We start from the raw sequence: 112,629 nt of genomic DNA, 5'->3' as shown, positions 1-112,629 counted from the left end.
GACTGACACTGCGCTATCGCGGGCAAGCCCACTCCCACAGGGGTTTTGTGTTGCGTGTTAGAGCGACTCCAGGCAACCGGCCAGGTCATTGCCGAGCTTTTCCAGTACCTGCTCATAACCCTGCGCGGTAGCTGGCGTATAGCCACCCAACGCATCCAATTCCGCCAACTTCACCGGCAACCCGGCCACCAGGGTTTCGGCCAAGCGAGGTCGCAACGGCGGCTCGCTGAACACGCAAGTCTTGCCCACTTCCTGCAAACGCGCGCGCATCGCCGCTACGTGCTGCGCGCCCGGCTGCACTTCAGCGGCCACGCTGAACACGCCAGCATGCTTCAAACCGTACGCCTCTTCGAAGTAATCAAAGGCTTCGTGGAACACGAAATAAGGTTTGCCATCAACGCCCGCCAAACGCTGGTTCAGGCGCGCATCCAGCGCGTTCAGGCGTTCTTCGAAGGCCTTCGCATTGCTCTGATAACGCTCGGCATTGGCTGGGTCGGCAGCGCTCAGATCGGCCGCCATCCGAGCGGCGATCACACGTGCATTGACCGTGGACAGCCACAGGTGCGCATCCACACTGCCTGGGCGGTGATCGTGATCATGTTCGTCGGCCTCATCGGCATGAGAGTGGCTATCTTCGCCGAAGACGCGCAGTTTCATGCCTGGTAGGTCCTGCACGGCCACCGTTGGCGCCGTACGGCCTTTCAACACGCGCGGCAAAAAGGTCTCCATGTCGGGCCCGATCCAGTACAGCAGGTCCACCGACTGCACACGCCGTACGTCGGATGGGCGCAAAGCGAAGTTGTGCGGCGACGCCCCCGGCGGCAGCAACACCTCTGGAACGGCCACGCCGTCCTGCACGGCAGCTGCAATCAGCTGCAACGGCTTGATGCTTGTCAGCACCTTGACCTCGGCCTGAGCGGCACCGGCAACGAACAAACTGGTGACAAATACGACAAAAACGGGAAAAAGTCGGGACACGATGACCACTCGATGGCGTAGGAACGGGTAACATAATAACGTCTCTATCAAATATCTGTCGCCGCTCATGCCTAAAACACCGCTTGCCAGCCGTCCCCACGACCACTCTCACTGCGTGCACACCGCATTGTCAGAGGCCGACACCCTGTGCGCAAAGAAAGGCTTGCGCCTGACCGCCTTGCGTCGCCGGGTGCTGGAGCTGGTGTGGCAGAGCCACAAGCCTTTGGGCGCGTACGACATTCTTGGCGTCCTCAGCGAGCAGGACGGCCGCCGCGCCGCGCCGCCCACCGTTTACCGTGCGTTGGATTTCCTGCTGGAAAACGGCCTGGTGCACCGTATCGCCTCGCTTAACGCCTTTGTCGGTTGCAACCACCCGGAGCACGCGCATCAGGGCCAGTTCCTGATCTGCCGCGAGTGCCACGCCGCCATTGAGCTTGAACAAAAAAGCATCAGCGACGCCATTATCAAAAGCTCTGCCGACGTCGGCTTCAAGGTCGAAGGGCAAACGGTCGAAGTGGTCGGCCTGTGCGCAGGCTGCCAGGGGGTTTGATGAGCAATGCGTTAATCCGCCTGGAGCAGGTCGGGGTCACGTTCGCCGGGCAAAACGTGCTGGAGAACATCGCACTGAGCGTGGAACCGGGGCAAATCGTCACCCTGATCGGCCCCAACGGCGCAGGCAAGACAACCTTGGTGCGCGCCGTGCTCGGGCTGCTCAAGCCCCACAGCGGCACGGTTTGGCGCAAGCCCAAGCTGCGCGTGGGCTATATGCCGCAAAAGCTGCACGTGGACCCGACATTGCCGCTCTCCGTATTGCGCTTCCTGCGCCTGGTGCCTGGCGTAGACCGCGCCCGCGCCCAGGCCGCGCTTAAGGAAGTCGGCGCCGAACACGTCATCGACAACCCGGTGCAAAGTATTTCCGGCGGCGAAATGCAGCGCGTGCTGCTGGCCCGTGCCTTGCTGCGCGAGCCCGAGCTGCTGGTACTCGATGAACCCGTGCAAGGTGTCGATGTCGCCGGCCAGGCCGAGCTGTACAGCCTGATCACCCGTCTGCGCGACCGCCATGGTTGCGGCGTACTGATGGTCTCCCACGACTTGCACCTGGTCATGAGCACCACCGACCAAGTGGTCTGCCTCAACCGCCACGTGTGCTGCTCCGGCCACCCGGAACAGGTCAGTGGCGACCCGGCGTTCGTGGAGCTGTTCGGCAAGAACGCCCAGAGCCTGGCGATCTACCATCACCACCATGACCACGCCCATGACCTGCATGGCGCCGTCGTCGATACCCCCCACGTTCATGGAGATAGCTGCAAGCATGGCTGATTTTCTGCTCTACGCCCTGCTGGCAGGCTTGGCTTTGGCACTGGTGGCGGGCCCATTGGGCTCGTTCGTGGTCTGGCGACGCATGGCCTATTTCGGCGACACCTTGTCCCATGCCGCCTTGCTGGGCGTGGCCATGGGCTTTCTGCTGGATGTAAGCCCGGCCATCGCCGTGACCGTCGGCTGCCTGCTGCTAGCCGTGCTGCTGGTGACCCTGCAGCAACGCCAGCCACTGGCCTCCGACACCCTGCTGGGCATCCTCGCACCCAGCACCTTGTCCCTGGGCCTGGTGGTGCTGAGCTTCATGCATGAAGTGCGCATCGACCTGATGGCCTACCTGTTCGGTGACCTGCTGGCGATCAGCCCGACCGACCTGGCCTGGATCCTCGGCGGCAGCGCTGCGGTGCTGGTGTTGCTGGTGGCCCTGTGGCGCCCGTTGCTGGCGATCACCGTGCATGAAGAACTGGCCAAGGTAGAAGGCTTGCCCGTCGCAGGCCTGCGTATGGCCTTGATGTTGCTCATCGCCGTGGTGATTGCTGTCGCGATGAAGATTGTCGGCGTATTGTTGATCACGTCGCTGCTGATCATTCCAGCCGCCGCTGCCCAGCGCCACGCTCGCTCTCCGGAGCAGATGGCAATTGGCGCCAGCCTCCTGGGGATGCTTGCAGTGTGTGGTGGCCTGGCGCTGTCCTGGTTCAAGGACACACCGGCCGGGCCGTCGATTGTGGTTACGGCGGCCGCCCTGTTTCTGCTGAGTTTTGTCCTGCCCCGTCGAGGGGTGTAGACTTGCTCGCTTTTTGCGCAAATAGAGAGTCGCAGGAATGAAGCCGTTCACCTCCCGTTATCTGCTCCTTGCCGCATTTTCACTGCTGCTGGGCGCCTGCCAAAGTACGCCGCCCGCTGCCCCCCAGGCTCCGGATCCGCGGGCTGCGGCCATCGCGCAGCTGGAACAAAACCTGGCCAGCAGCGAATTGGCCACCGCCGAAGACCAACTGGCTGCATTGCAGGCCCAATCGCCCAACGACCCGGCACTTGAGGCCTACCAGCGTCAATTGGCCGAAGCCTACCTGCAGCGCAGCCAGATCGTGCTGCAAAAAGGCGACGTCAACGCGGCCGCCACGGCCCTGAGCCGTGCCCGCGCTTTGATGCCCAAGGCGCCTGCGCTGACCGGTGGCGTCAACAGTGCCATCAGCCATGCGCGCAAAGCCGAATTGGACCAGGCAGAAGCTGCGTTGAAAGCCGCTGAGGCCAAGCCTGCCGCCAAGGTCATCGACCCGGCAGCGCCGAGCACCACCGTGGCGCTGAACCTTGCGGATGTTGAAGACATGCGCCATCAGTTGGTCGCCATCGCCACCGATGTGGTGAATTACCAGTGCGACGTCAGCATCCAGGTGCCACGCACCCAGGATTACCCGTGGCTGGCCACGTTATTGACCAAGCGGGTGAAGCGAATTGATTCGGGGTATGACCTGAAAATTCACCGGCAAATCCTGAAACATATTCCGGCGCAGGTTGTGCTGATTCCGCGCAAGGCGGATTAAAAGCATCGCAGGCAAGCCAGCTCGCACATTTGAACAGTGTGGGAGCTGGCTTGCCTGCGATGACGATCTAACAAACAACCGATAAGTTAAGCCGGAATCGCCTTGGATTTCGGCTCACGCGCCCACACTCGATGCTGGGCAATCGCCGCAAAGAAGGCCTTGAACGCCTTGGCATCCGCGCCCACGATCAACCCCGCATCCTCCTCCAGTTTCAGCAGGTCCAGCAACGGCTTCACATCGCTGGCTACCGCAATCGCCTTCAGGTGTTTGTAGGCTTCCAGTACGTAATGCAACGCCACGCCATCACCGCTCAGCGCCTTCACGGACTCTTTGCCACCCGGGATAAACACTGCGTCGAAGGCAATGGACGGCATGCCTTCCATCGAGGCGTCGACCGGCAGCGTCTTGCCCTGCGCGGTGGTCACCGGCGCCGAAGTAGGCCCCAGCAACTTGGCATGGGCGCCTTCAGCTTCAAGCGCGGCTTTTAACGCGTCAATGGCCGCACCATCAACGCCGTTGGCTGCCAGAATCGCCACTTTGCGCGTTTTGATATCGCCCGACAGCAAGTTCACCTGGCTCAAGGCTGGCGATTCTTTCAACGACGTTTCACGGGCAGGCACGGTGCCCTTGGTCGGCGCCGGCAAGCCCAGGTTCTGCGCAACGCGCTTGGCCAGCTCCAGGTCGATATTGGCCAGGATCTCGTTGACCTGGCGCGCACGGATGAACTCGCGCTCCACCTTGCCCAGCTCAAAACTGTAGGCCGCGATAATGTGCTCTTTCTCGTGGTGGCTCATGCTGTTGTAGAACAGCGTCGCCTGGGAGAAATGGTCACCGAAGGATTCGCTGCGCTCACGTACTTTGTTGGCATCGACGCGCTCGTAGTAGGACTCAAAGCCACCATCGGTAGGACCAGCAGGGGTTTCTTTCGGCCAACCACCATCAATAGAGTTTGGCTCGTAGGACGCACGACCCTTATCAATCACGGTGCGATGCTGAGCGTCGCGCTGGCCGTTATGAAAAGGCACGACAGGCCGGTTGATTGGAATCTCATGAAAGTTCGGCCCGCCCAGTCGGCTGATCTGGGTATCGGTGTAGGAAAACAGACGGCCCTGCAGCAATGGGTCGTTGGTGAAGTCGATGCCCGGCACGATGTGACCCGGGCAGAACGCAACCTGCTCGACTTCAGCGAAGAAGTTGTCCGGGTTACGGTTGAGCACCATTTTGCCCAGCGGCGTGATCGGTACCAGTTCTTCTGGAATGATCTTGGTCGGGTCGAGCAAGTCGAAATCAAACGTGTGCTCGTCTTCTTCGGCCACGATCTGTACGCCCAGCTCCCACTCAGGGTAATCGCCGCTTTCAATCGCTTCCCACAGGTCACGACGGTGGTAGTCCGTATCTTTACCGGCCAGCTTTTGCGCCTCATCCCATACCAGCGAGCAGGTGCCGACTGTTGGACGCCAGTGGAACTTCACGAAGCTGGACTTACCTTCGGTATTGATCAAACGGAAGGTGTGTACCCCAAAGCCCTGCATGGCGCGCAGGCTTTTTGGAATGGCGCGGTCGGACATGGCCCAGATCACCATGTGCGCGGATTCCGGTTGCAGCGAAACAAAGTCCCAGAACGTATCGTGGGCCGAACCGCCGGTAGGAATCTCGTTATGAGGCTCGGGTTTCACCGCGTGGACGAAGTCAGGAAATTTGATCGCATCCTGGATGAAGAACACCGGCATGTTGTTGCCCACCAGGTCGAAGTTGCCTTCGTCGGTGAAGAACTTCACGGCAAAACCGCGCACGTCACGCACGGTGTCGCCGGAACCACGCGGGCCCTGCACCGTGGAAAAACGTGCGAACACTGGGGTTTTGTGTTCAGGCGTGCGCAGGAAACCGGCCTTGGTCAGTGCCGAGTGGTCGCCATAGCTCTGGAAGTAACCATGGGCGCCGGTACCACGGGCATGCACGATGCGCTCGGGGATACGCTCATGGTCAAAGTGCGTGATCTTTTCACGCATGATGAAGTCTTCCAGCAGCGAAGGGCCGCGGGCGCCGACTTTCAGACTGTTTTGGTTGTCGGAAATCTTCACGCCCTGGTTGGTGCGCAGGGCCTGGCCGGTCGCGTCGGAACGGAATTCTTCCAACGCCTGCAGCTTGGCGTTGGTGTTGCCACGGTCCAGGGTATCAGTGCCCGCGAGTTCACTCTTCGGCGGGGTGGCTGGCTTCTTGGTACTCATCAGTCAAAACTCCTTATTCAAAGTGGCCAGAGCGGTCCCCGGCTCGTTTGAGCAAAACCCCAGGCACGGCACCTGGGAAATCGAGTTGCTTAAGTAGTGACTGACTTGGTTTTGCACCGTTCCTTTTTTATGACCTTTGATCGCGTTATTGCCAAATGACTGGATGAATACGAAATAAATGCTAAGAAACGCTATACGGACAGGCTAAAATGCGCGCCCGGCTAACCGCTGATCCCTTTTCAATGCGCCCCACAAGGTTCGCTACGTGATCGAGTTTCAAAACGTCCATAAAACCTACCGCGTCGCCGGTAAGGATATCCCCGCCCTGCACCCCACCAGCCTGCGCGTCGAGAACGGCCAGGTGTTTGGCCTGATTGGCCATTCGGGTGCCGGTAAAAGCACCCTGTTGCGCCTGATCAACCGTCTGGAAGAGCCCAGTGGCGGCCAGATCAAGGTGGATGGCGAAGAAGTCACTGCGCTGGACGCCAACGGCCTGCGGCGCTTTCGCCAGCAGGTCGGGATGATCTTCCAGCACTTCAACTTGCTGGCGTCCAAGACCGTGGCCGACAACGTCGCGCTGCCGCTGACGCTCGCCGGTGAACTGTCGCGCAAGGAAATCGACCAGCGTGTGGCTGAGCTGCTCGCCCGCGTCGGCTTGTCGGACCACGCCAAGAAGTACCCGGCGCAGTTGTCCGGCGGCCAGAAACAGCGCGTCGGCATCGCCCGAGCCCTGGCGACCAAGCCAAAAATCCTGCTTTGTGACGAAGCCACCAGCGCCCTCGACCCGCAAACCACGGCGTCGGTCCTGCAACTGCTGGCCGAGATCAACCGCGAGTTGAACCTGACCATCGTGTTGATCACCCATGAAATGGACGTGATCCGCCGCGTATGCGACCAGGTCGCCGTCATGGACGCCGGGGTAATCGTCGAGCAAGGCTCGGTGGCCGACGTGTTCCTGCACCCCAAGCACCCGACCACCAAGCGCTTCGTACAAGAAGCCGAACAGGTGGACGAAGGCGAGCAGCGCGACGACTTTGCCCATGTGCCAGGCCGTATCGTGCGCCTGACGTTCCAAGGGGACGCGACCTACGCGCCACTGCTGGGTACCGTCGCACGGGAAACCGGTGTGGACTACAGCATTCTTGCCGGTCGTATCGACCGCATCAAAGACATCCCTTACGGGCAACTGACCCTCGCCGTCACCGGCGGTGACATGGAAGCCGCGTTCGCACGCTTCACCGCCGCCGACGTTCACATGGAGGTCCTGCGCTGATGGACGTTTTCCTGAGTTTCTTCGCCAATATCGACTGGTCTGAAATCTGGCTCGCCACCGGCGACACCATGACCATGCTGTTCGGCTCGCTGTTCTTCACCGTGCTACTGGGGCTGCCCCTGGGCGTGCTGTTGTTCCTGACCAGCCCGCGCCAGCTGTTCGAACAAAAAGGCCTGTACGCGCTGTTGTCGCTGATCGTGAATATCTTGCGCTCGCTGCCGTTCATCATCCTGTTGATCGTGATGATTCCGTTCACGGTACTGATCACCGGCACGTCGCTGGGTGTCGCCGGCGCGATCCCACCACTGGTCGTCGGTGCCACGCCATTCTTTGCTCGCCTGGTGGAAACCGCCCTGCGCGAAGTGGACCGTGGCATCATCGAAGCCACCCAGGCCATGGGCGCCACCACCCGCCAGATCATCACCAATGCCCTATTGCCCGAGGCCCGCCCTGGCATCTTCGCGGCGATTACGGTGACGGCGATTACACTGGTTTCCTACACCGCGATGGCTGGTGTGGTCGGTGCTGGCGGCCTGGGCGACCTGGCAATCCGTTTTGGCTACCAGCGTTTCCAGACCGATGTGATGGTGGTCACTGTGGTGATGCTGTTGATTCTGGTGCAAATTCTGCAAACCGTCGGCGACCGGCTGGTGGTGCATTTTTCTCGTAAATAACGGCCATTGCCGGCACATAGCCGGCAGATGCCCGAACAAGGAGCTTGCTGGATGAAAAAACTACTGGTTGCTTTCGCCGCCGTGGCTGCGTTTTCCGCCCACGCCGAGACCATTACGGTCGCTGCTTCGCCGGTGCCTCACGCCGAGATCCTCGAATTCGTGAAGCCTGCCCTGGCCAAAGAAGGCGTGGATCTGAAGGTCAAAGTCTTCACCGACTACGTGCAGCCGAACGTACAGGTGGCTGAAAAGCGCCTGGATGCCAACTTCTTCCAGCACCAGCCGTACCTGGATGAATTCAACAAGGCCAAAGGCACTCACCTGGTGAGCGTCGGCGCTGTGCACCTCGAACCTCTGGGCGCTTACTCCAGCAAGTACAAAAAACTGGCCGACCTGCCTGACGGCGCCAACGTGGTGATCCCGAACGACGCCACCAACGGCGGCCGTGCGCTGTTGCTGCTGGCCAAGAACGGCCTGATCACCCTGAAGGACCCGACCAACATCCTGTCGACCATCAAGGACATCACCGGCAACGATAAAAACCTGAAATTCCGCGAACTGGAAGCCGCCACCCTGCCGCGCGTGCTGACCCAGGTCGACCTGGCGCTGATCAACACCAACTACGCCCTGGAAGCCAAGCTGGACCCATCCAAGGATGCCCTGGTGATCGAAGGCAGCGATTCGCCTTACGTGAACATCCTGGTGACCCGCGAAGACAACAAGGATGCGGACGCGGTGAAGAAGCTGGTCGCAGCTCTGCACACGCCTGAAGTGAAGAAATTCATCGAAGAGAAGTACAAAGGCGCGATCAAACCGGCGTTCTGATTTCTCCTGATCTGATCGTTCCCACGCTCCGCGTGGGAACGCCTCTCGTGACGCTCTGCGTCACGCTTGGGGACGCAGAGCGTCCCTAGCTGCATTCCCACGCAGAGCGTGGGAACGATCATCAGGTGCTCACTTGCGCTGCAGCAACCCCGGCAACTGCGCCACCAGTTTCTGGTTGTTCAACGGCGCACGAATAAACCCACGCTGAGTACCATCCGGGCCGATCAGTGCCAGGTTACCGCTGTGGTCGACTGTATAGTTCGGCTTGCTGGTATCCGCCGGAATGAAGGGAATGCTCACCGCATTCGAGACCTTCTGCACATCCTCCACGTTAGCGCCAGTCAGGCCTTGGAACTGTGGGTCGAAGTAACCCAGGTACTGCTTGAGCTGCGCCGGGGTATCGCGGTGTGGATCGACGCTGACCAGGATCACCTGCAACTTGTCCACAGCCTCTTTGGGCAGCTCACTCTTGATCTGGCGAAGCTGGGCGAGGGTGGTCGGGCAGATATCCGGGCAGAAGGTGTAACCGAAAAACAGCAGGCTCCACTTGCCCTTCAACTCATTGACCACCACCGGCTGGCCTTCCTGGTCGGTCATGGTCACCGTTGGCAACTGGCGGCTTTGCGGCAGCAGAATGATGCCAGCGTCGATCAGCGCAGTGGGATCGCCCTGGCCTTTGCCCGAGAGCACTTTGTTGACGGTCAGGCCCATGATCAACGCCACCAGGGCCACGAGGATGAAGACGGTTTTTTGAGTTCGAGTCATAGGTTCAACAATAAGTAGTGGTCTACGAGCAGGGCGATAAACAGCAGCAGCAAGTACCAGATAGAGTACTTGAACGTGTTGATCGCCGCGTGCGGCTGGCTGCCACGGTACAACACCCAGGCCCATTGCAGAAAGCGCGCACCCAATACCAGCGCACAGCCCAGGTAGAGCAGCCCGCTCATGTGGATAACGTAGGGCATCAGGCTCACCGCCAGCAGGGCGAAGGTGTACAGCAGGATATGCACCTTGGTGTAGTGTTCGCCATGGGTGACCGGCAGCATCGGGATGTCGGCCTTGGCGTATTCCTCTTTGCGGTGAATGGCCAGGGCCCAGAAGTGTGGCGGGGTCCAGGCGAAGATGATCAGCACCAGCAGCAAGGGTTCGGCACTCACATGCCCAGTAACAGCCACCCAACCCAACAGCGGCGGCGCCGCACCGGCCAGACCGCCGATGACGATATTCTGCGGCGTTGCTCGCTTGAGAAAGCCGGTATAGATCACCGCATAACCCAGCAGCGAAGCCAAGGTCAGCCACGCCGCCAGCGGGTTGGTGTACGCGAGCAGCAGGGCTAATCCTGCAATAGCCAGGAACAACGCAAACGCTAACGCCGCCATCGGCGAGACACGCCCCTCAGCCATCGGCCGCTTGTGAGTGCGCGCCATCACGGCATCAATTCGTCGGTCGACCACATGGTTCACCGCCGCCGCGCCGCCGGCACACAGGGCAATGCCGAGGTTACCGAACACCAGTACTGTCCAGGGCACCCCGGCGCGGGTGGCGAGGAACATGCCCACCAGCGAAGTAATCAGCATCAGCACCACTACTTTGGGCTTGGTCAGCTCCAGATAGTCACGCCAGATCGCCCGGTCGCGACGTGCGCCGATCACGGTCGCCATGGCAGCTCTCCTTTAAGGGTGATAAGGCCCGACACCTGTTTGCGCGGGATAAAACGCCAGCCGAACAGGCGCGGGTGACGCACCCGAACCAGGCTGGTGCGCGCGTGATAATTGACCAGCACCAGCGTCAACAACAACGCTGCCCCGCCGGCGTTGTGTGCGACCGCCACCGGCAGGGGCAAGCCGAACGCCACATTGCTCAGCCCCAGGCAGATCTGCGCAGCCAGGGCGATCAACAGCAGGCCGGCCAGGCGCGTCATCCCTACTGCTCGCAGTTGCCAAGCCAAACCGAGCAGCACGAGCGTGACCAGCACGGCGCCGATGCGATGCGTCAGGTGGATAGCAGTGCGCGCCTCGCTGTCGAGCTGCCCGCCCAGGTAATTGGGGCCGATGTGCTGGGTCAGGTGAAAGCCATTGGCAAAGTCCGCCGTCGGCCACCATTGGCCATGACAGGTGGGCAAATCGACACAGGCCACCGCCGCGTAGTTGGAACTGACCCAGCCGCCCAGGGCGATCTGCCCGATCACCAGCACCAGGCCCGCCGTCGCCCAATATTGCAGGCGCTTGGGCACGACCAGCGCCGGTAGTACGCCGGACAGCCGCAGGGTCAGCAGAAACAGGAGGCTCAAGGTCGCAAAGCCGCCCAAAAGGTGCCCTGTGACCACTTGCGGCCAGAGCTTCAAGGTCACGGTCCACATGCCAAACGCCGCTTGGGCGAACACCACCGCCAGCAGGAACAGCGGCAGCTTCACGGGCTGGCCCGGATCACGTCGATGACGCCACGAACGCGCCGCCAGCAGCGCGATCAACAGGCCCAGGCTGCCCGCGAAGTAGCGATGGGTCATCTCGGCCCAGCCTTTGTCGGCCTCCACCGGCGTGTCGGGAAAGTGCAACTCGGCATGGGCCAGTTGGGCTTCGCTTTGCGGCACGCTGATAAAGCCATAGCAGCCCGGCCAGTCCGGGCAGCCGAGACCGGCGTGAGTCAGGCGGGTATAGGCGCCGAGCAGCACGACAAACAACGCCAGAAGCGTGGCAAACAGCGCGAGGCGAAATCCAGGCTTGGCCATGAGGGTGCCCTTATCCGATGTTCGACAGTTTCAGCAGCAAGCGCAGGTCGTTGAGCAAGTCCTTGCCCTTGACCTTGGCGTCGTAGCGCAGCACCAGATTGCCGTGGGGGTCGACGATCCACAGTTGCGCATCGCCGGGCGCAGCAGCGTTCCTGGTAAAGGTCGACACATCCAGCGGGTAGCGCTGCAGCTGTGGATATTCGGCCTTGAGCTTGGCCTCGTATTCGCTGCTCAACGGTTGCGCGCCGGCCAGGGCATGGCTAGCACGGGATGCATCCCGGCCAAGGCTGATCTGCAGCTGGCGCGCCAGGTACACCAGTTGCTGGCAATCAGCGGCACAGGCGGCGGGGGCGGTGACCAGCAGTTGCCAGCGCTGTTCATCGGCCTGCACGCCAATGTCGGCGCGGGTCTGGCCGTTGCCGATCAGTTCGCCGTGATAGCTGCGGCTGTCCGGCACCCAGAACTGCAATTTGTACATGAAGGTGGCCAGCGCCATCGGGCCGATCACCATCATCAAGATCAAAATCAGCTGCCAGCGCCCCTTGCGCCGATCAGGCGTGTCAGATGTGCTGGGTGGATTCATGGCCGCTCCCATGGGGCTTCTCCTTTTTGTTATGCCATCCGAGGTAGAGGTAAAGCGCCAGCAACGCCATGGCCATGGCGAACCATTGCACAGCGTAGGCCAGGTGTTTTTCCGGGCCCATGGCGACGACGGGCCAGGTGGTTTCGTAGGTACCGGGGCCCGCTTCGGCACGCAGTTCATAGTCAAAACCGCTGCGCCCCAGTTCGTCCCACAGCGCGGCGGGGTGCAGTGCGGTAAGCAGGCGCGGCCATTGCGTGCTGGCCGGGTCGGCATGCAGTTGGAAGGTCTCGCCGGGGGCGACGTACACCCAGGCGTCGAGGTTCAGCGTCTGTTCAGGAGTAGTAAAGGCGGGCGCGATACGCCGGTCCGGCCAGGGCAGCCAGCCGCGATTGAGCAACAGCCACAGGCCGCTGGCCTGGTCATGAAAAGGTTGCAGCAACTCGACACCGGCCTTGCCGTCACGCATGCGGTTATCCAGCAATACGCTGTGTTCACCATCCAGTTGCCCGCGAAGGTGAACACGACGGAAGGCTGGATCAGCCATGTCATTGAGCTGCGCACTGCTGACCGGCTCGGCGGCGCGGCGCTCGGCATAACGGTCTACCAACAGTTGCTTTTCGTGCCCGCGGGACAATTGCCAAAACCCCAGGCCCACCATCAATGGCAGCAACACCAGTACCACCAGCGTCGGCGCGATGCCCGGACGAAAGCGTTGCATGGCACTGGCTATACTCGATCTCATCGCCCCTCCCCAATTAGCCCGGAGCCAGACCATGCTCAAAGCCGCCATTGCCCTGATGCTGATCGCGACCGTCGTGAGCCTGTTCAGTGGCTTGTTCTTCCTGGTCAAGGACGAGGGCAACTCCAACCGCCTCGTCACTGCCTTGACCGTGCGTGTCACGCTGGCCGTGATCACCGTGGGCTTGATCGCCTGGGGCTTTTTCAGCGGCCAATTGGTCTCTCATGCGCCGTGGTAAGCGGCGTCACAGCACATAGACAAAGAAAAACAGCCCGATCCACACCACGTCCACAAAGTGCCAATACCAACTGGCCGCCTCGAAACCGAACTGGTGCTCGGCATTGAAATGCCCGCGCAGGATGCGCATCAGCATCACAAACAGAATGATGGTGCCGATGGTCACGTGGGCGCCGTGAAAGCCCGTGAGCATGAAGAACGTCGCGCCGTACACGCCTGAACCCAGGGTTAGGCCCAACTCTTTGTAGGCGTGGATGTATTCCTCGGCCTGGAATCCAAGAAACGCCAAGCCCAGCAGCACGGTGATCGCCAGCCAGAGTTTCAGTGCACCACGATGGCCTTTGCGCAGGGCATGGTGGGCAATGGTGATGGTCACGCTGGAACTCACCAGCAGGATGGTGTTCACCAAGGGCAGACCCCAGGGGCTGATGGTGCCTTTGGGCGCTGGGTAGAGCTTGGGATCGGGGTTGTTCAGCAGGGGCCAGGCAAACTCAAAGTTCGGCCACAGCATATGGGCAATGCCCTTGGGCCCTTCGCCCGCCAACCAAGGCCCAGCCCAGACGCGCACGTAGAACAGCGCACCAAAAAAGGCGATGAAGAACATCACCTCCGAAAAGATGAACCAGGTCATGCCCCAGCGGAACGAGCGGTCCATCTGCGCGCTGTACAGCCCGGCGCGACTTTCCTTGATCACCGCGCCAAACCAGCCAAACAGCATGTAGGCCAGCAGCAAACCGCCGACGAAAAAGACCCACGGCCCGTGGGATTCGGGACGCGCGGCCTTCAAGTCGTTGAACCACACGGCCAGGCCATACACGGTGACCAGCAGGCCAATCGTGGCAATTATTGGCCATTTGCTTTGCGCTGGTACGTAGTACGTATCATGAGTCGACATGTATTCGCTCTCCTGATTGAGGGGGCAAACAGTAGCTAGCCCCCGGTCCTGACGGCCACGGGCGGCTGGCGCGCAGTGATATCGAACAGCGTGTACGCCAGGGTCAAATGCTTCACATCCGTGGGCATCGCTCGGTCGACGATGAAACGTACGGGCATCTCAATGCGCTCACCGGGCTGCAACACTTGCTGGGTGAAGCAAAAGCATTCGGTCTTGTGGAAGTACATCGCCGCTTCGGCCGGGGAAATACTGGGTATCGCCTGGGCGGTCATCGGCTTATCAGTGGGGTTGTAGGCCACGAATAGCATCTCGTTGACTGCTCCGGGGTTGACCACAATCTCATCGGCCTTGGAGTGAAATTCCCAGACCATGTCGATGGCGTTGGTGGACAGAAACTGCACCCGCACTTGGCGCGAGGGGTCAACCATTTGCTCACCCTCGTACTGCCCGGCGGTCTTGCCGTTGATGCCGAACGCCTTGCACATCACGTCGTAGATCGGCACGAGGGCGAATCCGAAGGCGAACATTGCCAGCACCAGGATCAGCAGGCGGGTGACCAGGCGCTTGAGCGGTACGGAGTCAGCCATAGCGCCCACCTGGCTTTGGACTTTCTGTGGGAGCTGGCTTGCCTGCGATGAGGATCTCAAAGCCGGTAGATTCAGCGCCTGACATAACGCCATCGCGGGCAAGCCCGCTCCCACAGGGGGAGTATAGGGAGGGCTTCATTTGACCTCCGGCGGAGTGGTGAAGGTGTGATACGGCGCCGGCGAGGGCACGCTCCACTCCAGGCCTTCGGCGCCATCCCACGGTTTGGCCGGCGCAGGCGGGCCGCCACGGATGCACTTGATGACAATGAACAGGAAGAAGATCTGCGTGGCGCCGAACATGAAGGCACCAATGGACGAGACCATATTGAAGTCAGCGAACTGCAGGTTGTAGTCCGGCACCCGGCGCGGCATACCGGCCAGCCCCACAAAGTGCATGGGGAAGAACGCCATGTTCATGCCCACGAAAGACAACCAGAAGTGCAGCTTGCCCAAGGTTTCGTCGTACATGTGGCCGGTCCATTTCGGCAGCCAGTAGTAGGCCGAAGCGAAGATCCCGAAGATCGCGCCGGGCACCAGTACGTAATGGAAATGCGCCACCACAAAGTAGGTGTCGTGGTACTGGAAGTCCGCCGGGGCAATCGCCAGCATCAGCCCGGAGAAGCCGCCGATGGTGAACAGGATCACAAAGGCCACCGCAAACAACATCGGCGTCTCGAACGTCAGTGAGCCTTGCCACATGGTGCTGACCCAGTTGAACACCTTCACGCCCGTAGGCACGGCGATCAGCAAGGTGGCGTACATGAAGAACAGCTCACCCACCAGTGGAATGCCCACCACAAACATGTGGTGCGCCCACACGATGAACGACAGGAACGCGATGCTCGCGGTGGCGTAGACCATCGAGGTGTAGCCGAACAGCGGCTTGCGCGAGAAGGTGGGGATGATCGAGCTGACCGCGCCAAAGGCCGGCAGGATCATGATGTACACCTCGGGATGCCCAAAGAACCAGAACACATGCTGGAACAGCACGGGATCGCCACCACCGGCCGCGCTGAAGAAGCTGGTGCCGAAGTGGATATCCATCAGCATCATGGTCACGCAGCCCGCCAGTACCGGCATCACCGCGATCAGCAGGAACGCGGTGATCAGCCAGGTCCACACGAACAGCGGCATTTTCATCAGGGTCATGCCCGGCGCACGCAGGTTGAGGATGGTGGCGACCACGTTGATCGCGCCCATGATCGAACTGATGCCCATCAGGTGGATGGCAAAGATAAAGAACGTCACGCTTTCCGGGGCATAGGTGGTGGAGAGCGGGGCGTAGAAGGTCCAGCCGAAATTCGGCCCGCCGCCGGGCGTGAACAAGGTGGACACCAGCAGCAGGAACGCCGCCGGCAACAACCAGAAGCTGAAATTGTTCATGCGCGGCAGGGCCATGTCCGGCGCGCCGATCATCAGCGGGATCATCCAGTTGGCCAGGCCGACAAACGCCGGCATCACCGCGCCGAATACCATGATCAACCCGTGCATGGTGGTCATCTGGTTGAAGAACGCCGGCTGCACGATCTGCAGGCCCGGCTGGAACAACTCGGCGCGGATCACCATGGCGAACGAGCCGCCGAGCAGGAACATGGTGAAGGCGAACCACAGATACATGGTGCCGATGTCTTTGTGGTTGGTGGTCAGCACCCAGCGCATCAGGCCCTTGGCGGGGCCGTGGGCGTGGTCGGTATGACCATGGTCGATCACAGTGCTCATGGCCGTTCTCCTGCAAGCGAGTGAGCGGGACGATTCAGGGCATTGGCAATGAAAGTCGTCATTTGCTTTCCGCCTGTTTCAGAGCCAGCACGTCTTTGGGCGTGACCATGTCGCCTTTGTTATTGCCCCAGGCGTTACGCTCATAGGTCACCACAGCGGCGATATCCACTTCCGAGAGCTGCTTGCCGAAAGCTGCCATCGCGGTGCCGGGCTTGCCGTGATACACGATGCTCAGATGGTCTTTGGCCGGCCCGGTGGCGATTTTCGAACCCTTGAGCGCCGGGAACATCGGTGGCAAGCCTTGGCCCTCAGCCTGGTGACAGGCCACGCAAGTGGTGTGATAGACCTTGTCGCCACGGGCCACCAGTTCGTCCAGCGTCCACTCCTTGGAGGTCAGCTCCTTGAGCTTGGCGGCCTCTTCCTTGCGCTCGCCCAGCCAGGTGTCGTAGTCGGTCTTGGACTTGACCTCCACCACGATGGGCATGAAGCCATGGTCCTTGCCACACAGTTCGGCGCACTGACCACGGTAGATGCCGGGCTTCTCGACGCGGGTCCAGGCCTCGTTGACGAAGCCAGGGATAGCATCGCGCTTGACCGCAAAGGCCGGCACCCACCAGGAGTGGATCACATCGGCGGCGGTAACGAGAAAGCGCACCTTGGCGCCCACCGGCAATACCAGCGGCTGGTCGACTTCCAACAGGTAGTGCTCGCCCTTGGTGGCCTGGTTATGGATCTGCTCGGCGGGTGTGGCCAAGTTGCTGAAGAACTCCACATCCTGGCCCAGGTATTTGTAGTGCCACTTCCACTGATAGCCGGTGACCTGGATATCGATATCCGACTCACTGCTGTCGTAGATGTTGATCAGGGTCTTGGTGGCCGGAATGGCCATGGCCACCAGGATCAGCAAGGGCACCACGGTCCAGAGGATTTCCACGGTGGTACTTTCGTGGAACTTCGCCGCTACCTGGCCCGTAGACCGGCGGTGCAGGATCATCGACCAGAACATCGCGCCAAACACGACGATGCCGATCACCACACAGATCCAGAAAATGGTCATGTGCAGGTCAAACACAGCGTGGCTGACTTCAGTAGCCCCTGGCGCCATATTCGTAGTCCAGGCGGCGTTCGCCTGGCCGAATACCGACCACAACAGGAGGCCCATCCAAACGTATGGATGTCGCGTCATTGCGGGTTCCCCTTTATGTTTCTTGTTATCCCGCCGGTTTGCACCTGCGGCGAAGGGAGCGGCTTCCATACTGCTTACAACCGCCAAGCCTTGCCTGCGTCATGCAGTTGGGCGTCATCAGCTAATTGCGTACAAAACCGAGTATAGACAGCCGTAGCAACCCCGCAATGTGTGGGGGCAAATCAATAGAAACAGACAGACGGAGCCCGTAAAATGGGCGGCGGAATCGTTTATCCGACGAACGATGGCATTTCGATATAACCCCTGCCTATAACCATGAAATAATTATGACAAATGCGTCTTAGGCGCTCGTATAAACGAACTACCTTATCTTCTCCCTTTTCCTACGCCTGCTTCACTGGAGCCTTCATGAACACCGCCGCATTGCGCGAGCAGATTTCCCGTGCCCATCAACACGAAGCCAGCACCGGCCAGCTCGTCAGCCAGCTGAAGAAACAAGTGCCGCACCTGCATTCGTCCATCGCCTTGGCTGACGGTGATCGCAATATGGTCATGACCCGTTTTGTGACCGCTTACATCGATCTGGTTCCTGATTTGCTCGACGCCGCCAATGACGTGGCCCGTGAGGCCGGGATTGAAAGCCAGATCAAACCGGTACTGAAAATCGCTGAACATTTTTTCCTGCAGCCGCCAGCGATTCTGGCCGGACACGACGGCCTTGATGGCCTGCTGGATGAGGCCTACCTGGCGCATCGCCTGGTCGAAGAAGTGAACGATCTGTATATCAAGCATTTTGGCCAGCCGCTGATTCCAGCGGATACCACCGTGGCCAACGTGATCGCCCATCAACTGATCGGTGAAGACTTCGCCAACCAATTGGATGAAGCCGTGCACCTGGCGGTGGATGAGATGCTTAACGAGGAAAGCTTTGCGCTGGAATCGGTCGAGGCCTATCGCGAACAGCTCAAGAGCCCGCAGACCGAAGCGTCCTGGAAGCGCTGGCCATGCCTGTCGCGCCAGCTTGGGGTTGAGCTGTCGCTGGATCAGCAGGCATAAATCGCAGATCCAACAGGGGAGCTGGACAAGCTTTTTGTAGGAGCGAGCTTGCTCGCGAAAAACTCACAGACGCCGCGTTTATTCAGCAAGCACGCGTTATCGTTAGCGTTTCTCGCGAGCAAGCTCGCTCCTACAAAGAACAGTGACACCCAGAGTTTGGGGGGGTGTTCAGGCAGGCGCTGAGCCGATCCCCACTGTCGTTCTCACCCGACCTTCCAGCCGACGCTTCAAACCGCGAGCCTCGATCACCAACGTCGAGCCCTTGGCCGCATTGGCCCGGCCCCATTCTTCCAGCAACTCCAGGCAAGAGTGGTCGATGTAACTCAAGTTGCTCAACGGCACATGCAGGGTGGTCCCCGCAGGTACCGCCGACAACACTTGAGTCAACGCCGGCACCTTCAGAAAGGTCGCCGCCCCCGTCAAACGCAGCTCCATCTCACCTTCCTGGGGCAGGTCGATCAGACTGACTTTCAGGCGCGACGCCTTGAACGCCAGCTTCACCAATGTAAGCCCAAACCCCACCAGCACACCGGTCAGCAAATCGGTGAAGATGATTGCCAGTGCCGTGGCCGCATAGGTGAACATCGGCATCCGCCCATAGCGGCCCAGCGCCTTGAACGCCTTGATGTCTACCAACTTGATGCCGGTGTACACCAGCACACCCGCCAGGCTCGCGACCGGAATGCTCTGCAGCACGCTCGACAGCAAGAGCACGAAACCCAACAGCCATAGGCCATGGAACATCGCCGACAGACGCGTGGTTGCCCCGGCCTGGACGTTAGCCGAGCTGCGCACGATCACGCCGGTCATTGGCAAAGCGCCAACCAGACCGCAGAGCATGTTGCCCACCCCTTGGGCCGACAATTCCTTATCGAAATCCGAACGTTGACCACTGTGCATGCGGTCCACCGCTGCGGCAGACAGCAGGGTTTCGGCACTGGCAATAAACGCCACGGCGAATGCCGCGATCAGCAACTGTGGATCCGCCAGGTTCAGCAAGTCGCTGGGGCGCAGCCAGTCGATAGCGTCCGCAAGGTTTTCCGGGACTTCCACGCGCTTGACCTGCAACGCCAGCACCAGGCTGGCAACAGTCGCCAGGCCCACGCCAAGCAACGCGCCAGGCACAAACCGCAGTTGTTGCGGGCGGAATTTGTCCCACAGGTACATCACCAACATCGTCGACAAACCAAGTACGCCAGCCTGCCAGCCGAGCCCGCCGCCGAAGGTAGGAATTGCTGCAGCCAGCGCTGCCGGGAATCCTGCGAGGTTATCCAGCCCTGAAGGCTTGGGCGCGCCGTCGAGCATCACATGAACCTGCGACAGCACGATCAACACGCCAATCCCGGCCAACATGCCGTAGACCACCGCCGGCGCGGTGACGCGAAACCAGCAGCCCAGGCGCAAACGCCCGGCAACCAATTGCAGGAAACCGGCCAGCAACAGGATCGGCCCCAGCATCAGCATGCCGTGCTGGCGCACCAGCTCGAACACCAGCACCGCCAGACCCGCCGCCGGGCCGCTGACTTGCAGCGGCGAGCCGGCCAACCAGCCCACCACCAGGCCGCCGATGATGCCAGTGATCAGGCCCTTGGCCGGCGGCATGCCGGACGCAATCGCGATGCCCATGCACAGTGGCAAGGCGACCAGAAAAACAACCACCGAGGCGAGCAGCTCCCGTGGCAATACAGCTTTCAATTGAGCAGCACGCATGATGACTCTCCCGAGGCATTCGCCGGGCGCGGTAAAGCCTGGCTGCATCCATGGCAGCCACCGCATTACCCGGCAGGGAAGTGTTTTAGAAGCGCGCTTTAGGCGTCGCTGAAGGGATCGGCTCGGTGCCGTTCAGCGGTCGGAACGCCGCTTTGTCCGCATCGTAGGCCCGAATTTCGCTGGTCTCGATGTTGTAGATCCAACCATGGATAAACAAATGACCATTGGCCATGCGCGAAGCCACGGAAGGGTGGGTACGCAAATGTTGCAGTTGGGCGATGACGTTTTCTTCGGTCAGCACCGCCATGCTCTCGCCTTCGTTGGCGCAGTCGCAGTTGTCATGGACCATGGTCTTGGCGACCTCGGCGTGACGCAACCAGGCCTTGACCGTCGGCATCTTTTCCAGACTGTCGGGGTTGAGCACGGCACGCATGGCGCCGCAGTCCGAATGCCCGCACACGATGATGTGCTGTACGCCAAGGGCGAGCACAGCGTATTCGATAGCCGTGGAAACACCGCCGTTCATCTGGCCGTAGGGCGGCACCACGTTACCGACGTTACGGGTCACGAACAGGTCGCCTGGGGAGCTCTGGGTGATCAGCTCGGGCACGATGCGCGAGTCGGCGCAGGTGATGAACATCGCCCGTGGGCTCTGGGCGGTGGCGAGTTTCTTGAAGAGTTCTTCCTGCTGGGGGAAGACGTCGTGATGGAAATGCAAAAAGCCGTCAACGATATGCTGCAGCGCTGCATCGGCGGATTCCGCCACCTGAGGGGCTGAAGCCGACGCAGCCAACGGCTGTTTATCCTTGTCACTCATGATTCATCCTCTTGATCAATGCAGGGGAGGGTTCAGGTCAGTTCGACGCCATGGCGGTGAAATAGTTGTAAAACAAGCACCGCCCAGGCCGCCGACTCATCAGTCACTCGCTGAACAAGGTAACCGTCGAAACTTAACTCAAACTGAATGAACCGCTCTAGAACGCGGGTTTCAGTGATGTCAAAACGCGACTATTCCTACAGCAAAGGTGCACGTCTCTCCCTCAGTCTACAACAAAGCCATCTGCCTGCCCGGTGGGCAAAACGCCGTGCAATCAAGGTTGAACCCTTCCCGCCGATTCAGCCCCAGACGCTTGATCGCCTTGCTGAAACGCTGCGCCAGCAAATCGGCAAACGGCCCTTCACCGCGCATACGCACGCCAAACCGGCTGTCATACACCTCACCCCCGCGTACTTGACGCACCAGGCTCATCACATGGGTTGCTCGCTGGGGGTAATGGGCCGCCAGCCACTCCTCGAACAACGGCGCCACCTCCAACGGCAGGCGCAGCATCATATACGCCGCGCTTTGTGCGCCGGCCGCGTGAGCTTCGGTAAGCAGGCTCTCCAGCTCGCTGTCGTTGATCATCGGGATCATTGGCGAACAAAGCACGCCCACCGGGATGCCTGCGTCACGCATTACCCGAATCGCCCGCAGCCGTGCCTTGGGGGCCGCCGTGCGCGGTTCCAGGATGCGCTTGAGCTCGTCGTCCAGGCTGGTGAGGCTGATCATCACCGCCACCAGCCGCTGGCGGGCCAACTCGGTCAGCAGGTCGAGGTCGCGCAGGATCAGCGAGCCCTTGGTGATGATCGTCACTGGGTGGCGGTAGCGCAGCAGTACTTCAAGGGTTTGCCGGGTGATCCGGTATTCGCGCTCGATTGGCTGGTACGGATCGGTATTGGAGCCCAGGTTGATCGGCGCACACACGTAGCCCGGCTTGGACAGCTGCTGTTCCAGCACATCGGCCGCATTGCTCTTGGCAATCAATCTGGTTTCAAAGTCCAGCCCGGGCGACATGTCCCAATAGGCATGGCTGGGCCGCGCATAGCAGTAGATGCAACCATGTTCACAACCACGATACGGGTTGATCGACCGATCAAACGGCAAGTCCGGCGAGTTGTTGCGGGTGATGATGGTCTTGGCCGTTTCGATACGCACTTCGGTGCCTTGGGTCGGCGGCACTTCCTGGTACCAACCGTCGTCCTCGGCCACGCTGACGGTGGGTGCAAAGCGATTATGCAGATTGGTGGCCGTACCCCGGCCACGGGGCGGCAGCGCAGTAGACATGAAAACGCCTCGATACTGTTTTTATATACAGTATCGAGGCGCGAAGTTTCTGACCAGTGCCGTTGGGCGGCCAGCGAACTTATCAGTGCTTTTGCGTCACCTGCCCCAGGTCATCGCCCGAGGTGGTGTGCAGATCGCTTTTGCGCAGGCCCGCCACATCGCTCGCCTTGACCGGCGCGCCCTGGTTGCCCCAGCTGCCACGGATAAAACTGACCACATCCGCCACTTCCTGGTCCGACAGGCGCCAGGCGAATGCCGGCATGGTGAAGGTTGATGGCGCCGCATGGGTGGCCGGCAAGGTGCCGCCGTTCAACACAATGTTGATCAACGACGTGGCATCTGCCGTCTGCAACACCGGGTTGCCAGCCAGCGCCGGGAATACCCGCGTATAGCCATGGCCGTCGGTACGGTGGCAGGCCGCGCAGTTGTCGATATACACCGAGGCGCCCGGCTTGCTGTCATCACCTTTCCAGAGCGCTTCGGCTACCTGCTTGTCGTACTGGTGCGGCTGGTCCTTCGGATCGACTGCCGGCAGGCTCTTGAGGTATCGCGCGATAGCGGTCAGGTCATCTTCCGACATGTACTGCATGCTATGGACGACAACATCGCTCATACCGCCGAACACCGCACTGCGGTCACTGCGACCGGTCTTTAGGAACTGCACCAGCTGCTCTTCGCTCCAGCTGCCGAGGCCGTCCTTGTGGTCGCCGCGCAGGCTTTTGGCAATCCAGCCTTCCAACGGCGCACTGCCAGAGAGGAAGGCGCTGCCGTCCGTGGCACTCAGGGCTTTTTCCTGCATGGTCAGGGCACGCGGCGTATGGCAGGCGCCGCAATGTCCGAGACCTTCCACCAGGTAGGCACCGCGATCGATCACCGGGTCGGCAGCGGCTTGCGGCTGCTGCGCCTCGACTGCCGGGGCAAACATCCAGCGCCAGGCCGCCAACGGCCAGCGCATGCTCAAGGGCCAGGGAATATCGCTGTCCTTGTTTTCCTGGGCAACCGGTTCGACCCCCTTCATAAAGTACGCATACAGCGCTTGCATATCGCTGTCGCTGACACGTGCATAAGACGGGTAGGGCATCGCCGGGTAAAGCGTACTACCGTTCTTGGCGACACCATGGCGCACGGCCTTGTCGAAATCCTCGAAGCTGTAGTCGCCCAGGCCGGTCTTGTCCGGGGTGATGTTGGTGGAGTAGATCACGCCAATAGGCGTTTCCATTGGCAGGCCGCCAGCGAAGGGCTTGCCACCCTTGGCGGTATGGCAGGCAACACAGTCGCCGGCGCGCGCCAGGTATTCACCCTGCTTGATCAGATCGGTTTCGGCGGCGCTGATCGAGCAACTGCTGAACAGCGCCAAGGAGGCGATAACGAGTGCTTTCATGGTCATCGCTCCTTATGCCTGAACCAGCGGGCCGGGGTTTTTGAGGTACTGCTCGCGAATCGCTCGTGCCGACCAATAGGTCAACGCTGCCACCAGGCCGGTCGGGTTGTAGCCCAAGCCTTGTGGGAAAGCGGAAGCACCAGGGACAAAGACGTTGTGCACATCCCAGCTCTGCAAGTAGCGGTTCAACGCACTGGTTTTCGGGTCGGTGCCCATGATCGCGCCGCCGTTGAGGTGGGTGGTCTGGTAGGAGGCGGTATTGAAATGCTCACCAACCTTTTTACCCAGCACGGCGATGGCCTTGGGGTTCATGGCCTGGGCCACTTTGCCCATTTTTTCCATCATGAAGCGGTTCATCTTGATATCGTTTTCTTGCCAGTCGAAGGTCATGCGCAGCAGCGGCAGGCCGTAGGCATCGCGATAAACCGGGTCCAGATCCAGGTAGTTGCTCCGGTAGGATTGATGGGCACCGTGAGAATCCATTGAGACCTGATGGGTGTAATAATCGGCGGTGGCGCGCTTCCAGGCACTGCCCCAGGCTGGCGTACCCGGCGGGTTGGACGTACCGGCAATCGGCCGGCTGCCCGCCTGGTTGACCCACATCGGCGAACCACCCACGAAGCCGTGGGGGCCATGGTCAAAGTTGTCGGCGTTGAAGTCGTCGATGGCCACGCCATTGCCGCCCGCGCCGATAAAGTTGTTGGTGTGGGTGTCCTTGTCGAAGAACGCCTTGATGGTGCCCATGTTCTGGTAGGCGAAGTTGCGGCCTACCACACCCTCGTTGGTAATCGGGTCGTAGGGTTTGCCGATGCCGGACAGCAGCATCAGGCGCACGTTATGGAACTGGAAGGCGCCAAGAATCACCAGGTCAGCCGGTTGTTCACACTCGCGGCCCTGGGCGTCGATGTAGGTCACGCCGGTGGCTTTCTTCTTGGTGCTGTCGAGGTTGACCTTGAGCACGTGGGAATTGGGCCGCAGCTCGAAGTTGGGCACCTGGCGCAAGGCCGGCAGGATGTTCACGTTCGGCGAAGCCTTGGAGTACATGTAGCAAACGTAGCCACTGCAAAACCCGCAGAAGTTGCACGGGCCCATCTGCGCACCGTAGGGGTTGGTGTACGGCCCCGACGTATTGGCCGAAGGCAGGTTGTAAGGTTTGTAACCTACGTCGGTCGCCGCTTTCTGAAACAGCTGGGCGGAGACAGTATTTTTCTGCGCCTCCAGCGGGAACGGGTTGGAGCGATCCGGCGCGTAGGGGTTGCCGCCACGGCCTTCGCCGACCAGTTGGCCCTTGACCGTCCAGGCTTGCCCGGAGGTGCCAAAGACTTTTTCCGCATAATCGAAAAACGGCTCCAGCTCTTCATAGCTGACGCCGAAGTCCTGGATGGTCATGTCCTTGGGAATGAAGTTCTTCCCGTAGCGCTCTTCGTAATGGCTGCGCATGCGCAGCTCAATTGGATCAACGCGAAAATGCACGCCCGACCAGTGCAGCCCCGCACCACCAACGCCATTGCCCGGCAAGAACGCGCCCAACTGACGATTGGGCAGGGCGACGTCATTCACGCTGTGGCGAATGGTCACCGTTTCTTTGGAGATGTCCTGGAACAGCTTCTTACGCACGCTGTAGGTCAATTCGTCGATGACCTGGGGATAGTTGCCGTCTGGATAAGTGTCCTGCATCGGGCCGCGCTCCAGCGCTACAACGTTGAGGCCCGCTTCTGTCAGCTCTTTGGCCATGATCGCGCCCGTCCAGCCGAAGCCCACAATCACAGCATCCACTTTCTTCATGATGGTCGCCACGTTTACGCCCTCTCGCCGCGAATGGAAACAGCCGGGAAGGGGTATTGCTCGTTGCGTTCCACCCAATCCATGAAATCGGCGCGGGCGCCGGGGAAGCCGATCATGGTCCAGCCGACCATGCCTTTATTACCGCCGTGGATAGGGTCGCAGAAGAAGCCTTCCTTGGTGTTTTGCAGCAAAAGGTTGAAGAACATCTTGGGCGGCACCGCGTCGAAGTGCGCAGCGACTTCACTGCCGCCAGCCTCCAGGCGTCGCAGCATATCGTCTCGGGTAGCGCTGTCTTGCGCAGCAAAAGCCTTACCGTTGAACGCTTTCGACCACGCATCCGTAGCAGCAATGCCGAGGCGATAGATCTCCTTGGGTACCAATTTACTTTGCCAGCCCATCTCCGGCGCCGCATCAGCGTTGAACGGGCCTTGCATGAACCACAGGGCGCCACTGGCGTAAGGGGTGTTCATCTGGCGGTCGATGTATTCCGGCGCGCCAGCTTCCAAGGCACCTGGGCCTTGGGCGTCAGCGGGAATCAAGCGCTCGACGGCGGCGTTGATAAACGCCCATTCCTCGGCCGTGAAATAACTTGGCTCGTAGGCTTTGTCGCTGACCGCGGGTTTGGCCGGCTCGGCCTGGGCCGGTTCCGGCGTGGCCATCAACATCGAACCGCCAAGGCCGCTGCTGGCAACCGTGACCACCGGGATCAAGGTCAAGGATTTGCGTAAAAAGTCACGCCGGGGGTTGTCTTGATCTTGATCAGACATAGGTACACCTCATCATGTGGTCACGGGTTTATCCGCCGCTTCTGGGAGCAGCGTGAAGGCTTTGCCGCTAATTGGATCCAAGCAGACACAGCACAATGGCAAACATTAGTTACAAATGATAGCAGGCTAAGAATTCAGAGGCGTCGATTCGGTGACAAAAACACCGGATCAGATCCCAGGCATCACGATTCTTTGACACGGACCTCACGCCGTATTGACCCGCGTTGAGTGAATCTGCGGCCCATCAGCCATTTCCTAGCTCGGTCACAACGTTCATGTTCAACACACGCTTACTCCTCGTTCTCGGCCTGGCGCTCACGAGCCTGTTCAGCACCGTACAAGCCGATGAGGCTGCGTCGATCCGCTCGCCGGAGTGGGCCCAGCCGGTGGGTAACCAATACAACCTGCACCAGATGACACCCACGCTCTATCGCAGCGCATTGCCGGATGGACATGCGCTGCCGTTATTGCAAAAACTCAAGATCGTTACGGTCATCAACTTCTTGCCAGAATCTGATACGCAGTGGCTCCAGTCCTCTGATATCAAACAGGTGCAGTTGAGCTATCGAACCAACCACGTCGACGATGCCGACGTGCTGGCGGCAATCAGAGCGATTCAGGCAGCAGAGGCCGATGGCCCGGTGTTGATGCATTGCAAGCACGGCGCCGACCGCACCGGCCTGATGGCAGCGATGTATCGGGTGGTGGTTCAAGGGTGGAGCAAGGAGGACGCGCTGAACGAAATGACCTTGGGCGGCTTTGGCAGCAGCAATGGTTTCAAGGATGGCGTTCGCTACATGATGAAAGCCGATGTCGACAAGTTGCGCACAGCTTTGGCGAATGGGGATTGCAGCACCAGCGCCTTTGCGTTGTGCTCAATGAAAGGCTGGATCACCACAACGGGTAAGGAAGAAAAAAAATTGTAGGAGCGAGCTTGCTCGCGAAAAACTCAATAGCGCCGCTGTTTATCCAGGAAACGCACGTTATCGTTGACGTTCTTCGCGAGCAAGCTCGCTCCTACAGTGAGTGCCGGCTTAGTCTTTTTTCAGCTTCGGGTTCGGGAAGAACTGCACTGCCTGCACCTTAGGATCGGCCGGCGCTTTCAACGCGGTGGTATTGACCCTAGTGCCCAATTCCTTGGGCACCGACAGGCCTTGATCATTCAGCGTATCGGTATACCCGCAGGCCACGCATTCGCGGTGCGGCACGCTGTCTTCGGTCCACATCTTCAACTTGTCCGGCTCGCTGCACGCCGGGCAGACCGCCCCGGCGATAAATTGCTTTTTGGTAATCACAGGCCCTTCACTCATGCTGCCGCGTCCTCACTCAAGCCGCTGTGGCGCAAGAGTGCGTCAATCGACGGCGCGCGTCCGCGGAAATCGACGAACAGCACCATCGGCGCCTGGGAGCCGCCACGGGCCAGGATGGCTTCACGGAAGGCACGCCCGGTCTGGGCGTTGAGCACGCCGTCTTCCTCAAACTTGGAGAACGCGTCCGCCGACAGCACTTCCGCCCATTTGTAGCTGTAGTAACCCGCCGCATAACCGCCGGCGAAGATGTGAGCGAAGCTGTTGGGGAAGCGGTTGTAGGCCGGTGGGCGCATGACTGAGACTTCATCGCGCACGCCTTCAAGTACCTGGGCCACGCTGCGACCATCGCCATGGGTGGCGTGCAGTTCAAAGTCGAACAGCGAGAACTCCAGCTGACGCACCATCATCAGGCCGGACTGGAAGTTTTTCGCCGCGAGCATTTTTTCCAGCAGGTCCTGGGGCAGGGGCTCGCCGGTTTCGTAGTGGCCGGAGATCAGCGCCAGGCCTTCAGGCTCCCAGCACCAGTTCTCCATGAATTGGCTCGGCAGTTCCACCGCGTCCCACGCCACACCGTTGATACCGGATACGCCGGCGTACTCCACGCGGGTGAGCAGGTGATGCAGGCCGTGGCCGAATTCGTGGAACAGGGTGGTGACTTCATCGTGGGTCAGCAGGGCAGGCTTGCCACTGTCGGCCGGGGTGAAGTTGCACACCAGGTTGGCCACGGGGCTTTGCAGCACGCCATCAAGTGTACGGCGGCGGTCACGGGCACCGTCCATCCAGGCACCGCCACGCTTGTTGGCGCGGGCATACAGGTCGAAGAAGAAGCGTCCGACGTGCTCGCCGTTCTCCTTGATCTCGAATAAGCGCACATCCGGGTGCCAGGTGTCGAAGCCTTTAAGCTCAGCGATCTCGATGCCGTACAGGCGCTGCACAATGGCAAACAGGCCGCCCAGCACTTTGTCGATGGGGAAGTAGGCGCGCAGCGCTTCCTGGGACACGCTGTAGCGCTGCTCACGCAGTTTTTCGCCGTAGAAACCGCTGTCCCAGCTCTGCAGATCAGCGCAGCCTTGCTCGGCGGCGTAGGCCTTGAGTTGCTGCAGGTCCTGGGCGGCGAACGGCTTGCTGCGCTTGGCCAGGTCGCGCAGGAAGCTCAGCACCTGGTCGCTGGATTCGGCCATCTTGGTGGCCAGGCTCAGCTCGGAGAACGACGCATAACCCAACAATTGGGCCAGTTCCTGACGCAGGTCGAGGATCTGCTCCATCACCGGGCCGTTATCGTTCTGACCGGCATTAGGGCCCTGGTCCGACGCACGGGTGCAGTAGGCGGCGTACACCTCTTCACGCAGGGCACGGTCCTGGGCGTAGGTCATGACGGCGTAGTAGCTGGGGAATTCCAACGTGATCAGCCAGCCGTCGAGGCCCTTGGCCTGGGCGGCGGCAGCCATTTGCGCCTTGGCCGAATCGGTCAGGCCGGCAAGTGTCGCCTCATCAGTGACGTGCTTGGTCCAGGCCTGGGTGGCGTCCAGCAACTGGTTGGAGAATTTGCTGCCCAACTCGGACAGCTTGCTCTGCACCTCGGCGTAGCGTTTTTGCTGCTCCGGCGGCAAATCAATACCAGACAGGCGGAAGTCACGCAGGGAGTGTTCCAGAATGGTTTTTTGCGCCACATCGAAACCGGCAGCTTCCGGGCTGTTGGCCAGGGCTTCGAAGGCCTGAAACAGCTCACGGTTCTGGCCCATTTCGGTGGAGTAGGCGCTCAATGCCGGCAGGCACGCCTCGTAGGCTTCGCGCAGTTCGGCGCTGTTGCACACGGCATTGAGGTGGCTGACCGGGCTCCAGGCGGCGCCGAGGCGATCATTGAGCTCATCCATGGCCAGGACCAGGCCGGCCCACGTCGGGGTTTTACCCTGGTTTTGCAGGATCTCTGCGATCGCCACGCGGTTGTCGGCGAGGATCTGTTCGATGGCCGGCTGCACGTGCTCGGCACGGATCGCCGAGAACGGCGGCAGGTCGTAGGACTGCAAAAGAGGGTTGTTCGCGCTCACGGTGGGCACCTTGGCTGAAGAAACATGTAGAACAAAGATGGGGCCATCTTAATTACAATCAACACCCACCGCAGCTATCAGCAGAAGAGAGAGAGGCTATCGTGACCCTTCGCACCTATCAGAACCACACGCCAACCCTCGGCGCCGGGGCGTTTGTCGATATTTCGGCGGTGGTGATCGGCGATGTCGAAATCGGCACTGACAGCTCGGTTTGGCCGCTGACAGTGATCCGCGGCGACATGCATCGCATCCGCATCGGTGCGCGCACCAGCGTGCAAGACGGCTGCGTGCTGCACATTACCCATGCGGGGCCGTTCAATCCTGAGGGTTTCCCGTTGCTGATCGGCGACGATGTGACCATCGCCCACAAAGTCATGCTGCATGGCTGCACCGTGGGTAACCGCATCCTGATCGGCATGGGCAGTATCGTGATGGATGGCGCCGTGGTCGAAGACGACGTGATCATCGGCGCCGGCAGCCTGGTGCCGCCAGGCAAGAAACTCGACAGTGGTTTTTTGTATGTGGGCAGCCCGGTCAAACAGGTTCGCGCATTGACTGACAAAGAACGCGCCTTTTTCACCTACAGCGCTGCGAACTACGTGAAGCTCAAAGACCTGCACCTGGCTGAAGGATTCGATCAATGACCCTGCATCACCCCACCGTCCTGTTCGACCTGGACGGCACCCTCACCGACCCACGCGAGGGCATTACCCGTTCGATCCAGTACGCCTTGGCCAAACTGGGCATTGATGAGCCCGACCTGACCAAACTCGAACACTTCATCGGCCCGCCCTTGCTGCAGGCGTTCATGCAGTTTTACGCCTTCGACGAGGCCAAGGCATGGGAGGCGGTGAATTTCTACCGTGAGCGCTTCAAGGTCACCGGCCTGTACGAAAACCGCGTGTTCGACGGCGTCATGCCGTTATTGGAAGAACTGAACAGCCAAGGGCGCCAGCTGTACATCGCCACCTCCAAACCGTGGGAATTTGCCCGCGAGATTGCGCGGCATTTCGACTTTGCCAAGTACTTCAAGGTGATCTACGGCAGCGAACTGGACGGCACGCGTACCAACAAGGTCGAGTTGATCGCGCATTTGATGCGTGAGGAACGGCTGGACCCGGCCACCACCTTGATGATCGGTGATCGCAAGCATGACCTGATCGGCGCACGCAGTAATGGGCTGGATTCGGCCGCCGTGGGGTATGGGTTTGGTAGTTTTGAAGAGCTGAGTGCCGAGGCACCGACCTGGCATTTCGAGACGTTGGACCAGATGCATCAGGCGTTTTTGCAGCGTCCTTGAGACCGCTTTCGCAGGCAAGCCAGCTCCCACAGTTGACCGATTTTCAACATGAGGATGCGGTCAACTGTGGGAGCTGGCTTGCCTGCGAAGAGGCCTAACGGCCAACCTTCTCCAACTGCCTCAACGCCGCTTTACGCTGCTCCACCGGCAACCCACCCAACCGCTCCACCGTCGCATAAAACCTAACCCAATCCCCGCCTTCCCGCGCAAACAACGCCGCAAACGCCGGCACCCATTGGTCATACAACCCAAACGGCAAAAGCCGCGCGTTATTCATCGGCTGGTTAATCCAGGCGTCATAACGCTTGTCTCCACCCCATTGGCTATCACGCAGGTGCCGGTATTCACTGCGCAACTGCTCGAATTGCGCCGCTTTGGCCCGGCGCATCGCGTCCGCTACCAACGGCTGCGCGTACAACGCCTCCAGACGTTTGCGGGTATCGAGAATCAGCCGGATAAATTGATCGCGTTGCTTCAACGCCGCATCGCTGACAGGCGCCAAGCCCCGCGCCGCACGCCATTGGCGCGTGCCCTCCTGCTCGACAAAACTGGCATAGGACTCGTTGAACTCGGTGTCATCCTTCACGTAGAAGCGCTGGTGGGCCAGCTCATGGAAAATCAGCGTGGCAAGGCGCTCATCGCCCCAGCTCATCATCGAACTCATGATCGGGTCGTTGAACCAGCCCAGGGTGGAATAGGCCTCCACGCCGCCGATCGACACATCCATGCCCCGTTGCCGCAACAGCGCCGCCTCGCCCCGGGCCGCACCTTGGTTGTAGTAGCCGCGATAGGCGACGCAACCGGCGATGGGAAAGCAATGGTTCTGGGGTGACAGAGAAAATTCCTGCGTGGCGAAGACATTCCAGACCACATAGGGTCGGCCAATATCGGCATAAAGCCGGTAACTTTGATTGTCCGGCAGATGCAGGTGTTCACTGGCAAAGGTTCGAGCTTTCTGCGATTGAGCCAGATGCTCGCGCAGCAGTGGCGGGCGAGCAGGGTCGGCGATGACCTCGGCAACCGGCTCCCGTGCCCGCAACAGGTGCCACTGGCCACTCGCCAACTGGCTGTAATAACTGACACTGGAGCAGCCGCTGAGCAGCAAAACCATCAGTCCTGGAAGAAAACGCCTGATCATGCACTGACTGCTCCTGGGTGATGGGTTCGCCAGACTATCGCGCTTGCCGGGGATTTTTCCACGGCGTGGCGTGTTTATACTCAAGCCTCTTCTCGTGTTGAGTACTTGCCATGCGCCCGCTCTTGCTTCCCGTCGCCGCTGTATTCCTCAGCGCTTGCGCCTCGACCCCCATCCCCCCCGTGGACCCGCAGCAGGCCTGGGTCGATTTCACCACGCCCACCCCGGGTTCCAAGTTGGTAATGGCTCAGCGCCTGGACGGGAAAAACCTCGACGACGGGCGCTTTTTTCAAATGCCTCCCGGCCCTCACGAGCTGATGGTGCGCTTTGACTTTGAAGTGCCCGCTGGCGGCGGCCTGGGTGGCCTCAGCCAGATGATGTATCGCACCTGCTTCATGACGCTGCAGTACGACCACTTTCAGGCCGGCCAGCGCTATGTGCTGGAAGGGCGCTCACTGGCGTTCACGCCCAACATCCGGCTGTACGACTCAACCCGCCAACTATTGGCCCAAGAGCGCAGCGTGAACTGCATCTGAGTCAGTCGTTGTTCTTTTGATAGATGATGCGCTTGGTGCCGTTTTCGCATGAGCCGACAATCATGGCTTCGTCATGGTTCTTGGCTTCTTCGGCGGTGATGATTTCCAGGGTGTAGGACGGAATCGCCTTGGCCTGGATCTTCACTTCGATTTCTTTCCTGAGCTCTTCACAATCTTTTGGCGCGGCCACGGCCGAAGTGGCCAATACACCGCAGATGATTGCCAAGGCAAAACGTTTCATGTGTGGAGCTCCCTGAATGCGCTGCGCACGAGTGTGCGCCTAGGCTGCATGGGCTATTCGACCACATTTTACAAACACGAGTTCTGATTTTACGCAGGACTAAAAATGTGGGAGCGGGCTCGCTCGCGAATACGGAGTATCAGTCACCGAAGATATCGGCTGATCCACCGCATTCGCGAGCAAGCCCGCTCCCACATAAGATGACTGCTGTGTCAGTTGACCAGCGTGGCATCCAAGGTGATGGTCGCATTCAGCACCTTGGACACCGGGCACCCTTCCTTGGCCTTTTTGCTCAGTTCATCGAACTGCGCCTGGCTCGCGCCTGGGATTTTGGCTTTCAGGATCAGATGCACTGCTGTAATCGCAAAGCCGCCCTCGACCTGGTCCAGAGTCACTTCGGCCTGGGTGTCGATGCTGTCAGCCTTGAGCCCGGCGTCGCCAAGAATCATGGAAAACGCCATGGAGAAACAGCCGGCGTGAGCCGCGCCGATCAATTCTTCAGGGTTGGTACCCTTGCCGCCCTCGAAACGGGCCTTGAAGCCGTAGGGCGCTTCGCGCAGCACGCCGGTTTCGGTGGAAATGGAGCCCAGGCCAGTCTTCAGGTCGCCTTCCCAATGCGCGGATGCCTTTTTAACGATACTCATAGCTTTCTCCTCGAACGGTGGTTTTGCGTCGGTAAGGGTTCTGAGGATAGACGTCAAAACAAAGTTCATTCGTAAGAGAAACCTAGCAATCCAGTAGGAAATTTCAGAGCTACCTATTGAATCTCGGGTATATGCCCTCATTGCATAGAGCATGCACATGAAGCGGCAGGTTTTGGTTCGTCTAGAAAGCCTGCGCCCCCATTGGAGAAGCAGGCTTATGAAATCGCTGTCCGACGTAAAGTTCTCGACCCTCGACCTGGTGCCCGTACGCGCCAACGGCAGCCCGGCGCAGTCGCTGCGCAATTCCCTGGACCTGGCCCAGCATGTGGAGAAGTTCGGCTACCACCGTTTCTGGGTAGCTGAGCACCACAATATGGACGGCATCGCCAGTTCGGCCACCTCGGTACTGCTCGGTTACCTGGCAGGCGGCACCTCGACCATTCGCGTGGGGTCTGGCGGGGTGATGTTGCCAAACCACGCGCCACTGGTGATCGCCGAGCAGTTCGGTACGCTGGAAAGCCTCTACCCCGGTCGTATTGACCTGGGCCTGGGGCGCGCGCCCGGTTCCGACCAGATGACCGCCCGCGCCCTGCGCCGTGAACGCTCCGGCAGTGCCGATGACTTCCCCGAAGATGTGGCCGAGCTGATGGCCTACCTCGGCCCGCGTACGCCCGACCAACGGGTTATCGCGGTACCGGGCACCGGCACCAATGTGCCGGTGTGGCTGCTGGGTTCAAGCCTGTTCAGCGCACAATTGGCCGGTGAGCGTGGCTTGCCTTACGCCTTCGCCTCCCATTTCGCACCGCGCTTGATGCATGAGGCAATTCGCGTGTATCGCAATCACTTCAAGCCTTCAGCCGTACTGGACAAGCCCTACGTGATGCTCGGCATTCCGCTGGTGGCGGCCGACACCGATGAGCAGGCCGACTACCTGGCCACCTCGGTGTACCAGCGCATCCTCGCGTTGATGCGCGGCCAGAGCCTGGTGCAGCGCCCTCCAGTAAAAACCATGGACGGCCTGTGGTTGCCCCATGAAAAAGATGCGGTCGGTAGCTTCCTCGGCTTGGCCATGGTGGGCAGCCCGGCGAAGATTCGCGGCAAGTTGGAGGTGTTGATCGAGCAGACCGGTGCCGATGAGCTGATTTTTACCAGTGACCTGTATGAGCACGCAGACCGGATTCATTCCTACGAGCTGCTTGCACAAGTGATGAAGGGCTGAATGGTAAAACGATAGACCTGTGGCGAGGGAGCTTGCTCCCGCTGGAGTGCGCAGCGCTCCCATTTTTTTGGGGCCGCTACGCAGCCCAGCGGGAGCAAGCTCCCTCGCCACAGGTGCGTCGCTTATACAGCACGGGGTTAGCCGCGCTTGTAGGCAATTTCCTTGGTGCCACCTTCGCAGGTGCCAACTACCGTGTGGTCACTTGGCGTAGCACCTTTGTCCACCACTTCCAGCGAATACCCCGAAGCGCCGTTGGCGTCGATTTTCGCTGCGATTTCGCTTTTCAGCTCTTCACAAGGCTTGCCCGCCGCCATAGCGGTACCCGCAATGCTCAACAACCCTACCGCTAACAGAAACTTCTTCATCCGTTACTTTCCTTGCGCTGATCAAAAAGAGCGTGCCGACGCTCATCGCGTCGGCACCCGTTGTTTGTAGCGCAGGTTATGGCAATCGGCCAGCGGGCAAAGTTCAACTCTGCCGATCAACTACTGGCAATGCGGAATCCCACTTTGAGCGTGACCTGGAAGTGCGCAGCCTTGCCATCTTTGATGTGACCACGGGTTTCGGTCACCTCAAACCACTCCAGATGCTTGATGCTTTTGTTGGCTTCAGCCAGGGCATTGTTGATCGCGTCTTCGATACTGGTGGTGGAAGAGCCTACCAGTTCGACTTTCTTGTACGTGTGATGATCACTCATGGCGTTTCTCCTTTAGGTCGTCAATCAAGACTAGCAGCGAATGTGCGTACTGCTTCAGGCGACCGTTGGGAGGCGAAAGTTCAGAATTACTGCACTTTCTGGAACCGGCGCAGTCGGTATCTACACACGCCACTCAATCACTTCAGGAGATGTCCACATGGCCAACACTTCTTTACGCAAAGCGTCGCTGGAAAGCATGGAAGCCGAGATTTCGAGCCTGCTCAAATCGCTGGAGAGCCTCAAGGACGACGCGTCCGATGAGTCGCGCAAAACGCTGAAGGCCTTGAAAAGCAATGCCGAGAACGCCCTCAAGCACTCTCGCCACCTGATCAGCGACGCCTACGAAGAAAGCAAAGTCAAAATCCGCGAAACCAGCGCTGCCACTCGTGACTACGCACAAGAGCACCCCTGGACGACCGCCGGTGTCGCCGTTGGCGCGCTGGGCCTGCTGGCGGCTTATCTGCTGTGCAAACGCGGTGACTGATTGACCGGTTACATCGGTTGACGCAACAGCTCAGCCTTGAGCCATTGCGCCAACTGCCCGGCGCGCCCGTCTGCGGCGCGCTTGGGTAGCCACAACGCCAGGTGCGCCGGGGTTTCACTGAACCCCCAAGGCGCCACCAGGCGACCCGCTCGCAGGTCCTCTGCCACCAGCGGTTCTGGCGCAATTGCCACTCCCAAGCCGGCAACCGCCGCTTCCAGCAGATAATACAAATGCTCAAACCCCTGGCCGAGTTTCAGCGCGCCGGGCTCTAGGCCGTGTTGCCGTGCCCAACTGGGCCAGGCTTGCGGACGTGAGGTGGTGTGAAGCAAGGGTTGCTCCAGCAGATCCGACGCTGGGGCCTGACGCAGTTGTTCAAAACCGGCGAAGCGGGGGCTCAAGACCGGGCCGATGCGCTCGCTGGCCAGCTCATACACCTGCATATCCGCCGGCCACGGCGGCTCAGCGAATACCAGCAAGGCATCCAGCCCCGGGCGGCGCGGGTCCAGATCGCCTTCGCCTGCCGACAGGTGCAAGCGTAAATCCGGCAAGTCAGCATTCAACCGCCCCAGCCGAGGGATAAACCAACGCGCCAGCAAACTGCCTGAACAACCAAGAACGAAGGGCGCGTCAGCGCCGCGTTGGGTGAGTTCGGCGCACACGTCGCGCAAACGCTCGAAAGCCTCGCTGCTGGCATCTCGTAGCCTGACGCCAGCATCTGTGAGTTTAAGGCCGCGCCCATCCTTGATGAACAGGCTCACGCCCAAGTGCTCCTCCAGCACTTTCAACTGGCGGCTGACCGCACCATGGGTCACGTGCAATAGCTCCGCAGCCTGGCTGACGCTGTTAAGGCGAGCGGTGGCTTCAAAAGCGCGCAGGGCGTTGAGGGGAGGAAGGTCGCGGCTCATCTGTGAGTTTTCCTGACAGGTTGCGGCGATCTTATCGGTTTTCAGGTCAGAGCGTCACGAGTAGAGTGACCGTCATTGCCTTTAAACACATTTTTCCTGGAGCGTCCCATGACTCAGTCCCAGACCGATCTACGCAACGGCCCTGACGCCAACGGCCTGTTTGGTGCGTTCGGCGGCCGCTACGTCGCTGAAACCCTGATGCCGTTGATTCTCGACCTGGCCCGTGAATACGAAGCGGCGAAGGTAGATCCGGCGTTTAATGAAGAATTGGCCTACTTTCAGCGCGATTATGTCGGGCGCCCAAGCCCGCTGTATTTTGCCGAACGCCTGACCGAGTTCTGCGGCGGCGCCAAGATCTACCTCAAGCGCGAAGAGCTCAACCACACCGGCGCGCACAAGATCAACAACTGCATCGGCCAGATCCTGCTGGCCCGGCGCATGGGCAAGAAACGCATCATCGCCGAGACCGGCGCCGGCATGCACGGCGTGGCCACCGCAACCGTGGCAGCGCGCTTTGGCCTGCAATGCGTGATCTACATGGGCACCACCGACATCGAGCGCCAGCAGGCCAACGTGTTCCGCATGAAGCTGCTGGGCGCCGAGGTCATCCCCGTGGTCGCCGGCACCGGCACCCTCAAAGACGCCATGAACGAAGCCCTGCGCGACTGGGTAACCAATGTCGACAGCACCTTCTACCTGATCGGTACCGTGGCCGGGCCACACCCATACCCGGCGATGGTGCGCGACTTCCAGGCCGTGATCGGCAAGGAGACCCGCACCCAGTTGCAAGCCCAGGAAGGCCGCCTGCCGGACAGCCTGGTGGCGTGCATCGGCGGCGGTTCCAACGCCATGGGCCTGTTCCACCCATTCCTGGATGACACCAGCGTCGAGATCATCGGTGTTGAAGCCGCAGGCCATGGCATCGAAACCGGCAAGCACGCTGCCAGCCTCAACGGCGGCGTACCGGGCGTGCTGCACGGCAACCGCACCTTCCTGCTGCAGGACGACGACGGTCAGATCATCGACGCCCACTCGATTTCCGCAGGCCTGGACTACCCCGGCATCGGCCCGGAACACGCCTGGTTGCATGACATCGGCCGCGTCCAGTACACCTCGGTGACTGACGATGAGGCCCTGCAAGCCTTCCACAAATGCTGCCGCCTGGAAGGGATCATTCCGGCACTGGAAAGCGCCCACGCCCTGGCTGAAGTATTCAAGCGCGCGCCAAACTTGCCCAAAGATCACCTGATGGTGGTCAACCTCTCGGGCCGTGGCGACAAAGACATGCAGACCGTGATGCACCATATGGAACAGTCCAAGCAGGAGAAACACTGATGAGCCGCCTGCAAACCCGCTTTGCGCAACTTAAAGAACAAAATCGCGCCGCCCTGGTGACCTTCGTCACCGCTGGCGACCCCGGCTATAACACCTCGCTGGCGATCCTCAAGGGCTTGCCGGCCGCCGGCGCCGATGTGATCGAGCTGGGCATGCCCTTCACCGACCCGATGGCCGATGGCCCGGCCATCCAGCTGGCCAATATCCGCGCACTGGGCGCCAAGCAGAACCTGTTGAAAACCCTGCAGATGGTTCGCGAGTTCCGCCAGGACAACGACGACACGCCGCTGGTGTTGATGGGCTATTTCAACCCGATCCACAAATACGGCGTGTCGCAGTTCATTGCCGATGCCAAGGCAGCTGGCGTCGACGGCCTGATCGTGGTGGACATGCCCCCCGAGCATAACGGCGAGCTGTGCGACCCGGCCCAGGCCGCAGGTATCGACTTTATCCGCCTGACCACGCCGACTACCGATGACGTGCGCCTGCCTACTGTGCTCAATGGCAGCTCCGGGTTTGTGTATTACGTGTCAGTCGCCGGTGTCACCGGGGCGGGTGCCGCCACCCTGGAACACGTCGAAGAAGCCGTGGCCCGCCTGCGCCGCCATACCGACCTGCCGATCAGCATCGGCTTTGGTATCCGCACACCCGACCAGGCAGCGGCCATCGCACGCTTGGCGGACGGGGTGGTAGTGGGTTCGGCGCTGATCGATCACATCGCCACGGCCAAGAACGATCAGCAAGCCATTGATGGCGTGCTGACCCTGTGCGCAGCGCTGTCGGAAGGTGTGCGCAACGCACGCAAGTAAGTTGCACGGCGCAACGACCGCAGCTTATACGCTAGGCTTCAAAGGAGGTGGGCATGTCGCCCACCTCCTTTTTTAATGCACTTCGTGCCCTTTGCCGTCTAACCACCTTCGCAAGCCCCGCAGTCCTTGCCCCTCGGTCGTTAAGTTAGCCGCATCAGAAGTCATTCTTGGCTCTTAGGAGTACATCATGGCATTTGATCTCGTCACCGTTTCAGACCGTCGTCACTCAACCCTGCAAAAGGGTTTCAATCTGCGCTGGCCCTTGGGCAATGTGCAGGGCCAGTCTTCGCCCAATGGCGCCAACCTGATTTACCTTTGCCGCAGCCCGCAAGACATCATGGACGCCGCCGCCCAGGCATTGGCCCTGCCCAATGGACGCATCACCGTACGCAGCGGCGGTCATTGCTACGAAGGGTTTGTCGCCAACAAGATGCCCGACAGCCCGAATGAGGTGCTGTCGATCCTGGATATCAGCGCGCTGAACCGAGTGATCTACGATGCCAGCGGCCAGATCGGTTCCGAGCTGCGCCCCACGCAGCCCTTTCGCTACCGCTTTCGCCTGGAGGCCGGCGGCCAGAACTGGGACGCCTATGGCGCGTTGTACAAGCTGGCCAACAAAACCTTGCCCGGCGGCTCATGCTATAGCGTGGGCCTGGGCGGACACATTTGCGGTGGCGGCTATGGGCTGCTGTCGCGCAAGTATGGACTGGTGTGTGACTGGCTCAGCGGGGTCGATATCCTGGTGCCTGACAGCCAAGGCAAAGGGCTAGAACCGCGCCATGTCAGCAGGGACAGCACCCAACAGGACGAATTGGACCTGTTCGCCGCGTGCTGCGGTGCGGGGGGTGGTCAATTCGGCATTATCACCAGCTATTACTTCAAGGACCTGCCACCGGCCCCCAAAGAAGTACTGTGGCTGGTGTTGGAATGGGATTGGTCAGCACTGACCCAGGATGCACTTAACAATCTGCTGGTGGCTTACCAGAGATGGTTCGCCAGTCATCAGAGCAACCCGGACACCTGGGGCCTGGCGACCAAACTGGAAATGCGCCACGAGCACACAGGCAATATCACCTTGGGTATCCATTATGTGGACAAGGAGGGTGAGCTGAACGACCGTGCGCCCTTCGATGATTTTGTCGACAAGATGCTCACGGCCGTCGGCTTACCTGCCACCGAGTCGCTGGTGCCGTTTCATGTGGTCCATTTGCCGCCCGGCACAGCCGGCGGGCGCCCCATCGACTCAGTCTCATCCGCCCAGGCTGCGGCGCGGCGCCTGGACTGGCTGGTGTGCCAGCAAACATTGAATGGTTCGGGAGACAATCAGCGTGGGCGCTATAAATCGGCCTATCAGAAAGGTGAGTTCAGCCCCCAAGTGCTACAGGCCATCTGGACTACCCTGACCTGGCCGGACCCTGACAACCACCTGACACAAAGCCTGATCCAGATTCAGTCCTTCGGCGGCCAGATCAACGCCGCCAGCGCGCCCGTGCGCAAGGAGTCGTCGGCCGCCCAGCGTTCGTCCTTCCTCAAGTGGCAACCCCAGTGTTACTGGCACGACGACAGCGCGGCCGCGGATCAAGCCCATGCCGACTGGATCCGAGGGCTGTACGTCAATGCGTTTGCCGATGCGCAAGGCGTACCGCTCAACAATGCGTTCGAAGGCTGCTACATCAATTACCCCGACCTCGACATGACCTACACAGGCGGTAATCCGGCCAACGGCAAAAACCCCCAGTGGTACAAAATCTTCTTTCCCGATCTGATGATCGAAAGCCGCTTGCGCCGTACCAAGCAGCGCTGGGACCCGCACAATATATTTCGCAACGAGATGTCGGTGCAGTAGAACGAAAAAAGGGCGACCCGAAGGTCGCCCTTTTTACAGCTCGATCCGCTCGACTTTGCCGACCAGCAATATGTAGGAAAGCGCGCCGAGCAGCGCCAGGACCGCAATGTAGGTAATGGCCGGCGCAAATGACGAGCCACTGGCCAGAAAGCCAATCACGATAGGCGTGGCAATTGCCGCCAGGTTGCCGATGAAGTTGAACACCCCGCCGGTCAGCCCCAACAGACGGGCAGGCGCCAAGGTCGACACCAGCGACCAGGTGATCGACGCCAGGCCATTGCCGAAAAACGCCACCGCCAGAAACGCGATGACCCACCCCGTCGAGTCCACATAGTTGGCCCCGATGATCGCCGTGGAAATCAGCAGCCCACTGATGATCGGCAACTTGCGCGCAAAGCCCACCGATGCCCCACGGCGAATCAGCCAATCGGAAAACACCCCAGAACACAGCACGCCCACAAACGCGGCCAGGAACGGCAAGGAGGCCAGCAAGCCAGACTGGATAAAGTCCATGCCGCGATATTTCACCAGGTACGTCGGGAACCAGGTCAGGAAGAACCACAGCGTGGAGTTCAGGCAAAACTGGCCCAGGTAGATGCCCCACAGCTTGCGTTTGCTCAGCACGATGCCGAGGTCGGTCCAGCTGAAGGGTGCCTTGACGGTTTTAGCCTGCATGTCCACCAGCCCGCCACCGTCGCGGATCAGTTGGATTTCGGCTTCGTTGGCGCCTTTGAAATCTTTGGGCTCGCGGTACACCGCGTACCAGATCGCGGCCCACAGGATGCCGACGCCACCGGTCACCACAAACACCATGTGCCAGCCGTACTGGTGCTGCAGCCACGCCAGTACCGGAGTGAGGAACGCCAGGCCGACGAATTGCCCGGAGGTATAGACGCCGATAGCCGTGGCGCGCTCGCGCTCGGGAAACCAGGTGGTGACCACACGGCTGTTGATGGGATAGGCCGGCGCCTCCAACGCGCCCACGGCCATGCGCAGCACGAACAGCGCGATAAAGCTGGCGGCGAAACCGAGCATCACGGTGGCAATCGACCACAGCAGCAGGGCGGCCGTGTAGAGAATGCGCGGCGGCACCCGGTCTACCAGCCAGCCACCCGGGATTTGCATGGCGGCGTAGGTCCAGCCGAAGGCAGAAAAAATCAGCCCGACTTGCACCGGATCGATCCCCAGCTCGCTGGTCAGCGCGGGCGCGGCAATCGACAGGTTGCTACGGTCGAGGTAGTTGATGACCACGGTGATGAACAGCAGCACCATGATGAAAAAGCGCTTTCTGCTAGGCGTGACTAAAGAAGCCTGCCCGGTGAGGGATTCAGGGTGCATGGGGGTGCCTCTTTTTATATTTGTTGAGCGCGTTTCAATCAGGTGGAAATCACCACTCGGCAAAACTGCCATCGGCATGGCGCCAGATCGGATTGCGCCAGCGATGGCCGATGGCCGCGCGCTCAACCACATACTCCTCGTTGATCTCAATGCCCAGACCTGGGCCGTTGGGGATCTTCACAAAGCCCTGGTCATAGTCGAATACGCCTGGATCACGCACATAGTCGAGCAGATCGTTGCTTTCGTTGTAGTGAATACCCAGGCTCTGCTCCTGGATAAACGCGTTGTAGCAAACCGCATCCAGTTGCAGGCATGCCGCCAAGGCAATCGGGCCTAGCGGACAGTGCAGGGCCAGGGCCACGTCGTAGGCTTCGGCCATGTTGGCGATCTTGCGGGTTTCGGTGATACCACCTGCGTGGGAGGCGTCCGGCTGGATGATGTCGACGTAGCCTTCGCTGAGCACCCGCTTGAAATCCCAGCGCGAGAACAGGCGCTCACCCAAGGCGATCGGCGTACTGGTCAGCGGGGCCAGTTCTTTCAGCGCCTCGTAGTTTTCGCTGAGCACCGGCTCTTCAATGAACATCAGTTTGTACGGGTCGAGCTCTTTCATCAGCACCTTGGCCATCGGCTTGTGCACGCGGCCATGGAAGTCGACGCCAATACCCACGTTAGGGCCGACCGCATCGCGCACAGCAGCGACATTGGCCAGGGCCAGGTCGACTTTTTCGAAGCTGTCGACAAACTGCAATTCTTCGGTGCCATTCATTTTCACGGCTGTGAAGCCATGGGCCACCGCCTCTTTGGCGGCACGGGCAGTGTCGGCGGGGCGGTCACCGCCGATCCATGAATACACGCGGATTTTGTCACGCACCTGTCCGCCCAGCAGATCGCTGACCGACACACCGAGGGCCTTGCCCTTGATGTCCCACAACGCCTGGTCGATGCCGGCGAGGGCGCTCATGTGTACCGCGCCGCCTCGGTAGAAGCCGCCGCGATAGAGCACGGTCCAGATATCTTCGATATTGCGAGGGTCTTTGCCGATCAGGTAGTCGGACAGTTCTTCGACGGCGGCGGCCACCGTGTGAGCGCGGCCCTCGACCACAGGCTCACCCCAGCCGGTCACACCCTGGTCGGTTTCGACCTTGAGGAAGCACCAGCGCGGCGGAACGATAAAGGTCGTCAGTTTGGTGATTTTCATCTCTTGTCTCTCTTATAGATGCAGCGCCTGTGGGCGCGGAATATGCTCTCAGCTCAGGGCTTTCCAGGCGGCGACATAAGCCTGGGCACGGCTCGCAACCTGATCCACTGTCATGCCCGGCTTGAACAGCCCGGAACCCAATCCGAAGCCCTTGGCGCCGGCGTCGGTAAACACCTGCATGTTGTCCGGGGTAATGCCGCCCACCGGCAGCAGCAACGTGCCCGCCGGCAATACCGCCAGCCATGCCTTGATCACTGAAGGGCCCATCTGCTCGGCCGGAAACAGCTTCAACACATCGGCGCCTTCGGCCAGTGCGGCAAAGGCTTCGGTAGGCGTGGCTACCCCAGGCGACAAGTACAGGCCCGCCGCTTTGGCGGCACGCAGCACCTTGGCATCGCTGTGGGGCATGACGATCACCTGGCCTCCGGCCGCCTTGACCTGTTCGACCTGCTCAGGCGTCAACACCGTGCCGGCACCGATCAGGCAATCGGCGGGCAAGCTGTCGCGCAGGGTGCGAATGCTGGCGTAAGGGTCTGGCGAGTTGAGCGGCACTTCGATCACGCGAAAACCCGCGTCGTACAGCACTTGGCCGACCGCCTGGGCTTCGTCGGGGCGTAGGCCGCGCAGGATGGCGATCAAACCGTTTTGTGCGAGTGCTTGCTTGAGCATGTCAGGCCTCCAGTACAGGTCGAATGAGCCCGGCGGCTTGCGCCAGTTGCCACAGGCCACGCTCGGTGGCTTCTTGCGCCAGGCTGACGTGGGCAAATCCGCAAAGGGCGAGGGCGCGTTGATAGCGGGCGCAAAGTGCAGCAGCGCCGACCAGGATGATCGGCTGATGTTTGGCCGAATCTGGCAAGCCGGCGAGCTCATGGCCGATGAGCAGGCCAGACAGGTAATCGGGTTGCTGGTCGGGCGCCAGCTGCGCAGTGAGCCCAAGGGTACGGGCACTGAACAGGGTTGAAAGCACGCCACGCTGGCCATCGTTGGACAGCGCCACGCGCACGCCTTGATCAAACGCCTCGGCCTGGAACTGCTCGCTCGCTTGTTGGGTACGCCCCAGGATGCTGTGCTTGCTCAACACCGCAAACACTTCGCCAGTCATGAAGGTATCGAAATGGGTAATGCGGCCTTCCACCACCTCGACCCACTTGGAATGGCTGCCGGGCAGGCCGATCAACACCTGGGGCCCAAGCCCTTGCAGTACGCCGAGCACTTGGGTTTCTTCGCCACGCATGACATTGGGCAGACCCACTTGCTCGATCACCCCCGGCACGATATGCACCTGCACCCCACGCAGGCTGCGTATGCCATGCAATGCCTGGCCGAGACTGGCGACATCCACGGGCGTGCTGCGATAGGCCGCCTCGCTCCAACCCTGTGCGCTGCCGACCATGCCGCAAGCGATTACCGGCAGCCCGGGCTGGGCATCAAGCCAATCGCCACAGGCGCTATCGAACGCCAGTTCAAAGCCGTCAGTGCATAGCACACCGGCTATTTCCCGGGGCTCTGTGGGCAAATGCATGATGCCCCAGGCTTGAGAGCGCTGTTCCAGCACAACGCCCGCGGGGCCGAGTTTGTAAGCACGAAGGGAGCTGGTCCCCCAATCGAGCGCGATCAATTGCGCCTGCATCGCTTCACCTGAAATGAGTGGGTGCTGAAAAAAGCAGATGGGCGAATATAAACCTAGGGAGCGGAATATCTCAATATATAAATATCAATCCCATATAATGAGACAATACAAGATAAATCCTACAAACATTCTTGTTTTTACTTAGGGAAGGCCGCGGATTTATCGGGTAAGGAAGGTTAAAAAATCGACAAGTCCAGCTCGCGCATCGCGCCCATCCAGATGGCGTAATCGGTGTGGTCCTTGAGGTCGTCACCGGTTTCAGGGTGCAGGAACACCACCAGACCATTGCGATGCAGCGCCAGCCACGGCAACACCACACCGATATATTCCGGCTCGAACGCCAGCTGGCAACTCCAATCCGGGTGCGGGCCCACGGGCCGCTCGTGCACACGGCCCATGCGCAGCGGGAACAACTTGGCGGCGTCCTCACAGAGCGTGCGCGCCTGCTCAATCGTGCTGGCGTCGAAATAGATATGGGCGTGGTAGCCCTTGATACGTTGCATGACTGACTCCGGTTCCACTGTGCGCCGATCCTAGACCGCAATCGACGGCAGGGCCAGCCCGGTCAACGAGTGCGCACTGTTGGCCTGTTCCGCCACAAGCCACTCGACAAAGCGGTCCACCAACTGTCCGCGGCGTTTGCGCTGGGGTTGCACCACGTAATAGCCCAAGCGCGAGATCACCGTGGAGCTGATCGGCCGGCACAGCCAATTCTGCTCCAGCAGGTTATCCACCAGGTGGCGCCAGCCGATGGCGACGCCCTGGCCGGCAATCGCGGCCTGGATCAGCAAGGTGTAGTTGTCGAAGCGCAATTGCCCCGGGGTCGGCGCAGCCGTGATACCCAGTTCGCGGAACACGCCGTTCCAGTCAAACCATTGGCTGTTGTTTTCCTGGCGCAGGTGCAGCAACGGGCAGTCTTGCAAGGTCTGCACCGTCAGGGGCGCGACCTGCTCCTTGAGCCACTGTGGGCTGCACACCGGGAACACTTCCTCATTGAACAACCACAGGCTCTCGCCCTGCTTGAAACGGCCATCGCCGAACAGCACCGCCACATCAATATCGCTGCGCAGGGTGGCCGGGTTGCGCTCACTGGTGACCAGGCTGACATCCACCTGCGGGTTGGCCTGGTGAAAACGATGCAGGCGTGGCATCAGCCAATAGGCGGCGAAGGCAAAGTCGGTGGCGACTTGCAGCACTTCATGCTGGCTTTGTTGAGTGATGGCGCCGAGCCCCTGGTTGATGTTCTGCAGGCCGCCTTGCACATGCTCGAACAGCAGGGCACCGGCGTCAGTCAGTTCGATGCCGCGGTAAATGCGATCAAACAGGCGGATCGCCAGTTGCTCTTCAAGGCGTTTGATTTGCTGGCTGACCGCCGGTTGGGTGGTGCCCAGCTCCATCGCGGCCGCGGTGAAACTGCGATGACGCGCCGCTGCCTCAAAGGCGCGCAGCAAATCGAGAGAGAGGTCACCCAGCGCTTCATACATAAGCTCAACTTATCCTAGTCATTGCTGCTCATGGGCTTTACCCCATAATTCATGGGCCGCATGCTCATTGGCATAAACACTGCCTATGGAATGCCGAGAAACCATGAAGCGCAAGAACATTCTTTTCATCATGGCCGATCAGATGGCCGCGCCGATGCTGCCGTTCTACGGGCCTTCCCCGATCAAGCTGCCCAACCTCAGCCGCCTGGCGGCACAAGGCGTGGTGTTCGACGCCGCCTATTGCAACAGCCCGCTGTGCGCACCGTCGCGCTTCACCTTGGTCAGCGGCCAGTTGCCGAGCAAGATCGGCGCCTACGACAACGCCGCCGATTTCCCCGCCGATGTGCCGACCTATGCCCACTACTTGCGCCGCCTCGGCTACCGCACCGCGCTGTCGGGCAAGATGCACTTCTGCGGCCCCGACCAGTTGCACGGCTATGAGGAGCGCCTGACCAGCGACATCTATCCCGCCGACTACGGCTGGGCAGTGAACTGGGATGAGCCAGACGTACGACCTACCTGGTATCACAACATGTCCTCGGTGCTGCAAGCCGGACCGTGCGTGCGCACCAACCAGCTGGATTTCGACGAAGAGGTGGTGTTCAAAGCCCAGCAATATCTGTTCGACCATATCCGTGAGGAAGGTGACCAGCCGTTTTGCCTGACGGTGTCGATGACCCATCCCCACGACCCTTACACCATTCCCAAGCCGTTCTGGGACTTGTACGCAGACACCGACATCCCAATGCCCGCGACGCCGCCCCAGGCCGACCTCGACCCGCATTCCCAGCGGCTGCTCAAGGTTTATGACTTGTGGGACAAACCGCTGCCTGTGGATAAGATCCGCGACGCCCGCCGCGCCTACTTCGGTGCGTGCAGCTACATCGACAGCAACGTCGGCAAGCTGCTGCAGACCCTGGAAGAGACCGGCCTGGCCGACGACACCCTGATCATTTTCTCTGGCGACCACGGCGACATGCTTGGCGAGCGCGGCCTCTGGTACAAAATGCACTGGTTTGAAATGGCCGCCCGCGTGCCGCTGCTGATCAGTGCGCCGGGGCAGTTCGCCGCTGGCCGCGTCACCCAGGCCGTGTCGACCGCCGACTTGTTGCCGACCCTGGTGGAATTGGCCGGCGGCAAGCTGGACCCGGACTTGCCGCTGGACGGCCGCTCACTGGTCCCGCACTTGCAGGGGCAGGGCGGGCATGACGAAGTGTTTGGCGAATACATGGCCGAAGGCACCGTCAGCCCATTGATGATGATTCGCCGGGGCGCCTACAAATTCATCTACAGCGAGGACGATCCTTGCCTATTGTTCGATGTGCACAACGACCCGAGCGAGCAGGAAAACCTCAGCCAGTCAGCTGAACATCGGCCATTGTTCGAGGCGTTCTTGCGTGAAGCGCGGGCTAAATGGGATATCCCGGCGATCCATCAACAGGTGCTCGCCAGCCAACGCCGTCGCCGACTGGTGTTTGAAGCGCTGACCCATGGCAAGCTCAAGAGCTGGGATCACCAGCCACTGGTAGACGCCAGTCAGCAGTACATGCGCAACCATATCGACCTTGATGACCTGGAGCGCAAAGCACGTTTTCCACAACCCTGCCAAAACCAATAAGTAGACAGAGGGAAGGCCATGCAAAAGTTGACCGTGGTACTGAGTTTGGTGATGCTCAGCAGCGCCCAGGTGTACGCAGACACCCGCTGCGAAACGGTAAAGATGGCCGACCCAGGCTGGAGCGATATTGCCGCCACCAACGCTATCACCAGTTTCCTGCTGACGGGCATGGGCTATCAACCCAAGGTCGACACCCTGGCGGTGCCGATTACCTTCGGCGGGCTCAAGGACGGCCAGGTGGATGTCTTCCTCGGCAACTGGATGCCGGCGCAGCAAGGCTTCTACGACAAGTTCGTGGCCAACGGCGATGTGGTGCAACTGGCGAAGAACCTGGAGGGCACCGAGTTCACCCTCGCCGTGCCGGACTACGTGTGGGACGCCGGGGTGCATGACTTTGCCGACCTGAATAAATTTGCCGACAAGTTCGACAAGAAAATCTACGGCATTGGCTCCGGCGCGCCAGCCAATATCTCGCTGCAGGAGATCATCAAGAAGAATGATTTCGACCTTGGGCAGTGGAAGCTGATCGAGTCCAGCGAACAGGCGATGCTCGCAGAGGTCTCGCGAGCGGTGAAGAAACAGCGTTTTATCACCTTTCTCGGCTGGACCCCGCACCCGATGAACGTGCAACTGAAAATGCGCTACCTCAAGGGCGGCGAGCAGTACTTTGGTGCCACCGGCAGCGTCTATACCTTGACTCGCAAGGGTTACGCACAAGCGTGCCCCAATGTCGGCAAACTGCTGACCAACCTGAGTTTTACCCAGGCCATGGAGAACAGCATCATGGCTGACGTGGCGAACAACAAGGTCAGCAATGCGCAGGCGGCGAAGACGTGGATCAAGGCCAACCCGGCGGTCCTGGACCAATGGCTGGAGGGGGTGAAAACCCTGGACGGCCAGGAGGCGTTGCCAGCGGTAAAAGCCAAACTCTGACGTTAAAATCGGACGCAGAGCGTCCCGAGCAGCATTCCCACGCAGAGCGTGGGAACGATCAACTCTGACGCTTGCCGCTGACCCTGTGGGAGCTGGCTTGCCTGCGATAGCATCACCCCGGTATGCCTGTCACACCGAGGCGCCAGCATCGCAGGCAAGCCAGCTCCCACAGGTACCCATGCATATTGATACTCTTGCCAAAACCCTTTATCCGAGCCCGCGATGCCCCGGCCCAACCGCCATACACTTTTGCCCTTCCTGCGCTGGCTGCCGCGCCAAACCCGCGCCAGCGTCGGCCGGGACGCGATCGTCGGCCTCAGCGGCGCTGTGCTTGCGCTGCCGCAGTCGATTGCCTACGCACTGATCGCCGGTCTCCCACCCGAATATGGGCTCTACGCAGCCATCATCCCAGTATTGATCGCCTGCCTGTGGGGCTCGTCCTGGCACCTGATCTGCGGGCCCACGGCCGCCATCTCCATCGTGCTTTACGCCAGCATCAGCCCACTGGCCGTGCCAGGCTCCCAGGACTACATCACCCTCATCCTGTTGCTGACCTTCCTCGCCGGGGTATTCCAATGGTTGCTCGGCCTGCTGCGCTTCGGCGCGTTGGTGAACTTTGTCTCCCATTCGGTGGTGCTGGGTTTCACCCTGGGTGCCGCCGTAGTGATCGCCTTGGGGCAATTGCCCAACCTGCTCGGCTTGGATTTACCGAGCCAGGCCACGGCTATCAATGGCCTGCTGGCGCTGATCGACCATCGTGGCGAGTGGGACCACGCGTCCCTGGCCCTGGGGCTGGGTACGTTGCTGACAGGTATGCTGCTCAAGTACCTGGTGCCACGCTGGCCGACACTGTTGATCGCCTTGGTGTTGGGCAGCGTGGCGGCATGGCTGTGGCCGGCGATGTTCGGGCATGTGGCACGGGTCAGTTCGTTTATTGGCAAACTGCCGCCGTTCAGCCCGTTGCCGATGGATCTGGATCTGGTGCTGCGCCTGCTGCCCAGTGCCGTGGCGGTGGGAATGCTGGGGTTGGTGACCAGCCTGTCGATTGCCCGTTCGCTGTCCGCCCGCTCGCAACAACTGCTCGACGCCAACCAGGAAGTACGCGCCCAGGGCTTATCCAACATCGTGGGCGGATTTTTTTCCGGCTACCTGTCAGCCGGATCGTTCACCCGCTCGGGCCTCAGTTATGAGGCGGGTGCCTGTTCGCCATTGGCGGGTGTGTTTTCGGCCCTGTGGGTGGCGCTATTCGCGTTATTTGGCGCAGCGTTGATCGCGCATATTCCGATCCCGAGCATGGCGGCGAGTATCCTGCTGATCTGCTGGGGCCTGGTGGACCACCGCGGCATTCGTGCGCTGTTCCGGGTCAGCCGCGCCGAATTTGTGGTGATGAGCCTGACCTGTGTCGCCACCTTGTTGTTGGAGCTGCAAACGGCGATCTATGCCGGGGTACTGGCGTCGCTGTTTTTCTACCTCAAGCGCACCTCGCAGCCACGGGTGCAACACTGGCGCGACGGTGAAGCGGATGTGTTGCGGGTGGGCGGCTCGATCTTTTTTGGCGCCAGCCATTACCTGCAAGTGCGCCTGCAACGTCTGCAGGGTGAGCGGGTGGTGATCGAGGCGCAGCAGATAAACTTTATCGACTATTCCGGGGTGGAGATGCTGCACCAGGAGGCGCGGCGGTTGGCGGGGTTGGGCCGTAGCTTGACGTTGCGTGGGGCCAGGCCGCAGGTGGTCGAGGAATTGATGAAGCTGGAGGGGTCGGATAACTGCCCCCTCCATTTCGAAGACTAAACCCGATCAACTGTGGGAGCTGGCTTGCCTACGATAGCGGTGGATCAGCCAGCACATGGGTAACTGACCTATTGCTATCGCAGGCAAGCCAGCTCCCACATTAAGTGTGCCCACATCAGCGTGTGGGATCAGGCCAATTGCCGGCGCAGTTCGGCCAGTACGGGCGCCGAATCCGGACGCACACCGCGCCACAGCAAGAAGGCTTCCGCCGCTTGTTCCACCAGCATGCCAAGGCCATCCATCGCCACCGCCGCGCCTTGCTCGCTCGCCCAGCGGCAGAATGCGGTGGGTTCCTTGGCGTACATCATGTCGTAGCAGAAGGTCTTGCCCGGCTCGATCAGGCTGCCGGCAATCGGCGGTACATCGCCTGACAGGCTGGCCGACGTGGCATTGATGATCACATCCACCGGCTCACGCAACCAGTCGAAACCACTGGCAGACACCGGGCCCAGGTCATCGAACAGCTCAGCCAGTCGCTCGGCCTTTTCCACGGTGCGGTTGGCGATGATCAACGACGAGGGTTGCTGCGCCAGCAACGGCTCCAGCGCACCGCGTACCGCGCCACCGGCGCCCAACAACAGGATGCGTTTGCCTTGCAGGCTCAGCCCGGCATTGACCGTCAAGTCGCGCACCAGTCCCGCGCCGTCGGTGTTGTCGCCCAACAACGTGCCGTCAGCCAATTTGCTCAAAGTGTTTACGGCGCCGGCGCGCTGCGCCCGTTCGGTCAGGGTATTGGCCAAGCGATAGGCCTCTTCCTTGAACGGCACGGTCACGTTGGCGCCACGGCCGTGTTGGAAGAACTCACGGGCACAGGCGGTGAAGTCCTCCAACGGCGCGAGCATCGTGCTGTAGTCCAGTTGTTCGCCGGTCTGGGCAGCGAACAGACGATGAATCAGCGGCGATTTGCTATGGCCGATGGGGTTGCCGAACACAACATAACGGTCCATCACACCGCCGCCTTGGGCGCGGCAACGCCGAGCCAGTCACGGTCTTGCAGGAAGTAGTCGGTGAGGCGCGCCTCTTCGCTGCCGGCTTCGGCCTTCCAGTCGTAGCTCCAGCGTACCTGAGGTGGCAGCGACATCAGGATCGACTCCGTACGCCCGCCCGATTGCAGGCCGAACAGGGTGCCACGGTCATAGACCAGGTTGAACTCAACGTAGCGGCCCCGGCGGAACTCCTGGAACTGGCGTTGTTGCTCGGTGTACGCCATGGCCTTGCGACGCTGCACAATCGGCAGGTAGGCATCGATGTAGGCATCGCCGATGGCGCGGATGAAGGCGAAGCAGGTGTCAAAGCCCCACTCGTTCAAGTCATCGAAGAACAGGCCACCGATGCCACGGGGCTCGTTGCGGTGCTTGATGTGGAAGTAGGTGTCACACCAGGCCTTGTAGCGTGAGTACACGTCCGGGCCAAACGGTGCACAGGCCTGCTCGGCCACGCGGTGCCAGTGAATGCAGTCTTCTTCATTGCCGTAATACGGGGTGAGATCGAAGCCACCACCGAACCACCACACCGGTTCTTCACCTTCCTTTTCAGCGATGAAAAACCGCACATTGGCGTGGGAAGTCGGTACATGCGGGTTATGCGGATGGATCACCAGCGACACACCCAGGGCCTCAAACCCACGGCCCGCCAGTTCAGGGCGATGGGCACTGGCAGACGGTGGCAGACCGCTGCCAAACACGTGGGAAAAGTTGACACCGCCTTTTTCGATCACCGAACCGTTTTCCATCACACGGGTACGACCGCCACCGCCGGCTGGCCGGGTCCAGGCGTCTTCGATAAAGCGAGTGTCCGTCTCGAAGGTTTCCAGGGCGCTGCAAATGCGGTCTTGCAGGTCAAGCAGGTAGGCTTTAACGGCCTCGGTGCGGGTAGTCATGGCATCACCTTGAATCGGGCAAAGCTACGCGAGGCCCATGGGGCGTCGGCGGCAAATGGGCGCACAGGATACCACTGCGCCTACATGCCACTGCACTTAGGTGCGCAGCAGTTGACGAGGATCAAGCTTAGGAGTCCGATAGGGGGCTACGCAGATTCGAACCCAAGGAGAAGTGCAGATGGCCAAACGTATCCAGTTCAGCGCCCATGGCGGCCCCGAAGTACTTGAATATGTGGACTACACGCCAGCGGAGCCTGGCCCACAGCAGGTTCGGGTGCGCAACGAGGCCATCGGCCTGAACTTCATCGACACCTACTTCCGCAGTGGCCTCTACGCGCCGCCCGCGCTGCCATCGGGCCTTGGTGCGGAAGGCGCTGGCGTGGTGGACGCGGTGGGCAGTGAAGTCAGCCAATTCAAAGTTGGCGACCGCGTGGCCTACGGCAGCGGCCCGCTGGGTGCCTACAGCGAGCTGCATGTGTTGCCTGCGGCCAACCTGGTGCACCTGCCGGATGAGATCAGCTTCGAACAGGCCGCCGGTGCCATGCTCAAAGGCCTGACCGTGCAATACCTGTTGCGCCAGACCTATGAGCTCAAAGGCGGTGAAACCATTTTGTTCCACGCCGCTGCGGGGGGCGTGGGTTCCCTGGCCTGCCAATGGGCCAAGGCCCTGGGGGTAAAGTTGATCGGCACGGTCAGTTCCCCGGAAAAAGCCGCCCTGGCCAAATCGCTAGGCGCTTGGGAAACCATCGACTACAGCAAGGAAGATGTCGCACAACGCGTACTGGAATTGACTGACGGCAAGAAGTGCCCGGTGGTGTACGACGGCGTCGGCAAGGACACCTGGCTGACCTCACTGGACAGCGTGGCGCCACGGGGTTTGGTGGTGAGCTTCGGCAACGCGTCGGGTGCGGTGGATGGGGTGAACCTGGGGATTCTGTCGGCGAAGGGTTCGCTGTACGTAACCCGGCCAACGTTGGCGACCTACGCCAACAGTGCGGCAAACTTGCAGGCGATGGCGGACGATCTGTTTTCGATGATCAAGAGCGGCAAGGTGCGCATTGATATCAACCAGCGCTACCCGCTGGCGGAGGCGGCCAAAGCGCAGACGGAGTTGTCGGCGCGGCGCACGACTGGCTCAACCATTCTGCTGCCTTAAGATCGTTCCCACGCTCTGCGTGGGAATGCATACCGTGACGCTCTGCGTCACAAGCGGACGCAGAGCGTCCAATGCGGCGTTCCCACGCAGAGCGTGGGAACGAGCTGCACCTTACGAGGGGCGCACCACATCACCCGTCACCAGGTCCCGAATCAGGCTCGGGTTCTTGCGCCCACCCAGGGCGCCGCCCAACACCAAGTCCACTTGCCCGCGAAAATACTGCTCTACGCGAAGCCGCGTGCGGGCCGCCGGGCGGCCCTGAGGGTTGGCCGAGGTGGAAATCAACGGGCCGACCTGGGCGCACAAATCTCTCACCAACGGATGATCACTGACCCGCAGCGCTACGGTGTCATGCACACCCGTGACCCATTCAGGCAGCAAGTCTTGATGGGGCACCAGCCAGGTATTCGGCCCTGGCCAAGTGCTGGCCATGCGTTCGATCCACGTTTGCGGGAAATCTTCAAACAGAAAGTCGAACTGACGAATATTATCCGCCACCAGGATCAGGCCTTTGTCGACCGAGCGGTTCTTGATCGCCAACAGTCGATCCACTGCTTCTTCGTTCCACGGGTCGCAGCCCAGGCCCCAAACCGCTTCGGTCGGATAGGAGATCACTGCGCCTGCGCGAATTTCCCGTGCGGCTTCCAGCACACGCCACCTGTTGACCATTGTTTACTCTCCGGACTAAAGCTCTGGGCAGTTTACCGATCTTCGTTACAAAACCTAGCGCCAAAAACGGGCCATTACAAAAGCGGGCACCGCGCCAGCCAGCGCCCGCTTTCGCAAATCACTTGGCCCTCCAACTCCAGTTCCGTCAGGGTGGCCAGTACTTGGGACAACGGCCGACCGCTGGCAATCGCCAAGGCTTCGCTGCTAAGCGGTGCCGCGTGCAGCAGCGCCACCAACGGATGGATCACGGGCACCGGCGCAGCATGGGACAACCGCTGCCAACCGCGCAGGCTTTCAAGAATGTGCTCGATGGTTTCCACAAGCACCGCGCCATCACGGATCAGCTGATGACAGCCCTTGGCGGCGGGGTGGTGGATGGAACCCGGAATCGCGTACACCTCGCGCCCTTGCTCCGCCGCCAGGCGTGCGGTGATCAGCGAGCCGCTGGCCATACTGGCCTCCACCACCAGCACGCCTAACGACAGCCCGCTGATAATCCGGTTGCGCCGTGGGAAATTGCCGGCCTGGGGCGCTGCATCCAGCGGAAATTCGGAAACCACGGCGCTGCCTTGGGCAATCATCGCCGCGGCGAGCCTGCGATGGCGCTGTGGATAAAAATTTTCCAGGCCAGTGCCGAGCACGCCGATGGTATGGCCGCCTACGTCCAATGCCGCCTGGTGCGCCGCGCCGTCAATGCCCACCGCCAGCCCACTGGTGATGACAAAACCGGCGCTCGCCAGGCTACGGGAAAAGGCCGCTGCCGTGTCCATGCCCGGGCGAGAGGCACGCCGACTTCCCACCATGGCCAACTGTGGTTTTTCCAGAATACCGGGGTCGCCCGCCACGAATAACAACGGCGGCGCATCGTCGATCTGCGCGAGCAACGCCGGGTAATCAGGTTGGTCCCACATCAGCAAATGCTGGGCCGGGCGCCCCAGCCAGGCCAACGCTTCACTGGCACCGTCACGGACTTTGGGGCTACGTCGGGCCTCGGCACTGACGGCGGGCAAACCGAGGGAATGCCAGGCGCTGGCGGGAGCACTCAGGGCCTTGGAAGCGCAACCAAAGGCTTCGATCAATACGTGAAAACGCTTGGGCCCCAGTTCTGGCAGCCTGTGCAAGCGTAGCCGGGCTTCCAGCTCTGCCGGGGAAATATCGCTACTGTTTATCGGATTCATATGATCATCCTTGACCGGAACAAGCTGTGGATAACTCTGTTGGTAACTTATTTAGCAGGCTATTTATTGCGCTTGATCAGCCGTCTCGAAACGGTCTTGCACGGCTAGCGACCGTGAAGCACTGAGCACCAGGGCATAGCTGAGCTTTTCATAGGTACGAAACACCAGAAGGGTGCCGGCTCGCTCATCCGGGAGTGGCGTGGGCGTGCCGGTGAGGGCGTCTCGCACGGTGGCGCCAGCCTTGATCACCGTCAGCAGTTGGCCCTCCACCAGGCCATCGCGGCGGCCCTTGTTCAGGGTCACAGCGTCGAGCACGCCAATCTGCGTGACGCCCTTGGGGATGTCGATGATATGCCCTGTAATCAAGGGTGCAGGTTTGCACGGCTCCAGGTTCGCCAAAGCAACGGGAGGCTCGGCGCGCAACAAGCGGTCGCCTGGGCGGATTTCCTGGGTCACCCGTTGCACTGCGAGGGTGGTGAGGCTGTCGGCAAGCACAAAGCGCGCAGTGCCGATGTCGTCGGCATTGATGCCGAGTAACTCCTGGGTAACGGGGTCGGTGTAGGCCTTGCCTCGCCGAAAGATCCCGTAGCTCGGCTGGGCCGGGTCCAGACGCCCGCGCGCATGCACACGCTCGTCGTTGGCACCCAGCACGCGCCCGCCTTGCGCCGCAATAATATAAGGCGCGTTATCCAGGTCCTCGGGCGAGTCAAAAATACGGTTGTGCAGTAAAAAATGCTGGATGGCCTGTTGCGCTGCCTGATCCAGGCGCTCAGTGGGTTGCGCAATCAACGCCGTGGCGAACGGGGCCCACAGCAGCAAGACGAGTAGCGATTTCCTCATGGGGTGAATCTCCTTTATTATGTGCGTTCGCGTGAAATGCCATGGCCTTCGCGGCTTCCGAGCGTTTCACACCGGCCGTATGGGTCCATCCCACCGCCGATTTGTCTCTTCCTCACATGTGCAGCAATTACGCTTATGGCTATTTTGAACATCCTCGAATTTCCCGACTCGCGCCTGCGCACGATCGCCAAGCCGGTGGCCGTAGTGGACGACAAGGTTCGTCAGTTGGTCGATGACATGTTTGAAACAATGTATGAAGCCCCGGGCATCGGCCTCGCCGCTACCCAGGTCAACGTGCATCTGCGTGTCGTGGTCATGGACCTGTCGGAAGATCGCAGCGAACCTCGGGTGTACATCAACCCTGAGTTCGAACCGCTGACCGAAGAGATGGGCGAATACCAGGAAGGCTGCCTGTCGGTACCGGAGTTCTACGAAAATGTGGAACGCCCGCTGCGCGTGAAGATCAAGGCGCTGGACCGTGACGGCAAGCCTTTCGAACTGGTTGCCGAAGGCCTGCTGGCGGTGTGTATCCAGCATGAATGCGACCACCTCAACGGCAAGCTGTTTGTCGATTACCTGTCCACGCTCAAGCGTGACCGCATCAAGAAGAAGCTGGAAAAAAAGCATCGCCAGCAAGCTTGATGCCCTTCTTCCAAAGGCTTGCTGCGGCAAGCCTTTTTCTTTTGTGACCGCTTTTAACCGAGAACTCCCATGACCGAGCCATTGCGAATTGTTTTTGCCGGCACTCCTGAATTTGCCGCCGAACACCTCAAGGCGCTGCTTGCCAGCCCTTATGACATCGTCGCGGTGTACACCCAGCCGGATCGCCCGGCCGGTCGCGGGCAAAAACTGATGCCGAGTCCGGTCAAGCAGTTGGCGCTGGAGCACAACATTCCTGTGCTGCAGCCGCCGACCCTGCGCAACGCCGACGCCCAGGCCGAACTGGCCGCGCTGAAGCCCGACCTGCTGGTGGTGGTGGCTTACGGTTTGATCCTGCCTCAGGCTGTGCTGGATATACCGCGCCTGGGTTGCATCAACAGTCATGCTTCACTGCTGCCACGCTGGCGCGGTGCGGCGCCGATTCAGCGCGCCGTTGAAGCGGGCGATCAGGAGAGCGGCGTGACCGTGATGCGCATGGAAGCCGGCCTGGATACCGGGCCGATGCTGCTCAAAGTCACCACCCCGATCTCCGCCCAAGACACCGGCGGCAGCCTGCACGACCGCCTGGCTGAGCTGGGGCCGCCCGCCGTGATCCAGGCCATCGCTGGCCTGGCTGCCGGCACCCTGCAAGGTGAAATCCAAGACGACAGCCTGGCCACCTACGCCCACAAGCTGAACAAGGACGAAGCGCGCATCGACTGGAGCCGCCCTGCCGTGGAACTGGAGCGCCTGGTACGTGCCTTCAACCCATGGCCGATCTGCCACAGCACCCTGAACGGCGAAGCCTTGAAAGTGTTGGCCGCGACCCTGGCCGATGGCGTAGGCGCTCCCGGTGAGATCATCGGCGCCAGCAAAGACGGCCTGTTGGTGGCTTGCGGTGAACAGGCGCTGTGCCTGACGCGTCTGCAATTGCCCGGCGGCAAGGCGCTGAACTTCAGCGATCTGTTCAACAGTCGTCGTGAGAAATTCGCCCTGGGCACCACGCTTGGAGTGGTCAATCAATGAACCCACGTCTGGCCGCCGCCAAGGCTCTCGCCGCCGTGCTCAATGGCAAGGCTTCGCTGAACAGCTCCCTGCCGACGCAGTTGGATAAGGTTGAAGACCGCGACCGCGGGTTTACCCAGGACCTGGCCTTTGGCACCGCCCGTTGGCAGCCACGGTTGTCTGCGTTGGCCGCCAAGCTGCTGCAAAAACCGTTCAAAGCGGCGGACGCGGATGTCGAGGCGCTGTTGCTGGTGGGCCTCTACCAGTTGCTCTACACCCGCGTGCCGGCCCACGCCGCTATCGGTGAAACCGTCGGTTGCGCCGACAAGCTGAAAAAGCCCTGGGCCAAGGCCCTGCTCAATGCCGTGCTGCGCCGCGCCCAGCGTGAAAGCGAAACGCTGTTGGCCGAGCTGGAACATGATCCGGTGGTGCGCACCGCCCACCCGCGCTGGCTGCAAAAATCCCTGAAGGCCTTTTGGCCCGAGCAATGGGAGGCTATCTGCGCGGCCAACAACGCGCACCCGCCGATGATCCTGCGGGTCAACCGTCGCCACCACAGCCGGGATGCATACCTGCAATTACTAGCCGGCGCGGCCATCAACGCCACCCCGTGCGTGTACAGCACGGACGGTATCGTGCTGGAAGTCGCCGCCGATGTACGCAGCCTGCCGGGCTTTGCCGAAGGCTGGATCAGCGTGCAGGACGAGGCCGCGCAATTGGCTGCCGATCTGCTCGATTTGGCCCCAGGCCAGCGCGTACTCGACGCCTGCTGCGCGCCAGGCGGTAAGACGTGTCACATCCTTGAGGTTGAAAAAGACCTGGCCGGTGTGGTGGCTGTGGACCTTGAGGCCAAGCGCCTGGTGCGCGTGCGGGAAAACCTTGCACGCCTGGGCCTCAACGCCGACCTGATCGCCGCCGACGGCCGCGACACCGCCACCTGGTGGGACGGCAAGCCATTCCAGCGCATCCTGCTGGACGCTCCTTGCTCCGCCACCGGCGTGATCCGACGTCATCCGGACATCAAGCTGACCCGCCAGCCCGACGACATCGCCGCCCTGGCGGTGTTGCAAGGCGAACTGCTCGACGCGCTGTGGCCAACCCTGGAAGTCGGCGGCATCCTGCTTTACGCCACCTGCTCCACGCTGCCCACCGAAAATACCGAGGTCATCCAAGCTTTCCTCGCCCGCACCAGCGGCGCGCGCGAACTGGACCTCGCCACTAGCGCCGGTATCAAGCAGCCCCACGGTCGCCAACTGCTCGCGCAGGAAGGCGGGCACGATGGCTTCTACTACGCCAAACTGATCAAGATCGCTGCCGCGCGCGGCTGAATGGTTTTAAGGGAGTGACCGGATGAAAATCATCATCCTTGGAGCAGGGCAGGTTGGTGGCACGCTGGCCGAACATTTGGCCGGTGAAGCCAACGACATCACCGTGGTCGACACCGATGCCGAGCGCCTGCGCAACCTGGGCGACCGCCTGGACATTCGTACGGTGCAAGGTCGCGCGTCGTTTCCGACGGTGCTGCGTCAGGCCGGTGCCGACGATGCCGACATGCTGGTGGCTGTGACCAACAGCGACGAGACCAACATGGTCGCCTGCCAGGTCGCCCACACCCTGTTCCATACCCCGACCAAGATCGCTCGGGTGCGGGAAGCGGCTTACCTGACCCGCGCCGGGTTGTTCGACAACGACGCCATTCCGGTGGACGTACTGATCAGCCCGGAACAGGTGGTGACCCACTACATCAAGCGCCTGATCGAAATTCCTGGCGCTTTGCAGGTGATCGATTTCGCCGAGGGCAAGGCGCAACTGGTGGCGGTAAAGGCGTACTACGGCGGGCCGTTGGTGGGCCAGCAACTGCGCCAGCTGCGTGAGCACATGCCAAACGTGGAAACCCGCGTCGCCGCGATTTTCCGCCGTGACCGGCCGATCCTGCCCCAGGGCGACACGGTGATCGAGGCTGACGACGAAGTGTTTTTCATCGCCGCCAAGGCGAACATTCGTGCGGTCATGAGCGAAATGCGCAGGCTCGACGAGAGCTACAAACGCATCGTCATCGCCGGCGGTGGGCAGATTGGCGAGCGTTTGGCCGAAGCCATCGAAAGCCGCTATCAGGTGAAGATTATCGAGATGAGCCCGACGCGGTGTCGGCATTTGTCCGACACCCTCGACAGCACTGTCGTACTGCAAGGCAGCGCCTCGGACCGTGATCTCCTGATGGAAGAGAACATCGCCGACGCGGATATCTTCCTGGCCCTGACCAACGATGACGAAGCCAATATCATGTCGTCCTTGCTGGCCAAGCGGCTGGGGGCGAAGAAGGTGATGACCATCATCAACAACCCGGCCTATGTGGACCTGATCCAGGGCGGCGATATCGACATTGCCATCAGCCCGCAGTTGGCGACCATCGGTACCTTGCTCGCCCACGTGCGCCGTGGCGACATTGTCAGCGTGCACTCGTTGCGCCGTGGCGCAGCGGAAGCCATCGAGGCGATTGCCCACGGTGACTCGAAGTCCAGCAAAGTGATTGGCAAGGCGATCCGCGATATCGGCCTGCCGCCCGGTACCACCATTGGCGCGATCATTCGCGATGAAGAAGTGATCATTGCCCATGACGATACGGTGATCGCCACCGGAGACCACGTGATTTTGTTCCTTGTGGATAAAAAACATATTCGCGATGTTGAGAAGCTGTTCCACGTGGGGCTGAGCTTTTTCTGATTAGAAAATTGCGTGAGCCTGCCGCCGCCATCGCGGGCAAGCCCGCTCCCACATGTGATCGCGCTCCAAGTGTGGGAGCGGGCTTGCCCGCGATGACGATATCGAAACCGCTATGTAGCTAAAGGATGCACAGCCATGCTCGAATCCCTGGAAAAAATGCTCGCCAAGGGTGTGGATAATTCATTGCTGCGCTTTGGCCTGGGCAAGGGTTATCTGGACCTGAAGGACAACGCAAAGGCGGCCGAGCATTTGCAGCGATGCGTCGAGTTCGATCCGAAGTATTCGGCGGCGTGGAAGTTGTTGGGCAAGGCGCGGCTGGGATTGGAAGATCGCGCGGCAGCACACCTGGCATGGGAGAAGGGCATCGAAGCCGCCCAGGCCCATGGCGACAAACAGGCCGAAAAAGAAATGACGGTGTTCCTGAAGAAACTTGATCGCCAAACCTGAGGTGATCACCTGTGGGAGCTGGCTTGCCTGCGATGCAGACACCTCGGTATATCAGGCACTCCGAGGTGATGCTATCGCAGGCAAGCCAGCTCCCACATTTGATCTCCATTGGGCTGGAGGTCAGCGGTGAGTCAGTACCACCGCGCCTCACCCGGCGGGCGTTTCTTGAAGCGCTTCATGCTCCACATGTACTGGCTTGGGTAAGCACCTACATAGCGCTCAACTACCTTGCTCATCGCCGCACAGGACGTCGCGGTGTCGGTGCTGTACATGTCCTCCGGCGCCGCTTCCAGGATCACCTTGTAGCCCGAGCCGTCCGGCAGGCGCAGGGCGTGCAGGAATACGCCAACGGCCTTGTGGCCCGCGAGCATGTTCGGCACGAATTTACTGGTGAGCGCCTGGGTGGCAAAAAACGGTACGAAGATCCCGGCGGACTCAGCCGGCTCCGGGTCGGCAGGAATACCCACTTGGCCGCCTTTGCGCACTTCCTTGATCACACTGAGAATGCCTTCCTTGGTGGAAGCCGCCACGCGGTTGCCCAACTGCACGCGCTGCTTGCGCAGCAACTCGTCCACGGCCTTGAGCTTGGGCGGGCGATAGAAAATGATCGGTTTGCACTGGCTGCAGTAGAAGTGGTTCAACACTTCCCAGTTGCCCAGGTGGCTGGTGATGCCCACCACGCCTTTGCCAGAAGCCAGGGCCTCGTGCAGCACTTCCAGGCCCTCGACTTCGCGGACCAGGTCGATGGAGCGCTGCGCCGGCCAGATCCACGCGCAGGCGCTTTCGGTGAGGGACTTGCCGATGTCCATCAGGCTGCGGCCCACCAGGCGCTCGCGCTCTGCCGGGTCCATGTCTGGGAAGCATTTGGAGAGGTTGATCCGCACCGTATCGCGGGAACGGTTGGGGGTTTTCCACATGATCCAGCCGATCCCTGTGCCGACGGCTTGTACAGCGCGCCAGGGCAGCAGGGCAAACAACCGAAGAGCGCCTACCAGCAAGGCGCCTTTAAACTTTTCCACAGGTCACTCCTGATCGTGTGTGGTGCGCAAAGCCGGCATTCTAACCGGCGTTGACCAAGTCCGCGTAACGGTCGCAGTCCTGGGTGTGGTCCATGACCATGCCCGAGGCCTGCATGAAGGCGTAGCAGATGGTCGGCCCGACGAAAGTGAAGCCGGCCTTTTTCAAGGCTTTGCTCATGGCTTCGGCTTCGGGCGTGATCGCCGGGACGTCGCTGCGATCCTTGAAGTGATTGACCTTGGGTTTGCCGCCGACAAACGACCACAGCAACCCCACCGGGTCTTCCAGCGCCAGCCAGGCCGCGGCGTTGCGCCGGGTAGCGTTGAGCTTCAAGCGATTGCGCACGATGCCCGGGTCCTGCATCAGCACCTCGATTTCTTCATCGCTCAATTGCGCCAGACGCTGCGCGTCAAAGCCGAACAACACCTTTCGATAATGCTCGCGTTTGCGTAAAACGGTGATCCAGGACAGGCCTGCCTGGAACCCTTCGAGCAAAAGCAACTCGAACAAACCCTGCGCATCGCGCAGCGGCGTTCCCCACTCTTGATCGTGATAAGCCATGTACAGCGGATCTTCAGAACACCAAAAGCAGCGTGGCATAAGGCTCCAGGGAGTGGTGGCGGGGCCGAATCGGGTATACTCCCGCTCTTTAAATCGCAGCCCAAGTAACAGGTGAATTTCGTGAGCCAGCCTACGCCAGCCGTGCGTACCTTCCAAGACTTGATCCTCGCCCTCCAGCAATACTGGGCCGAGCAAGGTTGTGTGGTACTTCAGCCCTACGATATGGAAGTAGGCGCCGGCACTTTCCACACCGCTACATTCCTGCGGGCCATCGGCCCGGAAACCTGGAACGCCGCTTATGTGCAGCCCAGTCGCCGCCCGACTGACGGCCGCTACGGCGAAAACCCGAACCGTCTGCAGCACTACTACCAGTTCCAGGTGGTATTGAAGCCCAACCCGGACAACTTCCAGGAGCTGTACCTGGGCTCGCTCAAGCATGTGGGCCTGGACCCACTGGTGCACGACATTCGTTTCGTCGAAGACAACTGGGAATCGCCAACCCTGGGCGCGTGGGGCCTGGGCTGGGAAGTCTGGCTCAATGGCATGGAAGTGACGCAGTTCACCTATTTCCAGCAAGCCGGCGGCATCGAGTGCTACCCGGTCACTGGCGAGATCACCTATGGCCTTGAGCGCCTGGCCATGTACCTGCAAGGCGTGGACTCGGTCTACGACCTGGTATGGGCTGACGGCCCGTTCGGCAAGGTGACCTACGGCGATGTGTTCCATCAGAACGAGGTGGAGCAGTCCACCTACAACTTCGAACACGCCAACGTCGACAAGCTGTTCGAACTGTTCGACTTCTATGAAAGCGAAGCCAAGCGCCTGATCGAACTCGACCAGCCGCTGCCGTTGCCAAGCTATGAAATGGTGTTGAAGGCGTCCCATACCTTCAACCTGCTGGATGCCCGCCGTGCTATTTCGGTTACTGCGCGCCAGCAATACATCCTGCGTGTGCGCACCCTGGCGCGTTCCGTCGCCCAAGCCTACCTGCTGGCTCGCGCCAAGCTGGGCTTCCCGATGGCAACCCCGGATTTGCGTGATGAAGTGTTGGCTAAGCTGGAGGCTGCACAATGAGTGCTCAAGATTTCCTGGTTGAACTGGGCACCGAAGAGCTGCCACCCAAGGCCCTCAATACCCTGGCCGATGCATTCCTGGCCGGTATCGAAAAAGGCCTGCAGACCGCAGGCCTGAAGTTTCAAGCCAAGAAGGTCTATGCCGCGCCGCGCCGCCTGGCGGTACTGTTGACCGCGCTGGAAACCCAGCAGCCGGACCGCAGCATCAACCTGGACGGCCCACCGCGCCAGGCGGCTTTCGACGCCGAAGGCAACCCGACACAGGCCGCTCTTGGCTTTGCCAAGAAGTGTGGCGTGGAGTTGAGCGAGATCGACCAGAGCGGCCCGAAACTGCGTTTCAGCCAGGTCATCACCGGCAAGCCAACCGCCAGCCTGTTGCCGACCATCGTTGAAGATTCCCTGAACGACCTGCCTATCCCCAAGCGCATGCGCTGGGGTGCGCGCAAGGAAGAGTTCGTGCGTCCGACCCAATGGCTGGTGATGCTGCTCGGTGACCAGGTCATCGATTGCACCATCCTCGCCCAGAAGGCCGGTCGTGAGTCCCGTGGTCACCGCTTCCATCATCCAGAAAGCGTGCGTATCACTTCGCCGGCCAACTACCTCAACGACCTGCGCGCTGCTTATGTGCTGGCCGACGCCAATGAGCGTCGCGAGCTGATCAGCAAGCGCACCGAAGAATTGGCCCGCCTGCAGGAAGGCACCGCCATCGTGCCGCCAAGCCTGCTGGACGAAGTGACCGCCCTGGTGGAATGGCCGGTGCCGCTGGTGTGCTCGTTCGAAGAGCGTTTCCTCGATGTGCCGCAAGAAGCCTTGATCACCACCATGCAGGACAACCAGAAATACTTCTGCCTGCTGGATGTGGACGGTAAGTTGTTGCCGCGTTTTATCACCGTCGCCAACATCGAAAGCAAAGACCCGCAGCAGATCATCGCCGGTAACGAAAAAGTCGTGCGCCCGCGCCTGACCGACGCCGAGTTCTTCTTCAAGCAAGACAAGAAGCAGAAGCTGGAAGACTTCAACCTGCGCCTGCAAAACGTGGTGTTCCAGGAAAAACTCGGCAGCGTCTACGACAAGGCCGTGCGTGTGTCCAAGCTGGCGGCCTACATTGCCCCACGTATTGGCGGTGATGCCGCATGGGCTGCGCGTGCCGGCTTGCTGTCCAAGTGCGATCTGGCCACCGAAATGGTCGGCGAGTTCCCTGAGATGCAAGGTGTTGCCGGTTACTACTACGCCCTCAACGACGGCGAGCCGGACGATGTCGCCCTGGCCCTGAACGAGCAGTACATGCCACGCGGTGCCGGTGCAGAACTGCCGACCACCCTGACGGGTGCGGCTGTGGCGATTGCCGACAAGCTCGATACGCTGGTGGGTATCTTCGGTATCGGCATGCTGCCCACCGGCAGCAAAGACCCGTATGCCCTGCGCCGTGCGGCATTGGGCGTGCTGCGTATCCTGATCGACAAGAAGCTGGACCTCGACCTGACCCAGGCCGTGGTATTCGCCGTCGGCCAGTTCGGCACCAAGGTCAAGCAAGCCGGCCTGGCCGAGCAAGTGCTGGAGTTCGTGTTCGACCGCCTGCGTGCGCGTTACGAAGACGAAGGCGTGGACGTTTCCGTCTACCTGTCGGTACGTGCCCTGCAACCGGGTTCGGCACTGGACTTCGACCAGCGTGTACAAGCCGTGCAAGCGTTCCGCAAGCTGCCGGAAGCCGATGCCCTGGCCGCCGTGAACAAGCGCGTGTCGAACCTGCTGAGCAAGGCCGATAACCGCGGCAGTGCCGAAGTCGACCCTGGCCTGTTTGCCGACGCCAAGGAGTTCTCGCTGAACTCGGCCATCGCCAAGGCAGAGAACGCCGTGAAGCCGCTGATCGCCGAGCGTGACTACGCGCAAGCGTTGGCGCGCCTGGCGTCTCTGCGTGAACCGGTAGACGCGTTCTTCGAAGCGGTGATGATCAATGCCGACGATGCCGGCGTACGGAAAAACCGCTACGCGATGCTCGCGCGTCTGCGTGGCCTGTTCATCAATATCGCCGACATTTCCGTACTGGGCTGATCATGTTGAAACTGCTGATTCTCGATCGGGACGGGGTGATCAACTACGACTCCGACGCTTACATCAAGTCGGTGGAGGAGTGGATCCCGCTGCCCGGTTCGATCGAGGCCATCGCGCAGTTGAGCAAAGCCGGCTGGACAGTGGCCATCGCCACCAACCAGTCCGGCATCGCCCGCGGTTACTACGACATCGCCACCCTGGACGCCATGCACGCGCGGTTGCGCACGTTAGTGACCGAGCAGGGCGGTGAGGTGGGGCTGGTGGTCTACTGCCCCCACGGGCCGGACGAAGGCTGCGATTGCCGCAAGCCCAAGCCTGGCATGTTGAAAATTATTGCAGAACATTACAAGGTGCCCTTGGCTGGGATATGGTTCGTCGGGGACAGCCTCGGTGACCTGGAGGCGGCCAAAGCCGTCGACTCTCAGCCAGTTTTGGTTAAAACCGGAAAAGGCGAAAAGACCCAGGCTAAAAACCTGCCGGTAGGCACCTTGATTTTTGACGATCTGGCGGCCGTTGCCGCAGAACTTATCAACAACTAGCCGCCCTCGACTTCCTGACCAAGGACTGTTCGGGAGTGCGCTTTTAACAGGCGGGCCGTGTCCCGCAACGGTAAATGCCGCCATGTCGATCTTGCAGGCCATCAGAACCTTTTTCTTTTACCTGCTGCTGGGCACCAGTTCGTTTCTCTGGTGCACCCTGAGCTTTTTTATTGCACCCTTCCTGCCCTTCAAGGCGCGCTATCGCTTTATCAACGTCTACTGGTGCCGCTGCGCGTTGTGGCTGAGCAAGGTGTTCCTGAATATTCGTTTCGAGGTCAAGGGCGCTGAAAACGTTCCTGATCAGCCGTGCGTGATTCTCTCGAACCACCAAAGCACTTGGGAGACGTTCTTCCTCTCTGCGTATTTCTCGCCGTTGAGCCAGGTGCTCAAGCGCGAGTTGCTGTATGTGCCATTCTTCGGCTGGGCCATGGCCATGTTGCGTCCGATCGCCATCGACCGGGACAACCCCAAGGCTGCGCTCAAGCATGTCGCCAAGAAGGGCGATGAGTTGCTCAAGGACGGCGTCTGGGTGCTGATCTTCCCTGAGGGCACGCGGGTCCCCTACGGCACAGTGGGCAAGTTCTCACGCGGTGGTACCGCCCTGGCGGTCAACGCCAACCTGCCTGTGCTGCCGATTGCGCATAACGCTGGCAAGTTCTGGCCCAAGACTGGCTGGGCTAAACGCCCAGGCACTATCACTGTAGTGATCGGCGAACCGATGTATGCAGAAGGCGAAGGACCACGTGCCATCGCCGCCCTGAACGACCGCGCTGCGGCGTGGAATGAGGCGCAGCAACGGGCCATGGGCTCCCTGCCTCCGGAACCGGTGGTGGTGGAGACGCCGGCCGTTTGAGCATCTGTGGATAACCTGTGTACGCTTTGTTGGCGAATTGGCTTTTTTGCTTCATAACAAGCTGATTTAATTACATATTTCTGAAGCTCATAAAATTCAGAAAAACGTGCATAAGTTTTTTCTTCATAAAAAAACCGGTCCTTGTGACCGGTTTTTTATGCACAGCAAAAAAGCCGCTTTTTCAGTCCTCCAATAGCGGCAGCAGCAGGATAAACGTCGAGCCCCTGCCTAGCTCACTTTCGCACACGATCCGCCCTCCATGCCGTTCTACTACCGCCTTGACCATGGTCAGGCCCAACCCAAGACCTTCACTGCCCTGGGCCGAATCGAAACGTCGGTATTGGTTGAACAACTCCGGTAGATCCTTCGGCGCAATCCCCGGCCCCTGATCACTTATCCCGCATTCCAACCAGCCTTGCGCACTGCCATGCCTTAACCTGACGGTGGTGCCGGATGGGGAGTATTTGATCGCATTCTCCAGCACATTGAACAATGCCCGGGTGAGCAGCGATTGGTCGGCATAGACCATGGCTTCATCCGCCTCATCCAGGTCGTGGACCAAATGGATGCCCTTCAACTGCGCAATCACCGCCACTTGATCAAAGGCGTCCATCACCAGCATGGCAAACAGGGTGGGCTGGAACTGGTAACCGTCCGCTTCAGCCTTGGCCAATTGCACAAAGGATTCGGTCAGACTCAAGGCTCGCCGTACCTGCTGTTCGATCTGAGTAAACACCGGGGACTCCCCGTTGTGCACGTCCAGCAGGGCGAGGATCGCTGAATGCGGCGCACGCAGGTCGTGGGAAAGGAAACGCAGCATGGTCTCGCGATGCTGCTGGGCTTCACGCTCCTTGCTCAGGTCCGTCAGGCTCAACAACCAGCCGAGGGCGAAATCCCCTTCGGCAGGCAGCAAAGGGGCCAGTTCCATGCGCAAACTGCGTTGGTGGATATCGCGAAACTCGACCAGCTCCAGCGCCGAGAGGGCAGGGCGTACACCATTATGCAGCGGGGGATAACCCAGATCGGCGAGCTGTTCGACGAGGTTTTCGCCGACCAGGTCATTGCCGAATACTTCACGGGCCACGCGGTTGGCCAACAGGATACTGCCCTGGGGATCGGTAATCAGGGTCGCTACCGGCAGGCACTCCAAGCCATCAGCCATAAAGCGCCGCGTATCGCGGGTACGGCTGACGGCTTGTTCAAGGGCAAAGATCCGCCCTTGCAGCACATCGCCCTTACTGGCGGGCGCGCGACGACGTTCCGGAAGCACCTTGGGCTCGTTATCCAGGCGTGCCAGTTCCCAGCCAAAGTAGGCGAGGATCACGCTCAGACGTCGCCAATTCCAGATCAGGTAACTCAGCAACAAACCGATCAGACACGCTGCGGGGCTCCACCAGTGGCCCAGGCGCAATAACGCCCATGAGCCCAGCAAAGCCACGGCCATGCCTGCCAAGGTCATCCACAGGGCGTAGCGTGGGCGCACAAGCAGAAGGCCCAACAGCAGGGCCACCAGGGACGTTGCCAGCAACGCCGCCAGCCAGCCGGGCAAATCGACGATGCTGCGGCCCTGCAATAAACCATTCAGTACGTCCGCCTGGATCTCAACGCCCGCTGTAGTACCTACGGTGGAAGAGAGGGGCGTCACGAAACGATCGGCCATGCCATAGGCTGAGGCGCCGATCAGAACCAGGCGACCACGCAGCGACTCGGGAGGTACCTCGCCGCGCAATACGCTGACGTAGGACACACTGGGAAAATGGTCTGGTTCCGAAGTGAACGGCACACGGATTTCATGTTCCTGGTGCCAGTGACCTCCAGTAGGCTCTTGCGGCAGGCCCGGCATCGTCTCGGCGTGCTCGCTCATGGCGAATGCCAGCCACGCCAACTGAGGAAGTGTGCTTCCCGGAGGGCCTTCACGTAGATACACGCTGCGCACCACTCCGTCGTTATCCGCTTCGACGTTGATGTGCCCGACGCCCTTGGCGCACTTGAGCAGTGGCGACAACGGCGTTACCTGGGCCCTGGGGCTGACGCTGCTGTCCCCGGCGATGGGCAGCAATACATTGCCGGCTTTGCAGACGGCATCGGCCAGTTGTTGGTCGTCATTATTGTCGCCGGGCTCACTGAAGATCACGTCAAACAAAATGTCCGCTGGCTGTGCGGCGTTCAGGCGTTCAATCAGCTCGGCATGCACGCTGCGCGGCCAGGGCCACGGGCCTAACGCTTCCAGGCTGGGCGTATCAATGGTCACCAGAACGATCCGTGGATCTGCCGGTAACGGCGTCAGGCGGCGCAGGCTGTCATAGAGCGGATTGTTGAGTGCCAGCCCCGCACTCAAGGATAAGTACGCGGTGAAGGGCAGGAGCACCAAACCGATCAACAGCCATTCACGAACCAGCCCATGAAACAAAAGCTGCGCCTGGGTAGGTTGGCGTTTCTCGGCTTTGCGCCATAGGTTCACAGGGCTACCGCCAAAAGGGTGCCAAGGAGTCGATGGTCATTGAGTAAAGATTTCATAAGCCCAGGATCCCTCTCCATGGGGTTGCGATGAAGTGCATACGGTGTTCTGAAACCAGTGAAGCTTATTTGGGTCTCATTGGAGGAGTTCCCGCGGCCGCGCAATGAACGATACCGCACATTCAAGCAGGCATTACGCACCAGCGAGGCGATCGGCACCGACCCTTTTCCTGACCGACTGGAGCCGGTATCTTTCTTTGAGGACGTAGTGGGTGGCGTTTACGGCGCTTTCAGCGTATCGAGAGATACGAGCACCGTAAAATCCGCCCATAATTATTCAGATTCAGAGGCCGGCATTTGTACAGCATGTGCCCCTATCCAAATCCAAGCTCTCGTTTTTTGTAGGAAGGACCCCACCCATGCGTGTCGCAATACTGGATGACGAACCCGCGGAGTTGCGACGGGTGGAACAGACACTGCGACAGATTCCCGGCCCGGCTGAACAGCCTTGGTCGCTGCATTTTTTCGAACGTGGTGAAGACCTGCTGCGCCAGCTACGCCGGGAAACCTTTGACCTGCTGATTCTTGACTGGCAACTGCCGGACATCTCCGGGATCGCGTTATTGCGCTGGACTCGCGAGCACATGGAATCGCCCCCTGCCGTGATCATGCTCACCAGTCGCGATGCCGAGAGTGACATCGTCACGGCGTTGAATAGCGGGGCGGATGATTATGTCAGCAAGCCGTTTCGGCCCAACGAACTCAAAGCCCGAGTCAGCGCCGTCCTGCGGCGCCACGGTTTGCAAAAGTCGGCTACCCAAGAAGTGCAGAGCTTTAACGATCTGACGTTCGACGATGCCGAACTGACCGTCACCCGAGCGGGCAAACCCATCAACCTGACAGAACGAGAATACCGTTTGGCAAGTTGTCTATTTGCCAACCTGGCCCGACCGTTGTCTCGCGAGTACCTGTATGAGCGATTCTGGAGCCACGAAGAAATGGTGTCGTCGCGGCCGTTGGACACGCATATCTACCGCCTGCGTAACAAGCTAGGGCTGACAGCTGATCGCGGTTGGCAGCTGTTGACGATCTATGGGTACGGGTATCGGTTGGAGAGTGTGACACCCGCCGCGCAAAATTGAGTACGCCGATGTTCCACGTGGAGCATTTAAGAATTCGAGTCTGCAGACCAATAAAAAAGGCCAACGCTAAGCGTTGGCCTTTTGTTTTTAGCTGATGTGCCTTGTAGGTTCACAAAATAGGTGATAGGCCAGGCCTCGTGAAATGGGACGCTTGGCCATTTTTTTTGTGAAGTGAAGGGGCGCGTTTCACAAAAAAGCTGAGAAGACCCTACCCACATCTCACAAAAGCTGAATAGCCTAGTGAGGGTCAGTGTTTCCACTGCGCTACCGATGTGTGCCTTTACGGGGTAATGGATGAGGAGTAGTCGCAGCGATCCTTTAGCTCCAAGTCTCGCGACCTTGGGTTCAGAATCCGACGGGCAATGCCCGCCGTCACTACTTCAGAGGAACCAGCTTCCTCTGCTGCCAAAATTACGGGGGGCTCATACTGGTACCCAAACCCGACAAATGCGCAATTGCAGCCCTCAACCGCAAGGCTAACCTAGGCGGCACGCGTGTCAATCAACATCTGATGCATGGCTGTGGTCACTTCGTCTATGAATCAACCCTCCGAAAAACGCAAAATGCTCAGAATCGCCTACCGCCCTCTCAGAAATTTTGATCATCACTATTCCTGAGGCGGAACCCTGAGCCCATTTGAAGGATATTTAAACCAGGATAGCCAGCTTGTTTTCGACAGCGGTATACAGATCGATGTCCGTCTCCGGGGTTTTGATAGAGATGATCAGACTGTAACGAGCGGGGAGCGCGTACCGGTTGAGATTGGGTCGGGTTCTCCACCAGCCCATTCCAGGAAACACAGCCAGCAAGCCACGGCTTGCGAGATCAGCAGCAGTGCCTTTCCAAATGTCTTGGTGAATGGACCCTTTGTGCCTGTATTGCCCCCCCAGGAGCCAGTCGGGATCCTTGGGCGCCATCCCTTCATTCACTTGCTCAGCAGCCGCATTTACGCGTCCCACAAAATCATCAGGCCCTTCCAAAGGCCGCTTAACATCGAATCGTAGGCGGTGTGATGGGTAGTGATACTTGGACGCGGAGCCGCGAGCAGAGGGATTCGGCTCAACAAAATAGGAAAGGGTTACCTTCATCTCCACCTCTGCACCTTGAAGAGCTTCAAGCTCGTCCTTTGGCCAAGGGATGTTGTGGAGATTCATCTCCTTCGTATCGATCTTCCCCTTACCTTTCTTATAAGGGTAGAGCTGGTCTTCCACCACCAAGGTGAGAGTGTTGCTCGCACTCCAAAGAGCACGTTCAAGACTTGGTTCTCCCCAGCCGGCATGTCGAATGAGGTTTACGTAGTCCGATTTCACTGGGCGAGCAGGGAGATAAGCCTCGCGCATAGCTTCCGACCATTCTGCTGAGTGAACAATCAGGGCGCGGACTGTCTCTGGACGCAAGGCCGGATACTGAACCAGAATTTGGGCCGCCATACGAGAGCACAATGCCGACGCTGCGCTCGTAGCGTTAAAGGTACAGAATCGTCTTGCCTCGAACTCATTCTTTGCGGTGAGCAAATTAAGGCTCGCCATCCCCGCTGCGCCATATCGGTCCTTGGCAGCATTGCCCCCCTCAAAAACCACGTCCGGTTTCAATGGCCAGGCACTTTCCCACGTAGCAGAGGTTGTGGTGAAGGGGCTGAGCCCACCTTCTTGCGCTATTGGTTCATAGGCAGTGGGTCTCGTGTCCATTTTACGGGTACAGGCCCCCACTGTCAGAGCGTTCCAAGCCTGCCCCGGATCATGGATCAGGTTGGTGCTCAAGCTCGCGGGATAAAGCATCCAAGCGTTGATGTCGCGAATGTTCCCGGCCGATTGGATAAACAGCCTGGGGAACTCACCTTCGTTATCGGCATCCGCAGCCAGGCTATCCAGCTTTGAAGACCAGGAGGATGGGCGACCGCGGTCACGATAGTCCTCGGCGCTAACTGCTGAATTAAAGACCCTGGATCGATCCGCGTGGCTAATTTCTGGTCGCGCCACCCCTTCAGCAAAAAGCGATGCATGAAGCAGTGCGTTCCCCTCGTTCGCCCCATGGCTTGGAAGAAGCTTCACCGACTCAAGCCGATGATGAATGCTCACACGTTCAAGTGATGATAGGCAGTCGGTAAGATCGCCATAGGCTGCGAGGGCTGCCATACCGGTGCCGTGGTTCTCCTCATCGTGCTTACCCCACTGAGGGTTTACGGTGTGAGTATCCTCTTCCTCGATCAGTGGACTGAGCAAGGGGTGGGCGCGATTGACACCAGAATCCAGCAAACAAATCCTGGGAGCGTGACGATTGACTGCTGGGAAATCAGTTCTCGCAACCAATTCATCCAGCCATTCGATTTGCTCTTCATTGGCCAAGTCATCGAAACTGTCTGCGGTTTCTTTGGCTCGACGAAGCTCAGCGACGCAGTTGAGCCCCATCACCGATTGCGAGAATTGGCGCTGGGAACCTTTCATCAGCACCACAGTTCGTTCGGGAAAATCAGCTCGTGCTTCGCTGACTACGCATCCACTACCTTCGACGATCTTGGTGAAATCGTTAATAACGGCCTGGCGCGCACCTCGTACCGGAAGCCACACCTCCCACCAAAACTCTTTTGATTTGTCGTCCGGCAGCAAATCTGGATCGTCTGTCCATAACGCTTCCAACTCGGCGTTGCGAATCGATTCGATCGTGTTGACTAGGTTACGGTGGTCTCGGGGATTACCGTTCTTGTCCTTCTTCTCCTGAAGGTACTCCGTAACGATCCTCTCAAAGTGGTCGAGCTTGCCATCGGGGACGAAGACGTTGGCAATGGTCTGGTCTCCCTCTTGGCGTACGCTGAGGAGTTCGATTTTCTTGCGCTCATCACCAAGGCTTTGGAAAGCCATTTCCACATCGGGCTGACCGACGAACTGGATTTGCAAGCCCAAGCCGCTTTCAACATCTATCCCCTGTTGAAAGTTCTTAGCTGCTTCGGCCATTGGCTTCAATGCGTGCAGTTGATGCTGAAGTGACGCACCATGCTGCTGCCTTGGCAAATCTGGGATCTGCGGTTTTACGCCACCCTTAGAGGCATGTGCCGTGAAATCTCTCGGCTTAGAATTTTTTGGCAGTATTAAGTGTTCACGCTTTGCGTTTCTTTTGTCCGGCATGGCTCGCTGCTACGTTGTTTTGCCAATTTCTGGCTGAGCAGTTGGCGGTCCATCAATGCCTTGCCCAGCGTCTGTCCTTTGACGCGTTCTTCATCGTGCATAACGGCATCTTTGATAGCGTCATCCACCGCCCGCCGGATTTCGGCATAGCTCAAACCAGCAGCCTTTTCCCCAATGGCCTTGGATGAAAAGGGCTTAGGCGCGAAATGTCCAAGCCGTGAACGAATAAGACTCGATGCTTGTTCAGCAGTCGGTAAGTGATACTCGATGACGTCATCGAAACGACGAAATAAGGCGTAGTCAAGGATCTCGGGGTGATTAGTCGCAGCAATGATTAAGCTATTTGATTGGTCTTCTTCGATCATCATCAAAAAGCTATTGAGTACCCGGCGTATCTCGCCAACATCGTTTGGCATTCCACGCTGGGAACCAATTGCGTCGAACTCATCAAAAAAATAGACACCACGGACTTCAGCTATGGCATCAAAAACCTGCCTCAGCTTCGCCGCAGTTTCACCCATAAACTTGGTAATAAGCGTGTCCAAACGGACAAGAAAGAGCGGCACCCCGAGCTCACCAGCAAGAGCGGATGCAGTCATGGATTTACCCGTTCCTGGGGGGCCCACCAATAGCACCTTCCTGCGAGGAGAAAGCCCATGCTCTCGTAGACGAGAAAACATTCGTTGCTCTTTCAGCACTCGTTGCAACTGAGCTGATGCTGCTTCGTCGAGAACCATTTCAACGAAACGATCTTTTGGATAGGTAACGCTCAGCAAGCCCGCCATTTCGCCGCGAGGCTTGGCAAGGGGTGTGGGGCTATTGCGTCGACCTTCAAGACTCACGCTGCTTTTAGCAGCATCGATCATGTCGCGCAGATCGGTCGCGAGCTTGCCATGGCCCGATTTAGCTTCGCGCGCGGCAACCTGCATCGCTACGGAATAGAACTGACTATCATCCCGTTCGATGTGAGATTTCACGAGCGCTTTGAGCTGTTCGGCGCTGGCCATTTCTGTTACCTGATCTCTGCAAAAAAATGCCCAATCCGTGGCTATGGCGACGACGCGGTGCTCAGGATAGGAGGGAATCAATGACTCGCATCCTGCTCGCCAAAGCAGGATTACGTTATGCCACCATGGTAGCAGTTAGAGTCAAGGGAGACGACTCTATTCCTATGAGCGGTGTCCTGATTTGAGTTTGAGGGATCGCCCCCATTGAGACCTCGTCTGAGACTCAGGAACACCAGGATGGGCGTCAAGGAGGTGGTCATTTTGAGGTGGACTATGCTGACCAGTTGCTCTCAAATCTAATCGTGAGGTCCTCCATGGCAAACCCCAATCTGCTGGCTCGATTCAGAGATGAAGTCCTTCTGGCCGGGCCTGAAAGCTCCCTACCTAGCAACCTATCTCAGTTCTGGCTTGAGGAGCTCCAGAATCATCTGGAGAGGTATTTCGACGGTTTGAACTCGGAGTCAGATGCAGAAGAGAAGGATCTCGACATCTCCCTCCCACTCGCAGCGATCATCCACATCTTGTTCGCAAAGAATGGTGGGGAGGAGATATCCGAGAGCTCTGAAAAGCTGTACGAGTATTTCCAAGACTACCGGCTCGAACTGGCCCTTGAAGAGATCACGCGAAAGACTCATGTGGCTGCCGAGGCTGCAACCATTGAGACCATCTTCACCAACCGAGACGTCCTGGTGGAGCAAAGCCCCCTCCTTCAATAGGTACCTCCACCGATGTCATCGCCGGCGGGCACGCTCCGAGGCATTGATGGAATGCATTTTGACGGCTGCCGAGATCAGCGAATGAAAGAAATTGCTGCGCCGATGTTCGATCTAATCGCTTTGTCGCTTCCACGAGGGTTGGGGTTTGGGGACAGCCCGCCAGTAGGGGCATGGCTTAGTGAGGACGGAATTTCTTGTGCCGCTCTAACCCGAAATATCCATTCCGGCAGCTTCGGAATTGTCACCTTGCGGCGTCGTGTCGATAGCGTGTGGGTGATCCTCAGCCATAGTGAGTGCACCACTGGCGAGTCCGAAGCCCGCGCCTCAATCAGCCATTTTCTCAATACCCAAGCCCATCCGCTTCCACTCCCTTCAGGTGAACGACGACGTGCTCCTCTAAGCAGAATGGGTAAGCGCACACCAAGCGTGGTGTTCAAATCACTATTTGATCCAAGCCGCCGTATTGGGGCGTGGGCGCTGAATCAACTGTATCTCGCACTGCCATCCCCAGACAGAAATTGGGTTCCCGATTGCCAGACTGAGAATTTTCACACCCGCCTTTGGGAAGCCCACCTATTAGCGATTTTTCGTGAACAGGGACTCTTGGTCACCCAGCCTAAAGAATCACCCGATTTTCACATCCAGAATAGGCTGGGAGAGGAGGCCTGGGTTGAAGCAGTGACAGCCAACCCGGAAGAGCGGTATGAGCATTTTGGCGCCTCGCCGGTCCCCCCACCCGCTGACCGACATGAGCGCTTCTTAGGAGCGGCTGCAGAAAGGTTTGCGAGGACCATTCAAAACAAATTGGACAAGCGTTACGAATCCCTACCGCACGTGGAGGGTAAACCGCTCATTCTGGCCTTAGCCGATTTCCATGCGCCCAGTTCAATGCTGTGGAGCAGGGAGTCGCTCATCAGCTATCTCTATGGCTTTGCAGTTCACTCGTCTGCGCATCGTGGAACGCACCTGATAACTGTGGAGGAAGAGACATCTCTGCTATCAGGGCGCCCCAACGGCCTATTTACGCTAAGGGAAAATGCCCATCTTTCAGCGGTCATTTTCACCAATGCCTGCACAGTGCCAAAGCTCAGCCGAGTGCCGATCTCAGGCGGAGCTCATCTAGACGGGTACCGATACTTGCGGTTTGGTGAGTTTTTCGACCGTTCTCCAGGAGCATCACGAGGCATCCCATTTCTGTTGGATGTAGCGTCCAGCGACTACGGTCAGCTCTGGCCGCAATATGGCTACGAGCCGTGGTCTGCTGAAGTGGAGGTCTTCCATAACCCTAAGGCACTACACCCGGTGCCTAATGAGCTGATACCAGAAGTCACCCACTGGAGAGAAGTAAACGGAAGAGTCGAGTGCGAATCTTTATTTGATGTATCCATACTCCGATCCAGGACACTCGTCCTCAGTGCAAACGCTAAGGTTCCGTCACTCGATGAGTTGCTGACAGCAACCAGTCTTCCAGAGCTCTGACGGCGGCGGGGTGATCGCATCTTTGCCCCGCAGATAGATGAGGATTTTTCAGCAAGATACCCGACCAGGGAAAGACATGAGACCCCCTGCGCAATTCAGAACCGTTGAAGCGTCACCTCTCATCGGGTAAAAGCATGACCTTCTTACAACGTTAAAACAGCGTCATCCCGAGAGCATAGGAAGAGAAATGTCGACCCAAGGACTAAACCGATTCATCGGACGCAAGATTCACGCAGTGATAATGATGGCCCCACTTAAGCGGGAAATGATACGCCTCGGCATATGCACCGTCATGGCAATTGTTCTGAATGTCATCTTGTATACCGGCGTTGAAATAGACGGTACCATCAAGCCCTGGGCAGAAACGCCGATAAAGCTATTTGCATCGTCGATGCTATTTGCCTTCATGATTAAGGCATTTTTACCACTTCTCGGGTGGACCATTTTAAAGGCAGTGCTACTCAGTGCAAACAATGCCTTCAGCGGCATACTGAGTTTTATGGGGAATCAGTTCACGGGCGTCATGTACTGCACCGGAATCATCCTGGGATCTATTACGATTAAGCAGTATATGATTTCTGGGGTCTTAGATTCAGAAATGGTTTCTCTGTCTGCTATCGTATTTGTCTCAGGGCTTATGTACTTCTTTATACTGCAATGCGCCATTCAAAAAACCATGAGTCCGGCTCTGCGTACACCAGCAGCACCCCGTTCAACCACTAAGCTGTGACTATTCCGCCTCTGGCGCTCAGTAGAGGCTCGATCTGCTGAATCCTCACTCATGCATACGTAGCCATTAATGGCCAGGCTCGCCTTCGACTTTATGAAGATGGCGAGCGTGCACGTGCCTGATTGCGCATGTATTCCGAGATGAGATTTCCGAAGTTGATGTCTGCCTCTTCAACGAGAATATTGACGTGGCAGTACAGCTCTTCAGGGCCTCGTAGATAATTGAAAATCCTAGATCTAACGATGCCGCAAACCCCTTTTTTGACCGCCGTAGAGGGGAGGTTGATAACATCGCCGACGCACGGAATAAGTGCTAAGCCATGGTCGCTGTTGAAGATAATGTCAGCTGGACAGGCATCAATCCTGGCATGCGATTGCCCTTGCGAAACCTGCTGATAATCAATGCTATACCTCATGTACAGCCTACCTCATTTGTTGGGTGAGGAATCAGCGCTGCGGACCGTAAACAGAAATCTCAAGCTCGCAAGCGACGGGACTATATAGCCGATTTTCGATACTTGAGAGCTTGGCAATTATCGCTTTTCAAGCACATACCCTACACCCCGAAGCGTATGTATCAATTTGGTCTCGAAAGGGTCATCTATCTTGGCTCTGAGTCTTCGAATCGACACCTCTACAACGTTTGTATCGCAGTCAAAATTCATATCCCAAACCTGCGAGATAATTTGTGTGCGGCTCAGCACCACACCGGTATTACGCATCAGGTAATGCAGTAGCGCGAATTCTTTCGTGGTCAGGTCAATACGCTGACCGTCCCTGAACGCCCTGTGCCGGCTCTGATCAAGCTCTAGGTCTGCGACGCGAATGACCTCTACGGATGCCGGGTGATCCGACCTGCGCATCAAGGCGCGAACCCGGGCCAACAGCTCAGGGAACTCAAATGGCTTGATCAGGTAGTCATCTGCGCCGTTCTCCAGCCCCCGGACCTTATCCGCCAGCCGGCTTCTCGCCGTCAGCATCATGATGCGGGAAGGGCAATTTTTACGGCGCAACAACTCAAGAACCTGCCAACCATCCATCTCTGGCAGATTTATATCCAGGATAATCAGCTCATATTCGTGCTGCTTAGCCAAGAATAATCCATCTGACCCGGTGTGGACGCAATCTACGACATAGCCACATTCCGTCAGACCTTGACGCACATACTCCGCAGTTTTTACTTCATCCTCAATTACCAGAATTCGCATGGGATTTTGTCTCGATATCACTGAGCAATTAACCGCGCACGCGCGCCGGCATTATTGAAAGGGATGGTAAATCAAAATGAGCGTGCCGGGGCTCAAATGACGGATTTGTAATTTCTAGGTAATACAGTTGATAGTCTGGCGGTATATCTTGTCGCGGTTTGGGTTTGACAGTTGCGGGCCCTCTCTCCAGCAGGTGATTTGACCTTATGAAGTATTGGGTTATTTTATTCTTTGTGCTGGCTTCGTTCCGCTCAGATGACGGCGAGGTCGCTCACATTGAAGAGACTGGTCATTGGTGTAGTCATGAACTTCACCGGCATGCGATGCGTACAATCGAACGCCTACTTGAATTCTAGGCAAAAAAAAGGCGCCCAATGGGCGCCAAATATCCACCTTTTACCAAAGGAGCACTTAAGCCACTCAAGGTGAATGCGTAATGCTCGTTTTACTAACAGGACCAGCCAATGGATAACTGGCCCAGTTAGCGAATTACAGAATCGAAAGCGGGTACTCGATGATTACACGAGTTTCATCCAGATCCGATTCGAAAGCAGTGGCACGCGTGGTTGCCTGGCGCAACCGGAAGGACAGATCTTTTGCCGGACCGGTTTGGACAACGTATTTGACTTCGACGTCACGCTCCCAACGCTTCTGATTGTCGAGCGGGTTGCCGTTGTCGTCGGTGCGCATGTAGAACTGGTTAGCGTTCGAGTAATCCGCGCCCGAGCCTCTGGCGTAGCGGGTCATGAACGTCAGGCCTGGAATGCCGTAGCTGGTGAAGTTCAGGTCATAGCGCAGCATCCAGGAACGCTCTTTCGGCGAGTTGAAATCGCTGTACTGGATGGAGTTGTCGACGAAAATCGAGTCCGACTGACGCAGGTAGTCGAAATCGTCGTCGCCGTTGTTGCGCTGATGCGACAGGGCCAGGGTGTGGGCACCGTAACGCACACCGACCTTGGCACTCCAGATATTGTTGTCGAATTCACCCAGGCGCTTCTTACCTTCATCTACGGCTTTGTAGTAGTTGAAGCCACCGATCAGCGCCAGATCGTCGCTCAGCGGGTAAACCACGCTGGTGCCGGCGTAGTACTGATTCCAGACGTCTTTCAGCTGGCTGGCGTAGACGCTCACAGTCCAGTTGTCGTTGATCGAGTAGTCACCACCACCGTAACCGATCCATGGCGAGTTGACCGGGCCGCCGTAAAAGGTCACGAAGTTGTCGTTCAGGTCACTGGAGACTGGCTGGCTCATGGCGTGCAGTCGACCACCCTGCAGGGTGAGGCCCTGGATGCTGGTGTTCTCAACGGTCACGCCGCGGAAGCTTTCTGGCAGCAGGCGAGAGTCGCCGGATGCAACCACCGGGGTCGATGGGAAAACATCACCCACTTTCACGATGGTATCGAACAAGCGGACTTTGGCTGCGCCGCCGACCTTGGTGTATTCGTCGCGAGCTTCGCCCTTGTTATCAACGGGTAGCACGTCGAAAGAGCTACGGCCGCCGTTGCGCCCATCACCGGTGTCGAGCTTGAGGCCGATCATGGCGAAGGCATCAACGCCAAAGCCAACTGTTCCCTGGGTAAACCCAGAGTTGAATTTGCTGATGATCGCGTGCGCCCAGGCTTCGGAGTAGCCATTGGTGTTGCCCTTGCCACTGTTGTAAGTGGGGGCGGTGCTGTCGCGGTTATCACGGTTGAAGTAGAAGTTACGGTTCAACACTGTAAGGCTGCTGCCTTCAATGAAGCCTTCTGGTTTGTCTTCAGCCTGTGCCGAAATAGCATAGCTTCCAGACAGCGCAGAAACTGCCGCCAAATACAGTGGTACTTTGATTTTCATCCGATGCTCCTTTGATTCACGGCAGTTTTTATTATGTTTACCGGCGCGGGTGTCGTTAATTGTTCTGACCCGGCGGCGCGCCTAGCGTAGCGCGAGCTAATATTTGCAGGCCGAAGATAACGGGAGGGTGATAGGACAATTACAATTTCGTCATCTACCTGTTGTTCGGCGCCTTCGCACCGCGTGTTTGCCATCTCCGTTGCTTGTATCGAAATCATCGTGTCGGGCTGGGTTTCCCAGTATTTACGGGCATTACAAAGCTTTCTTACGAAATTGTAATTTTCTAGCCACCCCTCTGATAGCTACCGCTCATTAGAGTGCCATCACCTAATCAAGTGGGGCTTGGCAGCTGTTTCGGCGTTCTCGCCAAGCTTTATCGAAGTTTGTGCACGAGGACCATCAAAGTGCCCCGGTATAACCGCAATGTCTTACCCAAGACCCCCGTCTCGCCCTGGAAGATCGCTGCACTCTGTGCAGTCATCTCTGGGTTGATGGCTCCTGCAGCCCTTGCCCAAAGCATCAGCTTGCCTCAGGCGCTTTCGACGGCCATGGATGCCAACCCAGACCTGGCCGCTGCCAGGCAAGAGATTGGGATCGCTGATGGTGCTCGCAAGCAGGCCGGGCTTATCCCCAACCCCACAATCTCGTATGACGTGGAAGACACCCGTCGTAACACCAGCCAGACGACTGTCTCTCTCAGCCAGACCCTTGAGCTGGGTGGCAAGCGGGGGGCTCGTGTTGACGTCGCCACATACGGGCAGACCGCCGCACAGCTTGAGTTAGACCGTCGCGTTAACGGCCTGCGTGCAGACGTCGTCCAAGCCTTTTATGCCGCGTTGCGAGCCCAGACAGGTCTCGACCTGGCCAAGCAATCTCTCGAATTGACTGAACGCGGTCTTCGCATCGTCGATGGCCGTGTTCGCGCAGGTAAATCGTCCCCAGTGGAGGCGACCCGCGCTCAAGTGCAACTGGCCGAAGCCCAGCTGCAAGTTCGACGTGCCGAAACGGAAAAAGCGACCGCTTACCAACAGCTCGCTCAAATTACCGGGAGCTCAGTCACCGTGTTTGATCGACTCGAATCGCCAACCCTCTCCCCGGGCTTGCCACCTCGCACTGAAGATCTGCTGGCAAAGCTCGATCAGACCGCAGAAATGCGCCAGGCCGTGGTGCAGATCGACAAGAGCGATGCCTCGCTCGGTTCAGAGAAAGCTCAGCGTATCCCGAACCTTACCGTCAGCGTAGGTAGCCAGTACGACCGCTCTGTGCGCGAGCGAGTCAACACTGTGGGCCTGTCTATGCCTTTGCCGCTGTTCGATCGTAACCAGGGCAACATTCTTTCCGCTTCTCGTCGTGCAGATCAGGCCCGAGACCAGCGCAATGCTGTGGAGCTGCGCCTGCGCACCGAAACCCAAACCGCGTTGAACCAGTGGTCTACCGCCATGCAGGAGGTCGAGTCCTACGACAAGACCATTCTGCCGTCAGCCCAACAAGCCGTAGATACCGCAACCCGCGGCTTCGAGATGGGCAAATTCGGCTTCATCGAAGTGCTGGATGCCCAGCGCACCTTGATCGTCGCTCGTGGCCAATACCTCGAATCGTTGGCAGCGGCGACCAATGCGCGTGCGCAGGTGGAAAGGGTTTATGGCGAAGTCGGCTCAACTGCCGGCGCTCGCTGAACGGGCCAAACATTTTCTTCGGCACACAGCCTTGAACAAGCCGGTGCCTACGATCAGCAGGAGTAGCAATGGATAACAAACGCAAGATCGCCCTCGCGGTAGCCGCTGTGGCAGCCCTCGGATTTGGCAGCCTTGCCTGGAACAACAGTTCCGGACAGCAGGCCGCCAGTACCGCCGAGCATGGCGCTAACGATGGCCATGGCGACGAAAAGAAAGCCGCATCTGCCGCCAAAGAGGAAGGTGATGAGGGCCATGGTGAAGAAGGCCACAGCGAGGAGGGCGGTGAAGAAGAGGGCAAGCTGACGCTCAGCGCTGAACAGATCAAGGCAGCCGGTGTTGCCCTGGAAGCTGCAGCGCCTCGTGACCTCGGTACCGTCGTGAGCTTCCCGGGCGAAATCCGCTTCGATGAAGACCGTACTGCCCACGTGGTTCCTCGTGTTCCTGGCGTTGTCGAGACTGTCCAAGCCAACCTGGGTGAGACGGTCAAAAAAGGTCAGGTCCTCGCTGTAATCGCCAGCCAGCAGATCTCTGACCTGCGCAGCGAACAACAGGCCGCACAGCGTCGCGTCGAACTGGCGCGTGTGACCTTCGAGCGCGAAAAACAGCTGTGGCAGGACAAGATTTCTGCAGAGCAAGACTACCTCCAAGCACGCCAAGCGCTGCAAGAAGCGGAGATCTCCTTGGCCAACGCCAAGCAGAAGGTCGGTGCGATCGGTGCCTCGGTTAACTCCGTTGGCGGCAATCGTTACGAACTCCGAGCTCCCTTCGACGCCGTGGTAGTGGAGAAACACCTGACCGTTGGCGAAGTTGTCAGCGAGGCAACCAACGCCTTCATCCTTTCCGACCTGAACCAGGTCTGGGCAACCTTCGCTGTACCGCCTACAGATCTGGGCAAGGTCACGACTGGTCGTGCGGTGAAAGTCTCTTCGCCTGACATGAACGTCGAGGTCGAAGGGAAGGTGGGTTATGTCGGCAGCCTGCTGGGCGAGCAAAACCGTGCAGCTACTGTCCGCGTCACCTTGACCAACCCCAACGGCGCTTGGCGTCCAGGCCTGTTCGTGAACATTGCGGTCACTTCCCAGACCGATCGCGTTGCCGTAGCGGTACCTGAGCACGCAGTGCAGACCGTTGAAGACAAACCCTCGGTATTCGTACGCACCCCAGATGGCTTTGACACCCGCCCGGTAAAACTGGGTCGCCGCGACAATGGGTACGTGGAAATCATCGACGGTATTGAAGCCGGCGCCCAGGTAGCAACCAGTGGCAGCTTCACACTCAAGTCCGAGCTCGGCAAAGCTTCTGCCGAACACGGTCACTGATGCGAACTGACAGGATGATTTCTCATGTTTGAACGTATCATCAGATTCGCCATCGAGCAGCGCATCGTAGTAATGATCGCTGTTCTGATCATGGCGGGTATCGGTATCTACAGCTATCAAAAGCTGCCCATCGATGCGGTACCCGATATCACCAACGTCCAGGTGCAGATCAACACTGCAGCGCCTGGTTATTCGCCCTTGGAAACCGAACAACGGATCACGTTTCCAGTTGAAACGGCCATGGCCGGTCTCCCGGGCCTTCAGCAGACCCGTTCCCTGTCTCGCTCTGGCCTGTCTCAGGTCACCGTGATCTTCAAGGATGGCACAGACATCTTCTTTGCCCGCCAGTTGATCAACGAGCGGCTGCAGGTTGCGAAGGAACAGCTGCCCGAAGGCGTAGAGGCCGTCATGGGTCCGGTATCTACCGGCCTCGGCGAGATCTTCCTGTGGACCGTTGAAGCCGAAGATGGCGCGGTCAAAGAGGACGGTACGCCGTACACCCCGACCGATCTGCGCGTGATCCAGGACTGGATCATCAAGCCTCAGCTGCGCAACGTGCCGGGTGTAGCCGAGATCAATACCATCGGCGGCTATGCCAAGCAGTTCCTGGTTGCGCCGGATCCTAAGCGCCTGGCTACCTACAAGCTGACCCTCAATGACCTGGTCGCAGCGTTGGAAAGTAACAACGCCAACGTCGGCGCCGGCTACATCGAGCGTAATGGTGAGCAGTTGCTCATCCGTGCGCCGGGTCAGGTAAGCAGCATCGAAGACATCGCCAACATCGTGATCACCAGCGTGGACGGTGCACCGATTCGCATCAGCAGCGTTGCTGACGTCAGCATCGGCAAAGAGCTCCGTACAGGTGCTGCTACTGAGAACGGCCGCGAAGTCGTGCTCGGTACCGTGTTCATGCTGATTGGTGAAAACAGCCGTACCGTATCTCAAGCTGTCGCCGCCAAACTGGCGGACATCAACCGCACCCTGCCAAAGGGCGTAGTGGCTGTGACCGTTTACGACCGTACCAACCTGGTTGAAAAAGCCATCGCGACGGTGAAGAAAAACCTGGTGGAAGGCGCGATCCTGGTAATCGCCATTCTGTTCCTGTTCCTCGGCAACATCCGTGCTGCACTGATCACCGCGATGGTGATTCCGCTGTCCATGCTGTTCACTTTCACAGGCATGTTCAACAACAAGGTCAGTGCCAACTTAATGAGTTTGGGGGCACTCGACTTCGGCATCATCGTCGACGGTGCCGTGGTTATTGTAGAAAACGCGATCCGTCGACTGGCTCATGCGCAGCATAAGCATGGCCGCATGCTCACCAAAACCGAACGCTTCCACGAGGTCTTTGCCGCGGCGCGAGAAGCTCGCCGGCCGCTGATCTTCGGTCAGCTGATCATCATGGTGGTGTACCTGCCGATCTTCGCCCTCACCGGCGTCGAAGGCAAAATGTTCCACCCGATGGCCTTCACCGTTGTGATGGCGCTGCTGGGTGCAATGGTCCTGTCCGTTACCTTTGTTCCTGCAGCTATTGCCATGTTCGTCACTGGCAAGGTGAAGGAAGAGGAAGGCGTGGTCATGCGCACAGCTCGACTGCGCTATGAACCGGTTCTGCAATGGGTGCTGGGACATCGGAACATCGCTTTCTCGGCCGCAGTAGCCTTGGTCGTGCTCAGTGGTGTGCTGGCAAGTCGTATGGGTAGCGAGTTCATCCCAAGCCTCAGTGAGGGTGACTTTGCGATGCAGGCCATGCGTGTGCCTGGAACGAGCCTCACTCAGTCTGTCGAGATGCAGCAGCGTCTGGAGAAAGCGGTGATTGCGCAGGTGCCTGAAGTTGAGCGGATGTTCGCACGCTCGGGTACCGCAGAAATTGCATCTGACCCGATGCCGCCGAACGCCTCTGACGCCTACATCATGCTCAAGCCTCAGGATCAGTGGCCTAACCCGAAGAAGCCTCGTGATGAGCTGATTGCTGAAGTGCAGAAGGCCGCAGCGGGTGTTCCAGGAAGCAACTACGAGTTGTCGCAGCCAATCCAACTGCGTTTCAACGAGCTGATTTCGGGCGTGCGTAGTGACGTCGCTGTGAAGGTCTTCGGCGATGACATGGACGTGCTCAACAACACCGCCAACAAGATCGCGGCAGCGCTCAAAGCGGTCCCGGGCTCATCGGAAGTGAAAGTTGAGCAGACATCCGGCCTGCCGGTGCTGACCATCAACATTGACCGCGAAAAAGCAGCACGCTACGGCCTGAACATCGCGGATGTTCAGAACTCGATCGCTATCGCCGTGGGTGGCCGTCAGGCCGGCACGCTGTATGAGGGCGACCGTCGGTTCGACATGGTAGTACGCCTACCAGAGACCGTTCGCACCGACGTAGCGGGTATGTCCAGCTTGCTGATCCCGGTACCTGCCAATGCGGCACAGGGTGCCAATCAGATCGGTTTCATCCCGCTGTCCCAGGTCGCCAATCTGGACCTGCAACTGGGCCCGAACCAAATCAGCCGCGAGAACGGCAAACGTCTGGTTATCGTCAGCGCCAACGTTCGAGGCCGCGATCTGGGGTCCTTCGTTGAGGAGGCGACCGCATCGCTGGACAAGAAGGTGCAAATCCCTGCGGGCTACTGGACGACTTGGGGGGGCCAGTTCGAGCAGCTGCAGTCGGCTGCCAAACGCCTGCAGATCGTTGTTCCAGTCGCCTTGCTGCTGGTCATGACCTTGTTGTTCCTGATGTTCAACAACCTGAAGGACGGCATGCTGGTCTTCACCGGTATTCCATTCGCACTCACCGGTGGTGTTGTGGCGTTGTGGCTGCGGGACATCCCACTGTCGATCTCGGCAGGTGTCGGCTTCATTGCACTGTCCGGCGTTGCAGTACTGAACGGCCTGGTGATGATTGCCTTCATCCGCGGGCTAAGGGAGGAGGGACGAACGCTCAGACAGGCAGTCGATGAAGGTGCATTGACCCGTCTGCGACCTGTTCTGATGACAGCCTTGGTAGCGTCCCTGGGCTTCATCCCGATGGCTTTGGCCACCGGCACCGGTGCCGAAGTTCAGCGGCCATTGGCGACGGTGGTGATTGGCGGGATCCTGTCCTCCACCGCACTGACCTTGCTGGTACTGCCTGCCCTGTATCACTGGGCACACCGCAAGGATGAAGACGGCGACGAGGCCGAAGTGGTTAGCTAACAGCCTCCGCTAAAGAGAAGCCCACAACACGTGTTGTGGGCTTTTTTGTTTAAAGTGAAGTAGATGCACTTACCTTTCAAAATTGTAAGTTTCTCGTCATGCCGGTGATGCCTATGCATTGCTAAGGTTACGCCCGAGAAGTTTTGAAATTGAGAGGGTTTTATGAAAAAGCTAATTATCGCTGCTGCACTTGTTGTTTTCTCGGTGGCTTCGCAGGCCAACACTTTCTCCGAGAGCAAGCAGCTGCAATACACCAAGGAACACCAGACCGCAGTGGCCAAGTACGCGGAGAAAAATGGCAAGCCAATGCCAGAGATTCAGGATTACAAATATGGCATGAAGATAGACGTTGCGAAATTCGTACGTCAGTCGCAGGACCCCCGTACCTGCCAGGTCTACCCACGGTTGATGACCTTCGAGGACTCCCAGGGCACGCTCAAGACTGTTCGTTACTCGATGTATTCGCAATGCATCAACAACAAGTAGTAAACGATTTGAACAGAACAATTAGAGAATTCATAAATGCCAGGCAGTGCCTGGCATTTTTTATTACGCCCGATACCCCATAGCTTCGAAATGTTAACGCCTGGGCTCGGGCAAACCGTGCAATAGATCTTAGCCAACCAACAGAGACGGCTCCCCAACTGCAGAGGGCAATTGGAAGCCTTGACCCCAGAAGGGACGAGTTATGAAGAGTTTGCTTGAACGCCCTGATGACCAAGCCGGGCATGAAGGTCATAGCCATGAGCATGGCGGCATTTTTGGAATGAACACAGAGCTGATTTTCGCGCTGATCTGTGGTGCTCTCCTGGGTGCCGGAGCTCTCGCAGGAAAACTTGGCCTGATTGATCGTCTGCCTCTGATTCTGTATGTGTCGGCCTACGTGTTCGGTGGATGGTTCACCACTAAGGAAGCGGTTACCAACATCCGTCAGAAACGCTTCGAGATCGACTCGCTGATGCTTCTCGCCGCAGTCGGTGCCGCGAGCATTGGCGCCTGGGCGGAGGGGGCTCTGCTGCTGTTCCTGTTCAGTCTGGGGCATTCCCTTGAAAGCTACGCGATGGGGCGGGCCAAGAAAGCGATTGAGGCACTGTCCAAGCTCGCACCGGCCACTGCGATCGTACGCAGAGCAAATGGCACGGCGGAAATGCCCGTGGAGCTGCTGGTTCCCGGTGACGTTGTCATCGTGCGTCCCAATGACCGCCTGCCGGCCGATGGTTTTGTAGTCGTAGGCTCCTCAAGTATCAACCAGGCGCCAGTGACTGGTGAGAGCGTCCCCGTGGACAAGCAACCTGTCGCTGATGCCGAACTCGCACGCAGCAAGCCAGATGCAGTGGATGCAGCCTCGAAAGTCTTCGCCGGCACCATCAATGGCGAAACGCTCATCGAGGTTGAGGTAACACGGCGCTCTACGGAAAGTACCTTGGCGCGGGTCATCAAGATGGTCAGTGAAGCCGAAGTCAGGAAGTCACCGACCCAGCGATTCACGGACCGCTTCCAACGCATATTCGTCCCGTTGGTTTTACTGCTGGTAGTCGGGCTGCTATTTGCCGGCATTTTCCTTGACGAGCCGTTCCGTGACTCGTTCTACCGGGCGATGGCCGTACTGGTTGCAGCCAGCCCCTGCGCGCTCGCGATCGCTACACCAAGCGCCATTCTCTCTGGCATCGCCAGGGCAGCCCGTGGTGGCGTGCTGATCAAGGGCGGTGCGCCACTTGAAGAGCTTGGCTCCTTGAATGCCATGGCATTCGACAAGACCGGTACCCTGACCGAAGGGCGCCCACGTATCACCGATGTAATACCGGTAGGTGGTACGCAAATTGAGGATTTACTAAACGTCGCCATCGCTGTGGAGTCGATGAGCGACCACCCGCTGGCTGCGGCAATTGTGCGTGACGGTGAAGAGATGATTGGTACAAGGCGCCGATTCCAAGCCAAGAACATGAGCAACATGATTGGCCGCGGCGTGCGTGCTGAGCTTGATGGGCAGTTCGTCTGGATTGGCAAGGTCGAGATGTTCGGTACCAACGGTATTCCCGCACTGAGCAAGGCAGCCTTGGAGGCTGCGGAGCGTCTGCGTCAGTCGGGCCGCACAACCATGGTGGTACGTCGTGCTGATAAGGATCTGGGCGCTATCGGGCTATTGGACACGCCCCGAGAGGGTGCCAAAGAGGCACTCCAGAAACTCAGAGAGATGGGCATCGACCGCATGGTCATGATTTCTGGGGACCACAACCGCGTTGCAGAGGCGGTAGCCAAACAAGTTGGCTTAGATGAGGCGTGGGGAGACCTGATGCCGGAAGACAAGGTCAAGGCCATCAAGAACCTGCGCCTTAGCGCCAGGGTGGCCATGGTGGGTGACGGCGTGAATGATGCCCCTGCCATGGCCAATTCGAGCGTTGGCATCGCAATGGGGGCTGCCGGATCTGATGTCGCCCTGGAAACGGCTGATATCGCGCTTATGGCTGACGACATCAGGCAACTCCCATTTGCGGTGGGGCTGAGCCGTCACACGCGATCGATCATCCGCCAGAACCTGTTCGTCAGTTTGGGGATTGTGGCCATTCTGGTTCCGTCCACCATCATGGGCTTGAGCATTGGTGCTGCTGTTGCGATCCATGAGGGCTCCACCTTGTTGGTTGTCTTCAACGCTTTGCGCCTGCTGGCCTACCGCAAAGACGCGTGATAACTCATTTGATTGGGTCGAAAAAAATCGGGGGCGCAAAAAGCGCCCCCGATTTTTTCGTCCGCTAGTGAGTAATTAGAAGACGTATTGCAGGCGGGTCACGATGGCATTGCCGCTGTCGTCGCCCACGGTATTCTCGTTGTTGTCGGTGCGGACGTTGATGTAGTTGGCACTGACTTTCACTGCCTCGTTGACGTACCAGTTCACACCAACAGTGTGGCTCTTGGCCTTGCGCTCATTCGACTGATCGGCTGCAGTAACCAGGTTGCCGTCTTCAACCTTGATGTCGTCAAAGCGGTAGAAGACTTCCCAGGCACCCAGCTCCTTATTCTCTGGCTTGATAGAGTCGAACTTGGCACCGTCAAGCTTGTAGATACGCGGCTCACCGGTCAGGGTGTAAGCCATCTGGGCGTAGTAACCGGAGGCCTTCATGTCGTTGTTGGCCTGGTCAGCTTTCAGCTTACGGCGAAGGTATTCCGCTTGCACCGAGAACGGGCCGGTGGCCCAGGCTCCTTCGAGACCCCAGACCGAATCGTCCTTCCACAGGCCATCTTGTGCAGCAGCACCGCCAAACAGCATGCGGTTGCCGTTGGTACCGGCATCGCCGCCACCATTGGTATCTACACCGCGAACACCCAGACGCGAACGAATCCGGGTATCGACCGCACTGTTTTTGAGGTCGCGGTAGGCGTACTGAGCACCGACGTGCAGGACGTTGCCATCACTGTGCAGCGGTGCGAACACGCCACGAACGTTGTAGCGCTTGGTGCTGTCGCCATCCGAGTTGTTGTTGGTTTCGCTGAAAACGCTACCGGAGACATAAGCCATGTCAGCGATGGTGCTGGTGGCTTGAACACCCATGCCGGCGTTGTCGTTGATCCAGTCCGCCAGGTCGTACGAGAGGTTCCGCTCCATGGCGGTGGTCCACTTCGAACTGGTGGCTTTCTCAAGACCGAAGTCGGTGTAGAAACGACCGAATCGCAGTTGGACCGGCTTGAAACCGGTGTAGGTCAGGCTGGCTTCGTCGAAGTAGCCGTCGGAGTCGTTGCCCGTGTTGCGGGACAGGTCATAGTTGAGCTGATACTTCCAGTCGCGGTACAGAACGCCGCCGAGCTCAAGGTAGGCGCGACGGAAGTAGCCTGCGTCAGCGGTATCGCCATTCTTGGTGAAGACACCATCGAAACGGCCGTAGTCGGCCTGAACTCGGCCGCCCAGTTTGAAACTGAATTCCTTGTCAGAAGTCGATACTTCAAGACCGCCCTTGGTCTTCAGAACGATGTCAGCTCCGTCAGTGGTTACTGTTCCGGAGAATGCTTGCGAGGAAAATGTGCCTATTATTGCGGCAGCCAACAGCTTTTCCCGCATGTTCGAAGAACGGATCATTGCTTGCCTCTCGTATGTTAAGTGCTTAGCTACCGACGTTATATTTCGCCCTACGTCGGCCTAAATTTATCTTGCAGATGGGAGCAGGCCACGGTTGTCACCTGCTGTAACAAGATGCCTTTGTTTTAAGCACTCTGACTAGATTGCAAGCGAATATGACAGTTGTGTTTCTGAAGTGTTAACGGGAGAGTTTTAAACCTAACAAAACTGTTACCGAACAAGCCAGTCCTTCTTATCAAAGAAGCTCTTCTTGATCAATCTTCGAATTTCCAAAACCTGCGGATTACGTATCAGTTTCGATTTGATAACAAGATAGACATCTTTCTCCTCCAGGTCGTCCAAGAAACCCGGCACGGGTAGGATATTTCTCTCCAATTTTCGGCTGTAGTCGGGCAGTACTCCAATACACGCACCACCAACGACAAGGCCTCGTGATAGGTTGTAGCTCTTGACCCGAGTGGTACCGCCCTGATGCTCAGCCATTATCGATGCCCACTTTCGTGAGCCCGCCAAGATCTCTTCATCCCAAGGGACAACGAGCATGAAGTTGTGCAAGTCCAAGCTCTCTACTGGAAGGGTGACGCTCCTTGAGTAGCGGCTGGAAATGAACAGCGCGTGCCCAATCCGGCCGAGCCGTTCAAACCTATACGTAGGATGGCGATCAAACGCGCACTCATCATCTGGGCTCACGAAAGCGATACCCACATCGACCTCACACTCAGAAAGCATCTGCGCTGTGCACTCTGAATGGATTTCCAGCTGCATTTCGGCATGATCGCGCACGTAGGCGACTAGATCGCGGTTCACGATGTCGCTCAGTACTGGCTCTGTGATCGCGATGGTAAGCTTCGGGACCTCCTTTTCACCGGACTTGCCCAGGCCTTCAGGGCCGAAGAGTTGGCACAGGTACTGGCTGCCCCTCTCGCCTGTCCGGGTCAGAGCAAGCTTGTTGTGCTTGTAGACAAACACGGGAGCACCAATGTGCTCTTCCAGTTTCTCCAAGCGTTTGCGAAGGCCTACCACTGGCACATTGAGCCCTCGGGCCGCCTGTTTGAAACTGGCACAACGTGCTGTTGCGAAAAACTCTACGGCCAGCTGATCATCAATTGGCAGATCATCCAATATGTCAGGACTGTAAGGAACAACGCTGCTTGTATATGTTTCATTTTGTGTAACCATTCGATCCCCCTTCATTCGGGGAATCTAGCTCAATGTCGTCTGACATTTCCTTATCTTGACAACATTGTAATGCACAGGTCATGCGTGCGTTATTGGCAGGCCTTTATTTCAAAAGCGTAATCCTCAGGCAATCCCTTTGATATTGTAGCGTGCTAGCCTAGTGCGCCAACTCATTACTTATCATATATAGATTCGGCTAATTACGCATTTACATTTAGTTCACTATTTTTTCACCTTTGCCTCCATAGGCTTTGGGCATGGAAAATCAAAACCCACCTCTTATTACCTTACTAATTCGTTATCTGGGGATCGGCTTCATAGCAACGGGAATCCATTACGTGGTGTTCCTAGTGCTGGTTACGACAGAATTCGCTACTCCGTTGCTGGCCAGTATCTCTGGCGGCATGGTTGGCGCAATCGCAAGCTTTATTGGAAATAGGGCGCTCTGTTTTGTGGCAGATGGCTCTCGTAAGTTTCAGCCTGTCAGGTTTGCACTGGTCGCGTTAGCCACAAACTTCGGCAATGGCGTGGGTATGTGGTTCCTCATCAAGTCGAATCTGTCACCGCTCATCTCCCAAATCGTAGTGACCTTAAGCCTCACTGCACTTGGATTCATTGCACATCGTTTTTGGACATTCAATCATGCAGACATTACATCGCTTTCCCGAGCGCCCTGATCCCTTGTTAACCATCGTGGTCCCTTGTTTCCAGGAAGAGGAAACCATCCCCGAGTTCCACCAGCGCATCACCCGCGTGGTGAAGCGCTTGCCCGTCTCCTGCGAAATCCTCTATGTCGACGATGGCAGTAATGACCGGACGGCCGACATTCTTCGCCACTATCAGGATGGGTCATCTGTACGTTGCCTGTCCCTGAGTCGCAACTTCGGCAAAGAGGCTGCACTGAGCGCCGGGATAGACCATGCCCGTGGCAGTGCGCTGATCTTCATTGATGTCGACCTGCAGGACCCACCAGAGCTCATCGCGGCCATGGTGGACTACTGGCAACGCGGCTACGACGTGGTGAACATGCAGCGCAACCTGAGAATCGGTGATTCGTGGTTCAAGCGCATGAGTGCCCGGGCTTACTACTGGGTCATGCAGCGCCTGGTGGAGAAGGTGGACATGCCGGCCGATGTCAGCGATTTCCGATTGATTGGGCCTGCGCCGCTGGCAGCCCTGCGGGCCCTGGATGAACGCTCCAGGATTCTCAAAGGAATGATCGGCTGGGTAGGCTTTCGTACCATCGAACTGCCCTACAATCGCACTGTTCGCCATGCCGGGAGCACCAAATGGAATGCAGCTGGCCTGTTCAATCTGGCCATCGAGAGCATCGTCAGCTTCTCTCGCAAACCACTGCGCATTTTCAGCCTCATCAGTTTCGGTCTTTTCGTCTCCAGCATCTGCTACATGCTTGCGTCGCTTGTGGCAGGCAGTTTCGACATCCATCACCTGATCGTCGGAATGGCTTCATTCATGTGCGTTGGTGTCGCCATGGTGGGGGAGTACCTGGGCGTGACACTCGCGGAAGTGAAGCGCCGGCCTCTCTATTTCCTGAAGCACAGCAACAAGGCAGATCCCGTGTCACTCCACCCTTCGATGGCTTCGATCGAGGGTAAGAAATGCTGAACCTGAAGAAGGAGAGGACGCTGTGGTGGATCCTGGGTTCGATTTTGCTATTGCGTTTGGTGGGGCTGGGCATCTACCCGCTGATGGACACATCTGAGGCCCGCTACGCTGAAATGGCTCGCAAGATGGTCGAGTTGAATGATTGGATCACGCCCATGTTCGACTACGGGGTACCGTTCTGGGGCAAGCCTCCGTTGTCCTTCTGGACCCAGGCCGCGAGCATGACGGTCTTCGGCGTTAACGAGTTCGCTGCGCGCTTCCCAGCGTGGCTACTCCACCTGGCAAGCTGTTTCATCATCATCAAACTCGGCACGCAGCAGATTTCTCGTAACGCCGGCATCTGGGCTGCCATTATTTTTTCCAGCACCACACTTGGCCTGGTCTCCAGCGGTGTTGTGCTGACTGACCCTGTTTTGTCGTTTTCGATTCTGCTGGCCAGCTACGGTTTCTGGCGTTGGATGAAGTACGCCAGCAAGGCGGATGCCTACCTGATGTTCGCAGGTCTCGGGCTGGGCTTGCTTGCCAAAGGGCCGCTGACCCTGGTGCTTATGGGGGCGCCGGCATTTGCCTGGTTCGTTATCTACAAGGAATGGGGACGGGTACTGAGGCTTCCCTGGATTAGCGGCCTTGTACTCATGTTCGGTATATCCGTGCCATGGTATGTCGCGGCCGAGATGAAAACGCCCGGCTTCATGGAGTACTTCTTCGTTGGTGAGCACTGGAGCCGCTACGTCGTCAGTAACTGGGCAGGGGACCTCTATGGTAGTGCTCATGCCAAGCCGTACGGCAGCATCTGGATCCAGCTCGGATTGTCGCTACTGCCATGGGCCTTGTTTCTACCACTGTTGATCCGCAAGCGTGGATCGATGCAGCGCTTCGAAGCCTACCTCTGGCTGTGGGCCTTGGCGACACCGGTCTTCTTCACATTTGCAGGCAACATTCTGTGGACCTACCTGCTACCCGCGCTGCCAGCGTGGGCATTGCTGCTGTCTGCACGGGTCAGCGAAGTTGGCCCGAAGACCACCTGGGCTGCCGCTGCGAGCGCATTGGTGTTGCCAATCATCGGTGCGGGCATCATCTACGCCGGGGTACTAGAGGAGCGCCCTCAAAATCAGCGAGATGTGGTTCAAGCCTGGCTCAATGTGCAGTCTGCTCATTCCGCTCCCTTGATCTATCCTGGCCGCCGCTCATACTCGTCGGAGTTTTACAGCAGCGGGAAGTCCGAGAACATCAAGGATCCTGCCAAGTGGCCGCGGGATGGCTCGTTCTACCTGTCCAGGCGCTTGAGAGATAGCAAGGATGGAATGCCTGTTGATCTGGCTTGCACAGCGATCACGGAAGCGAACGCTAGCCAGCTCCTGCTGTGCCATTGGAAACGCACCGAACAAGGTGCCGAGGGTCTGGCTGGAGAAAGCAATGTGGGAACGCTTCGCAAGAACGAAGGCTAAATTCCATGCACAAAAAAGCCAGGTTTTACCCTGGCTTTTTTGTCGATTGCTTTCGTCATTTGAAGTCCTATTTAACCGCCGATTAATTGTCGGCTTGTTCCTTACCATCCTTGCTTTCTTTCTTTTGCTCTTGAGCGACTTGTTGTTTGTTCTGGTCCGAAGAGTCATCGCTCCATAGGCGAGCCTGTTCGGTTCGGAAGTTCTCGTTGAACTGTTTCGCTCGCTCGAAGCCGCCTTCAGCGTAAGCGGTACCCATGAGACCCAGCAGCAGGCTGCCAATAGCGATAGATTTGACAAATTTCATTGTGAACCTCGGTTCATACTAGGCCTGCCTGATTAGCGGCCTTTGTTGGTTTGTAGTTTAGGAACGCGAAGCTAACGACAAGGTGAGTCAATAATTACAATTCCGTAATTTTGGCTGCAGATAGGATGCGTTAAATCTTCAAATCTGGAAGGATCATGTCTATCTCGGCACTGTCGAGGGCGACTTCGAATTTTCTCTTAAATTACAATTTTGATATCTAGCGCGTTAATTCAGCGCGGCGTTGTTGGCCGCCCTAGGAGATAGCCATGAATGACATAGAGCCCTGGGCAGTTGCTATCGGTGACTTTCGCCGCTGCACTGAAAAACTCACTGTCCAGCTCGATGAGCTGACCTCGCAGACGCGCACCTCCAGCGCTGTTCTGGAGAGGTCGAACGAACTGGTGGAGCAGGTGGACGCTGTCGGCCGGCAAATTCAGGAGGAGGTGCGAAAGGCGGAGAAGGCTTGGTCGAACGCGGAAGAGGTTGCCTTGCGCGCGGCTGCTTCAGCGTATTCAGCTGCATGCCGCGGAGTCGACACCGCCATCCAGCCACTGATCTCGGAGCTTACAGCAGCGACAAAGGCTGCGGATGCCTCTATCCAGGAGCTCAAGCGGGCTCCGGTGCTGGCCAAGCGTTATGTGATGGTGGTCGCGACGGCGTTCTTCATTCTGGCGCTGATCTGTGTCTACTCGACCATGCGCCTGATCGATGCCGCCGGCAGCGTAAGTGCTCAAGAGAAAGTGAATGCTCAGTACTTCTCCCACCTGTGGAAGAACGCCAATCCTGACGAACAGAAGATCATCAAATCGGTGATTCTGCGGTCGCCCATGGACCCTGTGGTCCTTCGGCACTGATGCACTGAGGCAAACAAAAGGCCCGTCGATTGACGGGCCTAATCGTGTCTGCGCAATTTAAGCGGCGGTCATTGCCGGCTGCATTTGCTGGGCTGCGGGAAAGTGAAGGTGGAACCAGGTGAAGTTTTCTTCGGTCACCTCCACGCTCGCCGACCCTTGGTGCAGGCTCATGATCGACTGCACAATGGCCAGGCCAAGACCGGTACCGCCTTCACTCCGTGCTCGGCTCTTGTCCACGCGGTAAAAACGCTCAAACAAGTGCGCGTGGTGTTCCTTGGCAATACCGCGGCCGGGGTTACCGACACTCAGCGTCGTACCGCTCGCACTATGCTGCACCTTCACGTAGACGGTGCGGCCGCGGGGGCAGTAGCGAATCGCATTTGACACGAGGTTCGAGACAGCCCGCTGAACCATCAGACGGTTCCCGCGTACCACATCATCACTGCCAGAGATCTGCAGCTGGATCTCACCTTCCTCTGCCGAAATGCTGAAGAGGTCGCACACGCGCTGAACCTCGTCGACCAGGGACACGGGTTCGAACTCCACCATGGATGCTGGATGACTGACCTGGGCCAAGAACAGCATGTCGGAAACCATGCGGCTCATGCGGTCCAGCTCTTCTGTGCACGACTCCAGAACCTCCCGGTACTCGGAAAGCGATCGTTCTCTGGTCAAGGCAACCTGGGCCTTGCCCATCAGGTTGGAAAGCGGTGCTCGAAGTTCGTGAGCAAGGTCGTCAGAAAACTGCGAGAGCTGCTGAACCCCATCATCCAGGCGAGCCAGCATGATGTTGATGCCGTCGGCGAGCATTTTGAGTTCTGCCGGCATCCCATCAGTTGGAAGGCGATGGTCGAGGCTCTCGGTTGAGATCTTCGAGGCGATCTTGAGGAACTTGGTCAGTGGTAGCAGGCCTCTGCGCACAGTCCACCAGCCAATGGCCAAGATCAGTGCAAGGATGACGGGGGACATCATCAAGGCCCAGGTCAGCAACGCATCGAGTAGCGCCTCACTGGATGACTGGTCCATGGTCATATAGACGCTGACCTCTGTTCCATCGCCCAAACGCATGATTCGAGAAGCACTCAGCAGAGGACGGTCCTGCGTATCACGCCATTCGTGCTCTTTGGGCTGGGCCGCCGGCTGAAACTTGTGCACCTCCAGATTGACCTGTTTCGAGCCAATCGAGAGCAGGGGAGTCTGATTCTGTGAGGTATCGAATATGCTCACATACAGGTTGTTGTGGCCCATGACCAAATCGACAAGCTGATGCGCATCCGCGTTGACGCCGGAGATGTCCGGGATGGTGGACAGGTTGTGAGCCATCCCCGCCATCTTTACTTCCAGGTCTGCTCTGGCATTTCTTTCCAGAGCCTTGCCTACCATCAGATAGCCAAAGGTGGCGAACAGAAGCAGCAACGCTGCGCTCATCAACCCAACTTTTAACCCCAGCTTTGCAGCCAGGCTGAATGGCCTCATGCGCGTTCCTCAAAAACGTACCCAACGCCACGAAGCGTGTGAATGAGCTTGGTTTCAAACGGGTCATCGATCTTCGAGCGCAAGCGCCGGATGGCTACATCGATGACATTGGTGTCGCAATCGAAATTCATATCCCAGACCAACGAGATGATCTGAGAGCGAGTCAGCGCTTCGCCCGTTCGGCTCATGAGCAGGTGCAGAAGCGCAAATTCCTTGGTGGTGAGATCGATGCGTGTGCCACCGCGGAAGACGCGATGGCGGACGGAGTCGAGTTCCAGGTCGGCAATTTTCAGCGAGCTCTTCTCGACTAACTCATCACCACGGCGTTGCAGCGAACGGATGCGAGCAAGCAGCTCAGGGAATTCGAATGGCTTCACAAGGTAGTCATCCGCGCCGCCGTCCAAGCCCTTGAGCTTGTCATTGATGCGTCCGCGGGCGGTCAGCATGATGATGCGGACCCGGCTGGTCTTACGGATGGTTTCCAGCAGGTCCCAGCCGTCGATACCCGGGAGGTTCACGTCCAGGAGGACCAACGAATAGACATTAGTGTTGAACAAGTGCAGAGCATCTACACCGTTGTGCACGATATCTACGACATACCCGCTTTCGGATAGGCCCTGCTGAAGATATTCGGCAGTTTTAATTTCGTCTTCCACAACTAGAACGCGCATAACTTATCTCAAGGTGTGAGGAAGGAGTTGGCCTAATCCGCCAAGATTATGGTTGCAGGCTGTTCGAAAGTTTGGCTGAGGGTATGGCATGTGGTAGTCGCTACCTCTGTCCATACGCCGGGTCACCTGAGGACGCTTGAATCTTAACGCGAAGAAGCTGGCCGCGGCGAAATCCTACAAATTTGTAATGTAGCCGCAAGATTTCTGACAGTCATGCAGGCTCCACCCCTAAGCATAGCGGATTCTGGGGCCTGCGGCGGTGTATGACAGATTCGCCTGGCAGGTGGAATCGGCCAGGGCAGGCAGCATTTCGGTCGTTAGCTTGCAAGGACTGGTACTGGCCTTGGATCGAGGGCGCCACGCAGGCAGACCCCATGCACGGCCGCAAACCGCAGCGCTTTTCTGCAAATTAGTTCACGTGGCGGCTCGATATTCTCTCGAATAATTATCTTACAATCTATTACATGTCCAAATTGTAATTGCGCGATCATCTTGGTGTTAGCCTCCTTTGCTAGTTTAAGGGCAGCGGAAGAGGCATCGCTGCTTTGGAAATTGTCTCATTTCAAAGCAGCTTGGCAAGAGCATCGAGCAGTTGTTCGCGCCAGTGCATTCACCTGTAAACCATACGCTCCTTTGGTAGGTGAATTTTAGCGCCCCCCTACGGGCGCTTTTTTATTAAGGGACTTCTTATGAACACTACTGTATCAGCGATCGCCGTGTTTATGCTCTTTACATCACTAACAGCCAATGCCCAAAGCGGTATGGAGATCAATCAACGCATCGAGCGTTCTGCTAGGGAGGCTACTGCGGATTATGCTCAACGCGTAAAAAAGCCCATGCCTCAACTAGAAGACTACGCCTACGGCATGGACCTGGACGTTGGTAAGTTGGTGTATGTATCACCCAGCGTGCGGTACTGCGGTAATGTAAGAAGCATGATGACCTACGAAGACTCGAAAGGCGAACTGCACATGGTTCGCTACCTAGTGAAGGGCGAGTGTGTTAATAGCCGTTAAGGCTCATCAAGATGATCCCTGCGGCCACCGGATCATAGAAGCTCAATGCCGAACCGGCGCAGCAGTATGGCGAAGCCTCCGAAGCTGGCCATTGTGATGAGGATGCTGCTGATCAGTGTCGGCCAAAAGCCGAGCTTAGGTAGCAGCAATGGAAAAGCAATAAACATCGGCAGGGTAGGAAGCACGTACCAGAACGTGTACCAAGCATGGTTGGAGATCTTCTCCATGCTCTGGTTCTCTAAATAGAGCCAGACCAACGTCAAGACCGTGACCAAGGGTAGGGCGGCGACCAAGCCGCCCAGCTTGTCGCTGCGTTTCGCCAGCTCTGACACGAGAATCACTATACCGGCAGTGAGTAGGTACTTCGTGATGATCCAGGCCATCGCTGAGCCTTCTGGAGGTTGTTGACGAGGGCAGGCGAAGCCATTCACCAACCCCCCTCGAAGCGCTCCTGCCGTTTACGGCATCCCTCACCGCATTTTTTTGCAACATCACCCTCAGCCAGGAGGGTGATGTGTTTGCATGGTGTTTACCGATCGGTCAGTGCGAGGGCGAGGGAACGCTCTCGTGGAAAGCTGCCCGCTCGATCTGGATGGTGCAGTGATGGATTTCGAATGCATCGCTGACAGCATCCACGACGGCCGCCAGCACAGCATCCCCATCTGCAGAATCCCGAACCACTACGTGCGACGTCATCACGTTGCTGCCACTGCTGACAGCCCACACGTGCAAGTCATGAACGTCCGTCACGCCATCTACGCCGAGGATGGTGGCCTCGATTGCCGTAACGTCGAGCCCCCTCGGGACACCCTCCATGAGGATCCCCAGGCTTTCGCGAAGCAACTGCCACGTCCGCGGCAGAACCCAAAGGCCGATTGCCACAGCGACAATCGTGTCGACCCAGGTCCAGCCGGTGAAGCGGATGATAAGTGCCGCGATGATTACGCCAAGCGAGCCGAGCATGTCGCTCCAAACTTCGAGGTAGGCTCCTTTGACGTTGAGGCTTTCGTTGCTCGCAGATGCCAGAAGGCGCATCGAAATTAGGTTGATGATCAGGCCGGCGATTGCGATCCACATCATCGCTCCGGTAGCGATCTCCGCCGGCATGAAGAAGCGCTGGTAGGCCTCATACAAAATGTACATCGCCACCAGGAAGAGCAGCACTGCGTTGAACGTCGAAGCCAGAATTTCCAGGCGCGCATAGCCGAAGGTTCTTTTCTGATCCGCCGGCCGCTTGGCTATCTGAAGTGCAATCAGTGAGATCGCCAAGGCGGCAGTATCTGTGAACATGTGAGATGCGTCCGACAGCAGCGCCAGGCTGCCGGTAATCCACGCACCGATCACTTCTGCAATCATGAAGCTGCCAGTCAAGACGAGCGCCATGATTAGCTTCTTCTGATGCCCCTCGCGTACTGCAGCGCTGCCATGGTCATGATTTGAACCCACGTATTTCTCCTTGCGCAAGGTTGTGGTCTCGTTGGCCTTCCTGTCTGCCTAGCGTTAGAGCGTCGCTTGGCCACACTGACTGCAAAATTTTGCTCCTGCGCTCAGCAACGAGCCGCAGGCGGTGCAACCACTCGATAGTGGTGTACCGCAGTTTAGACAAAAGCGTGCTGACGGATCGTTGGCCGTCCGGCACTGCCTGCAGCCCTGCAGATCTTTGATGGGGGCTGGAGTGGCAGGGCGCCCTCCGTCATACACCTGATTGCCGCCGTCGCAGCCCTGCTGCCGGCCATGGCGATCATATTGCTCGGCCCCATGTCCCCCGCTGTGGTGCTTGCCGCCACCGTGGTTTCCACGGCCATGGTGCCCGCCCAGGATATTTTTGAAAAAGCTCATGGTATTCGCCCCTCATTGATGGGTGACATATTAACGAGCAAAAGTTGAAAAGAATGTTCTGCTCGCGAGAAAGACTTGTAAGTTGAAGTGAAAGTTCAAAATTAGCCTACGTCAAAACGAAACCGTTTTGTTTGTGAAATTAAATTTATCTAGCTGAGCGGCGCATTTTTTTTGGTGGGTGGTATTCCCCTAATTTTGATCATAGCGTGATCAACGACAATCAAAACAGCAGTTATTGGATTTCTGTCAGCATTGTAATCCCGAGGTCATCGTGTCGTTATCAGGTCCCGGAAATAATGCGCTCAGCGAGATTCATTTCTCTTTTTATCCCTATGCCTCACACATACTAAGCGTCTCCAACGCCTAGGGGCCTAAGGCCTCTGGCGCTCCGCACATTGCGCAATCGCTCAGCATCTGTCGACGGCTTGCCTTGTAGCTCCCGCTAACTCCATAGCTACCGCCATGGATAAGCAGCTTCCAGAGTTTGATAATGACACCTTCCAAATCCATTGTTCACACCCTGTTAAGCAAATGGATCTTTGCTATTCGCAATGCGCGGCAGATAGGCATCAGTACTAATTTGCTAATCGGCCTGGTAACTTTTTGGTTACTGCTATTCGCGAACGCTGAGCTCTGGAACGTGCTCTGGAAGCTGGTATTCAAAACCGATGAAGTGAACTGGCTGCTAGCGGCTAGCCTCCCAGTCATAGTATTCGCATGGGTGTTTACCGTGCTGAGCTTGCTGTCATGGGGGCGGCTGGCCAAACCCTTGCTGTGTCTGGTGCTGATCAGCGCGTCATTCGCGAGTTACTTCATGAATGCCTACGGCATCGTGGTCGATTACACAATGTTCACCAACGTTGTGGAGACCGACGTCGCTGAGGCAACCGAGCTGTTGAGTTGGAAGCTCGGTCTTTGGGTCGCAATGGTTGGGGTGTTGCCCGTCTACCTGATCACCCGGGTTCCCCTCCGGCGCAAGCCTTGGGCCAAAGCTTTGGTCAGCAGGGTCATTGCTCTGTCGCTCGCTCTGTTGACCTTGTCTGGCATCGCGTTGAGTCAGTACCAGTCGTATGCCTCCTTGCTGCGCAACAATCGGGAGATCCGGCTGATCCTGGTACCTACTAACTTGTTTGCGGCTGGCCATGGGTACCTGAAGCGACAGCTGGCCACACCTAAAACGCTAACGGCCATTGGTACTGATGCGGTAGTTAATCGACAGGGTGCGGCTCGTAAACCCAGGCTGCTGGTACTGGCAGTAGGAGAGACCGCTCGCTCCGCCAACTTCTCCCTCAACGGCTACTCCCGTGAAACGAATCCGGAACTAGAAAAGCGAAATGTCATCAGCTTCACGAACGTGAGCTCCTGCGGTACCGCTACCGCGGTCTCGCTGCCATGCATGTTCTTGGACGTGGGTAAGGCCCAGTACAAAGATGGCTTGGCCAAGAGCCGAGAAGGGCTGCTCGACGTGCTTCAACGCGCTGGCATTAGTGTCATGTGGACTGACAACAACTCGGGGTGCAAAGGGGTCTGCGACAGGGTTCCCAACCACAAGGCTGCCTCTCACGCGGATTCCCAACTGTGCACCAGCGAGGAGTGTAAGGACGGGGTGCTGCTCACGGAGATGCAAGACTTCATCAAGCGCCAGGAAGGCGATGCTGTCCTGGTGCTCCACTACAAAGGCAGTCACGGCCCGGCCTACTACAAGCGCTACCCCTCGCAATTCAAGAAATTCGCACCGGTGTGCGAGACCAACGAGCTCGACAAATGTAAGCAGGAGGAGGTGGTCAATGCCTACGACAACTCAATCCTCTACACCGATTATGTGACTGCAAATCTCATCGATATCCTGGCGGCCAACACCAAGTTCGACACTGCGCTGATGTACGTTTCGGACCACGGCGAATCGCTGGGGGAGGGTGGGCTCTATCTGCACGGGCTGCCTTACGCGATGGCTCCTGACGAGCAAACAAAGGTGCCGTTGGTACTTTGGATGTCTGACTCGCTCGCGAAGAGCGAAAAGGTCAACGTGGGTTGTTTGAAAGCTCAAACCACGTCACCGCTGAGCCACGACAACCTGTTCCACACCGTGCTCGGCATGATGAACGTCCAGACGTCTTCGTATCGCTCAGCGCTGGATTTCACAGCCCCTTGCAAGCCCTTGGCCGGAGGCTCTTATTCTGGCCTCTGAATGTTCGATGTGGACCGGATCATCGGCCAGGCGGTTCTGCACCAGCCTGCTTTGACAGCTGAGAGAAGCTGGACTAATTACATAGCTGCATTCAACAACCCAAGCGGAAAAGGAAGTTTTGCATGAGCATCAAGCCAGGCCCAAAGCGCACCAATGAAGATGGCACTCCGGACAAAAGGCAGCGAGTCACCCCTGAAAAGCAGAAGGACCATCCGGACCTGAAACCCCACAAGCACAAAAAGGGGGAGTAAGAAAAAAGCAGCTCTCGGGAGCTGCTTTTTTGTTTGGGCTGTGTGCAAACCTTCCTGACTGTCTCGCTGATCAATCGGACCCAGGCGTGAGTCTTCTGCTTTGCGTGATCGGTTGGGGCTGTTCGAAGTCACTCCAAGCTGGTCACTTGTCGGGCGCGACTCACAAGCAGCTTAGATCGGCTTGATTGCCGCCTCGCTTTGGCTAGTTTGGAATCTATGGCTATCCATCGGTTGCTGGGGGCTGCATGCGTTTGCGGGGAGATGTTTATTGGAGCTGGGCAGATCCTACGCTTCATCACCGGACCCACGAAGAGATCCTGAATGACGGATCTTATCTCGACGTGCAGGTAAGGCTTTCACGGATAGGCGCAACGCAGCTGTTTATCGGTGTGTACGCGTCGTCGGGAACCGCTCTGTATGAGGAAGCGTTCGACACCAGGCCGAACGAATCAATGACGAGCGCGTTGGCCTGGGGAGTCGCCAGGGCGCGTGCCGTAGCTGCGTTGTAAACCACTTTTTTCAACTGTAAACCACTGTGGTTTACAGTGAAAAAAAGTGGTTTACAGCAGGGCTCCTCAGGCTTGAGGCATCTCCAGCAGATCGCCCAGTTCCTCCCGGGCCATCTTCACTCTATCCATTCTGCGATAAGGATGATCAACCGGCATCCGGATAAGGGATTCGAACCAAGCCGAATCGAATTTGATGACTTCCTTGTGAATGTGCTCAAGCTCACCTCTGCGAGGCTGTGACACCACAAACTCCATGCTTTCAACCAACCCTGACGCTTCACTGTCTTTGACGATTCGATGGCGGATGAAACTCATCTTGAGATCAAAATATGCCGCCTTCGAACCAGGCACCTTCTTCGATTCCAGCCGACCAGTGCTGCTGATTTCCGCCCCCGGAACCTCAGAGGCAATAGCTTTCACCAGTTCAGCATTTCCACTGACCTTCTGGCCAAACAGGCGGGTGGCGTCCGACATGTAAGCAAAGATCCATGGCACATTGCGAAGCGTCGCGCCGGTATAGAGGTAGCCACGCTCTCCCTTGTAACGCTGCAGCATGCCTCTCAACGCGTTCTCGGAAAGGACCAGTTGGGTCTCTTTCTCCAGGATGTAAACCACGCGATCGAACTGTTCGATCAACAGCTTGAGAATCTTCCGCGGGATGCCGTCAAACCTGGTTTTCCGCTCAGTTTTCTTGTGCTGGCGAGGCTGGAAGTACGGGCAATCGTTACGGGCCTCACTATCAAATGGAGCGATGCCGCGAATGCTCTTAGTAGCATGCTTCCCGAATGGGCTCTTCACGTTAGGTGGTAGCTCATACAGCCCAACTAGCTGGACAGGGTTGTCGCATGCCGGGCATACAGCAAACTGAGCTAGCTTGCCCGCACTTCCAGGCTGGTACCACGGATCTCTGCGGAAGGTCTCGGCCTCGAAACCTTCCTTGTCGATGATCTTGCTTTCTGTGTCTTCGATGCGGAGCTTATAGACATCCATCTTTGCTGAGACCGTTTCAATAGAGGGTCTCTTGATGGTAACGAGCGAGGATAGGCAGCAGTAGGCCTAACTGACCCTTTTGACGGTCACCCACTGGTTTGAGGCCCGACCAAAGCATGCCTGATCGTCCTGGGCGGGCCCTAAAGGCCAGATCACTTTGATCTGAGTAGCCATTGGCATGGAAGTGACCACTACATTCCATGATCATGACCGGTAAAGAACGGCTATGGATTCACACAATGGAGACTACAATGGCAAGCCTACGCTCCGTCCTGGAGGTAGCATGCTGAACGCGAAAGTCAGAGGCGCTTGTAGGAGTCAGCGATGAAAATAACCGGAAGAGTCGAAGTCGAGACCGTTATAGACGTCGTGTGCGATGTATGCCGTTGCTCCACCCGCTTGGATACTGGCGGGAATCAGTTCGGCGCCCTACAAGCACACTGGGGCTATGGTACTGCCCATGATGGGGAGCGCTATGAACTGCACCTGTGTGAGGATTGCTTCTTCCAAACATTGGCTTACCTCAAGCAGGAGCGGCGGACTCAAAATCTGTTCAGCGAGGATGGCCAGGATTTCACAGATGATCTTGGTCTGGTCGCAAAGGATGATTATTTCGGTGACGCCGGGAGCCGATAGCTTCGTTGACGCATGGAAATCCTGACGACAAAGGTGATCGCGCCCGCTTGAAGATACGCGGACACCATCTCCCTTAATGCTGGAGTTCGGAAGGTGACTTGACCGGTAGCTTACAGATCACTCAGCTACGCAGCGCTTTGGGATACGCAGCTTGACGCAGCGATTAGTCGAATCGACGGGTCAGTAAGAGGGGGAGTGATCCAGTGAAGCACAAGCGCAGTCAGGAGGCTTGCGATGGTGTTCACTGAGATTGAGACGAGAGCATTCCGCATTTTGGAGAGTCCATTTTTTGAAGTGGACCTCTATTTAATGCGCATAAACTGTGTGTCACCACCACCCGCAGAAAATTTCGTCACGCCCCAGAATAGGAATTCGCATTCGGGGCGCACCACGATTTATCTCGTGCCAGAAGCCGCCTGCGGTGCAATCAGTTGGCGAGCCAAGACTCGACTACCTCAGCGCCATACTCGTTTTTCCAGGCCTTGAGCGTACGCTGATTACCACCCTTGGTCTCAACAACCTCACCGCTGTGTGGATTTTTGTACACCTTCACTTCGCGCGGTTTCCGAGAGGTTTTTGGGGCCATATCAGCGGAAGCCACCGCTTGCGGATCGAGGATCAGCACCACCTGGCGCAGGCCGTAGCCATACTCGTTGAGCAAACTGCGCAGCTTCGTTTCAAATTCCATTTCCTGCTTCAAGGCAGAGTCATTTTTCAGCGCTTCCAGCTCTGCCAGTTGGGCTGCGAGCTGTTGTTCGAGCAGGCGGAATTCAGCGAGACGGGACATAAGATTCTCCAAAATGGGTTCGATGATTTTAGCAATCAAGAAAGAAAGCGTGCTAACTATCTTGATCCCACATGCCTGAATCGGCAATCACGAGGCTGAGCGATCGGTGTGGATAAAAACGTGATGGCTTCAGGATCGTCGATCTGGGCGGCTTCACTTGCGAGGTAATCGATCAGCTTTTTGCTTCTCACCCAAACGTACTGCCGGCAAGCCGCGTTTGGAATGGATGGCCCCGCAACGGGGCGAAACCTGGCCTCCCAAAGGTGCTTGAACGCCTCCCTCGTCGACTTCCCCAAATACACCGCAATCTCCGGTCCCAAAATATAGCCACGCCTGAATCTGTCGATCGCTTGAGGCTTCACCATCAATTGTGTACGCCGGCCTCGTTCAACAGCAGTGCTCCATAGCAGACCAAGCCGAACGAACGCGTATGCGCATTGTTCTTTGACGCCTAACAGCGCAGCGGCCTTGACTACCGACAGGCCGGGAAAGACCGGACTCTTTTTCTCAGCTCGGGCTTGTTGCCACGCTGCAAAATCTTGCGGCTTGAGTAACCACGCACCTACCGCAACCGAGCCATTCTCAGCTGGGCTGTAAGCGCGAAGATCACCTGCACGGATTGCCTGAACCAATTCGACCAATCCACCGCCCTTGGGCAGGGAATGCTTGGCCAAATGATTGATCGTCACCAGATCCTGGTCAGTGCTGGTGGAGAGCTTTTCATCTAGCAATTCGTTGATAGAGTGGCTGTCAATAAGCCACCTTTCGCCTGGCCGTGGTTCTCCACCGAAGGACTTCAGGATACCGACAGCCAGCAACTGCCTAACACGTTTGTGACAGAGGTTTAGCAAATTCACGGTTTGCTTCATATCAACCGCATCCGGGATTTGCTGCGAGATCTCTTTTAGCTGCTCCAGATCCACCACCGTAAACACACGGTGTTCATGTGTCATCTCCCGATAGGCGAGCTCTCCATGATGGTGAAGGCGTTTTACAACTGATGCGCCTAGGCCACAGGCTTCCGCTGCAGTAGCGAAGGACACCCAGCGGTGCCTCTCTACCGCTTCTTCGCTCAAGTTACGATTTCGCTTGGCTAACGGCGCCTCCCAAGCATGCTGCAGAAATGATTCGAACTCTCGACGGAGAAAGTCAAAACAAGGGTCATTCAGATCACGATGGATATCATGATATATAGGGCCAAACGCCCTGCTGAGCTTCCAGCGTCCGCTTTCGGCATAGGCCTCCTTCAAGCCACTGAGCATTTCTCTGAATGCCAGAGGCCAGTTCATCAGAACCTCACCTGCAGCATTCGCCATGAGCCGCGAGATCTCTAGAGAACCCGAATCAGCAACCTTCAGAGGCTTGGTGCTTTCCGTTGGGACACTTCTTACGGCGAGGCGTGATGACAACTCGTGAAACTGATCGTAGGAGAGAGCACCCAATCCCGCGTCGGCTGGCAACGAGTCAGCGTACAACCTCTTTTCAAAGCCAGAGGTGAGCCAGGCGGCTGAATCACTCGCCGGCGCGATCGCAAAATTGGTCCCACACAATGAGGTGCCACACGCTTGGCAACTATTCGCACTCATCGCGCTTGGGTCGGTTTCCTTCAGACAGTTGGGGCACCGCCCCTGGAGTTCAGTGCCGTGGACAGAGCACGTCGTAACCAGGGTCAAGCCCCAGCTTTCTCTCCAATAACCGGCTTCGCCCAAACAGATCGGACAGTAACGTGCGTGATGAGTCGTCCATAGCTTGACCCCTTTAGGCTTAGGATCACGAATCTCAGCAGCAACTGTTGGCCAGCTCAAAGGACCTTCGATCATCTGCAGCCAGTCAGCAACCTCGGGCTCGCCTGCACGTGCAAAAGCTGTGAGCAGTTCCTTTCTGGGTAATCCGTTGGCTTTCGCCAGGCGCTGCAGGTACCCCAAAAGACTTTCGTCGTGGTGTGGTCGTGGGTTGATTAAAAGACCAAACATTCCTACACATCCATGAAATCGAAGACATAAAAATCAGGGGAGTAGAGCCGGGCCGATAAGCCCGGCCCTTGGCCGTCAGGTATTGCTCTCTTCGAACGTCTCAAACGGCTCCCGCTTCCCGAACAGAGGCTGGAAATTGAAGCTCGCACTGAAGGGGTTTCGCTCCTCGGTGGCGTAGCTCCAAACCTCGTCCTCAAAAGCCTGGGCAAGCACCGGAAGTTCAATCCCGGCAAGGTCCTGGACTTGAACCAGCCAAACAGCCCTGTCCACAATCTTTATGAGGTAGTCGATCAATCCATAGGAAGCCAGGTAGAAGCGTTTAATCATCGCTGGCTCAACAAAACTGATGGTTTGAACAGGCAGTTCGCCTTCGATTGCCTGCAACAACATCACGAAATGAAGAGACGCATTAGCGGAGAAGGTGAAGCGATCGTATGCCACCGTGGCCGAAAACCTGCGTCGCAGTTGCTCGTTTGCTAGCAGGAGATTTTCGGTGCGCTTCAGCCCAATCAGAACAAAAGCGATACTGGTTTCATTCATCAGACTCTTGATCCAGTCTGCTGCCTCATACGCACCGTTACGACGATAATCGACCAGATGCTGCGCCTCATCGAGGACCAACATCTCCACGCCAAGGTTCTTCAGCAGCAGGACTACACGTGCAAATTTAACCTCAGCCGAATGTCCTCGTGCCTCAGCGAAGGGGTCCTTCAACTCCGCCAAAATGGCTGCTGCCAGGTTCTTCTTCGTAGGTGACGAAGGCATCTCAACGAACAGAACTGCCCGCTTCTGTGGGTCATGGCTCTCCGATTCCTCCAGTGACCGAATGTACTCCTTGACCAATGTGCTCTTGCCCACACCGCTTGGACCTTGGATCAGCAACCCTTTACTTGCTCTGGTACGCCGACTATCGCCGTGGATATCGCCTAGTCGCGTCAACGCTCGCTCGACTTGAGGGCTGTGAATAAAACGATCGCGGAGCGTAAAGCTGTATTCACCATGCTCATAGCACTCATAAAGATCGATGGCGTTCATGGCTTAGAACTCCCAGCAGGGCGACGAACCGAAACCTTGAAGGCTGCTGGCGGAATGTTAGGAATAGAGTCACCGGTCCATTCCACTTCAGCGAGTACCTTGGGTGGAGGCGTGCTTTCGGTCACTCGACCCTCCTTGTCAATTTTCGCTATGGCAGCTGCGCGCCGTTTTCTGAGCGTCTGCGAACGGCGGGCCTCGTCTGCATCCTCCATAATTTCCTGGTAGCACCTGTGCGTAGCCTCGAAGCTAGGCTGCTCATTGTATTTTTCTCGAAGCGCTTTCTCGGCAGCCTTCCACACCTCCCTGCTCTTACCGGCCATTCGCTCATCTTTGGCGGGCACTTTGAAGAACAAGTTTCTGAAGCGGTCGTGAACCCAGACGTGCCCGGCTTCGTCTCGATAGCGGACGTTTACCTTTTCCCCGTCTGCCAAACGCATACGGAGTTCAGCAAGTTCCGTAGAGTGGTAGCCCACTTTGGCTACCTCAATGCCGTAATGGTGAACTTTCACCGAAGCGCGTTTGGCCAGGATGCACTCCAACGAGTCCAGGTCGACGGGAAGACTGATGACGTGGTTCGCCTCGCTAGTCCCCCAGACTTGAGCCGGCGTCCTATTAGCGAGCCCGCGATGGGGTGTCTGGTGGTAACCATCGACAATCCATTTCACTACCACCGCCTCCAGTTGCGGCAGCGTGAAACATGCATTTTTTTCCGAGTCGTAGTCGCCACGCTGTTGGATATTCGAGAACGTGGTGCCCGGGAGGTTGTGGATAAGCCCCAGGTTCTGTGTGCTGAAAAAGCGTTCGACGGCACCTTTCCTTTGGGGGGCCCTGGAAGCGGGATACATGATCTCGATACCCAACTCGTTGAACCCCATGATGAGATCACCCGCGTGAAATTCCGCCGCGTTGTCTGGGACGATGCGAGCTGGCAGCCCACGTGCCCACCATTCATTTCTCACTTTAGGAAAACGCTTCAGCAGTTCAGCCTTTGGACGGATTGAGCGTTCGATCACACGAAGCACGGTTTCCGTATTTGGCGCCGACAGGTGAAGCAGATATCCCATCACCATACGAGAGAAGCGGTCCAGGACGATCGTCAGATAGGGGCGCCCAATACACAACCCCGAGGTTTCATCCACAAGCTGTACGTCCAATAGCGTGTGATCAATCTCCCACCGTTCCAAAATCTCATGGACACGTAGGACACCCGCCGCAACGCGGTGCTTTTTGTCTGCTGCGTGTTTTCCAAGCCTCTCCTTATCCACAAGATACGGATCCAGCTTGGCGATGTACCTTCGGACAGTCATTCCGCTTGGGATCTTGAGCTGATCCGAGGGCAAACGACTTTTGTTCCTTTCTTTAATCTGGTCCTCAAATTCTGAAACGACCACGCTGACCGCAGGAAGCGTATCCTGCAGGTAGGTGCTATTAATCACCCCTTCGAGAATAACTTCGAGCTCGCCCTGTATCGCGGGAGCCCGGCCCTTTTTTGCATGCTGAGGGATCAGCTTTACTACGTTCTGACCAATGTATTTGGCTGCCCAACGTCGAATGGTGGAAACCGAGGGTGCGCACGCATCCCCAATCTTTTTGGCGATATCTCTAAGTGTCTTGATCATGTCTTCGTCACCCGGCAGCTTGTATTTACCGCGCTTAGTTAGGTCGTCCAGATACTTGCGTCGGCGCAATGCTTCATCCCCATGTTTTTTGGGGAAGCATGAGATGTCTGGAGGGATGTTCCGTACATACGGAACCTTCCCGAGATAAGGCTGATCAGCGGAGATCTCGATCTCGCGCTTCTCGTAGGCCTCATAGAACTCCTTCTCGGATAGCTTCGTGGGCTCACCAAGCTCATCGAAGAAGAGCAGCTTCCGGTCGATAAGCCTCTTCTCAAGCACCATCAGTACGCCACGAACGATGACGACCAATTTCACCCTAAGGGAAAAGGTTTGCATGACGGTGCCCCCCCTGCAGGAAGACCGGGGAGTCAGTGTCAATTGACCTATCAAGGTCAATGCCCACCACCCCAAGGCCTAACAAGCGCCAGGCTTTCCTCTCACCAACCACGCAGAGCAAATCTGCAACGGTCGTAGGCGGCCATTTGTTGAAGGCCACCATTACCTCCTCCAACGCCTGATGCGAAAGCTCTGGACCGCGCCGGTGATACATCAGCCTTCGAAGATTGGTAGCCAGGGGCTCAGCTTCAATTAACCTTTCAGTGACCACCGAAAAGTTACGAGCGGTGGCGTTGAAGTAGCGCTCAGCTGCATCCAGTCGCTGCCTGACACTGGCTATCTTCAGTCGTTCGTGAGGTTTCACTTCAAACCACCACTCGCGCCCATCCGCGAGGAAAACCTGTACGTCCGGGTAGTATTTGAAATGTAACCGTCCGGCCAGCACCCTCTCCTGACAGCCCTCCAAATTGGCCAAGATAGTGGACACCATTTTTTAGTGGACACTATCTTGGATACAGTTGCCCCAGCCCGTCGAGCCGGTCGCC

Annotated in this window: 107 protein-coding genes; 49 read left to right on the top strand and 58 right to left on the bottom strand. The window is 58.3% G+C overall.

What is annotated here, in order from left to right; all coding sequences use genetic code 11:
* Window positions 1–57 precede the first annotated feature (57 nt).
* A complete protein-coding gene (locus tag ACP7CZ_RS22310; protein ID WP_259284840.1) occupies window positions 58–987 on the bottom strand; it encodes a zinc ABC transporter substrate-binding protein in 930 nt (309 codons plus the stop codon).
* 58 nt (window positions 988–1,045) lie between these two features.
* Between ACP7CZ_RS22310 and zur the strand changes: the two genes are divergently transcribed.
* The 4 genes from zur to ACP7CZ_RS22290 are packed head-to-tail and all read left to right on the top strand — an operon-like array spanning window position 1,046 to window position 3,836.
* A complete protein-coding gene (gene zur / locus ACP7CZ_RS22305) occupies window positions 1,046–1,528 on the top strand; it encodes a zinc uptake transcriptional repressor Zur (RefSeq protein ID WP_014716336.1) in 483 nt (160 codons plus the stop codon).
* Window positions 1,528–2,298, top strand: a complete 771-nt coding sequence (gene znuC, locus ACP7CZ_RS22300; RefSeq protein WP_003187361.1) for a zinc ABC transporter ATP-binding protein ZnuC — start codon at window positions 1,528–1,530, stop codon at window positions 2,296–2,298. The genes zur and znuC overlap by 1 nt, the downstream gene beginning before the upstream one ends.
* Window positions 2,291–3,079, top strand: a complete 789-nt coding sequence (znuB, locus tag ACP7CZ_RS22295; protein WP_034129232.1) for a zinc ABC transporter permease subunit ZnuB — start codon at window positions 2,291–2,293, stop codon at window positions 3,077–3,079. Before znuC ends, znuB begins: the two co-directional genes overlap by 8 nt.
* 37 nt (window positions 3,080–3,116) lie before the next feature.
* Complete coding sequence (locus tag ACP7CZ_RS22290; RefSeq protein WP_294191107.1) at window positions 3,117–3,836, top strand: PA5502 family lipoprotein; 720 nt, start codon at window positions 3,117–3,119, stop codon at window positions 3,834–3,836.
* 86 nt (window positions 3,837–3,922) lie between these two features.
* On the opposite strand, the gene katE is transcribed toward ACP7CZ_RS22290, so the two are convergent.
* Window positions 3,923–6,064 (bottom strand): catalase HPII, encoded by a 2,142-nt coding sequence (katE, locus tag ACP7CZ_RS22285; RefSeq protein WP_186527005.1) that lies wholly within the window; start codon window positions 6,062–6,064, stop codon window positions 3,923–3,925.
* A gap of 265 nt (window positions 6,065–6,329) precedes the next feature.
* On the opposite strand from katE, the gene ACP7CZ_RS22280 reads away from it, so the two are divergent.
* The 3 genes from ACP7CZ_RS22280 to ACP7CZ_RS22270 are packed head-to-tail and all read left to right on the top strand — an operon-like array spanning window position 6,330 to window position 8,833.
* On the top strand, window positions 6,330–7,337 hold the full coding sequence (locus ACP7CZ_RS22280; RefSeq protein ID WP_034129230.1) for a methionine ABC transporter ATP-binding protein: 1,008 nt from the start codon (window positions 6,330–6,332) through the stop codon (window positions 7,335–7,337).
* Window positions 7,337–8,011: a methionine ABC transporter permease gene (locus ACP7CZ_RS22275; protein ID WP_003187354.1), complete on the top strand. Its 675-nt coding sequence runs from the start codon at window positions 7,337–7,339 to the stop codon at window positions 8,009–8,011. Before ACP7CZ_RS22280 ends, ACP7CZ_RS22275 begins: the two co-directional genes overlap by 1 nt.
* A gap of 51 nt (window positions 8,012–8,062) precedes the next feature.
* Window positions 8,063–8,833 carry a MetQ/NlpA family ABC transporter substrate-binding protein gene (locus ACP7CZ_RS22270; protein ID WP_003187353.1) on the top strand — a complete coding sequence of 257 codons (771 nt, stop codon included), beginning with the start codon at window positions 8,063–8,065 and terminating at the stop codon, window positions 8,831–8,833.
* Window positions 8,834–8,962: 129 nt separating this feature from the next.
* Here the strand turns inward: ACP7CZ_RS22270 and ACP7CZ_RS22265 are convergent, their stop codons facing one another.
* From ACP7CZ_RS22265 to ACP7CZ_RS22245, 5 genes are read right to left on the bottom strand one after another with little or no spacing between them, the layout of a single operon-like run.
* Entirely contained in the window at window positions 8,963–9,598 is a 636-nt protein-coding gene (locus ACP7CZ_RS22265) for an SCO family protein (RefSeq protein ID WP_054897237.1), read from the bottom strand.
* Entirely contained in the window at window positions 9,595–10,494 is a 900-nt protein-coding gene (cyoE, locus tag ACP7CZ_RS22260; protein WP_054920928.1) for a heme o synthase, read from the bottom strand. The genes ACP7CZ_RS22265 and cyoE overlap by 4 nt, the downstream gene beginning before the upstream one ends.
* Window positions 10,482–11,561: a COX15/CtaA family protein gene (locus ACP7CZ_RS22255; RefSeq protein WP_186527007.1), complete on the bottom strand. Its 1,080-nt coding sequence runs from the start codon at window positions 11,559–11,561 to the stop codon at window positions 10,482–10,484. Before ACP7CZ_RS22255 ends, cyoE begins: the two co-directional genes overlap by 13 nt.
* A 10-nt stretch (window positions 11,562–11,571) precedes the next feature.
* A complete protein-coding gene (locus ACP7CZ_RS22250) occupies window positions 11,572–12,156 on the bottom strand; it encodes a hypothetical protein (protein ID WP_096142995.1) in 585 nt (194 codons plus the stop codon).
* Window positions 12,122–12,886, bottom strand: a complete 765-nt coding sequence (locus ACP7CZ_RS22245; RefSeq protein ID WP_054897241.1) for an SURF1 family protein — start codon at window positions 12,884–12,886, stop codon at window positions 12,122–12,124. The genes ACP7CZ_RS22250 and ACP7CZ_RS22245 overlap by 35 nt, the downstream gene beginning before the upstream one ends.
* 31 nt (window positions 12,887–12,917) lie before the next feature.
* On the opposite strand from ACP7CZ_RS22245, the gene ACP7CZ_RS22240 reads away from it, so the two are divergent.
* Complete coding sequence (locus ACP7CZ_RS22240; protein WP_003187345.1) at window positions 12,918–13,121, top strand: twin transmembrane helix small protein; 204 nt, start codon at window positions 12,918–12,920, stop codon at window positions 13,119–13,121.
* A gap of 6 nt (window positions 13,122–13,127) precedes the next feature.
* Here ACP7CZ_RS22240 and ACP7CZ_RS22235 read toward each other — a convergent pair whose 3' ends face one another.
* The 4 genes from ACP7CZ_RS22235 to coxB form a co-directional block, all read right to left on the bottom strand.
* A complete protein-coding gene (locus tag ACP7CZ_RS22235) occupies window positions 13,128–14,015 on the bottom strand; it encodes a cytochrome c oxidase subunit 3 (RefSeq protein WP_105225290.1) in 888 nt (295 codons plus the stop codon).
* 35 nt (window positions 14,016–14,050) lie between these two features.
* Window positions 14,051–14,602, bottom strand: a complete 552-nt coding sequence (locus tag ACP7CZ_RS22230) for a cytochrome c oxidase assembly protein (protein WP_054920935.1) — start codon at window positions 14,600–14,602, stop codon at window positions 14,051–14,053.
* 135 nt (window positions 14,603–14,737) lie between these two features.
* Entirely contained in the window at window positions 14,738–16,321 is a 1,584-nt protein-coding gene (gene ctaD / locus ACP7CZ_RS22225) for a cytochrome c oxidase subunit I (RefSeq protein ID WP_096142996.1), read from the bottom strand.
* Between the two features lie 58 nt (window positions 16,322–16,379).
* Window positions 16,380–17,507, bottom strand: coding sequence for a cytochrome c oxidase subunit II (gene coxB, locus ACP7CZ_RS22220; RefSeq protein ID WP_259284839.1), 1,128 nt, complete (start codon window positions 17,505–17,507; stop codon window positions 16,380–16,382).
* Between the two features lie 369 nt (window positions 17,508–17,876).
* Here coxB and ACP7CZ_RS22215 point away from each other — a divergent pair, with 369 nt between their 5' ends.
* Entirely contained in the window at window positions 17,877–18,524 is a 648-nt protein-coding gene (locus ACP7CZ_RS22215) for a hypothetical protein (protein WP_294191083.1), read from the top strand.
* A gap of 168 nt (window positions 18,525–18,692) precedes the next feature.
* On the opposite strand, the gene ACP7CZ_RS22210 is transcribed toward ACP7CZ_RS22215, so the two are convergent.
* The 6 genes from ACP7CZ_RS22210 to ACP7CZ_RS22185 form a co-directional block, all read right to left on the bottom strand.
* Window positions 18,693–20,234, bottom strand: a complete 1,542-nt coding sequence (locus tag ACP7CZ_RS22210; RefSeq protein WP_034129222.1) for a SulP family inorganic anion transporter — start codon at window positions 20,232–20,234, stop codon at window positions 18,693–18,695.
* Between the two features lie 85 nt (window positions 20,235–20,319).
* Window positions 20,320–21,051 (bottom strand): carbonic anhydrase, encoded by a 732-nt coding sequence (locus ACP7CZ_RS22205; protein WP_003187331.1) that lies wholly within the window; start codon window positions 21,049–21,051, stop codon window positions 20,320–20,322.
* 228 nt (window positions 21,052–21,279) lie between these two features.
* The gene (locus ACP7CZ_RS22200) at window positions 21,280–22,338 is read right to left on the bottom strand and encodes a PA0069 family radical SAM protein (RefSeq protein ID WP_197900080.1); all 1,059 of its coding nucleotides are present in this window, start codon (window positions 22,336–22,338) and stop codon (window positions 21,280–21,282) included.
* 82 nt (window positions 22,339–22,420) lie between these two features.
* Complete coding sequence (locus ACP7CZ_RS22195) at window positions 22,421–23,719, bottom strand: cytochrome c (protein ID WP_252949156.1); 1,299 nt, start codon at window positions 23,717–23,719, stop codon at window positions 22,421–22,423.
* Window positions 23,720–23,731: 12 nt separating this feature from the next.
* Window positions 23,732–25,516 carry a GMC family oxidoreductase gene (locus ACP7CZ_RS22190; protein ID WP_032894333.1) on the bottom strand — a complete coding sequence of 595 codons (1,785 nt, stop codon included), beginning with the start codon at window positions 25,514–25,516 and terminating at the stop codon, window positions 23,732–23,734.
* Between the two features lie 2 nt (window positions 25,517–25,518).
* A complete protein-coding gene (locus tag ACP7CZ_RS22185) occupies window positions 25,519–26,271 on the bottom strand; it encodes a gluconate 2-dehydrogenase subunit 3 family protein (protein WP_072445699.1) in 753 nt (250 codons plus the stop codon).
* Window positions 26,272–26,546: 275 nt separating this feature from the next.
* Between ACP7CZ_RS22185 and ACP7CZ_RS22180 the strand changes: the two genes are divergently transcribed.
* Window positions 26,547–27,197 carry a dual specificity protein phosphatase family protein gene (locus ACP7CZ_RS22180; protein WP_054897246.1) on the top strand — a complete coding sequence of 217 codons (651 nt, stop codon included), beginning with the start codon at window positions 26,547–26,549 and terminating at the stop codon, window positions 27,195–27,197.
* Between the two features lie 108 nt (window positions 27,198–27,305).
* On the opposite strand, the gene ACP7CZ_RS22175 is transcribed toward ACP7CZ_RS22180, so the two are convergent.
* The gene (locus ACP7CZ_RS22175) at window positions 27,306–27,581 is read right to left on the bottom strand and encodes a YheV family putative zinc ribbon protein (RefSeq protein WP_020301415.1); all 276 of its coding nucleotides are present in this window, start codon (window positions 27,579–27,581) and stop codon (window positions 27,306–27,308) included.
* Entirely contained in the window at window positions 27,578–29,629 is a 2,052-nt protein-coding gene (gene prlC / locus ACP7CZ_RS22170) for an oligopeptidase A (RefSeq protein ID WP_236453061.1), read from the bottom strand. Before prlC ends, ACP7CZ_RS22175 begins: the two co-directional genes overlap by 4 nt.
* A 101-nt stretch (window positions 29,630–29,730) precedes the next feature.
* Between prlC and ACP7CZ_RS22165 the strand changes: the two genes are divergently transcribed.
* Window positions 29,731–30,273, top strand: a complete 543-nt coding sequence (locus ACP7CZ_RS22165) for a gamma carbonic anhydrase family protein (protein WP_034116625.1) — start codon at window positions 29,731–29,733, stop codon at window positions 30,271–30,273.
* Window positions 30,270–30,929 (top strand): HAD family hydrolase, encoded by a 660-nt coding sequence (locus ACP7CZ_RS22160; protein WP_197900084.1) that lies wholly within the window; start codon window positions 30,270–30,272, stop codon window positions 30,927–30,929. Before ACP7CZ_RS22165 ends, ACP7CZ_RS22160 begins: the two co-directional genes overlap by 4 nt.
* Before the next feature lie 94 nt (window positions 30,930–31,023).
* Here ACP7CZ_RS22160 and ACP7CZ_RS22155 read toward each other — a convergent pair whose 3' ends face one another.
* Window positions 31,024–32,067: an aminopeptidase gene (locus ACP7CZ_RS22155; protein ID WP_294191071.1), complete on the bottom strand. Its 1,044-nt coding sequence runs from the start codon at window positions 32,065–32,067 to the stop codon at window positions 31,024–31,026.
* Window positions 32,068–32,177: 110 nt separating this feature from the next.
* On the opposite strand from ACP7CZ_RS22155, the gene ACP7CZ_RS22150 reads away from it, so the two are divergent.
* On the top strand, window positions 32,178–32,600 hold the full coding sequence (locus ACP7CZ_RS22150; RefSeq protein ID WP_197900086.1) for a hypothetical protein: 423 nt from the start codon (window positions 32,178–32,180) through the stop codon (window positions 32,598–32,600).
* Between the two features lies 1 nt (window position 32,601).
* On the opposite strand, the gene ACP7CZ_RS22145 is transcribed toward ACP7CZ_RS22150, so the two are convergent.
* Window positions 32,602–32,841: a DUF1161 domain-containing protein gene (locus ACP7CZ_RS22145; RefSeq protein WP_003187312.1), complete on the bottom strand. Its 240-nt coding sequence runs from the start codon at window positions 32,839–32,841 to the stop codon at window positions 32,602–32,604.
* Between the two features lie 212 nt (window positions 32,842–33,053).
* Window positions 33,054–33,485, bottom strand: a complete 432-nt coding sequence (locus ACP7CZ_RS22140) for an OsmC family protein (RefSeq protein WP_003187311.1) — start codon at window positions 33,483–33,485, stop codon at window positions 33,054–33,056.
* A gap of 217 nt (window positions 33,486–33,702) precedes the next feature.
* Here ACP7CZ_RS22140 and ACP7CZ_RS22135 point away from each other — a divergent pair, with 217 nt between their 5' ends.
* Window positions 33,703–34,704, top strand: a complete 1,002-nt coding sequence (locus tag ACP7CZ_RS22135; protein ID WP_034129211.1) for an LLM class flavin-dependent oxidoreductase — start codon at window positions 33,703–33,705, stop codon at window positions 34,702–34,704.
* Window positions 34,705–34,841: 137 nt separating this feature from the next.
* On the opposite strand, the gene ACP7CZ_RS22130 is transcribed toward ACP7CZ_RS22135, so the two are convergent.
* Together ACP7CZ_RS22130 and ACP7CZ_RS22125 are read right to left on the bottom strand one after the other, a co-directional pair.
* Window positions 34,842–35,069 carry a DUF1161 domain-containing protein gene (locus ACP7CZ_RS22130; RefSeq protein ID WP_198715748.1) on the bottom strand — a complete coding sequence of 76 codons (228 nt, stop codon included), beginning with the start codon at window positions 35,067–35,069 and terminating at the stop codon, window positions 34,842–34,844.
* 116 nt (window positions 35,070–35,185) lie between these two features.
* The gene (locus ACP7CZ_RS22125) at window positions 35,186–35,401 is read right to left on the bottom strand and encodes a dodecin (RefSeq protein WP_005783406.1); all 216 of its coding nucleotides are present in this window, start codon (window positions 35,399–35,401) and stop codon (window positions 35,186–35,188) included.
* A gap of 157 nt (window positions 35,402–35,558) precedes the next feature.
* On the opposite strand from ACP7CZ_RS22125, the gene ACP7CZ_RS22120 reads away from it, so the two are divergent.
* Complete coding sequence (locus tag ACP7CZ_RS22120; protein WP_003187304.1) at window positions 35,559–35,885, top strand: DUF883 family protein; 327 nt, start codon at window positions 35,559–35,561, stop codon at window positions 35,883–35,885.
* Window positions 35,886–35,893: 8 nt separating this feature from the next.
* On the opposite strand, the gene ACP7CZ_RS22115 is transcribed toward ACP7CZ_RS22120, so the two are convergent.
* Entirely contained in the window at window positions 35,894–36,790 is an 897-nt protein-coding gene (locus ACP7CZ_RS22115) for a LysR family transcriptional regulator (RefSeq protein ID WP_054897253.1), read from the bottom strand.
* 108 nt (window positions 36,791–36,898) lie between these two features.
* Between ACP7CZ_RS22115 and trpB the strand changes: the two genes are divergently transcribed.
* The 3 genes from trpB to ACP7CZ_RS22100 all read left to right on the top strand — a co-directional run bounded on the left by trpB (window position 36,899) and on the right by ACP7CZ_RS22100 (window position 40,780).
* Window positions 36,899–38,125 carry a tryptophan synthase subunit beta gene (gene trpB / locus ACP7CZ_RS22110; RefSeq protein ID WP_003187301.1) on the top strand — a complete coding sequence of 409 codons (1,227 nt, stop codon included), beginning with the start codon at window positions 36,899–36,901 and terminating at the stop codon, window positions 38,123–38,125.
* Window positions 38,125–38,934 carry a tryptophan synthase subunit alpha gene (gene trpA / locus ACP7CZ_RS22105; RefSeq protein WP_054897254.1) on the top strand — a complete coding sequence of 270 codons (810 nt, stop codon included), beginning with the start codon at window positions 38,125–38,127 and terminating at the stop codon, window positions 38,932–38,934. Before trpB ends, trpA begins: the two co-directional genes overlap by 1 nt.
* Window positions 38,935–39,121: 187 nt before the next feature.
* The gene (locus ACP7CZ_RS22100; protein ID WP_294191051.1) at window positions 39,122–40,780 is read left to right on the top strand and encodes an FAD-dependent oxidoreductase; all 1,659 of its coding nucleotides are present in this window, start codon (window positions 39,122–39,124) and stop codon (window positions 40,778–40,780) included.
* Between the two features lie 33 nt (window positions 40,781–40,813).
* Here the strand turns inward: ACP7CZ_RS22100 and ACP7CZ_RS22095 are convergent, their stop codons facing one another.
* From ACP7CZ_RS22095 to ACP7CZ_RS22070, 6 genes are all read right to left on the bottom strand, one after another.
* The gene (locus ACP7CZ_RS22095; protein WP_032894350.1) at window positions 40,814–42,118 is read right to left on the bottom strand and encodes an MFS transporter; all 1,305 of its coding nucleotides are present in this window, start codon (window positions 42,116–42,118) and stop codon (window positions 40,814–40,816) included.
* Window positions 42,119–42,167: 49 nt separating this feature from the next.
* Window positions 42,168–43,316, bottom strand: a complete 1,149-nt coding sequence (gene dgoD, locus ACP7CZ_RS22090; RefSeq protein ID WP_294191048.1) for a galactonate dehydratase — start codon at window positions 43,314–43,316, stop codon at window positions 42,168–42,170.
* A 48-nt stretch (window positions 43,317–43,364) separates the two neighbouring features.
* Window positions 43,365–43,985: a 2-dehydro-3-deoxy-6-phosphogalactonate aldolase gene (locus ACP7CZ_RS22085; RefSeq protein ID WP_054898859.1), complete on the bottom strand. Its 621-nt coding sequence runs from the start codon at window positions 43,983–43,985 to the stop codon at window positions 43,365–43,367.
* Between the two features lies 1 nt (window position 43,986).
* Window positions 43,987–44,946 (bottom strand): 2-dehydro-3-deoxygalactonokinase, encoded by a 960-nt coding sequence (locus tag ACP7CZ_RS22080; RefSeq protein ID WP_034129204.1) that lies wholly within the window; start codon window positions 44,944–44,946, stop codon window positions 43,987–43,989.
* Between the two features lie 176 nt (window positions 44,947–45,122).
* Entirely contained in the window at window positions 45,123–45,449 is a 327-nt protein-coding gene (locus ACP7CZ_RS22075) for a DOPA 4,5-dioxygenase family protein (protein ID WP_014716300.1), read from the bottom strand.
* A 30-nt stretch (window positions 45,450–45,479) separates the two neighbouring features.
* Complete coding sequence (locus tag ACP7CZ_RS22070) at window positions 45,480–46,430, bottom strand: choline sulfate utilization transcriptional regulator (protein WP_034129203.1); 951 nt, start codon at window positions 46,428–46,430, stop codon at window positions 45,480–45,482.
* A 103-nt stretch (window positions 46,431–46,533) separates the two neighbouring features.
* Here ACP7CZ_RS22070 and betC point away from each other — a divergent pair, with 103 nt between their 5' ends.
* The 3 genes from betC (at window position 46,534) to ACP7CZ_RS22055 (ending at window position 50,772) form a co-directional block, all read left to right on the top strand.
* Window positions 46,534–48,048 carry a choline-sulfatase gene (gene betC / locus ACP7CZ_RS22065; protein WP_054920979.1) on the top strand — a complete coding sequence of 505 codons (1,515 nt, stop codon included), beginning with the start codon at window positions 46,534–46,536 and terminating at the stop codon, window positions 48,046–48,048.
* Window positions 48,049–48,066: 18 nt separating this feature from the next.
* On the top strand, window positions 48,067–48,981 hold the full coding sequence (gene choX, locus ACP7CZ_RS22060) for a choline ABC transporter substrate-binding protein (RefSeq protein ID WP_133633620.1): 915 nt from the start codon (window positions 48,067–48,069) through the stop codon (window positions 48,979–48,981).
* A gap of 222 nt (window positions 48,982–49,203) precedes the next feature.
* Window positions 49,204–50,772, top strand: coding sequence for a SulP family inorganic anion transporter (locus tag ACP7CZ_RS22055; RefSeq protein WP_294191037.1), 1,569 nt, complete (start codon window positions 49,204–49,206; stop codon window positions 50,770–50,772).
* Between the two features lie 128 nt (window positions 50,773–50,900).
* Here ACP7CZ_RS22055 and aroE read toward each other — a convergent pair whose 3' ends face one another.
* Window positions 50,901–51,719: a shikimate dehydrogenase gene (gene aroE, locus ACP7CZ_RS22050; RefSeq protein WP_034129199.1), complete on the bottom strand. Its 819-nt coding sequence runs from the start codon at window positions 51,717–51,719 to the stop codon at window positions 50,901–50,903.
* On the bottom strand, window positions 51,719–52,651 hold the full coding sequence (gene hemF / locus ACP7CZ_RS22045) for an oxygen-dependent coproporphyrinogen oxidase (RefSeq protein ID WP_014716294.1): 933 nt from the start codon (window positions 52,649–52,651) through the stop codon (window positions 51,719–51,721). The genes aroE and hemF overlap by 1 nt, the downstream gene beginning before the upstream one ends.
* Before the next feature lie 178 nt (window positions 52,652–52,829).
* Between hemF and ACP7CZ_RS22040 the strand changes: the two genes are divergently transcribed.
* Entirely contained in the window at window positions 52,830–53,807 is a 978-nt protein-coding gene (locus ACP7CZ_RS22040) for a quinone oxidoreductase family protein (protein ID WP_034129198.1), read from the top strand.
* 111 nt (window positions 53,808–53,918) lie between these two features.
* Here ACP7CZ_RS22040 and ACP7CZ_RS22035 read toward each other — a convergent pair whose 3' ends face one another.
* From ACP7CZ_RS22035 to ACP7CZ_RS22025, 3 genes are all read right to left on the bottom strand, one after another.
* Window positions 53,919–54,476: an L-threonylcarbamoyladenylate synthase gene (locus ACP7CZ_RS22035; RefSeq protein WP_426175116.1), complete on the bottom strand. Its 558-nt coding sequence runs from the start codon at window positions 54,474–54,476 to the stop codon at window positions 53,919–53,921.
* Window positions 54,477–54,550: 74 nt separating this feature from the next.
* Complete coding sequence (gene dprA / locus ACP7CZ_RS22030) at window positions 54,551–55,654, bottom strand: DNA-processing protein DprA (protein WP_054898864.1); 1,104 nt, start codon at window positions 55,652–55,654, stop codon at window positions 54,551–54,553.
* Window positions 55,655–55,717: 63 nt separating this feature from the next.
* Window positions 55,718–56,494: a hypothetical protein gene (locus ACP7CZ_RS22025; RefSeq protein ID WP_034129195.1), complete on the bottom strand. Its 777-nt coding sequence runs from the start codon at window positions 56,492–56,494 to the stop codon at window positions 55,718–55,720.
* Between the two features lie 135 nt (window positions 56,495–56,629).
* Here ACP7CZ_RS22025 and def point away from each other — a divergent pair, with 135 nt between their 5' ends.
* The 5 genes from def to ACP7CZ_RS22000 all read left to right on the top strand — a co-directional run bounded on the left by def (window position 56,630) and on the right by ACP7CZ_RS22000 (window position 61,309).
* Complete coding sequence (gene def, locus ACP7CZ_RS22020) at window positions 56,630–57,136, top strand: peptide deformylase (RefSeq protein WP_020301426.1); 507 nt, start codon at window positions 56,630–56,632, stop codon at window positions 57,134–57,136.
* A 69-nt stretch (window positions 57,137–57,205) separates the two neighbouring features.
* A complete protein-coding gene (gene fmt / locus ACP7CZ_RS22015) occupies window positions 57,206–58,159 on the top strand; it encodes a methionyl-tRNA formyltransferase (RefSeq protein ID WP_072445688.1) in 954 nt (317 codons plus the stop codon).
* Complete coding sequence (gene rsmB / locus ACP7CZ_RS22010; RefSeq protein WP_198790687.1) at window positions 58,156–59,466, top strand: 16S rRNA (cytosine(967)-C(5))-methyltransferase RsmB; 1,311 nt, start codon at window positions 58,156–58,158, stop codon at window positions 59,464–59,466. Before fmt ends, rsmB begins: the two co-directional genes overlap by 4 nt.
* Before the next feature lie 22 nt (window positions 59,467–59,488).
* The gene (gene trkA / locus ACP7CZ_RS22005) at window positions 59,489–60,862 is read left to right on the top strand and encodes a Trk system potassium transporter TrkA (RefSeq protein WP_014716287.1); all 1,374 of its coding nucleotides are present in this window, start codon (window positions 59,489–59,491) and stop codon (window positions 60,860–60,862) included.
* Window positions 60,863–60,997: 135 nt separating this feature from the next.
* Entirely contained in the window at window positions 60,998–61,309 is a 312-nt protein-coding gene (locus ACP7CZ_RS22000) for a tetratricopeptide repeat protein (protein WP_044270209.1), read from the top strand.
* A gap of 131 nt (window positions 61,310–61,440) precedes the next feature.
* On the opposite strand, the gene ACP7CZ_RS21995 is transcribed toward ACP7CZ_RS22000, so the two are convergent.
* Together ACP7CZ_RS21995 and ACP7CZ_RS21990 are read right to left on the bottom strand one after the other, a co-directional pair.
* A complete protein-coding gene (locus ACP7CZ_RS21995) occupies window positions 61,441–62,328 on the bottom strand; it encodes a lysophospholipid acyltransferase (protein WP_014716285.1) in 888 nt (295 codons plus the stop codon).
* 40 nt (window positions 62,329–62,368) lie between these two features.
* The gene (locus ACP7CZ_RS21990; protein WP_003187266.1) at window positions 62,369–62,926 is read right to left on the bottom strand and encodes a DNA-3-methyladenine glycosylase I; all 558 of its coding nucleotides are present in this window, start codon (window positions 62,924–62,926) and stop codon (window positions 62,369–62,371) included.
* Window positions 62,927–63,007: 81 nt separating this feature from the next.
* On the opposite strand from ACP7CZ_RS21990, the gene glyQ reads away from it, so the two are divergent.
* The 4 genes from glyQ to ACP7CZ_RS21970 all read left to right on the top strand — a co-directional run bounded on the left by glyQ (window position 63,008) and on the right by ACP7CZ_RS21970 (window position 67,404).
* The gene (gene glyQ, locus ACP7CZ_RS21985; RefSeq protein WP_003187265.1) at window positions 63,008–63,961 is read left to right on the top strand and encodes a glycine--tRNA ligase subunit alpha; all 954 of its coding nucleotides are present in this window, start codon (window positions 63,008–63,010) and stop codon (window positions 63,959–63,961) included.
* Complete coding sequence (glyS, locus tag ACP7CZ_RS21980) at window positions 63,958–66,012, top strand: glycine--tRNA ligase subunit beta (RefSeq protein WP_294190931.1); 2,055 nt, start codon at window positions 63,958–63,960, stop codon at window positions 66,010–66,012. The genes glyQ and glyS overlap by 4 nt, the downstream gene beginning before the upstream one ends.
* Window positions 66,012–66,551 (top strand): D-glycero-beta-D-manno-heptose 1,7-bisphosphate 7-phosphatase, encoded by a 540-nt coding sequence (gene gmhB, locus ACP7CZ_RS21975; protein ID WP_172415477.1) that lies wholly within the window; start codon window positions 66,012–66,014, stop codon window positions 66,549–66,551. The genes glyS and gmhB overlap by 1 nt, the downstream gene beginning before the upstream one ends.
* An 82-nt stretch (window positions 66,552–66,633) precedes the next feature.
* Complete coding sequence (locus ACP7CZ_RS21970; RefSeq protein WP_003187258.1) at window positions 66,634–67,404, top strand: lysophospholipid acyltransferase family protein; 771 nt, start codon at window positions 66,634–66,636, stop codon at window positions 67,402–67,404.
* A gap of 181 nt (window positions 67,405–67,585) precedes the next feature.
* Here the strand turns inward: ACP7CZ_RS21970 and ACP7CZ_RS21965 are convergent, their stop codons facing one another.
* Entirely contained in the window at window positions 67,586–69,865 is a 2,280-nt protein-coding gene (locus tag ACP7CZ_RS21965; RefSeq protein ID WP_294190928.1) for a CHASE2 and HATPase_c domain-containing protein, read from the bottom strand.
* Between the two features lie 415 nt (window positions 69,866–70,280).
* Between ACP7CZ_RS21965 and ACP7CZ_RS21960 the strand changes: the two genes are divergently transcribed.
* Window positions 70,281–71,003 carry a response regulator transcription factor gene (locus ACP7CZ_RS21960; RefSeq protein ID WP_057975200.1) on the top strand — a complete coding sequence of 241 codons (723 nt, stop codon included), beginning with the start codon at window positions 70,281–70,283 and terminating at the stop codon, window positions 71,001–71,003.
* A 647-nt stretch (window positions 71,004–71,650) separates the two neighbouring features.
* Here ACP7CZ_RS21960 and ACP7CZ_RS21955 read toward each other — a convergent pair.
* Both ACP7CZ_RS21955 and ACP7CZ_RS21950 read right to left on the bottom strand, forming a co-directional pair.
* The gene (locus ACP7CZ_RS21955; RefSeq protein WP_169912143.1) at window positions 71,651–74,125 is read right to left on the bottom strand and encodes a S8 family peptidase; all 2,475 of its coding nucleotides are present in this window, start codon (window positions 74,123–74,125) and stop codon (window positions 71,651–71,653) included.
* A complete protein-coding gene (locus ACP7CZ_RS21950) occupies window positions 74,089–75,132 on the bottom strand; it encodes an AAA family ATPase (RefSeq protein WP_169912189.1) in 1,044 nt (347 codons plus the stop codon). The genes ACP7CZ_RS21955 and ACP7CZ_RS21950 overlap by 37 nt, the downstream gene beginning before the upstream one ends.
* A 314-nt stretch (window positions 75,133–75,446) precedes the next feature.
* On the opposite strand from ACP7CZ_RS21950, the gene ACP7CZ_RS21945 reads away from it, so the two are divergent.
* From ACP7CZ_RS21945 to ACP7CZ_RS21935, 3 genes are all read left to right on the top strand, one after another.
* The gene (locus tag ACP7CZ_RS21945; RefSeq protein WP_169912142.1) at window positions 75,447–75,848 is read left to right on the top strand and encodes a hypothetical protein; all 402 of its coding nucleotides are present in this window, start codon (window positions 75,447–75,449) and stop codon (window positions 75,846–75,848) included.
* A gap of 81 nt (window positions 75,849–75,929) precedes the next feature.
* Window positions 75,930–77,327 (top strand): hypothetical protein, encoded by a 1,398-nt coding sequence (locus ACP7CZ_RS21940; RefSeq protein ID WP_223625449.1) that lies wholly within the window; start codon window positions 75,930–75,932, stop codon window positions 77,325–77,327.
* 187 nt (window positions 77,328–77,514) lie between these two features.
* Window positions 77,515–78,057 (top strand): hypothetical protein, encoded by a 543-nt coding sequence (locus ACP7CZ_RS21935; RefSeq protein WP_169912140.1) that lies wholly within the window; start codon window positions 77,515–77,517, stop codon window positions 78,055–78,057.
* Window positions 78,058–78,148: 91 nt separating this feature from the next.
* Here ACP7CZ_RS21935 and ACP7CZ_RS21930 read toward each other — a convergent pair whose 3' ends face one another.
* From ACP7CZ_RS21930 to ACP7CZ_RS21920, 3 genes are all read right to left on the bottom strand, one after another.
* Window positions 78,149–78,472 (bottom strand): hypothetical protein, encoded by a 324-nt coding sequence (locus tag ACP7CZ_RS21930; RefSeq protein ID WP_169912139.1) that lies wholly within the window; start codon window positions 78,470–78,472, stop codon window positions 78,149–78,151.
* A 117-nt stretch (window positions 78,473–78,589) separates the two neighbouring features.
* Window positions 78,590–79,264: a heavy metal response regulator transcription factor gene (locus tag ACP7CZ_RS21925; protein WP_003253420.1), complete on the bottom strand. Its 675-nt coding sequence runs from the start codon at window positions 79,262–79,264 to the stop codon at window positions 78,590–78,592.
* Between the two features lie 489 nt (window positions 79,265–79,753).
* Window positions 79,754–81,097 (bottom strand): OprD family porin, encoded by a 1,344-nt coding sequence (locus ACP7CZ_RS21920; protein ID WP_009395919.1) that lies wholly within the window; start codon window positions 81,095–81,097, stop codon window positions 79,754–79,756.
* Window positions 81,098–81,501: 404 nt separating this feature from the next.
* Between ACP7CZ_RS21920 and ACP7CZ_RS21915 the strand changes: the two genes are divergently transcribed.
* The 5 genes from ACP7CZ_RS21915 to ACP7CZ_RS21895 all read left to right on the top strand — a co-directional run bounded on the left by ACP7CZ_RS21915 (window position 81,502) and on the right by ACP7CZ_RS21895 (window position 89,964).
* A complete protein-coding gene (locus tag ACP7CZ_RS21915) occupies window positions 81,502–82,773 on the top strand; it encodes a TolC family protein (RefSeq protein ID WP_169912138.1) in 1,272 nt (423 codons plus the stop codon).
* 68 nt (window positions 82,774–82,841) lie between these two features.
* Window positions 82,842–84,092, top strand: a complete 1,251-nt coding sequence (locus ACP7CZ_RS21910) for an efflux RND transporter periplasmic adaptor subunit (RefSeq protein ID WP_169912137.1) — start codon at window positions 82,842–82,844, stop codon at window positions 84,090–84,092.
* A gap of 24 nt (window positions 84,093–84,116) precedes the next feature.
* A complete protein-coding gene (locus tag ACP7CZ_RS21905; protein WP_216891571.1) occupies window positions 84,117–87,278 on the top strand; it encodes a CusA/CzcA family heavy metal efflux RND transporter in 3,162 nt (1,053 codons plus the stop codon).
* Between the two features lie 162 nt (window positions 87,279–87,440).
* The gene (locus ACP7CZ_RS21900) at window positions 87,441–87,764 is read left to right on the top strand and encodes a DUF2790 domain-containing protein (protein WP_003253432.1); all 324 of its coding nucleotides are present in this window, start codon (window positions 87,441–87,443) and stop codon (window positions 87,762–87,764) included.
* A 202-nt stretch (window positions 87,765–87,966) separates the two neighbouring features.
* Complete coding sequence (locus ACP7CZ_RS21895; protein ID WP_169912135.1) at window positions 87,967–89,964, top strand: heavy metal translocating P-type ATPase; 1,998 nt, start codon at window positions 87,967–87,969, stop codon at window positions 89,962–89,964.
* 75 nt (window positions 89,965–90,039) lie between these two features.
* Here the strand turns inward: ACP7CZ_RS21895 and ACP7CZ_RS21890 are convergent, their stop codons facing one another.
* On the bottom strand, window positions 90,040–91,347 hold the full coding sequence (locus tag ACP7CZ_RS21890; RefSeq protein ID WP_019438068.1) for an OprO/OprP family phosphate-selective porin: 1,308 nt from the start codon (window positions 91,345–91,347) through the stop codon (window positions 90,040–90,042).
* Window positions 91,348–91,557: 210 nt separating this feature from the next.
* Window positions 91,558–92,526, bottom strand: a complete 969-nt coding sequence (locus ACP7CZ_RS21885; RefSeq protein ID WP_294190863.1) for a LysR family transcriptional regulator — start codon at window positions 92,524–92,526, stop codon at window positions 91,558–91,560.
* Between the two features lie 257 nt (window positions 92,527–92,783).
* Between ACP7CZ_RS21885 and ACP7CZ_RS21880 the strand changes: the two genes are divergently transcribed.
* From ACP7CZ_RS21880 to ACP7CZ_RS21870, 3 genes are read left to right on the top strand one after another with little or no spacing between them, the layout of a single operon-like run.
* On the top strand, window positions 92,784–93,203 hold the full coding sequence (locus ACP7CZ_RS21880; RefSeq protein ID WP_169912133.1) for a GtrA family protein: 420 nt from the start codon (window positions 92,784–92,786) through the stop codon (window positions 93,201–93,203).
* The gene (locus ACP7CZ_RS21875) at window positions 93,169–94,152 is read left to right on the top strand and encodes a glycosyltransferase family 2 protein (RefSeq protein ID WP_010951445.1); all 984 of its coding nucleotides are present in this window, start codon (window positions 93,169–93,171) and stop codon (window positions 94,150–94,152) included. The genes ACP7CZ_RS21880 and ACP7CZ_RS21875 overlap by 35 nt, the downstream gene beginning before the upstream one ends.
* A complete protein-coding gene (locus tag ACP7CZ_RS21870; RefSeq protein WP_169912132.1) occupies window positions 94,146–95,600 on the top strand; it encodes an ArnT family glycosyltransferase in 1,455 nt (484 codons plus the stop codon). The genes ACP7CZ_RS21875 and ACP7CZ_RS21870 overlap by 7 nt, the downstream gene beginning before the upstream one ends.
* Window positions 95,601–95,682: 82 nt before the next feature.
* On the opposite strand, the gene ACP7CZ_RS21865 is transcribed toward ACP7CZ_RS21870, so the two are convergent.
* Complete coding sequence (locus tag ACP7CZ_RS21865) at window positions 95,683–95,904, bottom strand: hypothetical protein (RefSeq protein WP_003253450.1); 222 nt, start codon at window positions 95,902–95,904, stop codon at window positions 95,683–95,685.
* Between the two features lie 266 nt (window positions 95,905–96,170).
* Here ACP7CZ_RS21865 and ACP7CZ_RS21860 point away from each other — a divergent pair, with 266 nt between their 5' ends.
* Window positions 96,171–96,758, top strand: coding sequence for a hypothetical protein (locus ACP7CZ_RS21860; protein ID WP_010951442.1), 588 nt, complete (start codon window positions 96,171–96,173; stop codon window positions 96,756–96,758).
* Window positions 96,759–96,815: 57 nt separating this feature from the next.
* Here ACP7CZ_RS21860 and ACP7CZ_RS21855 read toward each other — a convergent pair whose 3' ends face one another.
* Window positions 96,816–98,234, bottom strand: a complete 1,419-nt coding sequence (locus ACP7CZ_RS21855) for a heavy metal sensor histidine kinase (RefSeq protein WP_009395888.1) — start codon at window positions 98,232–98,234, stop codon at window positions 96,816–96,818.
* Window positions 98,231–98,905 (bottom strand): heavy metal response regulator transcription factor, encoded by a 675-nt coding sequence (locus ACP7CZ_RS21850; protein WP_003253457.1) that lies wholly within the window; start codon window positions 98,903–98,905, stop codon window positions 98,231–98,233. Before ACP7CZ_RS21850 ends, ACP7CZ_RS21855 begins: the two co-directional genes overlap by 4 nt.
* A gap of 689 nt (window positions 98,906–99,594) precedes the next feature.
* Between ACP7CZ_RS21850 and ACP7CZ_RS21845 the strand changes: the two genes are divergently transcribed.
* A complete protein-coding gene (locus tag ACP7CZ_RS21845) occupies window positions 99,595–99,921 on the top strand; it encodes a DUF2790 domain-containing protein (RefSeq protein ID WP_009395890.1) in 327 nt (108 codons plus the stop codon).
* 32 nt (window positions 99,922–99,953) lie between these two features.
* Here ACP7CZ_RS21845 and ACP7CZ_RS21840 read toward each other — a convergent pair whose 3' ends face one another.
* The 3 genes from ACP7CZ_RS21840 to ACP7CZ_RS21830 all read right to left on the bottom strand — a co-directional run bounded on the left by ACP7CZ_RS21840 (window position 99,954) and on the right by ACP7CZ_RS21830 (window position 101,760).
* Window positions 99,954–100,304 (bottom strand): DUF3147 family protein, encoded by a 351-nt coding sequence (locus tag ACP7CZ_RS21840; RefSeq protein ID WP_009395891.1) that lies wholly within the window; start codon window positions 100,302–100,304, stop codon window positions 99,954–99,956.
* 157 nt (window positions 100,305–100,461) lie between these two features.
* Window positions 100,462–101,367, bottom strand: a complete 906-nt coding sequence (locus ACP7CZ_RS21835; protein WP_216891573.1) for a cation diffusion facilitator family transporter — start codon at window positions 101,365–101,367, stop codon at window positions 100,462–100,464.
* Between the two features lie 54 nt (window positions 101,368–101,421).
* Window positions 101,422–101,760 (bottom strand): zinc ribbon domain-containing protein, encoded by a 339-nt coding sequence (locus ACP7CZ_RS21830; protein ID WP_080604714.1) that lies wholly within the window; start codon window positions 101,758–101,760, stop codon window positions 101,422–101,424.
* Window positions 101,761–102,250: 490 nt separating this feature from the next.
* On the opposite strand from ACP7CZ_RS21830, the gene ACP7CZ_RS21825 reads away from it, so the two are divergent.
* The 3 genes from ACP7CZ_RS21825 (at window position 102,251) to ACP7CZ_RS21815 (ending at window position 104,708) form a co-directional block, all read left to right on the top strand.
* Complete coding sequence (locus tag ACP7CZ_RS21825; RefSeq protein WP_169912131.1) at window positions 102,251–103,948, top strand: phosphoethanolamine transferase; 1,698 nt, start codon at window positions 102,251–102,253, stop codon at window positions 103,946–103,948.
* A 122-nt stretch (window positions 103,949–104,070) separates the two neighbouring features.
* A complete protein-coding gene (locus tag ACP7CZ_RS21820; RefSeq protein ID WP_003253468.1) occupies window positions 104,071–104,199 on the top strand; it encodes a hypothetical protein in 129 nt (42 codons plus the stop codon).
* A 245-nt stretch (window positions 104,200–104,444) separates the two neighbouring features.
* A complete protein-coding gene (locus ACP7CZ_RS21815; RefSeq protein WP_223625446.1) occupies window positions 104,445–104,708 on the top strand; it encodes a hypothetical protein in 264 nt (87 codons plus the stop codon).
* Between the two features lie 66 nt (window positions 104,709–104,774).
* Here ACP7CZ_RS21815 and ACP7CZ_RS21810 read toward each other — a convergent pair whose 3' ends face one another.
* On the bottom strand, window positions 104,775–105,698 hold the full coding sequence (locus ACP7CZ_RS21810) for a hypothetical protein (RefSeq protein ID WP_169912130.1): 924 nt from the start codon (window positions 105,696–105,698) through the stop codon (window positions 104,775–104,777).
* A gap of 324 nt (window positions 105,699–106,022) precedes the next feature.
* Here ACP7CZ_RS21810 and ACP7CZ_RS21805 point away from each other — a divergent pair, with 324 nt between their 5' ends.
* Complete coding sequence (locus ACP7CZ_RS21805) at window positions 106,023–106,334, top strand: hypothetical protein (protein ID WP_104833705.1); 312 nt, start codon at window positions 106,023–106,025, stop codon at window positions 106,332–106,334.
* 427 nt (window positions 106,335–106,761) lie between these two features.
* Here ACP7CZ_RS21805 and ACP7CZ_RS21800 read toward each other — a convergent pair whose 3' ends face one another.
* From ACP7CZ_RS21800 to ACP7CZ_RS21780, 5 genes are all read right to left on the bottom strand, one after another.
* Window positions 106,762–107,121 (bottom strand): histone-like nucleoid-structuring protein, MvaT/MvaU family, encoded by a 360-nt coding sequence (locus ACP7CZ_RS21800; RefSeq protein WP_169912129.1) that lies wholly within the window; start codon window positions 107,119–107,121, stop codon window positions 106,762–106,764.
* Between the two features lie 56 nt (window positions 107,122–107,177).
* Window positions 107,178–109,094 carry a TniQ family protein gene (locus ACP7CZ_RS21795; protein ID WP_169912128.1) on the bottom strand — a complete coding sequence of 639 codons (1,917 nt, stop codon included), beginning with the start codon at window positions 109,092–109,094 and terminating at the stop codon, window positions 107,178–107,180.
* A gap of 75 nt (window positions 109,095–109,169) precedes the next feature.
* Window positions 109,170–110,129, bottom strand: a complete 960-nt coding sequence (locus ACP7CZ_RS21790; RefSeq protein WP_169912127.1) for a TniB family NTP-binding protein — start codon at window positions 110,127–110,129, stop codon at window positions 109,170–109,172.
* Entirely contained in the window at window positions 110,126–112,084 is a 1,959-nt protein-coding gene (locus ACP7CZ_RS21785; protein WP_169912126.1) for a DDE-type integrase/transposase/recombinase, read from the bottom strand. The genes ACP7CZ_RS21790 and ACP7CZ_RS21785 overlap by 4 nt, the downstream gene beginning before the upstream one ends.
* On the bottom strand, window positions 112,065–112,559 hold the full coding sequence (locus ACP7CZ_RS21780; protein ID WP_426175096.1) for a TnsA endonuclease N-terminal domain-containing protein: 495 nt from the start codon (window positions 112,557–112,559) through the stop codon (window positions 112,065–112,067). Before ACP7CZ_RS21780 ends, ACP7CZ_RS21785 begins: the two co-directional genes overlap by 20 nt.
* Window positions 112,560–112,629 lie beyond the last annotated feature (70 nt).

This window comes from Pseudomonas sp. DWP2-2, from assembly GCF_049897065.1.
Lineage (GTDB): Bacteria > Pseudomonadota > Gammaproteobacteria > Pseudomonadales > Pseudomonadaceae > Aquipseudomonas > Aquipseudomonas paracarnis.
Note: the sequence above shows the minus strand (reverse complement) of the source record. Positions and strands in the feature narration are given on the sequence as shown.

Bases quoted from the DNA above. Each gene is read 5' to 3' on its own strand.
- zur (WP_014716336.1), top strand. From the start codon at position 1,046: ATGCCTAAAACACCGCTTGCCAGCCGTCCCCACGACCACTCTCACTGC.
- znuC (WP_003187361.1), top strand. From the start codon at position 1,528: ATGAGCAATGCGTTAATCCGCCTGGAGCAGGTCGGGGTCACGTTCGCC.
- znuB (WP_034129232.1), top strand. From the start codon at position 2,291: ATGGCTGATTTTCTGCTCTACGCCCTGCTGGCAGGCTTGGCTTTGGCA.
- ACP7CZ_RS22290 (WP_294191107.1), top strand. From the start codon at position 3,117: ATGAAGCCGTTCACCTCCCGTTATCTGCTCCTTGCCGCATTTTCACTG.
- katE (WP_186527005.1), bottom strand. From the start codon at position 6,064: ATGAGTACCAAGAAGCCAGCCACCCCGCCGAAGAGTGAACTCGCGGGC.
- ACP7CZ_RS22275 (WP_003187354.1), top strand. From the start codon at position 7,337: ATGGACGTTTTCCTGAGTTTCTTCGCCAATATCGACTGGTCTGAAATC.
- ACP7CZ_RS22270 (WP_003187353.1), top strand. From the start codon at position 8,063: ATGAAAAAACTACTGGTTGCTTTCGCCGCCGTGGCTGCGTTTTCCGCC.
- ACP7CZ_RS22265 (WP_054897237.1), bottom strand. From the start codon at position 9,598: ATGACTCGAACTCAAAAAACCGTCTTCATCCTCGTGGCCCTGGTGGCG.
- cyoE (WP_054920928.1), bottom strand. From the start codon at position 10,494: ATGGCGACCGTGATCGGCGCACGTCGCGACCGGGCGATCTGGCGTGAC.
- ACP7CZ_RS22255 (WP_186527007.1), bottom strand. From the start codon at position 11,561: ATGGCCAAGCCTGGATTTCGCCTCGCGCTGTTTGCCACGCTTCTGGCG.
- ACP7CZ_RS22250 (WP_096142995.1), bottom strand. From the start codon at position 12,156: ATGGGAGCGGCCATGAATCCACCCAGCACATCTGACACGCCTGATCGG.
- ACP7CZ_RS22245 (WP_054897241.1), bottom strand. From the start codon at position 12,886: ATGAGATCGAGTATAGCCAGTGCCATGCAACGCTTTCGTCCGGGCATC.
- ACP7CZ_RS22240 (WP_003187345.1), top strand. From the start codon at position 12,918: ATGCTCAAAGCCGCCATTGCCCTGATGCTGATCGCGACCGTCGTGAGC.
- ACP7CZ_RS22235 (WP_105225290.1), bottom strand. From the start codon at position 14,015: ATGTCGACTCATGATACGTACTACGTACCAGCGCAAAGCAAATGGCCA.
- ACP7CZ_RS22230 (WP_054920935.1), bottom strand. From the start codon at position 14,602: ATGGCTGACTCCGTACCGCTCAAGCGCCTGGTCACCCGCCTGCTGATC.
- ctaD (WP_096142996.1), bottom strand. From the start codon at position 16,321: ATGAGCACTGTGATCGACCATGGTCATACCGACCACGCCCACGGCCCC.
- coxB (WP_259284839.1), bottom strand. From the start codon at position 17,507: ATGACGCGACATCCATACGTTTGGATGGGCCTCCTGTTGTGGTCGGTA.
- ACP7CZ_RS22215 (WP_294191083.1), top strand. From the start codon at position 17,877: ATGAACACCGCCGCATTGCGCGAGCAGATTTCCCGTGCCCATCAACAC.
- ACP7CZ_RS22210 (WP_034129222.1), bottom strand. From the start codon at position 20,234: ATGCGTGCTGCTCAATTGAAAGCTGTATTGCCACGGGAGCTGCTCGCC.
- ACP7CZ_RS22205 (WP_003187331.1), bottom strand. From the start codon at position 21,051: ATGAGTGACAAGGATAAACAGCCGTTGGCTGCGTCGGCTTCAGCCCCT.
- ACP7CZ_RS22200 (WP_197900080.1), bottom strand. From the start codon at position 22,338: ATGTCTACTGCGCTGCCGCCCCGTGGCCGGGGTACGGCCACCAATCTG.
- ACP7CZ_RS22195 (WP_252949156.1), bottom strand. From the start codon at position 23,719: ATGAAAGCACTCGTTATCGCCTCCTTGGCGCTGTTCAGCAGTTGCTCG.
- ACP7CZ_RS22185 (WP_072445699.1), bottom strand. From the start codon at position 26,271: ATGTCTGATCAAGATCAAGACAACCCCCGGCGTGACTTTTTACGCAAA.
- ACP7CZ_RS22180 (WP_054897246.1), top strand. From the start codon at position 26,547: ATGTTCAACACACGCTTACTCCTCGTTCTCGGCCTGGCGCTCACGAGC.
- ACP7CZ_RS22175 (WP_020301415.1), bottom strand. From the start codon at position 27,581: ATGAGTGAAGGGCCTGTGATTACCAAAAAGCAATTTATCGCCGGGGCG.
- ACP7CZ_RS22160 (WP_197900084.1), top strand. From the start codon at position 30,270: ATGACCCTGCATCACCCCACCGTCCTGTTCGACCTGGACGGCACCCTC.
- ACP7CZ_RS22155 (WP_294191071.1), bottom strand. From the start codon at position 32,067: ATGATCAGGCGTTTTCTTCCAGGACTGATGGTTTTGCTGCTCAGCGGC.
- ACP7CZ_RS22150 (WP_197900086.1), top strand. From the start codon at position 32,178: ATGCGCCCGCTCTTGCTTCCCGTCGCCGCTGTATTCCTCAGCGCTTGC.
- ACP7CZ_RS22145 (WP_003187312.1), bottom strand. From the start codon at position 32,841: ATGAAACGTTTTGCCTTGGCAATCATCTGCGGTGTATTGGCCACTTCG.
- ACP7CZ_RS22140 (WP_003187311.1), bottom strand. From the start codon at position 33,485: ATGAGTATCGTTAAAAAGGCATCCGCGCATTGGGAAGGCGACCTGAAG.
- ACP7CZ_RS22135 (WP_034129211.1), top strand. From the start codon at position 33,703: ATGAAATCGCTGTCCGACGTAAAGTTCTCGACCCTCGACCTGGTGCCC.
- ACP7CZ_RS22130 (WP_198715748.1), bottom strand. From the start codon at position 35,069: ATGAAGAAGTTTCTGTTAGCGGTAGGGTTGTTGAGCATTGCGGGTACC.
- ACP7CZ_RS22125 (WP_005783406.1), bottom strand. From the start codon at position 35,401: ATGAGTGATCATCACACGTACAAGAAAGTCGAACTGGTAGGCTCTTCC.
- ACP7CZ_RS22120 (WP_003187304.1), top strand. From the start codon at position 35,559: ATGGCCAACACTTCTTTACGCAAAGCGTCGCTGGAAAGCATGGAAGCC.
- ACP7CZ_RS22115 (WP_054897253.1), bottom strand. From the start codon at position 36,790: ATGAGCCGCGACCTTCCTCCCCTCAACGCCCTGCGCGCTTTTGAAGCC.
- trpB (WP_003187301.1), top strand. From the start codon at position 36,899: ATGACTCAGTCCCAGACCGATCTACGCAACGGCCCTGACGCCAACGGC.
- trpA (WP_054897254.1), top strand. From the start codon at position 38,125: ATGAGCCGCCTGCAAACCCGCTTTGCGCAACTTAAAGAACAAAATCGC.
- ACP7CZ_RS22100 (WP_294191051.1), top strand. From the start codon at position 39,122: ATGGCATTTGATCTCGTCACCGTTTCAGACCGTCGTCACTCAACCCTG.
- ACP7CZ_RS22095 (WP_032894350.1), bottom strand. From the start codon at position 42,118: ATGCACCCTGAATCCCTCACCGGGCAGGCTTCTTTAGTCACGCCTAGC.
- dgoD (WP_294191048.1), bottom strand. From the start codon at position 43,316: ATGAAAATCACCAAACTGACGACCTTTATCGTTCCGCCGCGCTGGTGC.
- ACP7CZ_RS22085 (WP_054898859.1), bottom strand. From the start codon at position 43,985: ATGCTCAAGCAAGCACTCGCACAAAACGGTTTGATCGCCATCCTGCGC.
- ACP7CZ_RS22080 (WP_034129204.1), bottom strand. From the start codon at position 44,946: ATGCAGGCGCAATTGATCGCGCTCGATTGGGGGACCAGCTCCCTTCGT.
- ACP7CZ_RS22075 (WP_014716300.1), bottom strand. From the start codon at position 45,449: ATGCAACGTATCAAGGGCTACCACGCCCATATCTATTTCGACGCCAGC.
- ACP7CZ_RS22070 (WP_034129203.1), bottom strand. From the start codon at position 46,430: ATGTATGAAGCGCTGGGTGACCTCTCTCTCGATTTGCTGCGCGCCTTT.
- betC (WP_054920979.1), top strand. From the start codon at position 46,534: ATGAAGCGCAAGAACATTCTTTTCATCATGGCCGATCAGATGGCCGCG.
- choX (WP_133633620.1), top strand. From the start codon at position 48,067: ATGCAAAAGTTGACCGTGGTACTGAGTTTGGTGATGCTCAGCAGCGCC.
- ACP7CZ_RS22055 (WP_294191037.1), top strand. From the start codon at position 49,204: ATGCCCCGGCCCAACCGCCATACACTTTTGCCCTTCCTGCGCTGGCTG.
- aroE (WP_034129199.1), bottom strand. From the start codon at position 51,719: ATGGACCGTTATGTTGTGTTCGGCAACCCCATCGGCCATAGCAAATCG.
- hemF (WP_014716294.1), bottom strand. From the start codon at position 52,651: ATGACTACCCGCACCGAGGCCGTTAAAGCCTACCTGCTTGACCTGCAA.
- ACP7CZ_RS22040 (WP_034129198.1), top strand. From the start codon at position 52,830: ATGGCCAAACGTATCCAGTTCAGCGCCCATGGCGGCCCCGAAGTACTT.
- ACP7CZ_RS22035 (WP_426175116.1), bottom strand. From the start codon at position 54,476: ATGGTCAACAGGTGGCGTGTGCTGGAAGCCGCACGGGAAATTCGCGCA.
- dprA (WP_054898864.1), bottom strand. From the start codon at position 55,654: ATGAATCCGATAAACAGTAGCGATATTTCCCCGGCAGAGCTGGAAGCC.
- ACP7CZ_RS22025 (WP_034129195.1), bottom strand. From the start codon at position 56,494: ATGAGGAAATCGCTACTCGTCTTGCTGCTGTGGGCCCCGTTCGCCACG.
- def (WP_020301426.1), top strand. From the start codon at position 56,630: ATGGCTATTTTGAACATCCTCGAATTTCCCGACTCGCGCCTGCGCACG.
- fmt (WP_072445688.1), top strand. From the start codon at position 57,206: ATGACCGAGCCATTGCGAATTGTTTTTGCCGGCACTCCTGAATTTGCC.
- rsmB (WP_198790687.1), top strand. From the start codon at position 58,156: ATGAACCCACGTCTGGCCGCCGCCAAGGCTCTCGCCGCCGTGCTCAAT.
- trkA (WP_014716287.1), top strand. From the start codon at position 59,489: ATGAAAATCATCATCCTTGGAGCAGGGCAGGTTGGTGGCACGCTGGCC.
- ACP7CZ_RS22000 (WP_044270209.1), top strand. From the start codon at position 60,998: ATGCTCGAATCCCTGGAAAAAATGCTCGCCAAGGGTGTGGATAATTCA.
- ACP7CZ_RS21990 (WP_003187266.1), bottom strand. From the start codon at position 62,926: ATGCCACGCTGCTTTTGGTGTTCTGAAGATCCGCTGTACATGGCTTAT.
- glyS (WP_294190931.1), top strand. From the start codon at position 63,958: ATGAGTGCTCAAGATTTCCTGGTTGAACTGGGCACCGAAGAGCTGCCA.
- ACP7CZ_RS21970 (WP_003187258.1), top strand. From the start codon at position 66,634: ATGTCGATCTTGCAGGCCATCAGAACCTTTTTCTTTTACCTGCTGCTG.
- ACP7CZ_RS21960 (WP_057975200.1), top strand. From the start codon at position 70,281: ATGCGTGTCGCAATACTGGATGACGAACCCGCGGAGTTGCGACGGGTG.
- ACP7CZ_RS21955 (WP_169912143.1), bottom strand. From the start codon at position 74,125: ATGCCGGACAAAAGAAACGCAAAGCGTGAACACTTAATACTGCCAAAA.
- ACP7CZ_RS21950 (WP_169912189.1), bottom strand. From the start codon at position 75,132: ATGGCCAGCGCCGAACAGCTCAAAGCGCTCGTGAAATCTCACATCGAA.
- ACP7CZ_RS21945 (WP_169912142.1), top strand. From the start codon at position 75,447: ATGGCAAACCCCAATCTGCTGGCTCGATTCAGAGATGAAGTCCTTCTG.
- ACP7CZ_RS21940 (WP_223625449.1), top strand. From the start codon at position 75,930: ATGAAAGAAATTGCTGCGCCGATGTTCGATCTAATCGCTTTGTCGCTT.
- ACP7CZ_RS21935 (WP_169912140.1), top strand. From the start codon at position 77,515: ATGTCGACCCAAGGACTAAACCGATTCATCGGACGCAAGATTCACGCA.
- ACP7CZ_RS21930 (WP_169912139.1), bottom strand. From the start codon at position 78,472: ATGAGGTATAGCATTGATTATCAGCAGGTTTCGCAAGGGCAATCGCAT.
- ACP7CZ_RS21925 (WP_003253420.1), bottom strand. From the start codon at position 79,264: ATGCGAATTCTGGTAATTGAGGATGAAGTAAAAACTGCGGAGTATGTG.
- ACP7CZ_RS21920 (WP_009395919.1), bottom strand. From the start codon at position 81,097: ATGAAAATCAAAGTACCACTGTATTTGGCGGCAGTTTCTGCGCTGTCT.
- ACP7CZ_RS21910 (WP_169912137.1), top strand. From the start codon at position 82,842: ATGGATAACAAACGCAAGATCGCCCTCGCGGTAGCCGCTGTGGCAGCC.
- ACP7CZ_RS21905 (WP_216891571.1), top strand. From the start codon at position 84,117: ATGTTTGAACGTATCATCAGATTCGCCATCGAGCAGCGCATCGTAGTA.
- ACP7CZ_RS21900 (WP_003253432.1), top strand. From the start codon at position 87,441: ATGAAAAAGCTAATTATCGCTGCTGCACTTGTTGTTTTCTCGGTGGCT.
- ACP7CZ_RS21895 (WP_169912135.1), top strand. From the start codon at position 87,967: ATGAAGAGTTTGCTTGAACGCCCTGATGACCAAGCCGGGCATGAAGGT.
- ACP7CZ_RS21890 (WP_019438068.1), bottom strand. From the start codon at position 91,347: ATGATCCGTTCTTCGAACATGCGGGAAAAGCTGTTGGCTGCCGCAATA.
- ACP7CZ_RS21885 (WP_294190863.1), bottom strand. From the start codon at position 92,526: ATGGTTACACAAAATGAAACATATACAAGCAGCGTTGTTCCTTACAGT.
- ACP7CZ_RS21880 (WP_169912133.1), top strand. From the start codon at position 92,784: ATGGAAAATCAAAACCCACCTCTTATTACCTTACTAATTCGTTATCTG.
- ACP7CZ_RS21875 (WP_010951445.1), top strand. From the start codon at position 93,169: ATGCAGACATTACATCGCTTTCCCGAGCGCCCTGATCCCTTGTTAACC.
- ACP7CZ_RS21870 (WP_169912132.1), top strand. From the start codon at position 94,146: ATGCTGAACCTGAAGAAGGAGAGGACGCTGTGGTGGATCCTGGGTTCG.
- ACP7CZ_RS21865 (WP_003253450.1), bottom strand. From the start codon at position 95,904: ATGAAATTTGTCAAATCTATCGCTATTGGCAGCCTGCTGCTGGGTCTC.
- ACP7CZ_RS21860 (WP_010951442.1), top strand. From the start codon at position 96,171: ATGAATGACATAGAGCCCTGGGCAGTTGCTATCGGTGACTTTCGCCGC.
- ACP7CZ_RS21855 (WP_009395888.1), bottom strand. From the start codon at position 98,234: ATGAGGCCATTCAGCCTGGCTGCAAAGCTGGGGTTAAAAGTTGGGTTG.
- ACP7CZ_RS21850 (WP_003253457.1), bottom strand. From the start codon at position 98,905: ATGCGCGTTCTAGTTGTGGAAGACGAAATTAAAACTGCCGAATATCTT.
- ACP7CZ_RS21845 (WP_009395890.1), top strand. From the start codon at position 99,595: ATGAACACTACTGTATCAGCGATCGCCGTGTTTATGCTCTTTACATCA.
- ACP7CZ_RS21840 (WP_009395891.1), bottom strand. From the start codon at position 100,304: ATGGCCTGGATCATCACGAAGTACCTACTCACTGCCGGTATAGTGATT.
- ACP7CZ_RS21830 (WP_080604714.1), bottom strand. From the start codon at position 101,760: ATGAGCTTTTTCAAAAATATCCTGGGCGGGCACCATGGCCGTGGAAAC.
- ACP7CZ_RS21825 (WP_169912131.1), top strand. From the start codon at position 102,251: ATGACACCTTCCAAATCCATTGTTCACACCCTGTTAAGCAAATGGATC.
- ACP7CZ_RS21820 (WP_003253468.1), top strand. From the start codon at position 104,071: ATGAGCATCAAGCCAGGCCCAAAGCGCACCAATGAAGATGGCACTCCG.
- ACP7CZ_RS21815 (WP_223625446.1), top strand. From the start codon at position 104,445: ATGCGTTTGCGGGGAGATGTTTATTGGAGCTGGGCAGATCCTACGCTT.
- ACP7CZ_RS21810 (WP_169912130.1), bottom strand. From the start codon at position 105,698: ATGGATGTCTATAAGCTCCGCATCGAAGACACAGAAAGCAAGATCATC.
- ACP7CZ_RS21805 (WP_104833705.1), top strand. From the start codon at position 106,023: ATGAAAATAACCGGAAGAGTCGAAGTCGAGACCGTTATAGACGTCGTG.
- ACP7CZ_RS21800 (WP_169912129.1), bottom strand. From the start codon at position 107,121: ATGTCCCGTCTCGCTGAATTCCGCCTGCTCGAACAACAGCTCGCAGCC.
- ACP7CZ_RS21795 (WP_169912128.1), bottom strand. From the start codon at position 109,094: ATGTTTGGTCTTTTAATCAACCCACGACCACACCACGACGAAAGTCTT.
- ACP7CZ_RS21790 (WP_169912127.1), bottom strand. From the start codon at position 110,129: ATGAACGCCATCGATCTTTATGAGTGCTATGAGCATGGTGAATACAGC.
- ACP7CZ_RS21785 (WP_169912126.1), bottom strand. From the start codon at position 112,084: ATGCAAACCTTTTCCCTTAGGGTGAAATTGGTCGTCATCGTTCGTGGC.